The sequence below is a fragment of the Stenotrophomonas sp. STEN056 genome (assembly GCF_056759635.1).
The window spans coordinates 1-115343 of sequence record NZ_JBRRDL010000002.1 but is presented as its reverse complement, the minus strand read 5'-3'; the positions used below and the strand labels follow the sequence as shown (position 1 = coordinate 115343).

At 65.7% G+C, this 115343-nt stretch carries 98 protein-coding genes and 1 pseudogene (1 of these 99 running past the window's edge); 50 read left to right on the top strand and 49 right to left on the bottom strand.

Features of this window, described 5'->3' with window-relative positions; all coding sequences use genetic code 11:
* The 3 genes from ACVOLO_RS01950 to ACVOLO_RS01940 form a co-directional block, all read left to right on the top strand.
* A protein-coding gene (locus ACVOLO_RS01950; protein WP_481568590.1) for an efflux RND transporter periplasmic adaptor subunit crosses the window boundary here: on the top strand, nt 1-406 show its 3' end. The gene continues 581 nt to the left of window position 1, outside the view; only the last 406 of its 987 coding nucleotides appear in the window; its start codon lies off the left edge, out of view; its stop codon occupies nt 404-406.
* Nucleotides 407-438: 32 nt separating this feature from the next.
* Complete coding sequence (locus tag ACVOLO_RS01945; RefSeq protein WP_481568589.1) at nt 439-3606, top strand: efflux RND transporter permease subunit; 3168 nt, start codon at nt 439-441, stop codon at nt 3604-3606.
* Nucleotides 3607-3905: 299 nt separating this feature from the next.
* A complete protein-coding gene (locus ACVOLO_RS01940) occupies nt 3906-4541 on the top strand; it encodes a cation efflux transmembrane domain-containing protein (RefSeq protein WP_481568588.1) in 636 nt (211 codons plus the stop codon).
* A gap of 131 nt (nt 4542-4672) precedes the next feature.
* On the opposite strand, the gene ACVOLO_RS01935 is transcribed toward ACVOLO_RS01940, so the two are convergent.
* Together ACVOLO_RS01935 and ACVOLO_RS01930 are read right to left on the bottom strand one after the other, a co-directional pair.
* Entirely contained in the window at nt 4673-5887 is a 1215-nt protein-coding gene (locus ACVOLO_RS01935) for a glycosyltransferase (RefSeq protein WP_481568587.1), read from the bottom strand.
* Nucleotides 5884-6501: a TetR/AcrR family transcriptional regulator gene (locus ACVOLO_RS01930; protein WP_481568586.1), complete on the bottom strand. Its 618-nt coding sequence runs from the start codon at nt 6499-6501 to the stop codon at nt 5884-5886. The genes ACVOLO_RS01935 and ACVOLO_RS01930 overlap by 4 nt, the downstream gene beginning before the upstream one ends.
* A gap of 284 nt (nt 6502-6785) precedes the next feature.
* Between ACVOLO_RS01930 and rpmB the strand changes: the two genes are divergently transcribed.
* From rpmB to ACVOLO_RS01890, 8 genes are all read left to right on the top strand, one after another.
* Nucleotides 6786-7022 carry a 50S ribosomal protein L28 gene (gene rpmB / locus ACVOLO_RS01925; RefSeq protein ID WP_005411638.1) on the top strand — a complete coding sequence of 79 codons (237 nt, stop codon included), beginning with the start codon at nt 6786-6788 and terminating at the stop codon, nt 7020-7022.
* 10 nt (nt 7023-7032) lie between these two features.
* Nucleotides 7033-7200: a 50S ribosomal protein L33 gene (gene rpmG, locus ACVOLO_RS01920; RefSeq protein ID WP_431595754.1), complete on the top strand. Its 168-nt coding sequence runs from the start codon at nt 7033-7035 to the stop codon at nt 7198-7200.
* A 153-nt stretch (nt 7201-7353) separates the two neighbouring features.
* A complete protein-coding gene (locus ACVOLO_RS01915; RefSeq protein WP_481568585.1) occupies nt 7354-8733 on the top strand; it encodes an FAD/NAD(P)-binding protein in 1380 nt (459 codons plus the stop codon).
* A gap of 62 nt (nt 8734-8795) precedes the next feature.
* Nucleotides 8796-9680: a rhombotarget lipoprotein gene (gene rhlP / locus ACVOLO_RS01910; RefSeq protein ID WP_481568584.1), complete on the top strand. Its 885-nt coding sequence runs from the start codon at nt 8796-8798 to the stop codon at nt 9678-9680.
* Nucleotides 9626-10228: a rhombosortase gene (gene rrtA, locus ACVOLO_RS01905; protein ID WP_481568583.1), complete on the top strand. Its 603-nt coding sequence runs from the start codon at nt 9626-9628 to the stop codon at nt 10226-10228. Before rhlP ends, rrtA begins: the two co-directional genes overlap by 55 nt.
* A 63-nt stretch (nt 10229-10291) precedes the next feature.
* The gene (gene uvrD, locus ACVOLO_RS01900; protein ID WP_481568582.1) at nt 10292-12487 is read left to right on the top strand and encodes a DNA helicase II; all 2196 of its coding nucleotides are present in this window, start codon (nt 10292-10294) and stop codon (nt 12485-12487) included.
* A 223-nt stretch (nt 12488-12710) separates the two neighbouring features.
* A complete protein-coding gene (cml, locus tag ACVOLO_RS01895; RefSeq protein ID WP_481568581.1) occupies nt 12711-13928 on the top strand; it encodes a CmlA/FloR family chloramphenicol efflux MFS transporter in 1218 nt (405 codons plus the stop codon).
* 72 nt (nt 13929-14000) lie between these two features.
* On the top strand, nt 14001-14450 hold the full coding sequence (locus tag ACVOLO_RS01890; RefSeq protein ID WP_481568580.1) for a universal stress protein: 450 nt from the start codon (nt 14001-14003) through the stop codon (nt 14448-14450).
* A gap of 265 nt (nt 14451-14715) precedes the next feature.
* Here the strand turns inward: ACVOLO_RS01890 and ACVOLO_RS01885 are convergent, their stop codons facing one another.
* Nucleotides 14716-14991: a DUF2782 domain-containing protein gene (locus ACVOLO_RS01885; RefSeq protein ID WP_481568579.1), complete on the bottom strand. Its 276-nt coding sequence runs from the start codon at nt 14989-14991 to the stop codon at nt 14716-14718.
* Between the two features lie 78 nt (nt 14992-15069).
* Here ACVOLO_RS01885 and polA point away from each other — a divergent pair, with 78 nt between their 5' ends.
* Nucleotides 15070-17838: a DNA polymerase I gene (polA, locus tag ACVOLO_RS01880; RefSeq protein ID WP_481568578.1), complete on the top strand. Its 2769-nt coding sequence runs from the start codon at nt 15070-15072 to the stop codon at nt 17836-17838.
* A 378-nt stretch (nt 17839-18216) separates the two neighbouring features.
* Entirely contained in the window at nt 18217-18696 is a 480-nt protein-coding gene (locus ACVOLO_RS01875) for a DUF421 domain-containing protein (protein WP_481568577.1), read from the top strand.
* Between the two features lie 244 nt (nt 18697-18940).
* Here ACVOLO_RS01875 and hemF read toward each other — a convergent pair whose 3' ends face one another.
* The 8 genes and pseudogenes from hemF to ACVOLO_RS01835 form a co-directional block, all read right to left on the bottom strand.
* Complete coding sequence (gene hemF, locus ACVOLO_RS01870; protein WP_481568576.1) at nt 18941-19843, bottom strand: oxygen-dependent coproporphyrinogen oxidase; 903 nt, start codon at nt 19841-19843, stop codon at nt 18941-18943.
* A gap of 31 nt (nt 19844-19874) precedes the next feature.
* Nucleotides 19875-21446, bottom strand: coding sequence for a hypothetical protein (locus ACVOLO_RS01865; RefSeq protein ID WP_481568575.1), 1572 nt, complete (start codon nt 21444-21446; stop codon nt 19875-19877).
* Between the two features lie 25 nt (nt 21447-21471).
* Nucleotides 21472-22026 (bottom strand): hypothetical protein, encoded by a 555-nt coding sequence (locus tag ACVOLO_RS01860; RefSeq protein WP_481568574.1) that lies wholly within the window; start codon nt 22024-22026, stop codon nt 21472-21474.
* Nucleotides 22027-22090: 64 nt separating this feature from the next.
* Complete coding sequence (locus ACVOLO_RS01855) at nt 22091-22522, bottom strand: NUDIX hydrolase (protein WP_481568573.1); 432 nt, start codon at nt 22520-22522, stop codon at nt 22091-22093.
* 261 nt (nt 22523-22783) lie between these two features.
* A pseudogene (locus ACVOLO_RS01850) lies at nt 22784-23077 on the bottom strand (alpha/beta hydrolase family protein); the annotation flags it as partial.
* A 17-nt stretch (nt 23078-23094) separates the two neighbouring features.
* On the bottom strand, nt 23095-23634 hold the full coding sequence (locus tag ACVOLO_RS01845; protein WP_481568572.1) for a hypothetical protein: 540 nt from the start codon (nt 23632-23634) through the stop codon (nt 23095-23097).
* A gap of 68 nt (nt 23635-23702) precedes the next feature.
* The gene (locus ACVOLO_RS01840; RefSeq protein ID WP_481568571.1) at nt 23703-24083 is read right to left on the bottom strand and encodes a hypothetical protein; all 381 of its coding nucleotides are present in this window, start codon (nt 24081-24083) and stop codon (nt 23703-23705) included.
* A 68-nt stretch (nt 24084-24151) separates the two neighbouring features.
* Complete coding sequence (locus ACVOLO_RS01835) at nt 24152-24721, bottom strand: hypothetical protein (RefSeq protein ID WP_481568570.1); 570 nt, start codon at nt 24719-24721, stop codon at nt 24152-24154.
* A 173-nt stretch (nt 24722-24894) separates the two neighbouring features.
* Here ACVOLO_RS01835 and ACVOLO_RS01830 point away from each other — a divergent pair, with 173 nt between their 5' ends.
* Nucleotides 24895-27585 carry a tetratricopeptide repeat protein gene (locus tag ACVOLO_RS01830; protein ID WP_481568569.1) on the top strand — a complete coding sequence of 897 codons (2691 nt, stop codon included), beginning with the start codon at nt 24895-24897 and terminating at the stop codon, nt 27583-27585.
* A gap of 99 nt (nt 27586-27684) precedes the next feature.
* On the opposite strand, the gene ACVOLO_RS01825 is transcribed toward ACVOLO_RS01830, so the two are convergent.
* Nucleotides 27685-30060: a S9 family peptidase gene (locus tag ACVOLO_RS01825; RefSeq protein ID WP_481568568.1), complete on the bottom strand. Its 2376-nt coding sequence runs from the start codon at nt 30058-30060 to the stop codon at nt 27685-27687.
* Between the two features lie 794 nt (nt 30061-30854).
* On the opposite strand from ACVOLO_RS01825, the gene ACVOLO_RS01820 reads away from it, so the two are divergent.
* From ACVOLO_RS01820 to ACVOLO_RS01810, 3 genes are all read left to right on the top strand, one after another.
* Nucleotides 30855-32246 carry a cytochrome ubiquinol oxidase subunit I gene (locus ACVOLO_RS01820; protein WP_481568567.1) on the top strand — a complete coding sequence of 464 codons (1392 nt, stop codon included), beginning with the start codon at nt 30855-30857 and terminating at the stop codon, nt 32244-32246.
* Nucleotide 32247: 1 nt separating this feature from the next.
* Nucleotides 32248-33261, top strand: a complete 1014-nt coding sequence (gene cydB / locus ACVOLO_RS01815; protein WP_481568566.1) for a cytochrome d ubiquinol oxidase subunit II — start codon at nt 32248-32250, stop codon at nt 33259-33261.
* A gap of 111 nt (nt 33262-33372) precedes the next feature.
* Complete coding sequence (locus ACVOLO_RS01810) at nt 33373-34719, top strand: AMP-binding protein (protein WP_481568565.1); 1347 nt, start codon at nt 33373-33375, stop codon at nt 34717-34719.
* 54 nt (nt 34720-34773) lie between these two features.
* On the opposite strand, the gene ACVOLO_RS01805 is transcribed toward ACVOLO_RS01810, so the two are convergent.
* Nucleotides 34774-35784, bottom strand: coding sequence for a chorismate transformation FkbO/Hyg5 family protein (locus ACVOLO_RS01805; RefSeq protein WP_481568564.1), 1011 nt, complete (start codon nt 35782-35784; stop codon nt 34774-34776).
* Between the two features lie 199 nt (nt 35785-35983).
* On the opposite strand from ACVOLO_RS01805, the gene ACVOLO_RS01800 reads away from it, so the two are divergent.
* Genes ACVOLO_RS01800 through fabG form a run of 8 tightly spaced genes read left to right on the top strand, consistent with a single transcriptional unit; the run spans nt 35984 to nt 42387 of the window.
* On the top strand, nt 35984-36253 hold the full coding sequence (locus tag ACVOLO_RS01800) for a phosphopantetheine-binding protein (protein WP_481568563.1): 270 nt from the start codon (nt 35984-35986) through the stop codon (nt 36251-36253).
* 47 nt (nt 36254-36300) lie between these two features.
* A complete protein-coding gene (locus ACVOLO_RS01795) occupies nt 36301-36984 on the top strand; it encodes a ketosynthase (protein ID WP_481568673.1) in 684 nt (227 codons plus the stop codon).
* 50 nt (nt 36985-37034) lie between these two features.
* Nucleotides 37035-37337: an ApeI family dehydratase gene (locus tag ACVOLO_RS01790; protein ID WP_481568562.1), complete on the top strand. Its 303-nt coding sequence runs from the start codon at nt 37035-37037 to the stop codon at nt 37335-37337.
* Complete coding sequence (locus ACVOLO_RS01785) at nt 37334-38314, top strand: LpxL/LpxP family acyltransferase (RefSeq protein ID WP_481568561.1); 981 nt, start codon at nt 37334-37336, stop codon at nt 38312-38314. Before ACVOLO_RS01790 ends, ACVOLO_RS01785 begins: the two co-directional genes overlap by 4 nt.
* Entirely contained in the window at nt 38277-38879 is a 603-nt protein-coding gene (locus ACVOLO_RS01780; protein WP_481568560.1) for a LolA-related protein, read from the top strand. Before ACVOLO_RS01785 ends, ACVOLO_RS01780 begins: the two co-directional genes overlap by 38 nt.
* Nucleotides 38876-41215 (top strand): MMPL family transporter, encoded by a 2340-nt coding sequence (locus ACVOLO_RS01775; protein ID WP_481568559.1) that lies wholly within the window; start codon nt 38876-38878, stop codon nt 41213-41215. Before ACVOLO_RS01780 ends, ACVOLO_RS01775 begins: the two co-directional genes overlap by 4 nt.
* Entirely contained in the window at nt 41202-41633 is a 432-nt protein-coding gene (locus ACVOLO_RS01770; protein ID WP_481568558.1) for a hotdog family protein, read from the top strand. Before ACVOLO_RS01775 ends, ACVOLO_RS01770 begins: the two co-directional genes overlap by 14 nt.
* 25 nt (nt 41634-41658) lie before the next feature.
* On the top strand, nt 41659-42387 hold the full coding sequence (gene fabG, locus ACVOLO_RS01765) for a 3-oxoacyl-ACP reductase FabG (protein ID WP_481568557.1): 729 nt from the start codon (nt 41659-41661) through the stop codon (nt 42385-42387).
* 15 nt (nt 42388-42402) lie between these two features.
* Here fabG and ACVOLO_RS01760 read toward each other — a convergent pair whose 3' ends face one another.
* From ACVOLO_RS01760 to ACVOLO_RS01750, 3 genes are read right to left on the bottom strand one after another with little or no spacing between them, the layout of a single operon-like run.
* Nucleotides 42403-43215 carry a glycosyltransferase family 2 protein gene (locus ACVOLO_RS01760; protein ID WP_481568556.1) on the bottom strand — a complete coding sequence of 271 codons (813 nt, stop codon included), beginning with the start codon at nt 43213-43215 and terminating at the stop codon, nt 42403-42405.
* On the bottom strand, nt 43208-43999 hold the full coding sequence (locus ACVOLO_RS01755; protein WP_481568555.1) for a beta-ketoacyl synthase chain length factor: 792 nt from the start codon (nt 43997-43999) through the stop codon (nt 43208-43210). The genes ACVOLO_RS01760 and ACVOLO_RS01755 overlap by 8 nt, the downstream gene beginning before the upstream one ends.
* A gap of 3 nt (nt 44000-44002) precedes the next feature.
* Nucleotides 44003-45229: a beta-ketoacyl-[acyl-carrier-protein] synthase family protein gene (locus ACVOLO_RS01750; RefSeq protein WP_481568554.1), complete on the bottom strand. Its 1227-nt coding sequence runs from the start codon at nt 45227-45229 to the stop codon at nt 44003-44005.
* Nucleotides 45230-45458: 229 nt separating this feature from the next.
* Here ACVOLO_RS01750 and ACVOLO_RS01745 point away from each other — a divergent pair, with 229 nt between their 5' ends.
* Both ACVOLO_RS01745 and ACVOLO_RS01740 read left to right on the top strand, forming a co-directional pair.
* Nucleotides 45459-45734 (top strand): YcgL domain-containing protein, encoded by a 276-nt coding sequence (locus tag ACVOLO_RS01745; protein ID WP_481568553.1) that lies wholly within the window; start codon nt 45459-45461, stop codon nt 45732-45734.
* A complete protein-coding gene (locus ACVOLO_RS01740) occupies nt 45727-49059 on the top strand; it encodes an ankyrin repeat domain-containing protein (protein WP_481568552.1) in 3333 nt (1110 codons plus the stop codon). The genes ACVOLO_RS01745 and ACVOLO_RS01740 overlap by 8 nt, the downstream gene beginning before the upstream one ends.
* A gap of 268 nt (nt 49060-49327) precedes the next feature.
* Here ACVOLO_RS01740 and ACVOLO_RS01735 read toward each other — a convergent pair whose 3' ends face one another.
* A complete protein-coding gene (locus ACVOLO_RS01735; protein WP_481568551.1) occupies nt 49328-51115 on the bottom strand; it encodes a monovalent cation:proton antiporter-2 (CPA2) family protein in 1788 nt (595 codons plus the stop codon).
* A gap of 322 nt (nt 51116-51437) precedes the next feature.
* Between ACVOLO_RS01735 and mgtE the strand changes: the two genes are divergently transcribed.
* The 3 genes from mgtE to ACVOLO_RS01720 all read left to right on the top strand — a co-directional run bounded on the left by mgtE (nt 51438) and on the right by ACVOLO_RS01720 (nt 57000).
* Complete coding sequence (gene mgtE, locus ACVOLO_RS01730; protein ID WP_481568550.1) at nt 51438-52808, top strand: magnesium transporter; 1371 nt, start codon at nt 51438-51440, stop codon at nt 52806-52808.
* Between the two features lie 459 nt (nt 52809-53267).
* Entirely contained in the window at nt 53268-55973 is a 2706-nt protein-coding gene (locus ACVOLO_RS01725; RefSeq protein WP_481568549.1) for a bifunctional acetate--CoA ligase family protein/GNAT family N-acetyltransferase, read from the top strand.
* A gap of 292 nt (nt 55974-56265) precedes the next feature.
* Nucleotides 56266-57000, top strand: coding sequence for an alpha/beta fold hydrolase (locus ACVOLO_RS01720; RefSeq protein ID WP_481568548.1), 735 nt, complete (start codon nt 56266-56268; stop codon nt 56998-57000).
* A gap of 27 nt (nt 57001-57027) precedes the next feature.
* Here ACVOLO_RS01720 and ACVOLO_RS01715 read toward each other — a convergent pair whose 3' ends face one another.
* Complete coding sequence (locus ACVOLO_RS01715) at nt 57028-57915, bottom strand: NmrA family NAD(P)-binding protein (protein ID WP_481568547.1); 888 nt, start codon at nt 57913-57915, stop codon at nt 57028-57030.
* A gap of 122 nt (nt 57916-58037) precedes the next feature.
* Here ACVOLO_RS01715 and ACVOLO_RS01710 point away from each other — a divergent pair, with 122 nt between their 5' ends.
* Entirely contained in the window at nt 58038-58955 is a 918-nt protein-coding gene (locus ACVOLO_RS01710) for a LysR family transcriptional regulator (protein ID WP_481568546.1), read from the top strand.
* A 38-nt stretch (nt 58956-58993) separates the two neighbouring features.
* Here ACVOLO_RS01710 and dkgB read toward each other — a convergent pair whose 3' ends face one another.
* Both dkgB and ACVOLO_RS01700 read right to left on the bottom strand, forming a co-directional pair.
* On the bottom strand, nt 58994-59797 hold the full coding sequence (dkgB, locus tag ACVOLO_RS01705; protein WP_481568545.1) for a 2,5-didehydrogluconate reductase DkgB: 804 nt from the start codon (nt 59795-59797) through the stop codon (nt 58994-58996).
* Between the two features lie 66 nt (nt 59798-59863).
* On the bottom strand, nt 59864-61078 hold the full coding sequence (locus tag ACVOLO_RS01700) for an MFS transporter (RefSeq protein ID WP_481568544.1): 1215 nt from the start codon (nt 61076-61078) through the stop codon (nt 59864-59866).
* Nucleotides 61079-61203: 125 nt separating this feature from the next.
* Between ACVOLO_RS01700 and ACVOLO_RS01695 the strand changes: the two genes are divergently transcribed.
* Nucleotides 61204-62106, top strand: a complete 903-nt coding sequence (locus tag ACVOLO_RS01695; RefSeq protein ID WP_481568543.1) for a LysR substrate-binding domain-containing protein — start codon at nt 61204-61206, stop codon at nt 62104-62106.
* 704 nt (nt 62107-62810) lie between these two features.
* On the opposite strand, the gene ACVOLO_RS01690 is transcribed toward ACVOLO_RS01695, so the two are convergent.
* Nucleotides 62811-63098 carry a hypothetical protein gene (locus ACVOLO_RS01690; RefSeq protein ID WP_481568542.1) on the bottom strand — a complete coding sequence of 96 codons (288 nt, stop codon included), beginning with the start codon at nt 63096-63098 and terminating at the stop codon, nt 62811-62813.
* Nucleotides 63099-63179: 81 nt separating this feature from the next.
* Nucleotides 63180-64139 carry an aldo/keto reductase gene (locus ACVOLO_RS01685; protein ID WP_481568541.1) on the bottom strand — a complete coding sequence of 320 codons (960 nt, stop codon included), beginning with the start codon at nt 64137-64139 and terminating at the stop codon, nt 63180-63182.
* Nucleotides 64140-64325: 186 nt separating this feature from the next.
* Here ACVOLO_RS01685 and ACVOLO_RS01680 point away from each other — a divergent pair, with 186 nt between their 5' ends.
* Nucleotides 64326-65189, top strand: coding sequence for a class I SAM-dependent methyltransferase (locus ACVOLO_RS01680; RefSeq protein WP_481568540.1), 864 nt, complete (start codon nt 64326-64328; stop codon nt 65187-65189).
* 54 nt (nt 65190-65243) lie between these two features.
* Here ACVOLO_RS01680 and glyA read toward each other — a convergent pair whose 3' ends face one another.
* Complete coding sequence (gene glyA, locus ACVOLO_RS01675; RefSeq protein ID WP_481568539.1) at nt 65244-66533, bottom strand: serine hydroxymethyltransferase; 1290 nt, start codon at nt 66531-66533, stop codon at nt 65244-65246.
* Between the two features lie 45 nt (nt 66534-66578).
* Nucleotides 66579-67805 carry a benzoate/H(+) symporter BenE family transporter gene (locus ACVOLO_RS01670; protein WP_481568538.1) on the bottom strand — a complete coding sequence of 409 codons (1227 nt, stop codon included), beginning with the start codon at nt 67803-67805 and terminating at the stop codon, nt 66579-66581.
* Between the two features lie 117 nt (nt 67806-67922).
* Between ACVOLO_RS01670 and pdxR the strand changes: the two genes are divergently transcribed.
* Together pdxR and ACVOLO_RS01660 are read left to right on the top strand one after the other, a co-directional pair.
* Complete coding sequence (pdxR, locus tag ACVOLO_RS01665) at nt 67923-69413, top strand: MocR-like pyridoxine biosynthesis transcription factor PdxR (protein WP_481568537.1); 1491 nt, start codon at nt 67923-67925, stop codon at nt 69411-69413.
* A gap of 67 nt (nt 69414-69480) precedes the next feature.
* Complete coding sequence (locus ACVOLO_RS01660) at nt 69481-70017, top strand: pseudouridine synthase (protein WP_481568672.1); 537 nt, start codon at nt 69481-69483, stop codon at nt 70015-70017.
* A 279-nt stretch (nt 70018-70296) separates the two neighbouring features.
* Here ACVOLO_RS01660 and ACVOLO_RS01655 read toward each other — a convergent pair whose 3' ends face one another.
* Nucleotides 70297-70653, bottom strand: a complete 357-nt coding sequence (locus tag ACVOLO_RS01655; RefSeq protein ID WP_481568536.1) for a hypothetical protein — start codon at nt 70651-70653, stop codon at nt 70297-70299.
* Between the two features lie 126 nt (nt 70654-70779).
* On the bottom strand, nt 70780-73383 hold the full coding sequence (gene hrpB / locus ACVOLO_RS01650; protein WP_481568535.1) for an ATP-dependent helicase HrpB: 2604 nt from the start codon (nt 73381-73383) through the stop codon (nt 70780-70782).
* A gap of 259 nt (nt 73384-73642) precedes the next feature.
* Here hrpB and ACVOLO_RS01645 point away from each other — a divergent pair, with 259 nt between their 5' ends.
* Nucleotides 73643-74452 (top strand): TatD family hydrolase, encoded by an 810-nt coding sequence (locus tag ACVOLO_RS01645; RefSeq protein WP_481568534.1) that lies wholly within the window; start codon nt 73643-73645, stop codon nt 74450-74452.
* A 16-nt stretch (nt 74453-74468) separates the two neighbouring features.
* Here ACVOLO_RS01645 and panE read toward each other — a convergent pair whose 3' ends face one another.
* From panE to ACVOLO_RS01555, 18 genes are all read right to left on the bottom strand, one after another.
* Nucleotides 74469-75407: a 2-dehydropantoate 2-reductase gene (gene panE / locus ACVOLO_RS01640; protein ID WP_481568533.1), complete on the bottom strand. Its 939-nt coding sequence runs from the start codon at nt 75405-75407 to the stop codon at nt 74469-74471.
* Nucleotides 75408-75485: 78 nt separating this feature from the next.
* The gene (locus ACVOLO_RS01635) at nt 75486-76127 is read right to left on the bottom strand and encodes a hypothetical protein (protein WP_481568532.1); all 642 of its coding nucleotides are present in this window, start codon (nt 76125-76127) and stop codon (nt 75486-75488) included.
* Entirely contained in the window at nt 76102-76779 is a 678-nt protein-coding gene (locus tag ACVOLO_RS01630; RefSeq protein WP_481568531.1) for a TadE/TadG family type IV pilus assembly protein, read from the bottom strand. Before ACVOLO_RS01630 ends, ACVOLO_RS01635 begins: the two co-directional genes overlap by 26 nt.
* A complete protein-coding gene (locus ACVOLO_RS01625) occupies nt 76776-77165 on the bottom strand; it encodes a DUF192 domain-containing protein (RefSeq protein ID WP_481568530.1) in 390 nt (129 codons plus the stop codon). Before ACVOLO_RS01625 ends, ACVOLO_RS01630 begins: the two co-directional genes overlap by 4 nt.
* Complete coding sequence (locus ACVOLO_RS01620) at nt 77162-78052, bottom strand: type II secretion system F family protein (protein WP_481568529.1); 891 nt, start codon at nt 78050-78052, stop codon at nt 77162-77164. Before ACVOLO_RS01620 ends, ACVOLO_RS01625 begins: the two co-directional genes overlap by 4 nt.
* Nucleotides 78049-78900 carry a type II secretion system F family protein gene (locus tag ACVOLO_RS01615; RefSeq protein WP_481568528.1) on the bottom strand — a complete coding sequence of 284 codons (852 nt, stop codon included), beginning with the start codon at nt 78898-78900 and terminating at the stop codon, nt 78049-78051. Before ACVOLO_RS01615 ends, ACVOLO_RS01620 begins: the two co-directional genes overlap by 4 nt.
* Nucleotides 78897-80600: a TadA family conjugal transfer-associated ATPase gene (locus tag ACVOLO_RS01610; RefSeq protein ID WP_481568527.1), complete on the bottom strand. Its 1704-nt coding sequence runs from the start codon at nt 80598-80600 to the stop codon at nt 78897-78899. Before ACVOLO_RS01610 ends, ACVOLO_RS01615 begins: the two co-directional genes overlap by 4 nt.
* An 8-nt stretch (nt 80601-80608) precedes the next feature.
* Nucleotides 80609-82132 (bottom strand): type II and III secretion system protein family protein, encoded by a 1524-nt coding sequence (locus ACVOLO_RS01605; RefSeq protein WP_481568526.1) that lies wholly within the window; start codon nt 82130-82132, stop codon nt 80609-80611.
* Nucleotides 82133-82135: 3 nt separating this feature from the next.
* On the bottom strand, nt 82136-82924 hold the full coding sequence (gene cpaB / locus ACVOLO_RS01600; RefSeq protein WP_481568525.1) for a Flp pilus assembly protein CpaB: 789 nt from the start codon (nt 82922-82924) through the stop codon (nt 82136-82138).
* A complete protein-coding gene (locus tag ACVOLO_RS01595) occupies nt 82921-83103 on the bottom strand; it encodes a hypothetical protein (RefSeq protein WP_481568524.1) in 183 nt (60 codons plus the stop codon). Before ACVOLO_RS01595 ends, cpaB begins: the two co-directional genes overlap by 4 nt.
* Nucleotides 83104-83108: 5 nt before the next feature.
* Nucleotides 83109-83774, bottom strand: coding sequence for a hypothetical protein (locus ACVOLO_RS01590; protein WP_481568523.1), 666 nt, complete (start codon nt 83772-83774; stop codon nt 83109-83111).
* Nucleotides 83758-84555 carry a TadE/TadG family type IV pilus assembly protein gene (locus ACVOLO_RS01585; protein WP_481568522.1) on the bottom strand — a complete coding sequence of 266 codons (798 nt, stop codon included), beginning with the start codon at nt 84553-84555 and terminating at the stop codon, nt 83758-83760. Before ACVOLO_RS01585 ends, ACVOLO_RS01590 begins: the two co-directional genes overlap by 17 nt.
* Complete coding sequence (locus ACVOLO_RS01580; protein WP_481568521.1) at nt 84552-85343, bottom strand: hypothetical protein; 792 nt, start codon at nt 85341-85343, stop codon at nt 84552-84554. The genes ACVOLO_RS01585 and ACVOLO_RS01580 overlap by 4 nt, the downstream gene beginning before the upstream one ends.
* Nucleotides 85340-86845 carry a pilus assembly protein TadG-related protein gene (locus ACVOLO_RS01575; protein ID WP_481568520.1) on the bottom strand — a complete coding sequence of 502 codons (1506 nt, stop codon included), beginning with the start codon at nt 86843-86845 and terminating at the stop codon, nt 85340-85342. Before ACVOLO_RS01575 ends, ACVOLO_RS01580 begins: the two co-directional genes overlap by 4 nt.
* Before the next feature lie 169 nt (nt 86846-87014).
* A complete protein-coding gene (locus ACVOLO_RS01570) occupies nt 87015-87284 on the bottom strand; it encodes a pilus assembly protein (RefSeq protein WP_481568519.1) in 270 nt (89 codons plus the stop codon).
* Nucleotides 87285-87474: 190 nt separating this feature from the next.
* Nucleotides 87475-88503 carry an OmpA family protein gene (locus ACVOLO_RS01565; RefSeq protein WP_481568518.1) on the bottom strand — a complete coding sequence of 343 codons (1029 nt, stop codon included), beginning with the start codon at nt 88501-88503 and terminating at the stop codon, nt 87475-87477.
* 392 nt (nt 88504-88895) lie between these two features.
* Entirely contained in the window at nt 88896-89690 is a 795-nt protein-coding gene (locus ACVOLO_RS01560; protein ID WP_481568517.1) for an ABC transporter permease, read from the bottom strand.
* Nucleotides 89687-90640 carry an ABC transporter ATP-binding protein gene (locus ACVOLO_RS01555; RefSeq protein WP_481568516.1) on the bottom strand — a complete coding sequence of 318 codons (954 nt, stop codon included), beginning with the start codon at nt 90638-90640 and terminating at the stop codon, nt 89687-89689. Before ACVOLO_RS01555 ends, ACVOLO_RS01560 begins: the two co-directional genes overlap by 4 nt.
* Before the next feature lie 100 nt (nt 90641-90740).
* Between ACVOLO_RS01555 and ACVOLO_RS01550 the strand changes: the two genes are divergently transcribed.
* A complete protein-coding gene (locus ACVOLO_RS01550) occupies nt 90741-91490 on the top strand; it encodes a ferredoxin--NADP reductase (protein WP_481568515.1) in 750 nt (249 codons plus the stop codon).
* 170 nt (nt 91491-91660) lie between these two features.
* On the opposite strand, the gene ACVOLO_RS01545 is transcribed toward ACVOLO_RS01550, so the two are convergent.
* A complete protein-coding gene (locus ACVOLO_RS01545; RefSeq protein ID WP_481568514.1) occupies nt 91661-92659 on the bottom strand; it encodes a fimbrial protein in 999 nt (332 codons plus the stop codon).
* Between the two features lie 676 nt (nt 92660-93335).
* The gene (locus ACVOLO_RS01540) at nt 93336-96350 is read right to left on the bottom strand and encodes an ATP-binding protein (protein WP_481568513.1); all 3015 of its coding nucleotides are present in this window, start codon (nt 96348-96350) and stop codon (nt 93336-93338) included.
* 204 nt (nt 96351-96554) lie between these two features.
* On the opposite strand from ACVOLO_RS01540, the gene ACVOLO_RS01535 reads away from it, so the two are divergent.
* The 5 genes from ACVOLO_RS01535 (at nt 96555) to ACVOLO_RS01515 (ending at nt 103384) form a co-directional block, all read left to right on the top strand.
* Nucleotides 96555-97781: an EAL domain-containing protein gene (locus tag ACVOLO_RS01535; protein WP_481568512.1), complete on the top strand. Its 1227-nt coding sequence runs from the start codon at nt 96555-96557 to the stop codon at nt 97779-97781.
* A 639-nt stretch (nt 97782-98420) separates the two neighbouring features.
* Nucleotides 98421-98951, top strand: coding sequence for a fimbrial protein (locus ACVOLO_RS01530; RefSeq protein ID WP_481568511.1), 531 nt, complete (start codon nt 98421-98423; stop codon nt 98949-98951).
* Nucleotides 98952-99062: 111 nt separating this feature from the next.
* Nucleotides 99063-99815, top strand: a complete 753-nt coding sequence (locus ACVOLO_RS01525) for a fimbrial biogenesis chaperone (RefSeq protein WP_481568510.1) — start codon at nt 99063-99065, stop codon at nt 99813-99815.
* 139 nt (nt 99816-99954) lie between these two features.
* Nucleotides 99955-102531: a fimbria/pilus outer membrane usher protein gene (locus tag ACVOLO_RS01520; RefSeq protein ID WP_481568509.1), complete on the top strand. Its 2577-nt coding sequence runs from the start codon at nt 99955-99957 to the stop codon at nt 102529-102531.
* Nucleotides 102532-102694: 163 nt separating this feature from the next.
* Nucleotides 102695-103384, top strand: a complete 690-nt coding sequence (locus ACVOLO_RS01515; protein WP_481568508.1) for a LuxR C-terminal-related transcriptional regulator — start codon at nt 102695-102697, stop codon at nt 103382-103384.
* A 21-nt stretch (nt 103385-103405) separates the two neighbouring features.
* On the opposite strand, the gene ACVOLO_RS01510 is transcribed toward ACVOLO_RS01515, so the two are convergent.
* Nucleotides 103406-103624 carry a hypothetical protein gene (locus tag ACVOLO_RS01510; RefSeq protein ID WP_481568507.1) on the bottom strand — a complete coding sequence of 73 codons (219 nt, stop codon included), beginning with the start codon at nt 103622-103624 and terminating at the stop codon, nt 103406-103408.
* A 472-nt stretch (nt 103625-104096) separates the two neighbouring features.
* On the opposite strand from ACVOLO_RS01510, the gene ACVOLO_RS01505 reads away from it, so the two are divergent.
* The 6 genes from ACVOLO_RS01505 (at nt 104097) to ACVOLO_RS01480 (ending at nt 109610) form a co-directional block, all read left to right on the top strand.
* Nucleotides 104097-104774 (top strand): response regulator, encoded by a 678-nt coding sequence (locus tag ACVOLO_RS01505; protein WP_481568506.1) that lies wholly within the window; start codon nt 104097-104099, stop codon nt 104772-104774.
* 461 nt (nt 104775-105235) lie between these two features.
* On the top strand, nt 105236-105820 hold the full coding sequence (locus ACVOLO_RS01500) for a hypothetical protein (RefSeq protein ID WP_481568505.1): 585 nt from the start codon (nt 105236-105238) through the stop codon (nt 105818-105820).
* A 9-nt stretch (nt 105821-105829) separates the two neighbouring features.
* A complete protein-coding gene (locus ACVOLO_RS01495) occupies nt 105830-106027 on the top strand; it encodes a helix-turn-helix transcriptional regulator (RefSeq protein ID WP_481568504.1) in 198 nt (65 codons plus the stop codon).
* A gap of 74 nt (nt 106028-106101) precedes the next feature.
* The gene (locus tag ACVOLO_RS01490; protein WP_481568503.1) at nt 106102-107634 is read left to right on the top strand and encodes an alpha/beta fold hydrolase; all 1533 of its coding nucleotides are present in this window, start codon (nt 106102-106104) and stop codon (nt 107632-107634) included.
* Between the two features lie 30 nt (nt 107635-107664).
* Nucleotides 107665-108420, top strand: a complete 756-nt coding sequence (locus tag ACVOLO_RS01485) for an ABC transporter ATP-binding protein (protein WP_481568502.1) — start codon at nt 107665-107667, stop codon at nt 108418-108420.
* Nucleotides 108417-109610, top strand: coding sequence for an ABC transporter permease (locus ACVOLO_RS01480; protein WP_481568501.1), 1194 nt, complete (start codon nt 108417-108419; stop codon nt 109608-109610). Before ACVOLO_RS01485 ends, ACVOLO_RS01480 begins: the two co-directional genes overlap by 4 nt.
* 483 nt (nt 109611-110093) lie before the next feature.
* On the opposite strand, the gene ACVOLO_RS01475 is transcribed toward ACVOLO_RS01480, so the two are convergent.
* The gene (locus tag ACVOLO_RS01475) at nt 110094-111110 is read right to left on the bottom strand and encodes an energy transducer TonB (protein ID WP_481568500.1); all 1017 of its coding nucleotides are present in this window, start codon (nt 111108-111110) and stop codon (nt 110094-110096) included.
* Nucleotides 111111-111308: 198 nt separating this feature from the next.
* Complete coding sequence (locus ACVOLO_RS01470) at nt 111309-111896, bottom strand: TIGR00645 family protein (RefSeq protein ID WP_481568499.1); 588 nt, start codon at nt 111894-111896, stop codon at nt 111309-111311.
* A 105-nt stretch (nt 111897-112001) separates the two neighbouring features.
* Here ACVOLO_RS01470 and ACVOLO_RS01465 point away from each other — a divergent pair, with 105 nt between their 5' ends.
* Both ACVOLO_RS01465 and ACVOLO_RS01460 read left to right on the top strand, forming a co-directional pair.
* Nucleotides 112002-112694 (top strand): glutathione S-transferase N-terminal domain-containing protein, encoded by a 693-nt coding sequence (locus ACVOLO_RS01465; protein WP_481568498.1) that lies wholly within the window; start codon nt 112002-112004, stop codon nt 112692-112694.
* 68 nt (nt 112695-112762) lie between these two features.
* Nucleotides 112763-114988: a S9 family peptidase gene (locus tag ACVOLO_RS01460; RefSeq protein WP_481568497.1), complete on the top strand. Its 2226-nt coding sequence runs from the start codon at nt 112763-112765 to the stop codon at nt 114986-114988.
* Nucleotides 114989-115343: the final 355 nt, after the last annotated feature.

Here is a 115343-nt window from a genome sequence, read left to right as displayed (position 1 = left end):
GGTCACCATCACCCGCATGACCGATGGCGTCAGCCAGGGCACCACCCTGGAACGTGTGCTGCCGGGCACCGCCACCGCCAGCCAGAGCACCGTGGCGCGTGCCAGCGTGCGCAATGAAGACGGCCTGTGGCGCCCGGGCGCGGCGGTCACCGCGCGCATTGTCGTGGCGATGCAGCCGGCTGAAAAAGTCGTGCCGCTGTCGGCGTTGCAGACGCTGGAAGGCCGCGACGTGGTGTTCGTGCGTGACGGCGAAACCTATACCGCGCGGCCGGTGACGCTGGGCGCACGTGATGCCACCAGGGTCGAAGTCAAAGCCGGGCTTGAACTGGGCGAACAGGTTGTCGTTGAGCAGAGCTATGTGATCAAGGCCGACATCGGCAAGGCGGGAGCGGCCCATGAACATTGACCGCCACTGCCTTGTACACGGAGGGCCACGCCATGCTTGAGCGCATCATTCGCGCGGCCATCGCGCACCGCTGGCTGATGATGGCGCTGACGGTGGCCTTGATCGCCATCGGCAGCTGGAGCTTCACCCGCCTGTCCATCGATGCCACGCCTGACATCACCAACGTACAGGTGCAGATCAACACCGCGGCCGAAGGTTATTCGCCACTGGAATCGGAACAGCGCATCACCTACCCGGTGGAAACGGTGATGGCCGGCCTGCCCAAGCTTGAGCAGGTGCGTTCGCTGTCGCGTTACGGGTTGTCGCAGGTGACGGTGGTGTTCAAGGACGGCACCGATCTGTATTTCGCCCGCCAGCAGGTGGCCGAACGCCTGCAGCAGGTGAAGTCGCAATTGCCCGAAGGGCTCGATCCGCAGCTGGGGCCGATTGCCACCGGCCTGAGCGAGATCTTCATGTACACCATCGACGCCGATCCCAAGGCGCGCAAGGCCGATGGCACGCCGTATACCGCCACCGACCTGCGCACGCTGCAGGACTGGGTGGTGCGGCCGCAGCTGCGCAATGTGCCCGGCGTGACCGAGGTCAACACGATTGGTGGTTACCAGCGGCAGATCCACATCACCCCGGACCCTGCAAAATTGCGGGCGCTGGGCTTCACCCTGGATGATGTTGCCGAAGCGGTGGAAGGCAACAACCAGAACGTTGGCGCCGGTTACATCGAGCGCAACGGCCAGCAGTTCCTGGTGCGCGTGCCCGGGCAGGTGGCCGGGCTGGAAGAGATCGGCAACATCGTGCTTGCGCGTCGTGAGGGGGTGCCGATCCATGTGCATGACGTGGCAAGCGTGGCCGAAGGCCCGGAGCTGCGCAGCGGCGCGGCCACCCAGAACGGCCACGAAGTGGTGATGGGCACGGTGGTGATGCTGGTCGGTGCCAACAGCCGCGATGTGGCGCAGGCGGCAGCGGCCAAACTGGAGCAGGCACAGCGCAGCCTGCCCGAAGGCGTCACCGTTACCGCCAGTTACGACCGCACCGCGCTGGTGGACCGCACCATCCAGACCGTCGCCAAGAACTTGCTGGAAGGCGCGTTGCTGGTGATCGTGGTGTTGTTCCTGCTGCTGGGCAATTTCCGCGCGGCGCTGATTACCGCGGCGGTGATTCCGCTGGCGATGTTGTTCACGCTCACCGGCATGGCACGCGGTGGCGTGTCGGCCAACTTGATGAGCCTGGGCGCACTGGATTTCGGCCTGATTGTCGATGGCGCGGTGATCATCATCGAGAACTGCCTGCGCCGCTTCGGCGAACGCACGCATGCACTGGGCCGGGCGATGACGCTGGAAGAGCGCTTTGCCGAAACCGCCAGCGCCACCGCCGAGGTCATCCGTCCCAGCCTGTTCGGCCTGGGCATCATCACCGCGGTGTATTTGCCGATCTTTGCCCTCACCGGCGTGGAAGGAAAAATGTTCCACCCGATGGCCATCACCGTGGTGCTGGCGCTGACCGGCGCGATGGTGCTGGCGCTGACCTTCGTACCGGCGGCGATTGCGTTGTTTCTCGGTGGACGCGTGCAGGAGAAGGAAAACCGCTTGATGGCGTGGTTGCGGCGTCGCTACGAGCCGCTGCTTGATGCAGTGCTGCGGCGTGGCCGCTGGGCCGTGGCCGGCGCCGCATTGTTGGTGGTGGTGTGCGGCGTGCTGGCCACGCGCCTGGGCAGCGAGTTCGTGCCCAACCTGGACGAAGGCGACGTGGCGATGCACGCCATGCGCATTCCTGGCACCAGCTTGACCCAGTCGGTGACGATGCAGACGCAGGTGGAAGCGCGCCTGCTGCAGTTCGCCGAGGTGGACAAGGTGTTCTCCAAGATCGGCACGCCGGAAGTCGCTTCCGATCCGATGCCGCCCTCGGTCGCCGACACCTTCATCATGATGAAGCCACGCAAGCAGTGGCCCGACCCACGCAAGCCGCGCGCACAGCTGTTGGCCGAGCTCGAAACCGCGGTGGAAGAACTGCCGGGCAACAACTACGAGTTCACCCAGCCGATTCAGATGCGCATGAACGAGCTGATCTCCGGTGTGCGTGCCGACGTGGCAGTGATGCTGTTCGGCGACGACATGGAAACGCTGGCGCAGGTGGGCCAGCGCATCGCCGAGGTCGCAACCAAGGTGCCCGGTGCGGCGGATGTGCGGCTGGAGGAAACCAGCGGCCTGCCGCTGCTGACCATCACCCCGGATCGCAGGGCCTTGGCCGGCTACGGACTCAACCCCGGGCAACTGCAATCCACCGTTTCCACCGCGGTCGGCGGGCGCGTGGCGGGGCAGTTGTTCGAGGGTGATCGACGTTTCGACATCGTCGTGCGCCTGCCGGAAAAACTGCGCCAGGATCCAGCGGCCTTGGCTGATCTGCCGGTGTCACTGGAGCCGGCATTGGCGCAGGACAACGCCGATGAATCCAGCCGCGCCGGTGGCTGGCGCAGCGGTGACGCCCGCACCGTGCCGCTGCGCGAACTGGCCCGCATTGAATCCAGCGAAGGGCCCAACCAGATCAACCGCGACAACGGCAAGCGCCGCATCGTGGTCACCGCCAACGTGCGTGACCGCGACCTGGGCAGTTTTGTCGCCGAGCTGCAGAACGCGGTGGATACCCAGGTGGATGTGCCGGCTGGTTACTGGGTGGAATACGGCGGTAGCTTCGAGCAGCTGATCTCGGCCAGCCAGCGTTTGGCGGTGGTGGTGCCGGTGACCCTGGTGCTGATCTTCGCGATGCTGTTCTGGGCATTCGGCTCGGGCAGGGATGCGGCCATTGTGTTCAGTGGTGTGCCGTTGGCCCTTACCGGGGGCGTGTTGGCGTTGGCATTGCGCGGCATCCCGTTGTCGATCTCGGCCGGCGTGGGTTTCATTGCCTTGTCCGGCGTGGCGGTGCTCAACGGCCTGGTGATGATCAGCTTCGTGCGGCACCTGCGCGAGGCCGGGCGGCCGTTGAACGAAGCCGTCCGCGAAGGTGCGCTGGGCCGCCTGCGTCCGGTGCTGATGACCGCACTGGTCGCCTCGCTGGGCTTCGTACCGATGGCCTTCAACGTCGGCGCCGGCTCGGAAGTACAGCGGCCACTGGCCACGGTGGTGATTGGCGGCATCGTTTCCTCCACGCTGCTCACCCTGCTGGTGCTGCCGGTGTTGTACCGCTGGCTGCACCGGAATGGAAAGTAGCGCCTGCTTGGCCTTGGCCTTGGCCTTGGCTTTGGCTTTGGCTTTGGCTTGAAGCTCTTGCTTCGCTTGGCTTGAAGCCCCTCTCCCGTTCACGGGAGAGGGGTTGGGGTGAGGGCGGCTTTTCGCTGGTAGGGCCCTTGCCGAGCATGGCTCGGCACTACCGTTTTAGCCCCTCTCCTGATTACGGGTGCTGGGGTTGGGGTGAAGGCAAGCTTTTGCCTCCGCTGTTGCTTCACTTATCTCTACAGGTCCGCGCACATCAGCGCGATAATCCAGCAGAACTTTCCTGCGGAACCCCGATGAGCGACTGCTGCGGCTGCGGTAAAACCCTGGAAGTCGAGCGCATGCAGGCGCGGCAGCGGCGCGTGCTGTACCAGGTGTTGACGATCAACCTGCTTACCTTCGTGATGATGATGCTCGCTGCCTGGCACAGCGGCTCGGCCTCGTTGTTGTCCGGCAGCCTGGACAACCTCGGCGACGCATTGACCTATGCATTGAGCATTGCGGTGGTCGGCGCCAGCCTTGCCGCCAAGGCGCGGGTGGCGTTGCTCAAGGCGCTGTTCATCCTGTGCGCGGCCATTGCCGTGGCAGTGGGCATTGGCTGGAAACTGGCGCATCCACATCTGCCGCTGTTCGAGAGCATGGGCGTGGCCGCGCTGTTGAACCTGGCCGCCAACCTGCTGTGCCTGCGCCTGCTGTGGCCGTACCGGCAGGGCGACATCAACCTGGCTTCGGCATGGGCGTGTTCGCTGAATGACGTGTACGAAGGCGGCGCGGTGATTCTTGCAGCATTGGCGGTGTGGGCATTTGGCGCCGGCTGGCCGGACCTGCTGATCGCGGTGGCCTTGCTGCTGCTGTTCCTGCGCTCGGCCTGGAAGGTGGCACGCGCGGCCTGGCGTGAACTACAGACGACCAGGCGCCTGGGCGTCGGTTAGCAGCGCCATTTCAGCGGGCTGCGTGACTTCCAGCGCCTCAATCGCGCAGCTGCCATGCTTCATGTTCTTGATGGGCGCGTGCCGGGCGGAGGCTTGTGAGGCTGGTCTAACGCTATTTGCTGCGCTGCTTTTCAGCGCAGCAGCGCTTCGATTTCCCGCACGGCATTGGCTACGCCGTCTTCGTTTGCCATCTGCCCGCCCAGTGCGGCGGCGCGGTTGCGGGTGTCCTGCTGGTCGGCAAAGGCCAGGGCGCTGGCGAGGTGGCCATGGTCCAGCCGTTTGGCTGACAAGGCCGGCGGCGCGACGCCCAATCTGTGCAGCTGCTCGGCCCAGAAAAACTGATCCGCGGCGAAGGGCATCACCAGCGAGGGAACACCGGCACGGCAGGCCGAATGCGTGGTGCCGCTGCCGCCGTGGTGGATGACCATCGCGGTGCGCGGAAACAGGGCTTCATGCGGTGTGGCGCCGATGATGTGCACCGTGTCCGGCAACGACAGCGAAGGGCGTCCGGCCCAGCCAGGGAACAGCAGCACGCGGCGTCCGTCCAACGCTTTCAGCAGGGCGGCCAATACCGCATCACGGTCAAATCCGACCATGCTGCCGAAGCCCAGATAAACCGGCCGCTCGCCGGCATCGAGAAACGCCTCCAGTGCCGGTGGCGGCGACCAGGCCTGTGCCTGCGGTGCGCGCCATTGGCCGCAGACATGGTGGTTGCCTGGCCAGTCCGAAGGCGCGGGCAGCAGGCTGGGCGAGATGCCATAGAGCATCGGCACATCGCGCCATAGCGCGCGCCGTGGTGGCATGCCCAGCACCGTCATCCGAGCCTGGTTGAGTGGCCGCCGGAACTGCTTCCAGATCAACTGGTTCACCAGCACATGACTCAGCCGGTTGAGCGGGCGCGGCACGCGTCGCGGCGGCAGGAACGGCGAGGCGAATGCACGCGTTGGCGTGATCGGGATCATTCCGGTGCCGATCACAGGCAGACGCCGGTGTTCCGCCACGCTCATGCCGATGAACGCTGCCAGGCCGCCACTGAGAATGGCATCGCAGCCCTCTGCGGCGGCATCGGCCTGGCGCATCCAGCTGGCGGTATGGCGCAGGGCAATACCGGCCAGGCCGGTGGTCGCGGCCTGCACCCCGCTGCCGCCGCCGAGCAGCGCCATCACTTCGGCTTGAATGTCGCCTTCCAGAGCCTGATGTGGCACGCCCAGCATTCGCGCGCTGTCCAGGGTGCCGGCATCGGCCAGCAGGGTGACCTCGTGGCCGGCGTCAATCAGGCCGCGGCACAGCATCGTCAATGGGCGCGTGTCGCCCTCGGTGCCATACGTCAGGGCAAGCAGCTTCATTGTTGGTCTCCGCAGGCGCAGCCATGCAGGAACAGTGCGGTGGCCGCATGGAATTCCGCACGCAGGTCGCCTTCGGCTTCGCCCAGCCAGCGCATCAGCGCCCCCAGGTACAGGTAGTGGAACTGGGTGGCCAGTTGCCGGGCGTCGTGGCCCGGGGCGATCTCGCCAAGCGCCTGGCTGTTGCTGATCAAGTGTGCGTAGTAGGCGATCAAGCCGTCGTCCTGCGTGGCCGCTTCCGGCCCGGTGCGCAGGTCGAGGAAGCGGGCGCGCAGATAGGGCGCAAGCACGCCGCGGTGGTCGCTGCACCACCTTGCCGAGAGATCCAGCAACGCGGTGATGCCATGGCTGAAGCCGGCGCGGGTGTCGGCCGCGCCGGCCAGCGCTTGAAGATCCTGCGCCAGTTGCTGGTGAACCCAGGCCACCAGCAGTGCTTCCTTGGAAGGAAAGTGGTTGTACAGCGTGCCGCGGGCGACATCCGCAGCCGCGGCAATCTGTTCCATGGTCACGGCGTCATAGCCGTCACGCGCGAAAAGCGTCCCCGCCAGAACGGGCAGGGTTGCCAGCCGGGCCTGGCGGTTACGGCTGCGGCGTGTGGGGGAGGCGAGCGAAGGCATGGCGGGGTGTTATTTGAACTGAGTACATATTTGTACGCTGTTCAAATATCTTTGCAAGCGGTGCCTCCGGCGGCGATGGCCGCCCTGGCAACTTGCGGAAACAGTCCAAGGCCAGCATAATTGCCGGCTCGCTGTGTCCGGGAACCCCCGGATTGGTGGTCGGGAACACGTCATTCGCCCGCCCTTGTCAGCGTAACCCTTTGATTCCCATGACGTGTGGCGGGTAACCGCCGGGGCCGCCGTCTTCCTGGCTAAGGAAGTCATCAACATTACCGAGGTGCGCAATGTCCCGCGTATGCCAAGTTTCCGGCAAGCGAGTGCAGACGGGTAACAACGTCTCGCACGCCAACAACAAGACCCGTCGTCGTTTCCTGCCCAACCTGCACGAGCGCCGCTTCTGGGTGGCCAGCGAGAATCGCTGGGTCAAGCTTCGTGTTTCCGCGCATGCACTGCGCACCATCGACAAGAACGGCATCGATTCCGTTCTGGCTGAGCTGCGTGCCCGCGGCGAAAAGGTCTGAGGAGTAAACGATCATGGCAGGTAAGCGCGATAAGGTCCGTATGATTTCTTCGGCCGGCACTGGCCACTTCTACACGACCGACAAGAACAAGAAGAACACCCCGGCGAAGATGGAATTCCTGAAGTACGACCCGGTGGTCCGTAAGCACGTTCTGTACAAGGAAGGCAAGATCAAGTAATCCCCGCGGATTACCTGGTTTACCGTTCCAAGCAAAACCCGCCGAAAGGCGGGTTTTGTGTTTCAGCCGTGTGAAAAAGCAGCGGCGCATCGCCCATGAGCACATGCAGCCGGGGCATCAGCTGATTACGTGGCATCGCCTACAATCGGGCCAATGAGCGTGATTGATACTTCCAGGCCGTGTGATGTGGCCATCATCGGCGGCGGTGCCGCCGGCGTCCTTGCTGCCATCGGCGTGCTGCGTGGCGCGCAGCAGGCGTTGCGTGTGCTGGTCCTGGAGCCGTCGCTGCCATTGGCGCGGGGTGTGGCCTATGCCACCGTCTATCCCGAGCATCTGCTCAATGTGCCGGCCGGCAAGATGGGCGGCTTCCCGGACCAGGTCGAGGATTTTCTCGATTACGTGCTGGAAGTACAGGCCTTCCCCGGCGTTGATCGCGACACGCTGGCAACGCAGTTCGTGCCGCGCAGCCACTTTGCCAACTACCTGCGCCAGCGCCTGCAGCAGGCGGTGCAGGCCAGCCCTGCACAACTGGAGATCCGTGCCGAGCGTGTGCAGGCACTGGAACGTGACGCTGCCGGTTTCCGGCTGACCCTGGCTTCGGGCCAGCAAGTACAGGCGCAGCGCGTGGTGCTGGCGTCGGGCAATGCGCTGCGGCCGTTGCCCGCACGTGGCGCCGGCACGCTGCCGGACGGCCGGCGCGTGGAAGCCTGGGATTTCGATTCGGTGCATGGCATCGCCGCCAATGCCGATGTGGCCATTGTTGGCTCCGGCCTGAGCATGGCCGACACCGTGGTGTCGCTGCGGGCCATCGGTCATCGCGGGCGTATCCATGTGTTGTCGCGCCACGCACTGTTGCCGCTGCCGCATGCCAAGGGCCCCACCGCCGACTACGACCCCGCGCCGCTGTTGCAGATGAACCTGCGCCAGCGCCTGCATGCGCTGCGCCGGCATGCGGCCGACGCGGCCGAGCGTGGCATTCCGTGGCAGAACGTGATGGAGCGCATCCGCCCGATGGGGCAGGCGCTGTGGCAGACGCTGTCCTTTGACGACCAGCGCCGCTTCCTGCGGCATGTGGTGCGTTACTGGGATGTGCATCGCCACCGCATCGCAGCGCCGGTACATGCGCAGTTGATGGAGCTGCAGCAACAAGGGCAGCTGCAGTTGCACCGTGGCCGCCTGGAAACCGCCTTTGCCGATGGCGCCTGCGTACAGCTCACCGCCTTCGACAAACGCCGTCATCCGTTCCAACTGGACGTGCAGTACGTCATCAACGCCACCGGCGTGGAGATGCGTGCGCAGGCCATGCGCAATGCCTTGCTGCAGCAGTTGCTGGGCAGTGGCCTGGCCCGCCCGGGCCCGCATGGCATCGGCATCGACAGCGCCGCCGATGGCAGCCTGATTGACGCAGACGGCAATACCGAGCCGCGCGTGCAGGTGCTGGGCAGCCTGCGCATTGGCTGCCTGTGGGAAAGCCTGGCCATTCCGGAGTTGCGCGGGCAGGCCGCACAGGCGGCACAGGCACTGCTGCGCTGAGCGGCCCAGCCTTCAGTGGGCCGGTATAGTGCCGGCACCAAGCCTCAAGGAGAGCGGGATAGATGGAGCGGAATATCGAGACGCGCGGCACGGTGATCGGCCGGCAACCCCGGCATTGGTTGCTGGCTGCCGGCGTGGTGTTGCTGCTCGGCGGCTGCGCGTCGTTGTTTGATGGTGGCGCCCAGCGGCGCGGTGTTTCCAGCAGCGTGGTGGATTACCTGTATCCGCCCGGCCAGAAGTTCGAGCCGGCCACCGAGGCCGAAGTGCCGCAGGTGCGGCTGCCGGCGCGCGTGGGCCTGGTGTTCGTGCCTTCGCCCAATGATCCGGTGGGGGTGAGTGCCGCCGAGCGCAGTGTGCTGCTGGAAAAAGTGCGCACAACCTTCCGCGCGCAACCGTTCATCGAGCGCATCGAAGTGATCCCGGACGGCTACCTGCGTCCACGCGGTGGCTTCGACAACCTGGAGCAGGTCGCGCGCATGTACAGCGTGGACCTGGTGGCGCTGGTGTCCTACGACCAGATCATCCGCACCGACCAGAACGCAGCTTCGTTCCTGTACTGGACGCTGGTGGGTGCCTATACCATCCGCGGCAACAGCAACCAGGTCAGTACCTTCGTCGATACGTCGGTGTTTGACGTGAAGACACGCACGCTGTTGTTCCGCGCACCGGGCACGGACCAGCGTGATGGCGGCTCGACCGCCGTGCGCGTGGATGAAACCCAGCAGCGCCTGGCGGGCGAGAGCTTCGATGTGGCGATGACCGGCATGACCGGCAACCTGGACAAGGCCATCGCCGATTTCGCCGTGCGTGTGCGCGAGGAAGGCCAGGTCAAGCTGGTGGATCGCCGCTCCGGTGGCGAATGGCGTCGTGGCGGTGGCGGGAGTACGCAGTGGTGGGAACTGGCCTTGCTGCTGGTTGGCGCCGGCCTGCTGCTGCGCCGTCGCTGATCCTGCTGTTGGCGGCACTGGCCAGCGCGGCTGCATTGCGCTGGCCGGCGCTGGCCGACGTGATGGTGCTGGACCGTGCTCTTGTTGCACACGGGCAGTGGTGGCGGCTGTGGAGCGGCCATCTGCTGCACCTGGATTGGACGCACGCGCTGCTGAACCTGGCGGCGCTTGCGGTGATCGTGCTGTTGGCCGCGCGCCAACGCATGCTGGGTGAGCTGGCGGCTGCGGCACTGCTGGGCATGCCGCTGTTGTCACTGGGGCTGCTGTGGCTGGACCCGGCGCTGGAATGGTATGCCGGGCTGTCCGGTCTGCTGCACGGTCTGCTGGTGATCGTACTGGTACGCCGCGGTGGCCGCTTGGCGTGGCTGTTGCTGGGGCTGGTGGCACTCAAGCTGTTTTACGAATGGCGCTTTGGCAGCCGCTGGGAAGGTTGGGCCGTGATTACCCTGGCCCATCGCCTCGGCGCGGTCGGGGGTGTGCTGTGGGCAACGGTCAGCGGGCTGTTGGTACGGCGGGCACGGCCGCCGCTGGCACCGCCCGGTTCCTGAGTGGCGTCATGCCGTGCGGCCCGTGTTCGGGGAACCGTACCCAGCCTGGCGTAAAATGCGCCGATGGATGTCTCCCACCTTCTCGACGGGCTGAACGCAGCCCAGCGCGAGGCCGTTTCCGCGCCTCCTGGTCACCACCTGATTCTTGCCGGCGCCGGTTCCGGTAAGACGCGTGTGCTCATTCACCGCATCGCCTGGCTCAATGAAGTCTTCCAGGTGCCTACACACGGCATCTTCGCGGTGACCTTCACCAACAAGGCGGCCGGCGAAATGCGCCACCGCATCGATGCGCAGTTGCCCAAGGGTAGCCGTGGCATGTGGATCGGCACCTTCCACGGCCTTGCGCACCGTCTGCTGCGCCTGCACTGGCCCGAGGCGAAGCTGCCCGAGGCTTTCCAGGTGATGGATTCGGACGACCAGCTGCGGCTGATCAAGCGCGTGGTGCAGCAGCTGGAGCTGGACGACGGCAAATATCCGCCCAAGCAGGTGATGTGGTGGATCAACACGCAGAAGGATGAGGGCCGGCGCCCGCAGCACATCCAGCCCGAACCGCACGACCAGTGGGGCGAAACCATGCGCCAGGCGTACATCGCCTACCAGGAGCGTTGTGACCGCGCCGGGCTGGTAGATTTCGCCGAGCTGCTGCTGCGCGCACATGAACTGCTGCGCGACAACCCGGGCCTGCTGACGCATTACCGCGCGCGTTTCCGCGAAATCCTGGTGGACGAGTTCCAGGACACCAACGCCATCCAGTACGCCTTCGTGCGCGTGCTGGCCGGCGACAGCGGCCATGTGTTCGTGGTCGGTGACGACGACCAGGCCATCTACGGCTGGCGCGGAGCCAAGGTCGAAAACGTGCAGCGTTTTCTGAAGGATTTCCCCGGTGCCGAAACCGTGCGCCTGGAGCAGAACTACCGTTCCACCGCCAACATCCTGGGCGCGGCCAATGCGGTCATCGCGCACAACCCGGACCGCATCGGCAAGGAACTGTGGACCGACAGCGGCGATGGTGATCCCATCGACCTGTACGCGGCCTACAACGAAATGGACGAGGCGCGTTACCTGGTCGAGCGCGCGCGGCAGTGGGTGCGTGACGGCGGCAGCTATGGCGATGTCGCCGTGCTTTACCGCAGCAACGCCCAGTCGCGCGCGTTTGAAGAAGTGCTGCTCAGCGAACAGGTGCCGTACCGCGTGTATGGCGGCATGCGCTTCTTCGAGCGCGCTGAAATCAAGGACGCGCTGGCTTACCTGCGGCTGATGACCAACCGCAACGATGACGCCGCGTTCGAGCGTGCGGTGAACACGCCGACGCGTGGCATCGGCGACCGCACCCTGGATGAAGTGCGGCGCATCGCACGCCAGCAGGCTTTGTCGCTGTGGGAAGCGTCAATGCTGGCCACGCAGGGCAACGACCTCACCTCGCGGGCGAAAAATGCACTGGCTGGCTTCATCAACCTGGTCCAGCAGACCACCTCCGAAACCGGCGAAATGGACCTGGCCGAGCGCATCGAACATGTGCTCACGCGCTCGGCGCTGCGCGAGCACTGGGGCAAGGAAAGTCGCAATGCGCTGGATTCGGAATCGCGTACCGACAACCTGGACGAACTGATCTCGGTGGCCTCGCGTTTCGTGCGTCGTGATGACGACATCGAAGAAGGTGCCGAGGACATGAGCGAGCTGGTGGCGTTCCTGTCCTACGCCTCGCTGGAAGCCGGCGAAGGCCAGGCGCAGGCGGGCGAGGAAGGTGTGCAGCTGATGACCCTGCATTCGGCCAAGGGCCTGGAGTTTCCGCTGGTGTTCCTGGCCGGCATGGAAGAAGGCCTGTTCCCCAGTGCACGTTCGCTGGAAGAAAGTGGCCGCCTGGAAGAAGAGCGCCGCCTGGCCTACGTGGGCATCACCCGCGCGCGGCAGAAGCTGGTGCTCAGCTATGCCGAATCGCGGCGTATCCACGGCCAGGACAACTACAGCCTGCCGTCGCGGTTCCTGCGCGAGATCCCGCGTGAGTTGCTGCATGAAGTGCGCCCCAAGGTGCAGGTTTCGCGTCCGGCCTCGCTCGGTGCCAACCGGGTGATGGGCGGCCACGCCAACATCGAGGCGCCGCCGATCAAGCTCGGTGCGCTGGTCACCCACCCCAAGTTCGGCGAAGGCATGGTCACCGACTACGAAGGCAACGGTGCGCATGCGCGCGTGCAGGTGGAGTTTGCCGACGCCGGCAGCAAGTGGCTGGTGATGGCCTACGCCAACCTGACGGTGCTGTAAGCCGTCAACGCCCGGGCCATGGCCGCGAAGATGCGGCCGATGGCAGCTTTGGATACAGTGCGCCGGTGCCACGCCGCGCACGGGAGTGAAACGATGGGAGCCAACCCGCTCGCAGTTCGCTAAGCCGCAACAACCTTGCTTGTTGTTGCGGCGACCCGCACTGCCCTTGAGCCAATAACCTGCAGGTCGCCGTCGGATCATGATTCCGTACGGAGGCTTTGCCATGTCTGTTCTTCCTGCCCGCCACTGGGCACATTCCCTGCCGTCAGCCTTACTGCTGATGGTGCCTTTCGACCTGCTTGCATCACTGGCGATGGATGTCTACCTGCCGGTAATTCCGCAGATGCCGGCCGCGCTGCGCACATCACCGGCGCTCATCCAGTTGACCTTGAGTGCCTACATGCTGGTGCTTGGCATGGGCCAGCTGCTGTTTGGTCCATTGTCTGATCGCATTGGGCGGCGCCCGGTGGTGCTGGGTGGCGCGCTGCTGTTTTCGGCAGCATCACTCGCACTTGCCGGCGCGCAAGGTGGCGGCATGTTTCTGGCCTTGCGGGTGCTGCAGGCGCTGGGTGCATCCGCAGCCTTGGTTGCCACCTTTGCGACGGTACGCGACGTGTATGCCGACACGCCGGAAGGAGCCACGATCTACAGCCTGTTCGGGTCGATCCTGGCGTTCGTTCCGGCACTGGGCCCGGTCCTGGGTGCATTGATCGCAACAGCGTTCGGTTGGCGCGGCATCTTCGCCATGCTCGGGGCGATGGCGGCCATTGCCTTCCTGCGGGCGTGGACAGGTTGGCAGGAGACGCTTCCAAGCCGCGGGCCGGCACCACGCCGGGCATTTGGTGTGATCCTGCGCAGCCTGCCGTTCTGGGTATACACGCTGGGTTTCAGCGCGGCGATGGGCAGCTTCTTCGTGTTCTTCTCGATCGCACCGCGGGTGCTGATCATCGGCGCGGGCTTCTCGCCAATGGCATTCAGCCTGGCCTTCGGCTCGGTGGCGCTGGTGATGATCGTCACCACGCGTTTTGCCGCGCGCGCTGTGGCGCGTTGGGGCGTGGCCGGCTGCTGTGGCCGTGGTGCGGGGGTGATGATGGCCGGTGCGGCCGGGTTGGCGATGTGCAGCGGCTGGCTGCCACCTTCGTTCGCAAGCGTGGTCGTGCCCATGTGGGTGATCGCCATCGGCATCGTGTTGATGGTGTCGGTGACGGCCAACGGGGCGCTGGCAACGTTTGGCGACAATGCGGGTGCGGCGGTCGCACTGTATTACGGCATCCAGAGCCTGCTGGTCGCCGGGCTGGGAACCGGCTGGGTGATCTGGCTGGATGGTGACAGCACATGGCCGCTTGTCGCACAGGCGTGGGTGATGCCCGCCCTGTGCCTGCTGGGCTTGTGGCTGATCCGGAGCGGTCAGCCCAACGCGGAAGGGCGTTCAGCGGATTGATTTACCTCAATGCACGGGCACAACATCGGGTGTGCAATGGTTACTGTCCACCCTTCACTCAGGAGAACTGCCATGTACAAGCGCATTCTGATTGCCACCGACGGTTCGGAGCTTTCCGCCAAGGGCCTGGCCAAGGGCTTGGAGCTGGCTGCGCAGCTCAATGCACATGCCGACATCGTCACCGTGTCCGAACCCTGGGCGGTGGGCATGTACGACGCGATGGGCTGGAGCGCCGGCTACGAAGCCAGCCCGGAGTACAAGAAGGACCGCGAGACGGCCGCACAGAAGATCCTGCAGCCGGCGGTGGAAGCGGCGCGTGCGGCCGGCATCAGCAACGTACTCAGCCACCATGTGCTCGACCGCTACGCCGCTGACGGCATCATCGATACCGCCACGGCCTGCGGCAGCGACCTGGTGGTGATGACCTCGCACGGCCGCCGCGGCGTCACCCGGGTGCTGCTGGGCAGCCAGACCGCCGAGGTGCTGGCCCGCAGCACCGTGCCGGTGCTGGTGATCCGCTGAGGCCAGCGGTGCTGACTGAGCCCTGAGCTCCCTTTGGCTTCAAGCGAAGGGGAGCAGAACCGCTCCCTCCCTTTGGCGCAGCCAAGGGGAGGGTTGGGGAGGGGTGCTTTCAGCGTTGTCCGCAAAGAATCCAGTGGGTTCAAAAACAAAGCCCTCGAAGTGAGGGCTTTGTTGCAGATGCAGCCGTGTCGGGGTTCATCTCTGGCTGCCAAAGGCAGCCTTCCCCAGCCCTCCCCCACGCTTCGCGCACGGCAGGGAGACAAGCTCACCAGCTGTACAGCTTCCAATAGACCGGCTTGGTGCCGTCCTTGTCGCTGTCCATGCGGCCGTCGCCGTCACGGTCGTACATGTAGAACGGGGCGCCGCGGGCCGGGGTCACCTTGACCATGCGCAGGGTGCCGCCGACGCGGTATTCCTCGATGGTGTCGCCGTTGTCCATCGCCTTGCGGGTGACATCGGCGCCGGTGACGTCCACCGGCGCGCCGCCGGTGGTGGCGCAGCCGGCCAGGGCCAACAAGGGGATAAGCAGCAACTGCTTCATGGTGGGTTTCCTCGAATAGACGTGGGTCTGATTATGCCTGTGCAGGTAGGCCGGCGGCCCGCCGCGTAGAATCGGCGCATGAGCAGATTAGTCCTGATTGACGGTTCCAGTTACCTGTACCGCGCATTCCATGCGCTCCCGCCGCTGTCCAACGCTGCCGGCGAGCCCACCGGCGCGCTGTTTGGCGTGGTCAACATGCTGCGCGCCACGCTGAAGGAAAAGCCCGACTACGTCGCCTTTGTGGTGGATGCGCCGGGCAAGACCTTCCGCGACGAGATGTACGCCGAGTACAAGGCCAACCGCCCGCCGATGCCCGACGACCTGCGTGCACAGGTGCAGCCGATGTGCGACATCGTCCAGGCATTGGGCATCGACATCCTGCGCGTGGACGGCGTGGAAGCCGACGATGTGATCGGCACCCTGGCCCTGGCCGCCGCCGCTGATGGGCTGGAAGTAACCATCTCCACCGGCGACAAGGATTTTGCCCAGCTGGTGCGCCCGGGCGTGGTGCTGGTCAACACCATGACCGGCAGCCGTACCGATTCCGATGCTGCGGTAATGGACAAGTTCGGCGTACGCGCCGACCAGATCGTCGATTACCTGGCACTGATGGGTGACACCGTGGACAACGTGCCCGGCGTGGAGAAATGCGGCCCCAAGACCGCCGCCAAGTGGCTGGCTGAGTACAACGACCTGGCCGGCGTCATCGCCGCCGCACCGACCATGAAGGGCAAGATCGGCGAGAACCTGCGCGCTGCGTTGCCGCGGCTGCCGCTCAACCGCGACCTGGTCACCATCCGTACCGACCTGGCGCTGGAACAGGGCCCGCGTGACCTGAAACTGCGTGAACAGGACGCGGACACCCTGCGCACGCTGTACGCGCGCTACGGCTTTACCCAGGCCCTGCGTGAACTGGGTGGCGCGGCAGCACCGGCCGCCGTGGATGACAGCAAGGTCAGCCTGCGCGGCACCGCCGCCGGCTATGCCAAGGCCAGCGACAGCGTCGCGGCGGTCGTCGTGGACCCGGCCATGGCGGGCAAGGGCGAGTACGAAACCGTGCTCACCGACGCACAGCTGCAGGCCTGGGTGGAGCGCCTGCAGGCCGCGGATGAATTCGCCTTCGATACCGAAACCGACGCGCTGGATGCCATGCGCGCCAACCTGGTGGGCGTGAGCCTGGCGGTGGAGCCGGGCAAGGGCGCCTATATCCCGGTCGGCCACAACTATCCGGGTGCGCCGGCACAGCTGCCGATGCAGCAGGTGCTGGATGCACTCAAGCCGCTGCTGGAAAGCGCTGACAAGAAAAAGCTCGGCCAGCACGGCAAGTACGACATCCATGTGTTGCGCCGTCACGGCATCGAGGTGCGTGGCTATGCCGACGACACGATGCTGGAGAGCTTCGTGTTCAACTCGACGGCGACCCGCCACGACATGGATTCGCTGGCACAGCGTTACCTGGGCTACACCACCACCAAGTTCGAGGACGTGGCGGGCAAGGGCGCAAAGCAGATTCCGTTCTCGCAGGTGGGCATCGACGAAGCCAGTGCCTATGCCGCTGAAGATGCCGACATCACCCTGCGCCTGCACCGCGTGCTGTCGGCGCAGCTGGCGGCCGAGCCGTCGCTGGAAAAGGTGTACCGCGAGATCGAAATGCCGCTGGTGCCGGTGCTGGCACGCATCGAGGCCAACGGCGTGGCCATCGACAGTGCTGAGCTGAAACGGCAGAGCGCGGACCTGTCCGCGCGCATGCTCGCTGCACAGCAGAAGGCCACGGAAATGGCCGGGCACACTTTCAACCTGGATTCGCCCAAGCAGCTGCAGGCGGTGTTGTTCGACGAACTCGGCCTGCCGGCGCTGGTGAAAACACCCAAGGGCCAGCCCAGCACCAATGAAGAAGCACTGGAAGCGATTGCCGAGCAGCACGAACTGCCGCGTGTGATCCTGGAATATCGCGGCCTGGCCAAGCTGCGCAGCACCTACACCGACAAGCTGCCGGAAATGGTCAACCCGGACACCGGCCGCGTGCACACCAGCTATCACCAGTCCGGTGCGGCGACCGGGCGCCTGTCTTCGTCCGATCCCAACCTGCAGAACATCCCGATCCGCACCGAAGATGGCCGCCGCATCCGCAAGGCCTTCGTCGCGCCCGCCGGGCGCAGGTTGATGGCGTGTGACTACTCGCAGATCGAACTGCGGATCATGGCGCACCTGTCCGAAGATCCGGGCCTGATCAAGGCCTTCGAGCAGGGCGCTGACGTGCACCGCGCAACCGCGGCGGAGGTGTTCGGGCGCACGCTGGAGGAAGTAACGGCCAACGAGCGCCGCGCGGCCAAGGCGATCAACTTCGGCCTGATGTACGGCATGAGCGCGTTTGGCCTGGCCAAGAACCTCGGCATTGATCGGGGCCAGGCGCAGGATTATGTGGCGCTGTATTTCAGCCGCTATCCGGCGGTGCGTGACTTCATGGAGCGCATGCGCGTTCAGGCCCGTGAAAACGGTTATGTGGAGACGCTGTTCGGGCGCCGTCTGTATTTGAACGACATCCACGCCCGCAACCAGGGCCTGCGTGCCGGTGCCGAGCGTGCGGCGATCAATGCACCGATGCAGGGCACTGCGGCGGACATCATCAAGCGCGCCATGGTCAGCGTGGATGCGTGGCTGTCAGGCCACGCGGAACAGGCCCGGATGATCCTGCAGGTGCACGACGAACTGGTGTTCGAGGCCGATGTGGACTTCATCGACACCCTGCGGGTGGAGGTGGAAGCGCGCATGTCTGCCGCGGCGACCCTGCGTGTCCCCCTGGTGGTGGATACAGGTGTCGGTGAAAACTGGGACCAAGCGCATTGAGAATGTGACCAGATTCACCCTGAACGGGGCGGTTTACCCATTCATTGTCAGCGATGCTTTGCAGGAATGAATCCCTCCTTAATTCCCGGGAAAAGCCGACGGATTCTTCACGAACCATCAATGTTGGTGGTGGTGATATAGACCCCGACAGGCGCAATACCTGTCGCGGATCTCTCCCATCCCCTGGAGCAGATCTCGGAGCGGGGATTCCTCCCCAAATGCCCGCTCCCCGGCCCCGTCGACCCCCCCCTGGTCGGCGGGGCTTCTTTTTGGATCGAAGGAAAGTCTGCCGGGCCCGCGTCAGTGGCCATTCGTCGCGCCGTGTTGATCCGTGCTGGCCGAGCATGCAGGCAATGCGCCGAGTGCTGGGAGACACCGATGCCGGACCTGTTTGCGTTGTCGATGCCGTGGTGGGAGTTCGTCCTGCGCGCGGTGGTGGTTTACGTCGTGGTGCTGGCGATGGTGCGGGTGGCGGGCAAGCGCGCGCTGGGCCAGTTCACCGCCTTCGACATGTTGCTGCTGGTGCTGCTGGGCAATGCGGTGCAGAACGCATTGCTGGGGCAGGACACCTCATTGGGTGGCGGGTTGTTGCTGGCGGCCACGCTGATATTGCTGAACTACGTTGTTGGCTGGATCACCACGCGCAGCCCGGCGATTGAGCGGGTGATCGAAGGCGAGCCGGTGGTGCTGGCCCGGCACGGTCACGTGCTGCAGAAGGTGTTGCGCCGCGAGCTGGTGAGCAAGGCCGATTTTGCCAAGGCCATGCGTGATGCCGGCAGTGATGACGTGGACGACGTGGAGCTGGCGTTGCTGGAGACCAATGGGCACATCACCGTCCTGCTCAAAGCGGAGCGGTGAGCGAGTGGTGTTGCTTGAAAGGCCACCCCTCCCCAACCCTCCCCTTGGCTGTGCCAAAGGGAGGGAGCCGGAACCGGCCTCGCGGATACCACATGGCATGGCTGCCAAGGCGCGGGCTGCATGATCTGCTCCCTCCCTTTGGCACAGCCAAGGGGAGGGTTGGGGAGGGGTGCTTTTTGCGGTGTGTTGAGAAATTCCCCGTACGGGTGAAGCGCCATGCCGAGCATGGCCCGGCACTATCGATTTATTCGGCCAACCAGTCGCGCGGGACCAGGTAATCGGCCAGCCTTGCCTCGTCGCTGGCGGCTTCCGGCTGGTAGCCGTATTCCCAGCGCACGCGTGGCGGCAGGCTCATCAGGATGCTCTCGCTGCGGCCGCCGCTCTGCAGGCCAAACAAGGTGCCACGGTCGTAGACCAGGTTGAACTCGACATAGCGGCCACGACGGTACAACTGGAACTCGCGTTCGCGTTCGCCATACGGCGTGTCCTTGCGGCGTTCGACCAGCGGCAGGTAGGCATCGAGGAAACCGTCGCCCACGGCACGCAGGTACGCGAAATCGGTGTCGAAGTCGCCATGCAGGTCGTCGAAGAACAAGCCACCGACGCCGCGCGTTTCGTTGCGGTGCTTGAGGAAGAAATATTCGTCGCACCAACGCTTGTGTTCGGCGTAGCGCTGGTCGCCAAACGGTGCGCACAGCTCGCGTGCCACGGTGTGCCAATGCTGCACGTCTTCGTCGAACGGATAGAACGGGGTGAGATCGAAACCGCCGCCAAACCAGGCGGCCACTTTTTCGCCATCACGCTCGGCCTGGAAGTAGCGCACGTTGGCGTGGGTGGTGGGCAGGTAGGGATTGCTTGGGTGGAACACCAGCGACACGCCGCAGGCGCGCCAGGAGGCGCCGGCCAGCTCCGGGCGGTTGGCCGATGCAGATGGCGGCAGGCGCGTGCCGGCCACGTCGGAAAAACCGATGCCGGCCTGCTCGAACACGCCACCATCGCGCAGGATGCGGGTGCGGCCACCGCCACCTTCGGCACGCTGCCAGCGGTCTTCGATGAAGCGGGCCTGGCCATCGGCATGTTCGATGGCGCTGCAGATGCGGTCCTGCAGCCCGGTGAGGTAGTCGCGTACGCGGTCGAATTCGTTCATGGGGGTACTCTAGCGCAGGCCTTGGCCGGCGTTACTTGCGGAAGGATTTACGTTCTTTGGCACGGGCCGGTGCGGTATCGGTGGCGTCTTCGGCGTCGATTTCATCGGCCGCCCGCTGCAGCTGCGCACCCAGGCCGAGCAGCGTCCAGTTGCTGGTGGCGTAGACATCGCAGGCCACATGCGTGCGCTTGCCGTCGCGGTTGCACAGGGACAGCAGCTTGCCGGGAATATCCTCGTCCCCGGTGTTTTCATAGACCGAGCGCAGGTTTTCGCAACCGGCACGCACGCCGGCCTGGCACAGCTTCAGGTAATACGGCGCGGCCGCCTGCCAGTCGCCGGCCAGGGCCTTGCGGTGGCCCATGGCGTTGCAGCCGGCCAGCTTGCCGCTGTCGCAACAGGCCTGGGCATCACGGCCGATGGGGCAATCCTGCGGCAGCGGCAGTTCCACGTAGGCGGTGGGCGCGCTGCAGGTGGCGGCACCGCCGGTGCGTTGGTAGACGGCGTAGCGGTTCCATTGGTCGATGCCGAGCAGGTTGCCGTTGCGCAGCGGTTTGAACACGAAATCGCCGCCCTTGTCGTGGCGGACGTGGATGGCGTCATTCTCCAGGCGGGCGCGCAGCTCGCTGCCAAAGCCCATGGCGACGATGCCCTGGTCGCCGAAGGACAGCTCGCTCATCAGGCCGGTGGCGGCGGTGTAATCACCGCAGGGCAGCGTGCTGGCTGCCACCGGCGTGAGATCGGCCGCCGACAGCGTGGCGAGGCCGTGCGCGCGCTGGCAGAGATGATCGTCACCACCGGCCTTGCAGGCCAGCTGCAGTGCTTCGCCTGCCTGCATGTAACGGCCGGCGTCCCAGTGCGCCTCGGCCACCGTGCTGCAGAAGCCGGCGTCAGGGTGCGTGCGGCAGAGCTGCAGCAGTTCGCCCAGCGGGCCGTCGGCCAGCGGCACGCTGGCGCCGCCCAGGCTGCCGAGCAGGGATTTGGCCATGGCCATGCCCAACACTTCGCGCGCGGCGGCTCTGCAGGCGGCTTCATCGAACGCCGGCGAGGATTCCTTGCAGGCCTCGGGTTCCTGCAGGTCCGGCTCCGGCGTTGCGGCCTGCTGCTGTTCCTGCGCCTGGCGCTGGTAGGCGGAGACCAGGCGCTCGCAGGCGAACGGCAGGTCTTCGCGGCACCACTGCGTCAGCTGCTGCGGCGAGGCGCTGCCGGCGGCGGTGATGCACTGGTCGATATCGGCGCGGCAGCTGCCGGCAGCCGGTTGTGGAGTGTTTTTGCAGCGGGCCGGGGTGTCGAGCACGTAGTTGGCCAGGGTGCCCTCGATGCGCTTGCCGTCGGCACTGATGGTGTAGTCGTCAGTGAAACCGTTGGACAGGTCGGCGACATGCAGTGCCTGCGCCTGCTGGCGGATCAGGTAGCGGATCGGCGGTTGCCCGTCGTAGGTGCGAACGGCCTGCGTGGGGCTTTCGATCACGAACCGGGCCGAACCATCGACCTCCTTGTAACTGCCGCAGGCCAGCGGCGTTGCGGCCATCGCCGGCAGTGCGATCAGTGACAGCAGGGCGGTGAGGCCGCGCAGCAGGCGGAAGCTGGAAACAGGCGTGGACATGAGGGATCCCCGGGAAGTCATGAGTTCAATGGAACAGGGCGCGTACGTCGGGCCGCTGCAGTTTGATCACCAGCCAGCCATGCAATGCGGCGAAGGCCAGGGCGGTGACCGCGCCGCTGATCAGCGACATCCACAGGCCAGTACGGAGTTGGGTGCGCAGCTCCATGCCCTCAGCCGACTGCAGGAACTCGGCCGGGAACATGGCCTGCATGCTCCCGAACACGGAGTGGATGAGTGGCAGGCTGGCGAAGTTGAGCAAGGCCACCAGCACCAGGAACACGATGAAGCCCAGCCGGCCCCATTCGCGCCGTTTGAACAGGCCCCAGGACACTGCAAGAAACACCACCGACACCGCCAGCAGGAGCACGCTCAACAGCAGCGCGTGTTGCTCCATCCAGCGGAAAACCGCAGGGACCGGCAGGCCATGCGACTGCGTGAAGTCGAGCACGTCCAGACGCCCCAGCACCGCCACCAGCACCAGCTGGAAAAGACTCCAGAGAATGGCCAGGGCCGCCATCACCAGCGACAGCCTGGCGGTGACATCGACAAAGGTTTCCGCAGCGCTGCGCGGGGTTTTCACGGGGGGGAGTTCGGGGGCTTTCACGGTGTGGACGTTGTGGCAAGTGCGCGCACTATCGCCGGATTCAGCTGGCTTTCCCAGCCTTGACCAACGCGGCATATGCTGCCGGCAGCGTGTGCCGTGCGCTCAACGGGGCCAGCTTCACGCCATGCGGTGGCCGCAGCGGAACCCAGGCAAGCTCGGCGATCTCGGCCTGCACGCGCGGGCTGCCGTTGGCCTGCACCAGGAACGATTCGCCCTGCACGCGCCGGCCCGGCTCGTTGGCCGCGGCATCCTCGAAGATGCCCAGCGGCAGCGCGCTGCCGGGGTCCATCGTTATGCCAAGTTCTTCGTGCAGTTCACGCGCCAGGGTCTGCAACGCTTCTTCGCCGGGTTCGCGTTTGCCACCGGGCTGGATGAAGGTATCCGAGCCGTGCTTGCGTACCACCAGCACACGCTGCTGCGCATCGAGGATGACGGCGGTGACGATGCGGATGGGAGTGTGCGCAGTGGGCATGGGGGTATTTTGATGCAATGTGGGTTCTGGGTTGAAAGCGATTGCAACTGCACCCCTCCCCAACCCTCCCCTTGGCCTGCGGCCAAAGGGAGGGGGCTGAAGCTGCGGTTGCACGCATTGCCGCGGCTGATGGCAATGCGGCTCTTGCTCCCTCCCTTTCGCGCAGCGAAGGGGAGGGTTGGGGAGGGGTGCCTTCCACGCATTCGAAGAACAAAAAACAACAAGGGCGCCCTGCGGCGCCCTTGTCGTATTGCTTACTGCTTACTTCAGCTCCTGCTCGAACAGCTTCAGGATGCGCTGGTACTGGTCCAGCCAGGAGTCGGCGCGGGTGTAGCCGTGGCGCTCCAGCGGGTACGGCGCGATCGACCCGTTGTCCTTGTGCAGCTCGATCAGCTTCTGGGTCAGGTTGATCGAATCCTAGAAGAACACATTGTCATCCATCATGCCGTGGGCGATCAGCAGGTTGTCCTGCAGGCCTTCGGCATATTCGATCGGCGAGGAGATGCGGTAGGCCTCCGGGTCGATGTCCGGCGTGTTGAGGATGTTGCGGGTGCAGGCGTGCCTGCACTGGTTCAGAGTGAGGAAAGTCGTGCGATCCATTCACTGGCTTCCTGTTTGTTTCGCCCCTTGTAGATCCAGTTCTCGTTGTGGCGATCGAACTCGATGACCCACACGGGCTTGTCCAGGTTGTTGACCGTCACCTCCAGTCTGTTTCTGTACGCCTGTGCGTTGCTGTTGCTGGCCCAGGTCTGGTTGAGATGCCTGATATCCGAGGAATGGACGACGATTGCCCGGCCGGATTTTTCGCGCAGCCATACGCTGCCGTTCTGCGCATTGATGGCGATGTTGTCGTGCCGGTGGGTGGCATTGAAGTCCCCGGGAATGGCGTGACTGGCGCCGGCTGCACCTGTCGCAGGGCGGACCAGCAGGACGATGATGGAAACCACCCAGCCGACCAGGCCAATGACGGGGATCAGCGCGCAGACGATGCCAATCGCACCCCAGGCCAGCCAGGAGCGGCCTTTCAATTTGGCAATGAGGGCGAGCACTGTCGGATAGAGAAAGATGAAGACGAGAGAGAGGAACAGATAGAAGAACGTTGAGCTGTCCATTTCGGTGATCTCCGGGCTGGCTGGGGGTGATGGGTAGGGCGTGAACGGGCATCGAAACCGGGCGAAGCTCAGAAAGCCGGCTCGGACCAGTGGTAGACGTGGCCCTGCATCAGCAGCACGTTCCCGTGGTGGATATTCAGGGGGTCCAGGTACAGCAGCACCGTGGCACCGTCGGCGCGCCGATCTCCCCGGGTCTGCGGTCCCAGCAGGTCGGTGACTTCCTTTTCGGTCATGCCCTTGCGCAGGCGCTTCCACTTTTCGGGGTCTTGCCATGCCGCGTTTGTGGTGGACGCAATGGCGGGGCGAGCTTCGAGCGCGGCCACTCGCGCTTCAAGGGCGGCAAGGCGCTGTAGTACGCCGCTGTTGTCCTGCTGTGCGGCGACGTTGAAGGCCGGCGCCGTGAGCAACATGGCCGCAACCGCCGTGCGGATGATGGGGATGTGCTTCATGGTGTTTGCTCCTGAGGGATAGCTGTATCGGCAAGGGACAAGGGGCATTGCGGCCGGAAAGAAAAGCCTCAGCGCCGCGCTTGTTGGAATGAATGGAAGAGGCGGTGCATACCCAGCACCGCCTCTGCCGCCGAGCAGCTCAAAGGCATCCAGAACGCGATGCCCAGTGCGGCGAGGGAATGAATGTCGCGATGGGGCCAATGCCAGGACAGCACCGCCGCCAATGGCAGCAGCAGTGCCAGCCATGTCCAGCGCTGTGGCCAAAGCAACAGGGGCAAGAGCGGCGCCATGCAGGCCAGCAGCAATGGGGGGTGATCCGGCAGGTGAGCAATGGTCGATATGGAAAGGGCGCCGGGCACGGCCAGTACCAGTGACACCACAAATGCCGCATGGGTGATCAGCACGGGCCAACCCAAACGGCCGACGCCACTGCGGGCGAAGTCGCATGCCAGGTCCAGAGAGGTGAGCCTTTCAACGCCCATCAGGTGATCGTCCTGCAGCAGCAAACGCACCCGCTGATTGGGGGACGGTGCGACATCGCTACGCCATTGGCCGATATGAAACAGCCATTGACGCAAGGGAGTGGCAATCAATCCTTTGCCCTCGACGTCGTTGTAGTGAATGATCCGGCCTTGCATGGAACCCTCCGTGCCCCGCCACAGGGGGCAAGTTCGAGGGAACTGTCAGGGCAAGCGGTGGTGGCCGTCCTCATGGCCCGCAAACGAAGTTCAAACGGTTTCTAATTATTTGAATTTAATAAGGTTTTATTTCGTTGGTGCTCGGGGGGAGCATGGGATTCAAGGAAGAGGGTGTGACCCAGAACGTTCTGTACTGCTGGACGTTTGCCGAAGTGGAGCTGGACGAGGCCCGCTGGCAGCTGAGCGTCCGGGGCAATCCCGTGGAGTTGGAGCACAAGCCGCTGGGCGTGCTGCAGTACCTGCTGCGGCATAGCGGCGAGGTGGTGACCAAGCAGGAATTGATCGAAGAGGTCTGGAACGGCCGGGTGGTGGTGGAGGCGGTGTTGACCAACGCCGTCGGCAAGTTGCGCAGGGCATTGGGCGATATGGCCGACCTGGTCGCCACGGTGCCGCGGGTGGGGTACCGGCTCGAGGCGCCGGTGCGTCGCCGCCAGGTGGAGTTCCTGCCCAAGGCCAGCCTGCTGGCTGCCGGTGACCGGGTTCCGCGTCGCCCCCATTGGTGCCTGGAGCAGATGCTGGCGCGGCGTGACGACGGCGAGGTGTGGCTGAGCCGGCATGCCAAAACGGACCAGTTGCGGGTGTTCAAATTCAGCCTGGATGGCCGACGCCTGCCGTCGTTGAAGCGGGAGGTCACGGTGAGCCGCCTGCTGGAGCGCGCCCAGGTGGCCAATCCGGGGCGGGTGCGGGTCATCGACTGGGATTTCGAGCAACTGCCGTGCTTCGTGGAACTTGAGTACGGCGGCGTCAGCCTTGACCAGTGTCAGCAGGTACTCAACGAACTGCCCCTGGCTGAGCGCCTGGAACTGTTCATTGGTGCGGTGGATGTCGTGGCCGCTGCGCATGCAGCGGGTGTGCTGCACCGGGACCTCAAACCCGCCAACCTGTTGATGCGCGAAGAGCCGGAAGGGCGTCGCCTGTGCGTTGCCGATTTCGGCAGCAGCGTGTTCGAGCACGGCATGCTGGATGAGCTGGGTATCAGCCGGCTGGGGTTGACCGCGTCGGCAAGCAGCGCCGTCGATGGCGGTACCCCGTTGTATCTGGCGCCGGAGGTGGTGGCCGGGGCCGCACCCACGGTCAAGAGCGACATCTATGCCTTGGGCGTGACGCTCTATCAATTGGTGGTGGGTGACTTCTGCAGGCCGTTGTCTGCCGGCTGGGAAGCCGATATCACCGACCCACTGCTCCGCCAGGACATCGCCTTGGCTGCCAATGGCGACCCGCAGCGGCGCTTCGCGTCGGCCGTTGAGTTTGCAGCCAGTCTGCGGCAACTGGAGCAGCGCCGCGAACAGGATGCGGTGCAGGCCTTGGTGCGCGAACGTATCGCCGTTGCCGAGCGGCGTGCCGTGCTGGCGCGCAATCGTCGGCCCTGGTTGCTTGCGTCTTTGGCCTTGCTGGCATCCGGCGCGCTTGCAAGTGGCGTGATGTGGTGGCGTGCCGAGCAGCAGCGCGAGGTGGCCCAGCAACAGGCCGCCCGCGCCGACGGCGTGGTGCGGTTTTTGAGCAACGACCTGATTGGTGCGATCAACCCCGGCGGCAGCAGCTACGAACACACCCCCACGATCAAGGACATGCTGGATTACGCTTCCGAGCATGCCGACCAACGGTTCCCGGATGATGCGGCTACCCGCGGGGCTTTGCATGCCGCGTTGGGCGGCTCATGGCGAACGCTGGGCGACCGTGACCGCAGTGAAGTACACCTGCGGGCGGCCATCCGCGATTACAGCCGGGCCTTTGGCGAGGACAGCGAGCCTGCGCTGAAGGCGCGCTACGACCTGGCCAGCACACTGTCCTATTCGCAGAAATTCGACGAGGCCGGTGAACTGTTGGAGCAGACCGATGCCAAGGCACGGGGGCACCTGGCCGATGGCGACGGCGTGGCGTTTGCGGCGGCCTTGGCGCGGTCGATGTGGAACGTGCAGCAACAGCGGCTTGAACCCGCGGAAAAGGCATTGAAGCAAGCCGAGCAGCTGCGTCAACAGCTGTATCCGGATGATGTGTTGAGTGCCGCCAAGCTGCGCATCAATCTCTCCGACATCATCCTGCGGCAGGGGCGGCCGCAGGAGGTGATGGAAATGCTGCGCGCCACGCTCGCCGACGAGGCCTACGACAGTCGTCGAATCGGGGACATCTATGTGTCAGCACTGCGTTTGAATCTTGCCCGTGCCCTGCGCAATCTCGGTCGGAACGACGAAGCGCTGCCCTTGGCCAAGGCGGCGGCGGAGACCTCGGAGCGGGTGTTGGGGCCCAATCAATACCAGACGCTGGTGCAGCTGTCGGCGGTGGCCAACATCTACAGTTTGAGTGGCGATTGCCCCAGCGGCCTGCAGGTGATGCGAACGGTGCGGCAACGCATGGCCGATCACTTCGGTGCGGATAAACAGGCCACGCTGGTGGAAACCGGAAATCTGGCGGACATGGAATATGAGTGCGGTGACCGCCAGGCCGGTATCGACTATCTGCTCAGTGCCGAGCGCAGTTTGCGTGAACACCACGGTGGAGACGGCAACGTGCATGCGCAGGTCTTCCGCTTCAGCCGTGCACAGATGTTGTTGGACATGAAGCGTTACCCCGAAGCACTGCAGGCACTGGAGGGGCTGGATCCGGCACTGCTGATGGCCGGTGATTCACGGCGGGGATGGGAGCACCGCTTGGCTGCGGTACGAGGCCAGGCGCTGTTGTTCGAGGGAAAGACCGCCGAGGGGCATGCGTTGCTGGCGAAGGCGGTGCCGGAATTGATAGCGCTGGGTGGCGAGGATGAAGACATGATTCGTGAGCTCACCACCCTGCTGAAGTCCGCGCCCTAGTCATTGGCCGCTGGCAGGTTCTGCCGGGTGCGCATCACGACGGGGCACACCTGAAACGACAAGGGCGCCCTGCGGCGCCCTTGTCGTGTTGCTTACTGCTTACTTCAGCTCCTGCTCGAACAGCTTCAGGATGCGCTTGTACTGGTCCAGCCAGGAGTCGGCGCGGGTGTAGCCGTGGCGCTCCAGCGGGTACGGCGCGATCGACCAGTTGTCCTTGTGCAGTTCGATCAGCTTCTGGGTCAGGTTGATCGAATCCTGGAAGAACACGTTGTCATCCATCATGCCGTGGGCGATCAGCAGGTTGTCCTGCAGGCCCTCGGCGTACTCGATCGGCGAGGAGATGCGGTAGGCCTCCGGGTCGATGTCCGGCGTGTTGAGGATGTTGCTGGTGTAGGCGTGGTTGTACTGGTGCCAGTCCACCACCGGGCGCAGCGCGGCGCCGGCCTTGAAGGTGCCCGGCGAACGGAACAGCGCCATGAAGGTCATGAAGCCGCCGTAGGAGCCGCCGTAGATGCCGGCGTGGTCGCGGTCACCCTGCTTGGTGGCAACCAGCCAGTCAAGGCCGTCGGTGTAGTCCTCCAGCTCCGGGTGGCCCATGTTGCGGTAGATGGCCGTGCGCCAGTCGCGGCCGTAACCCTCGCTGCCGCGGTAGTCCATGTCCAGCACGATGTAGCCCTTCTGCACCAGCAGGTTGTGGAACATCTGCTCGCGGAAGTAGTTGGAATAGCGCGCATGCACGTTCTGCAGGTAGCCGGCGCCGTGCACGAACATGGCGATCGGGTACTGCTTGCCCGGCTCCAGCGTTTCCGGGCCGTAGTACTTGGCCCAGACGTGGCCGGCACCGTGCTTGGACGGCACCTGCACCATCTGCGGCTGCACCCATTCACGGGCCTTGAACTCGGCGCTGCGGGTGTCGGTGAGCGTGCGGGCTTGACCGCCGCTGCTCGGCAGCACGGCGACCTGGGCGGGCAGGTAGGGCGCGGAGTAACGCACCAGCAGCTGCTGGCCATCCGGCGACAGGCTGAAGTCTTCCACGCCGTCGAGCGCGGTCACTTCGCGCACCGTGCCGCCGTTGACATCGACGTTGCAGACTTCGTAATCGCCCGGCCACTTCTGGTTGCACAGGAAGTAGAAGCTGCGGCCATCGGCGCTGAGCGCCGGGGCCGAGGTTTCCCAGTTGCCCGAGGTGATGGCCCTGGGCTTGCCGCTGCCGCTTTGCGTGTACAGGTGCGAATAGCCCGATTCCTCGGACAGCAGCCACAGCGTGCGGTTGTCGGGCAGCCAGCCGAAATCGTTGAAGTTCCAGTTGATCCAGGCGCCGTCGGTGAGGCGATGGCGGGTTTCCAGCTTCGCGTTGGTGGCGCTGGTGGTGGCGATCCAGCGATCCTTGTTGTCGATTGCACGCAGCAGGATGGCGACTTCACTGCCATCGCTGTTCCAGCGGATTGATTCATAACCGCCGCCCCAGCCGTCGATGCCGATGCGCACCGGGCGATTACCTTCCAGGGCGTCCTTGCCGGCCTTGCGGCGCAGCGCGGCCAGTGGATCGGTGGTGATGCCGGGCAGGGCGTCCAGTGAAAGTGGCTGTACCTTGCCGGTGCTGGTGTCGGCCAACCACAGCGACTGCGGAACGGGATTGCTACGGCCTACGCGGGTTCGGGTGTCTTCGGCTTCTTCGTAACCGGATTCGGTCACGTACAGTGGCATCTTGCCGCCGCGACCCTCCTCATAACTCTTGGGCGAGGTGACGACGATCAGGTGGCGGGTGTCAGGGGAAAGCACGCTGCTGGTGATTTCCACATCGGCGCCCAGGAAGATCGGTGCTGGGGCGCGGGTCGGGTCGGCCTGGCGCCAACGCTCGCCCTGCTCGCGCAGTTCTTCACGCTGGGCGCGATCAGTGCGCAGGGTGGCCAGGGTGCGCATCTGCTGGTCGCGCAGCACATCGGCCTTGGGTGCATCGGCCGGGTTCTTCTCAGCCTTGAGCTGGGCCACCTGGCGGGCGGTGCCGCTGCGGGCATCCCAGTGGAACCAGTTGTTGCCCACTGCCCAGATCACACCGCCGTCGGCGGCGAAGTTAACGCCACTGGCGCGCTCGTTGCTGCGGGTCAGCTGGGTGAGTGCGCCGCTGCGCAGGTCACGCACGAACACGTCGCCATTACGCACGAAGGCCATGCGCTGGCGGCTGGCATCGTAGACGCGGCGGGCCGCGTCCAGGGTGCGGCGCTGGTCGTCGGCGACCTGCTGGCCAACGCCGCCGTTGGCGGCCACGCGGAAGGTATCGCGCACCGCACTGCCCTGGCGCTTGAGCGCGTACTCCACCTGCTGGCTGTTCCACGACCACCAGGCGGATTCGACCGGCGGGCCGATCCAATCCGGGTCGGCCATAGCCTGTTCGATGGTGATGGGCGTGGGCGCGGCATGGGCGCTGCCGAAAGCGGTCAACAACAGCAGGGACAGGGGCAGAAGTCTGGGCATTGCGGGCACCGATGAAGAGAACCGGGCAAGCGTAGCAGTCCGGACTTTGCCGGGGCTGGGCCACAGGTCATGGCGGCCCGCTTTCGGCACATGGGCTGCCGGAATCGGCAAGGTTTGAGCGGCGCCTGCCGCAGGTCATGAAGCACTCCCTCCCTTTCATCGCAGATGAAGGGGAGGGTGGAGCTTTGCTTTGGTCTTACGAATCAGGCAGGAGCAGAAGCACCCCTCCCCAACCCTCCCCTGTGCTGCGCACAAGGGAGGGTGCGCATCCTGGGCGCGTCACGGAACGCCTGCCGCAAGCCATGAAGCATTCCCTCCCTTTCATCGCAGATGAAGCGGGGCGGGTGAGGGGTGGAGCTTTTGCTTTGGCGTTATGAATCAGGCAGGAGCAGAAGCACCTCTCCCCAGCCCTCCCCTGTGCTGCGCACAGGGGAGGGTGCGCATCCTGGGTGCGTCACGGAACGCTTGCCGCAAGCAAAGAAAAACTCCCTCCCTTGCGCCAATGGCGCAGGGGAGGGTTGGGGAGGGGGGCTTTGGGGGTTTTCGTTTCAGCCGTTGAACTGTTGCTGCAAGGCTCAAGGCAAAAGCGCACCCCTCCCCGACCCTCCCCTTTGTCTTCGACAAAAGGGAGGGGGGCAAAGCCACCTGCTCCCCAGCCATCCTCTTGGCTTTTCCAAAGAGAGGGAGCAGGTGCTTCTGCGACTTTTTGACGCACTGCGACAACGAGTCACATCTGCTTTTCACAGGTACGCAATGACAATGATCATTGTTCTCGGGCAAGAAATGAGGCAGGCGTGGACGTGCTTCTGTTGTCACGGATCCAGTTCGGGTTCGTCGTGAGTTTTCATGTGCTGTTCCCGGCCTTCACCATCGGTACGGCCAGCTGGTTGGCCTTTGTCGAATGGCGTTGGCTGCGGACGCGCAATATCGTGTGGCGCGAGCTGTTCTTCTTCTGGCAGAAGATCTTCGCCGTGTCCTTCGGCATGGGCGTGGTCAGCGGCATCGTCATGGCCTTCCAGTTCGGCACCAACTGGCCGCGCCTGAGCGAGGTGGCCGGTACGGTGATCGGGCCATTGCTCACTTACGAGGTGCTGACCGCGTTCTTCCTGGAAGCCAGTTTCCTGGGCGTGATGCTGTTCGGCTGGGGCCGGGTGTCGCCCCGCCTGCATTTCTTCTCCACCTGCATGGTGGCGCTGGGCACGCTGATTTCCACGTTCTGGATCCTGTCCTCCAACAGCTGGCTGCATACGCCGGCCGGCTACCAGATGGTGGATGGCATCGTGCATCCGGTGGACTGGTGGCAGGTGGTGTTCAACCCGTCGTTCCCGTACCGCTTGGCGCACATGGCGCTGGGCTCGTTCATCACCACGTGTTTCGTGATTGGTGGCGTCGGTGCGTGGTACCTGCGCCGCGGCGTGCATGTGGAAGCCGGGCGCAAGATGCTGGTGGCGGCGGTGGCATTTGCCGCGCTGACGGTGCCGGTGCAGATTTTTGTCGGCGATATGCATGGCTTGAACACGCTGGAACATCAGCCGATGAAGATCGCCGCGATGGAAGCGCACTGGCATGAAACCAAGCCCGGCGAAGGCGTGCCGCTGGTGGTGTTTGCGGTGCCGAACGAAAAGGAAGAGCGCAACGACTACGAGATTGCCATTCCCAAGCTCGGCAGCGTGATCCTGACCCACAGCATGGACGGTAGCTTCGCGCCGCTGACCTCGGTGCCGGCCAGTGAACGGCCGCCGGTGGTGCCGGTGTTCTACGCGTTCCGCATCATGGTCGGCATCGGCACGTTGATGCTGGTGCTGGCATGGATCTCCGCATTCCAACTGTGGCGCGGGCGATTGCTGCAATCGAAGTGGCTGCTGCGCGGCTGGAACTGGATGCTGCCCAGCGGCTTCATCGCGCTGGTGGCCGGTTGGTTCGTCACCGAGATGGGGCGCCAGCCGTGGGTGGTCTACGGGTTGCTGCGCACCGCCGATGCGGTGGGCACGCACAGTGCCTGGATGACGGCGTTGTCGCTGGGCGTGTATGTGGTCGGTTATGTGTTCGTGTTTGGCTGGGGCATCTGGTACCTGGTCAAGATCATGCGCACCGGGCCGGTGCCCCACGATCATTCACACGACGACATCTCGCACACACCGGCGCGGCCGTTGTCCGGTGCAGATGAACCGCTGGAGGGCCGCTGAGATGGATATGGCAACCGTTTTGACCGTGGCGTGGTTCGCGGTAATCGGCTTCGGCGTGCTGATGTACGTGGTGCTGGATGGTTTCGTGCTCGGCATCGGCGTGTTGGCGCCGTTTGCCGAGGACGAAGAGCAACTGGACGTGATGATGAACACCGCCGCGCCGATCTGGGACGGCAACGAAACCTGGCTGGTGCTGGGCGGTGCCGGGCTGATGACCGCCTTTCCCAAGGCCTATGCGGCCATGCTGTCGGCGCTGTACCTGCCGGTGCTGCTGCTGGTGATGGCGCTGGTGTTCCGTGGCGTGGCCTTCGAGTTCCGCTTCAAGGCGCACCGTTCGCGGCGGCTGTGGAGCGTGTCCTTCGCGCTGGGCTCGTTGCTGGCCGCGTTTGCGCAGGGCGTGATCCTGGGCGCGCTGGTGGAAGGTTTGAAGATGCAGGACGGGCAGTACGTCGGCGGCGCGTTCGGTTGGTTCAGCCCGTTCTCGATGCTGACCGGCGTGGCGGTGGTCACCGGCTATGCGCTGCTGGGCAGCACCTGGCTGATCCTCAAGACCGAGGGCCGTGACCAGACGCTGGCGCGTTCGCTGACGCGGCCGTTGATGGTGGCAGTGATCGTGTTCATGGGCCTGGTCAGCACCTGGCTGCCGTTCCTGCAGTCGCGGGTGATGGAGCGCTGGTTCAGCGACGGCAATTTCTGGTGGCTGTCGCCGGTGCCGTTGCTCACGCTGGTGGTGGCCGTGGCGCTGTGGCGCAGCGCGATGCACCCGCGCCGTGACCTGCCGCCGTTCCTGCTCACCCTGGCCCTGTTCGTGCTGGGCTTCGTCGGCCTGGTGCTGGGCATGTGGCCCTACCTGCTGCCGCCGTCGATGACGTTGTGGCAGGCAGCCGCACCGGCTTCCTCGCTGGGCTTCAGCATGGTCGGGCTGGCGCTGCTGCTGCCGGTGATCCTCGGTTACACGGTGTGGTCCTACCGCGTGTTCCGCGGCAAAGTCACCGCGGACATGGGCTATCACTGACCGCAGGCTGGACGGCCCGGCTTGCATGCCGGGCCGGTGGCCCCCAAGCTGGCCGCCCTCTCCGGGTGCCCCGCGCGCCCGGGCCGTTCCTTCCAGGGTCTTTGCAGTCGCATGTCGGTTGTTTCCATTGCTTCGTCCTCCCGTGACCAATACCCGCTGGTGGTGGGTGACCGCCAGCGGCCGCTGGCGATGGCCGCCGGGATGCAGGTGGACGCGGAAAGTTTCCTTGCCCACGTCCATGGCCTTGCCGCGCTGCTGCCGGCTGGCGCACATGCGGTCAACCTGTGTGAGGACCGCTATCGGTTCCTGGTGGCGTTCTGCGCCGTGGCGTTGCGCGGGCAGGTCAACCTGTTGCCGTCTTCGCGGGCACCGGCTGTGGTGGACGACGTGCGGCAGCGCTACGCGCAGTCGTATTGCGTGGCCGACACGCCGGCCGAGTCACTGCCGGAAGACTGCTTCGTGCTGCCGGCGACCCTGCCAAGCCTGCCCGGTGCGGTGCCGCAGCTGTCGGCCGGGCAACAGGTTGCCATTGGCTTCACTTCCGGCAGTACCGGCGTGCCCGGCGCCAACCCCAAGAGCTGGGGGTCATTCGTGGCCAGCACGCGGCAGAATCTTCATGCCCTGCAGGATCTGTGGGGCCAGGCGCAGCCCTCGCTGGTGGCCACCGTGCCCTCGCAGCACATGTACGGCATGGAGATGGCGGTGCTGCTGCCGCTGTTGGCGCCGGCGACGTTGCAGGCCGGCAAGCCGTTCTTTCCCCAGGATGTGGCCGTGGCGCTGGCCCAGGTACCCGCGCCGCGGCTGTTGATCACCACGCCGGTACACCTGAAGGCGCTGGTGGAATCGGGCGTGGAGCTGCCGCCGCTGGCGGGCATCGTCACTGCCACCGCGCCCTTGCCACAGCCCTTGGCGCAGGCCGCCGAACAGCGTTTTGCCACCGAGGTGCGGGAGATGTTCGGCTCCACCGAGACCTGCATCTTCGCCCGCCGCCGCACCGCCAGCGAGCAGGCGTGGCAGTTGCTGCCGGGTGTACGCCTGGAACCCCAGCCGGACGGCACGCGCGTGCATGCGCCGCATCTGCCGGTGCCGGTGATGCTGGCCGATCTGGTGGAACTGCTGCCCGACAACCGCTTCCTGCTGCGTGGCCGCCGTGCCGACCTGCTGGAAATCGCCGGCAAGCGTGCCTCGCTGGGCGACCTGACCCGCAAGCTGCAGTCGGTGGACGGTGTAGTCGATGCGCTGGTGGTGCAGTTGCCGCCCGAGCCGGGCCATGCGGTCGGCCGTATCGCCGCACTGGTGGTGGCGCCGCAGCGTGAGGAGGCCGAAATCCTGAAGGAGCTGCGCCAGCTGATGGATCCGGTGTTCCTGCCGCGTCCGCTGCGCAGGGTGGACGCCCTGCCGCGCAACGAAACCGGAAAACTGCCGCGCGATGCGGTACTGGCGCTGCTGCGGCAGTGAGCCGTAGCGGCGTGCCTGACCGTTGCGGGTCAGGCACGGGGACAACGCCGGGGCTCAGGGCCCGTGGACGCCGTCAATCTCGATGCGCAGGTCGCGCCGGCACACGGTGGCAAGCAGCACGATGTACGGCACTTCGGCCGATAGATGCGTGGCCAGCGCCTGGCGCACGGCCGGCACTTCCGCCGCATCGTGCACATACACCTTCAGGCGGCTGCCGCGGCCAAAGTGCTGCGGCAACGCCGGCATGCGGCTGCGTGCCACGCCGATCAGCGCTTCCAGGTTGTTGAAGGTTTCCTGCAGCTGCCGCAGCGTGGAGTCGCCGTGCAGCGTGGCATGGCCCACCACGCTGGCCGTGCCGGACAGCAGCAGCGGCAGGTCGCTGCCGGGGGCCGCCACCAGCGCCCGCGCAAAGCTGGGCGACTGCGGCCCGTACTGGCGCGGGTAGTGGTAGGCGCTGACCTGGCGCGGGTTTTCCAGCGGCGTGCCGGGCGTGCGCGCGGCCAGCCAGTACACCTGCAGGACTCTTACGCCATCGCGGCGGCCGATGGCGGTGGCGGCCGGCAGGGTGCCGGTGTCGATGTCACCGATGCCACGCGCACGGCCAATGCTGAAGTGCCGGTAGCGTTCATCGTCGCCGTCCCCTTCGGTGATGGCATCCATGTAGTTCCAGATGCGCAGCAGGTGCGGGTAGCCGTGCCGCGGCAGGGCCGCCATCAATTGCGCATAGCTGTGTTCAGCGGCGCTCATGATGTCGCCGTGCGCGGCTTCCTCCACCTGCAGCGCGCCAAACATCAGCGCGCCATCGCTGGCCCAGGCCACGCCGTTGGCATCACGCCCGCAGCTGACCGGATGGGCGCTGCGCCAGACTTCGAGCTTCTCCTCGCCGTCGGCCTGCAGGCCCACCTGCAGATAGCGCGGGTCGTCGGTTGGCGGCGCGTCCGGGCCCGCCTTGAAGCCGAAGATGGCCAGGACATGTGCGTCGGCCAGCAGGGTGTTCAGCTGCGCCGGGTCGGCGTAATCCACCTGCAGCGTCGCCGCCGGCGCGGGCGTTGCCTGTGCGTTCATCGGCGGCACTCCCTGCCGGCGGCGGCGGGGTGCTCGGGGCATTGCAGCAGGGCAGCGGAGAGGCGGAGCGTGGACGTCATTGCACGGCATTTCGGTATTGCAAGGACGCCAATGATAGCCTGCCGACCGCAGCGGCCATGGTTGCGTTGACGGCGACGATGCCGGATCGTGGCGGTTTTCTGTGCCCCCGGAAGTGGAAATGTCGCAACAAACCGAAGCCGAGCGCGAGCTGGCAGCACTGCTCGTGGAGAGCCTGAACCTGGAAGACGTGTCGGCCGCGCAGATCGACCCGGAAGCGGCCCTGTTCAACGAAGGCCTTGGCCTGGATTCCATCGATGCCCTGGAACTGGCGCTGGCCATCAGCAAGCGCTACGGCTTCCAGTTGCGCTCGGACAACGACGAAAACCGCCGGATCTTCGCCTCGCTGCGGGCGCTGTCGGCACACGTGCAGGCCAACAAGACACTCTGAGCGTGACGACCTCCGTAGCCCCGGATGACGACGGCGAGTCCGGCCTGCTGGCGGCGCTGCGGGTAGTCCTGCTGCTGGCCTATCCGGTGCTCTCGCATGTGGCGAGCCTGCGCAGCGATGGCATGTGGGCCGCCGCCGCCCTGGCCGGGTTGGTGGTGCTGTGCCTGCTTGCCCCGTTGGCCGCGCTGCGGGCCTGGGCATGGGCGACGCTGATGGTGCTGCTGGCCCTGCTTTACCGGCTGGGCGGTTCCTCGGTGGCCTGGATGCTGCTGCTGGCGCCGCCGGTGGTGTTCCCGCTGCTGGTTGGCTGGGGTTTTGCCCGTTCACTGTTGCCGGGCCGGATACCGCTGATATCGCGCATCGTGCAGGCGCTGTATGCGCGTGCCGGGATGCCGATGACCGAGGCGCTGGACCGCTACACGCGGCGGCTGACCGCGGCCTGGGCTGCCGTGCTCGGCCTGCTGGCGGCGATCAACCTGCTGCTGGCCATGCTGGCCGTGCCCAGTGGCCTGCTGGCCGCCTTTGGCATCCAGCCGTGGTGGCCGCTGAGTCACGAACAATGGTCGTGGGCCGCCAACATCGCCGACTGGGGCCTGATTGGCGGCTTCTTCGCACTGGAATATGCGGTGCGCGGGCAGCTGTTTCCGCAGCGGCCCTACCGCAATGCGCTGGATTTCATGCGGCAGATGGCGCAGCTGGGGCCGGGTTTCTGGCGCACGTTGCTGCGCTGAACAAGGGGGCTGCCGGTATCCTGTCCTGCCCAGCCCATTCAGCGGACGCCATGCAATTCAGCATTCCTCCCGACCATCCCTGTCTGCCCGGCCATTTCCCGGGCCGGCCGCTGGTCCCCGGCGTGGTGCTGCTGGAGCAGGTGCTGCGGGCGGTGAAAGCCGAGTTGGGCACCGAGGCGACAGGCTATCTGCGCCTGCCGCAGGTCAAGTTCATGGCCCCGTTGCTGCCGGGCCAGACCGCGCGGATCGAACTGGAAGGGCAGGCGCCGCACTGGAAATTCCGGGTGCTGCGCGATGCCGAGCTGCTGGTGCGGGGGAAACTGGTGCTGGAGGTGATCGGAGTGCGGCCGTGAACGCGGGCAGCTGGAAGCAGCGCCCCGAAGGCGGCGGACGTGCGGCCATCCGCTTGATCGGCGGCATCGCCCGCCATGGCGGGCGGCGCATCGCACGGGCCTGCCTGTATCCGATCACCGCCTATTTCTTCTGCGTGCGTGGCAGCGAGCGACGGGCCTCGCGTGACTACCTGCGGCGCGTACTCGGGCGTCCGGCGCGGGCCATCGACGTCGCCCGCCACATCCATACCTTTGCCGCCACCATCCTGGACCGGGTGTTCCTGCTTGCCGGCCGCCTGGATCTGTTCGACATCCGCACCGGCGGCACCAGCCACCTGCTGGAGCAGCTGGACAAGGGCCAGGGCGTGCTGGTGTTCGGTTCCCACCTGGGCAGTTTCGACGCCCTGCGCGCGCTGTCGCGGCAACGCCCGGACCTGAAGCTGAGGGTGCTGCTGGACCGCTCGCACAATGCCGCCATCACCGAGCTGCTGGCCGAGCTCGACCCGGCCCTGGCGGCCGGCATCATCGACGCCGGGCAGGACGGGCCGACGGTAGCGCTGGCCATCCAGCAGGCGCTGCAGGAGGGCGCAATGGTGTCGCTGCTGGCCGATCGCATCCGCCCCGGCGAAACCGCCGTCGCTGTGCCCCTGCTCGGCACGGCGGCCGTGTTCCCGGCCACACCGTGGCTGCTTGCCGGCGTGCTGAAGGTGCCGGTGGTGCTGGCGTTTGGCCTGTACCGCGGCGGCAACCGTTACGACCTGCTGTTCGAGCCGTTCGAGTCGGTCGTGCATCTCCCCCGCGCCACCCGCAATGCGGCACTGTCGGCGCTTATCCACCGTTACGTCGGCAGGCTGGAGCATCACCTGCGTGAGGCGCCCTACAACTGGTTCAATTTCTATGATTTCTGGCAATCCGAAGCTCCTTCGCACACTGCTGCCCGGGGCGGTGCTGGCCCTGCTGATGAGCCTGGCGATGCCGGGGCTGGCCAGCGGCATTGATGCGGCCACGATCCTGCGCCAGCTGGCGCAACCGGCGCCCAGCCAGACCGGCTTTGTCGAGTTGCGCGGCTCGGCGCTGCTGAAGGAGCCGCTGCGGGTCGAAGGCCAGTACCGGCGACCGGATGCCGGCACGCTGGTGCGTGAGGTGCGCACGCCGTATGCGGAAACGACGACCATCGCCGACAACCAGGTCACCATTGCACGCACCGGCAAGCCGCCGCGTGTGTTCTCGTTGCAGCGCGTGCCGGAACTGGCCGACCTGCAGGCCAGCTTCGGGGCGATGCTGGCCGGTGATCTCACCGCGCTGGAGCAGCGTTACCAGTTGCAACCCTCGGGCAGCGCGCAGCACTGGCAACTGGTGCTTACCCCCAGGGCAGAAGCCTTGCAGCGCCGCGTGCGCGCGGTGACCCTGCACGGTCAGGGCCGCGAGCTGCGCTGCATTGAAACCCAGCCGGCCAGGGGCGAACTGCAGCGCACGCTGCTGGGCGGTGCCGCCCGCGCCGCAGCCGACGTGCGTCAGGCCGATGCGCTGGCCGCGCTGTGTCATGACGGTGGCGCGCGTTGAAGCTGACCGCCCCCCGGCGCATCGCGCTGGCCATCGGCTGGTTGCTGTTGCTGGGCCTGCTGACCGCCTGGCTCAGCAGCCGCATCCAGGTCAGTGGTGACCTGCGCAAGTTCATGCCCGACGCGCGCACGCCGGCGCAGAAACTGCTGCTCGACGAACTGGGCGAAGGCCCCGGTGCGCGGCTGCTGCTGGTGGCGCTGTCGGCGGCAACGCCGGAGCAGTTGGCGGCGCAGTCGCGTGAACTGCGCGCCCAGCTCGCCGCCGATGACCAGTTTGAGCTGGTGGCCAATGGCGAGCAGGCAGGCCTTGAGGCGTTTCCCGCGCAGCTGCTGCCCTACCGCTACCTGATCGACGCATTGCCCGATGCGGCCTTCAGCAGCGAAACCTTGCGCGAGGAACTGCAGGCGCGCGTGCAGGACCTGGGTTCCCCGGCCGGTGGCCTGATCGAACCGCTGCTGTCCTCGGACCCGACATTGCAGACCCTGCGCGTGGCCGAGGCCTTGCAGCCGGCCACCGCGCCGCAGCGCATCGACGATGTCTGGTTTGACCATTCCGGCACGCAGGCGCTGCTGCTGTTGCAGACGCGCGCGGCAGGCTTCGACCCGGGGGCGCAGCAACAGGCGGTGGATACGATCACTGCGGCCTTTGCCGCCGTGTCCGGCGACAGCGGCAGCCGTATCGAGTTGAGCGGGCCGGGCGCGTTCTCGGTGAAGATCGGCAACCGCACCGCGCGGGAAGCCAGCACCATCGGCACGCTGGATACGCTGGGCATGATCCTGCTGCTGTGGGTGGCCTACCGCAGCTGGAAAATGCCGATCCTCGGCTTTCTGCCGCTGGCCAGTGCCGGCCTGGCAGGCTTGGCAGCAGTGGCCATCGGTTTTGATGGCGTGCACGGCATCACCATCGCCTTTGGCTTCACCCTGATCGGCGTGGTGCAGGACTACCCGATCCACTTCTTCAGCCACGAACGCCCCGGGCGTTCGTCGTGGGACAACGTGCGCGCGCTGTGGCCGACGCTGGGCACCGGCGTCATCGCCACCTGCATCGCCTACCTGACGTTCCTGTTCTCCGGCGTGGAAGGCCTGCGCCAGCTGTCGGTGTTCACCATCACCGCACTGGCCACGGCGGCCCTGGCCACGCGCTATCTGCTGCCGGCGCTGGTTGACCCGCCAACGCGGGACTTCGCCGATTCGGCCTTGCTCGCCCATGTGTGGGCGCATACCCGGCGGCTGCCGCGGCCGCGGTGGTCGCTGCTGGTGCTGGCCGTGCTGGCGCTGGGGGTGGTGATCTGGGCGCCGGGCGCGTTCTGGCAGAACGACCTGGGCCGGCTGACGCCGGTGGACCCGCAGGATCTGCAGCGCGATGCGGAACTGCGCAGCGAACTGGGGGCGCCGGATGTGCGCTATGTCATCGCCATCCATGGCGCGGATGCGCAGGCGGTACTGGCCGCCAGCGAACGCATGCGGCCGGCGCTGGATGCGCTGGTGGCGGGCAAGGCGCTGGCGCGTTACGACATGGCGGCGCGGTATCTGCCCAGTGCGGCGGTACAGCGCCAGCGTCAGCAGCAATTGCCGGACACCGCGACGTTGCGTGCCGCGTTGGCCGCAGCCGTTGCCGATACCCCGTTCCGCAGTGATGCCTTCGAGCCGTTCCTCGCCGATGTCAGCGCCGCGCGCACCGCCGCCGCGCTGCAGCCGCAGGATCTGCAGGGCACGCCGCTGGCCACCGCCGTGGACGGCCTGTTGTTGCAGGGCAAGGATCACGCCATTGCGCTGGTGTCGCTGAGTGGCCTTGAGGACGTGGATGCGGTGGCGGCCAGTGCACGCCTGCAGGGGGCGCAGCTGCTGGACCTGAAGGAAGCGTCCGAATCGCTGGTGGCCGACTACCGTGGCCGCGTGCTGATCGCGCTGGCGGTTGCGGTGCTGTTGTTGTCGGCCACGGTCTGGGCGGTGCTGCGTTCACCGCGCCGGGTACTGCGCGTATTGCTGCCGATGGTGTTGAGCACGCTGCTGGTGCTGGCGGTATTGCGCGGCCTGGGCGTTGAACTGAATCTGTTCCACCTGATCGGCCTGATCCTTGCCGCAGGCCTCGGGCTGGACTACGGCCTGTTCTTCGAGCATGCCGGCGACAGCCATGCCAGCCAGCTGCGGACGCTGCATGGGTTGCTGGTCTGCAGTGCCATGACCCTGCTGGTGTTCAGCCTGCTGGGCCTGTCATCCATTCCGGTCCTGCGAGCCATCGGCAGTACGGTGGCGCTGGGCGTGGTGTGTAATTTCGTGCTGGCGCTGCTGATCTCGCGCCATCCCTTGCAGGAGGTGCAACATGCTGGACCGTGATCGAATCCTGCAGCTGGTGCCACACCAGGGCAGCATGTGCCTGTGGGACCGCGTGTTGGCGTGGACCGATTCCACCATCACGCTGCAGGCGTTCAACCATCTGCACCCGGACCATCCGTTGCGTTGCGACGGCCAACTGGGGGCGATCCATCTGTGCGAATACGGCGCACAGGCCATGGCCGTGCATGGCGGCCTGCGTGCGAGCATGCACGGCGGTGCGGCGCGGCCCGGGGTGCTGGTCGCGCTGCGTGATGTACGCCTGCATGTGACCCGCATCGACACGCTGGCCGGCCCGTTGCAGGCCCACGCACAGGTGCTGGCGCAGACGCCGGAGAACCAGCAGTACGCTTTCACCCTGCATCATCACGACGAACTGCTGGCCGAAGGCCGCGCGGCAGTGATGCTGCAGTTGCCGTGAGTTTTTCTTCCAGGAACCCAATCCCATGAGCAAGCAACGACGTGCACTGGTCACCGGCGGCAGCGGTGACATCGGCGGCGCCATCTGCCGCCGGCTGGCCGCGGACGGGGCGCATGTCATCGTCCACGCCAATGCCCACCTGGCGCGGGCGCAGGCCGTGGTTGATGCCATCGTGGCCAGCGGCGGCAGCGCGCAGGCGGTGGCCTTCGATGTCGCCGATGACGTTGCCACCGCCGCCGCGCTGGAAGGGCTGCTGGCCGAGGGCAGCATCCAGATCGTGGTCAACAACGCCGGCATCCACGATGACGCGCCGATGGCGGGCATGGACGTGACGCGCTGGAAACGCGTGATCGACGTCAGCCTGCACGGTTTCTTCCATGTCACCCAGCCGTTGCTGCTGCCGATGGCGCGCACGCGCTGGGGCCGCATCGTCAGCGTCTCGTCGGTGGCGGCGGTACTGGGCAATCGCGGCCAGACCAACTACGCCGCGGCCAAGGCCGCGCTGCACGGCGCCAGCAAATCCCTGGCGCGGGAAATGGCCAGCCGCGGCATCAGCGTCAACGTGGTCGCGCCGGGGGTGATCGAAGGGCAGATGGCAGCTGCAGCGTTCCCGCCGGAAATGATCAAGCAGGCCGTTCCAGCTGCACGCGCCGGCACACCGGACGAAGTGGCCGCGCTGGTGGCATTCCTGTGCAGCGATGCCGCCGGCTACATCAACGGCCAGGTGATCGGCATCAACGGCGGCATGGGCTGAGGCTGGCCAGCGTGGTCAACGGGGCGGTGGTGCCATGTCCTCACCGTTGTCGATATCGTTGTCGATCAATGGTGGGTTGGCGCGGATGCGCCGGTACACCTCGCGAACGTGGCCGTGGCGCAACGCCAGCAGCACGATGTGGCTGGTGATGTTGTACAGGTCGCGCAGCGGCCGGAAATGGCTGGGCCGGAACCGCTCGTCAGTGGTGGCGCAGCGGTAACGTGATTCGATGGGCACCGACACGCAGCGCGTGCCCAGCTGGCGTGCCGCGGAAATGATGACCTGCGCTTCAAACACGAAGCCCTCGGCGGGGATGTCGCGCAGGGCGATGACATCGGCAGGATAGAAGCGCTGCCCGCTTTGGCTGTCGGCTACCTGGTAATGCGTACCCCAGGCGATGCCCCAGTCGCCGAATTCATTGGCCAGGCGACGGTGCCTGGGCTGCGACGCACGCTTGCGCAGACGCGCGCCGATGATGATGCAACCCGGGTGGCGGTTGGCGCTGGCGAGCAGGCGCGGCAGGTCCGAGGCGGCATGCTGGCCATCGCCGTCCAGGGTCAGCACGCCGCGCAGCCCGCGGCCGATTGCCTCGGCAAAACCGCTGCGCAGCGCTTCGCCCTTGCCTTTGCGTTGCCGATGGCGGAGCACGGTGATGGGCAGGCCGGCCAGGCACTGCGCGGTGTCGTCCTCGGAGCCATCGTCGACCACGATCACATGCGCAAAGCCCGCGGCCAGGACGCCGCTTGCCACCTCGCGGATGCGCAGCGCCTCGTTGAGCGCGGGAATCACCACCGCCACGTTGTCCAGTGACAGCAGCGGCTCAGCCATGGTGGATGCCCAGCTTCAACCATTGCTGCGGACCGGCCTGCAACCACAGGTCTTCGCGGTCCAGCGCAAGGGCTTCCAGCAGCGGCAGTGCCGGCTGCATGGCATTGCCGGCCAGGCGCTGCAGCAGTGCGCCGTGCGCTGTGGTGTCCGCCGTGGCGGGCGCTTCCGGCAACACGTCCAACTGCAGCGTCGGCAGGCCGATGCACGGCGTGCGTGACAACACCATGGCCACGCCCAGCAAGCCTTCACTCGGTGCCACCTGCGCCAGTGCGCCGCTGCCGGGGCCATCGTAGGCCACCAGCAGTACCGCTTCTTCGCCTGCCTGCAGTTGCACCATTGCCTCCAGCAACCCCTGCGCAAAGCTGTGCGGGCCGGCGCTGATGGCCGTGGCTGCGGCATGCGTGCCGGTGCCGATGGTCCAGTAACCGGCCGCGGCGTTGTGCACGGAGTTGTGGAACCGGGTGGGCGAGATGGCGGCCGGGTCATCGGCCAGCGTGGTGCACATGTAGTCGGTGATCGACTGCTCGCCATGGGTGGAGGTGAACACCGAGGACAGCGTTGCCGGCGCGCGATCGGCTGCGTCGCAGGCCGCCATTGCGGCTTCCAGCGCCACCGCCACGGTGAGCGGTGCACGGCGGCGTTCATTGGCGGCCAGCACCTGCGGTGAAGGCCGTGTGGCAGCGGTTTCGGGGAGGGTGCCGCTGCGCAGCAGCGCGCAGGCGCTGTCCCAGTCGGGCAGTCCGCCGCCCCAGAAGCCGATGCCCTCGATGGTTGCTTCGAGCATGTTCTATGCCGCCTTGCCGAAGACCAGCGAGCAGTTGTTGCCGCCGAAGCCGAAGGAGTTGTTCATGGCGTAACGGATATCCGCCTGTGCGTTGTCAAAACGTATCTGTGGCCCGCAGGCCGGGTCCGGGATTTCGCTGTTGAGCGTGCCCGGCAGCAATCCGTCGTCCAGCGCCAGCAGCGCGATCACCGATTCAACGATGCCGGCGGCGCCCAGCGTGTGGCCGGTCCAGCCCTTGGTGGAACTTGCATGCAGCGCGGGTGGAAACAGCGCCGCCACCGCCGCCGCTTCAATGCTGTCATTGGCCGGGGTGGAGGTGCCGTGCAGGTTCAGGTAACCGATATCGCCGGCGCGGATGCCGGCGCGGTCCAGCGCTGCCTGCATCGCCAGCCGGGCGCCAAGGCCTTCGGGGTGGGGCGCGGACATGTGGTGGGCATCGCTGGATTCACCGTAGCCGCACAACTGCAGCCCCGTGGCGGGCCCATCGGCGCGCTCAAGCACTGTAAAGCCACCGGCTTCGCCCAGCGACAGGCCGACGCGGCGCGCGTCGAACGGTTGGCAAGGGGTTGGCGCGACCAACTGCAGCGCGTTGAAGCCATACAGGACGCTGCCGCAGAGCGTGTCCACCCCGCCGACCAGTGCGGCATCGGCAATCCCGGCCTGGATCAGCCGCGCCGCCTGGGCAAATACCTTGGCGCTGGACGAACAGGCGGTGGCCACGGTGATGCAGGGGCCGTGCAGGCCGGTGGCCGCCTGGACGAAATCCCCCAGCGAATGCGGGGTGTGAATACGCGGGCGGTCCAGGTCGGCGGGAAAGCGCGGGGCGGGCGGGGCGGGCGGGGTGTCGCTCGCCATGCGTGCATAGGCTTCCTCGGTCGCGCCAATGCTCGAGGTGGAAGTGCCCACGACGATGGCCACGCGATGGGCACCGTGGCGCTTGACCACCTGCGCGATGGCCGTGCCGATCCCGTCATGCTGCAGCGCCATCCAGGCCAGCGCGTTGTTGCGACAGGCGTAGTCGGCAAGCTGGGGCGGAAGTTGTACTTCCTCCACGCCGGCCACGCGCCCGATCCAGCACGCCAGCGGCGCGTTGCCGAAATCATTGCGGCGCAGGCCGCTGCGTTTTTCCCGCAGGGCCTCCCGCAGTGCATCCAGCCCGGCGCCCACCGCCGTTGTGGCGGTGTGGGCCAGGATGTTCAAGCGCGCAGATGATGCAGAAGCAGGAGACACGTGCAGCTTCCAGTGTTCGGATGGGGCGTGAGTATATTGACGCTTCACCATGAATGGCCGGACAGCTTCGCAGGTGACGACACTGCCCAGCGTGCCATTGACGGTGTTTACGGCGTGAAGATGAACGTGAAAGCGCGCGTTACCGTGCTTCTGTTTGATGCGCGCCTTTCACCAGCGCCAACTTTCCGACACAATCCCTGAATTCTCAGGCAGGGCCAAGCCCGCTGACATGCAAGCCTACGTCTATAAAAGCCAACGCAAGCACGACACCTACGTCTACCTTGCAAAACGTGATGATTTCGATGCCATCCCGGCGGTGCTGGGCGACACGCTGGCGCCGTTCGCCTTCGTTCTGGAAGTGGCCCTGACGCCGGACCGGCGCCTGGCCCAGGCCGATGCCGCGCAGGTACGCGCCAATCTCACTGCCCACGGTTTTCATCTGCAGCTGCCACCCCAGCCGTTGGCGCCGGTGAAGGTTCCGCGCATCGACGGTCGCGATGACTGAAACCCTGCGTACCCGTAGCGTCGCCGTCGCGCTGGCGACTGGCTTGTTGCTGACACTGGCCACGGGTTTGGGTGGCTGGGTTGCCGCTGCCTGCGGTGTGTTGGCGCAACCGGCGTTCGCGCTGGGCCTGTCGTGGCTGCGCCGCAGCCGCGTGGTGCAGCCGCCGGCGGCAACACTCAAAAACGATGTACCGGGCTTGCTCGGCCTGTGGGCCGGCGGTGCGGCGATGGTCGCGCTGCTGGTGTCCTGGCCACTGGCCGCGCTGCATGACAGTGGCAGCCTGGCCGCGGTGCTGGCGCTGAGCGTGGCGGTCAGCGTGGCCGTGCTGGCGCTGTGGCGCACCTGGCCGCTGTGGCACGCCATGGAGCGTGAAGGCGGCGCATTGCGCGTGCACTCGCAGGCGCTGTCCGGCCGCGGGCTGGATTCCTGGCACGGCCTGGGCGCTGCGGCGATCCTGTTGCTGCTGTGTGCCGCCGTGGTGATCCCGGCCTGGCCGGGGCTGCTGGGCAATGGCCTGCGCTGGCCGCTGGCCATTGCGACGGCGGTGCTGGCACCGCTGCTGCATCACCTGTTGCAGGGCATGCGCGCGGCGCCCGCCGCTGCTGCCGCACCGGCCGAGACCGCTGCATTCGACCCCTTTGCCGAGGCGCTTGCCGGGCCGGTGCCACTGGAGCCGTTGGCGCAGCACGAGTTGGTGCCGCAGCTGTATGACGCCGCGCGCAGTGGTCGTGTGGACCGTGCGTTGCAGTTGCTCGACGCCGGCGCCGACCCGCAGGCGCAGCCGCCTGCCGAATCGCGCGACCAGCGCAGCCTGGCGGTGCTGGCCGCGGTGCTGCCGGACCTGCGCCTGTTGCGGTTGCTGATCAGCCGTGGCGTGGACGTCAACCAGTCCCATCGCGGCATGACCCCGCTGTTGGCCGCCACCCGCGACAGCTGGCACGGCCGCCCGGAAGCGGTGATGACCCTGCTGGCCAACGGCGCCGACCCGCGCGCCACCGACGCCGATGGCAACACCCCGCTTCATCACGCCGCACGCAGTTCTGATCCGGGCGTGGCCGCCTTGTTGCGTGATGCCGCCGCCGAGGTCGATGCGCTGAACAATGATGGCCACAGCCCGTTGGCGGTGGCCTGCCAGGCCGGCAACTGGCGCCTGGCCCGATTCCTGCTGGAGCGCGGCGCCAAGGTGGAGCCGGCCGACGGCGTACCTGTACTGGTGCCGGCCGCCGCCACCGAAGACGATGACCCGGCCGGCGTGCAGCTGCTGCTCAAGCACAAGGCGCGGCTGGATGCGCGTGACCGCCAGCGCCGCAGCGCGCTGCACGAGGCCGCCCTTGCCGGCCATGTCGATATCGTCGAAGCCCTGCTCAATGCCGGTGCCAACATCGAACCGCGCGACGCGGCCGGTCGCACGCCGTGGCTGGATGCGGCCGCGCAGGGCCATGCCGGCGTGCTGGAGCGCCTGCTTGCCCACCAGCCCGATGTCCACGCCGTCGATGGCGAAGGCAGTAATGCGGTGCTGCTGGCCTGCCGTGCCGAACAGGTCTCGGCGGCACTGATCCGGCGTCTGCTTGACCTGGGTATTGCTGCCGATGCAGTGGGCGCCGATGGCCGCCGTGCCATTGACCATGCTGCTGCGGCCGGGCGCTGGAGCATCGTATCGCTGCTGGATCCGGCCTATCCGCTGCCGGCGGCGGTGAGCGATGCCGCCAGTGCAGCGGCCGAAGGCGACGCCGGCGAGGCGATGCCGGTGCTCAACGACCGCGCGCCACTGGCGCTGCTGCGCGAAGCCCTGGTGTTCGGCAATGTCGATGGCATGGCGCCGCTGGCCAGGCTGTGCGCGGCCGACGAACTGGGTGGCCTGCTGCACGATCCGCAACTTGCGCTGCAGCCGCGTGTGGTGGATTGGCTGCTGGCCCACGGCGCCGCGCCGGAAGTGCGTGACGCCTGTTCCGACACCCCGATGTTCGCGCTGCTCTCGCGCGGGGTGGATGCGATTCCCACCTTGCAGGTGCTGCTCAAGCGCGGTGTTTCGCCGGCCGGTCGCGGCGGCCTGACCCGTCTGCTGGCCGCCTGCGTGCAGCACGACCACGGCTCGCGCGGTACCGAGCAGTTCGCGCTCGAACTGCTTGAGCGCGGCGCCGACCCGTATGCGCCGTCGCCGGCCGGCGACCCGGCGCTGTCACTGGCGGTGCGTCTTGGCTGGTTGAAGCTGCAGCACTGGCTGCTGCTCAATGGCGTTGATCGCGAAGCGCGTGACAGCCACGGCATGACCGCCTTGCACCTGGCCACCGCACTGGCACGCGAAGCCTCGTTGAAACTGTTGCTGCTGCAGGGTGCATCGCCCGATGCGCGTGCCGCCGACGGGCAGACGCCGCTGGGCGTTGCGTTGTCCAGCGGCCGTCGTGACCTGGCCGATTGGCTGGACTGGCGGGGCTGGGTGTTGCCGCTGCGCGCGCTGCGCGAGGCCGACGTGCCCGCCGCGGCGATGGCCGGTGATGCCGATGCGGTGCGCCGCCTGATCAACCTGGGCTTTGCCGTGGATGCGGTGGATGCACAGGGCTGCACCGGCCTGTTGCGTGCGGCCGGCGGCGGCCATGCCGCCGTCGTCGACCTGCTGCTGTCACGCGGCGCCGATCCGCAGCATGCGGCCGCCAGTGGCGCCACGCCGTTGTCGGCGGCGGTGAGCATGCGCCAGACCGATATCGTCGCGGCATTGCTCAATGCCGGTGCACAGCTTGAACATCGTTTGCCGGGCGGCGTCACCGTGTTGATGCTGGCCGCCGCGCTGGGCATGGCCGACATCGTCGCACGCCTGCTCACCGCCGGTGCCGACGTACATGCCGGTGACGATCAGCAACTGGCGCCGCTGCATTGCGCCGCGCTGTACGGCTTCACCTCGCGTGACCGCACCCGCCTGCTGGCCCTGCTGGATACCCTGCTGCTGGCCGGTGCCGAGCCGGACCAGGCCTCGGCCGGCACGGTGACGCCGTTGCTGCTGCTGCTGGGTGCGCGCGCTGAACCGGGCACGGATTGCGACGAACATGTGGTGCTGGCCGCGGTCGAGCGCCTGCTGGACGAAGAAGTGTCACTGGACGTGCGCGACCCGCGCGGTTTCGGCCCATTGCACCTGGCGGCACTGCACGGCCTGCCGTTGCTGGTGCAGCGCCTGCTGCGCGCGGGTGCCGACCCGGACATGCGCGACGCAATCAACCGCAGCCCCCGCGACATCGCCATCATGCGCGGCTTCATCGACGTGGCCGGCGAGTTCGAGCCGGCGGTACCGGGCGTATCGTCGATGGCACGGTTTCTGCGCGATCGGAATTAGAGCCGGGAATAGGGAATCGGGATTCGTAAGAGCGAAAGCAGAAGCCCAAGCCAAAGCCAAAGCCAAAGCCAAAGCCAAAGCCAAAGCCAAAGCCAAAGCCAAAGCACCCCTCCCCGGCCCCCCCCTGCTACGCAAGGGAGGGGGCGATTCGTGCGGCGATCAGATCGCAGTGCATCGGCGTTTCCCCCTCCCTTTCACCGAAGGTGAAGGGGAGGGCCGGGGAGGGGTGCAGTTGCTCCTGCTCTTGCGACTCCCCAACCCCGAATCCCTATTCCCGGCCTTCCCCAACATCCGCCTCAAACAGATGCATCAGGTCCGCACGGGCATCGCGTGAGGTCTGCATCACTGCGGCTTCGTCGTCGTAGACCAGGTGCTGGGCCTTGAGCAGTTGCTCGTCATGCTCGCGGAAGCGCTGCACATGGTCGCGGGCGATGTCGGCGGGGATGCCCAGCGCGGTCAACACGCGCTCGCTGGTTTCCAGGCTGGAGCCGAATACTTCGCGGAACGGTTCGGCCGACATGTCCAGCAGCTTCCAGGCGTGCTGGCGGTTGCGGGCGCGGGCCAGCACCGTTGCGCCGGGATACATGCGCCGCACCAGGCGCACCGCGCGCAGGTTGGTTTCGGCATCGTCCATGGCCATCACGAACACGCGGATGTGTTCGGAGCCGGCCGAGCGCAGCAGGTCCGGGCGGGTGGGATCGCCGTAGTACAGCTGGTTGCCGAAACGGCGCAGGTCTTCCACGGTGTCCGGGTCCGCCTCCAGCGCCACGAATGGAATGCGCTGAGCGGTCAGCAGGCGTGCCACGATCTGGCCAAAGCGGCCCATGCCGGCAATCAACACCTGCGGCCGCTGTGCACCGGCATCCTTCAAGGCGGCATCGGGCGCATGCTCCGGGCGTGGTGCCGGCTTGTGCAGCTGCAGGGCGCGCTGCAGGGCAATCATCAGCAACGGTGTGATCGCCATCGACAGGCTGACCACGGCCACCAGCCGGTCGTGGTTGATGCGGCCCAGCAGGTTCGCGCGCTGGGCTTCGTTGAACACCACAAAGGCAAACTCGCCGCCCAGCCACAACACGCTGCCCAGCATCAAGGCGCTGCGCAGGCTCATGCGTGCGGCCAGGCCCAGGGCGACCAGGATGGAGAACTTCACCACCAGCAGCACCGCCACGCCGCCAGCGATCAACAGGGGTTCGGCGGCCACGCGGGCAAGGTCGATGCCCATGCCCACCGCGATGAAGAACAAGCCCAGCAGCAGGCCCTTGAACGGCTCGATCTGCGATTCGATCTCGTGGCGGAATTCCGAATCGGCCAGCAGCACGCCGGCCACGAAGGCACCCAGGCTGGCGCTGAGCCCGGCTTCGGTCATGATCCACGCCGTGCCCAGCACCACCAGCAGGGCAGTGGCGGTGAACACTTCGGGCATGCGCGTGCGCGCCACGATGGCAAACAAGCGGCGCAGCACCGGGCGGCCCAGCACGATCACCAGCGCAAGCACGCCCAGCGCGATGCCGGCGTCCTGCCAGGTGAGGGTTTCGTTGCGCACGCCGCCCAGCAATGGAATGGCCGCCAGCAACGGAATGGCAATCAAGTCCTGGAACAACAGGATGGCGAAACCAAAGCGGCCGTAGTCGCTGTTCAGCGCCTTGTGTTCGGACAGCAGCTGCAGGCCCACCGCCGTGGACGACAAGGCCAGCGCGGTGCCGACCACCAGCGCGCTCTTCCAGTGGAAGTGATACATCAGCAGCAGCCCGCCGAGCACGCTGGCGGTGAGCAGCACCTGCACGCTGCCGCCACCGAACACCGGCCTGCGCATCACCATCAGGCGTGAAGGCGACAGCTCCAGCCCGATCAGGAACAGCAGCATCACCACGCCGATTTCGGCGGCATTGAGGATGCGGTCGGCATCCTGCACGAAGCCCAGCACATGCGGGCCCAGCACCACGCCGGCGGCCAGGTAGCCGAGCACCGCGCCCAGCCCGAAACGCTTGAATACCGGCACGGCGATCACCGCCGCCAGCAGCAGGACCAAGGCCAGTTCGAGACCGCCGCTATGCATGAAAACGTGCTCCGTGGGGCTGTGCAGGTGCACCGGAGTCACAGCGAAACCGGCGCGGACCATTATGCGGGTTGCCCCGTCAACGAAGACGAATGGCGGCCCAATCCATGTACGCCATGGCACCTGCGTGGGTTGACCCTGCCCGCCAACAGGGCCAGACTCGCCCGGCTGCCGGTCCTGCCGCAGCACCTTCCCGGAGTCCAACCCATGTCAAGCGACAGTCGAAGTCGACCTCGATCGACGCCAGCGGTGATGAACGCCTGAAGGGGATGGTTCGTCAGTGCAGGTGTTGCGTGGTCGCAACGCAAACAGGCGAATCAACATGAACCAGAAGCAGCTCCTGCGCCCGGTGGTCGATGCGGCCACCCTGAGCGCACCTCTTGCCGATTTCAACACCGCCGACGCGGTGGAATACCTCAATACCCTGACGCTGCCCAAGGCGGCCGACACGCTGGCGGCGTTGAGTTTGCCGCGTGCGGTCAAGTTGCTGGAAGCCCCGGAGCTGCAGCGCGCAGGGGCGCTGGTGGCGGCGCTGGCACCGGCCCGTGCGGCCGCGTTGCTCGGCTTGATGGCCGATGACCGTGCCACCGACATCGTCCACGAACTCGATGCCGATGAACGCGCACGGCTGATTCCGCTGCTCACGCCTGAAGCCCGGCAATCGATCCAGCTGCTGCTGAGCTACCCGCCCAACACCGCCGGTGCCTTGATGACCACCGAGTTCGTCGGTGTGCCGGCGGATTGGACGGTCGCGCAGACGTTGCAGCACATCCGCGAAGTGGAGCGCACCCGCGAGACGGTCTATGCCATCTACGTGCTCGAGCCGCAGACCAACCGGCTGCAGCAGGTGGTGACCATGCGCCGGCTGATCACGGGTGCCCCGGAGGATTCCATTCTCGACGTGGCCCAGGTGAATCCACCTGTGACCGTTGATGCGTTGCTGGACCAGGAAGAAGTGGCGCAGTTGATCCGGCGCCACGACCTGTTGGCGATCCCGGTGGTGGACGCGCAGCAGCAGATGCTGGGCATCGTCACCGTGGACGACATCCTTGATGCGCTCATCGAGGAATCCACCGAGGACGTACACAAGTTCGGCGGCATGGAGGCACTGGACAAGCCGTACATGCAGATCGGCTTCTTCGAGATGCTGCGCAAGCGTGCCGGCTGGCTGAGCGTGCTGTTTCTCGGCGAGATGCTCACCGCCAGTGCCATGCAGCACTACGAGGACGAACTGGCGCGCGCGGTGGTGCTGACCCTGTTCATCCCGCTGATCATGAGCTCCGGCGGCAACTCCGGCTCGCAGGCGACCTCACTGCTGATCCGCTCGCTGGCGCTGCGCGAACTGCGCCTGCGCGACTGGTGGAAGGTGGCGCTGCGCGAACTGCCGACCGGCGTGGTGCTGGGCAGCATCCTCGGCACCCTGGCCATCATCCGCATCACCGTGTGGCAGTTGGGCGGCCTGCACGATTACGGCGAGCATTGGGTGCTGCTGGCCCTGACCATTGGCGCGGCGTTGATCGGCATCGTCACGTTTGGATCGCTGTCCGGCTCGATGCTGCCCTTCATCCTCAAGCGCCTGGGCTTTGACCCGGCCAGTGCCTCGGCCCCGTTCGTGGCCACGCTGGTGGATGTGACCGGACTGGTCATCTATTTCAGCATCGCCGCGATGATTTTGAGCGGGACGTTGTTGTAGAGCGGGGATTGGGGAATGGGGATTCGCTGAAGCCGGGAGTGGGGAATGGGGATTGGGGAGTCGTAGGAGCAAAAGCAGAAGCAAAAGCAGAAGCCAAAGCAGAAGCCAAAGCAGAAGCACCCCTCCCCGGCCCTCCCCTTGGCCTTCGTCCAAAGGGAGGGAGGTGGTTCGTGCGTTTGGCCAGACCATCAGATCGCAACGCGCCTGCCGTTCCCCCTCCCTTGCGAAGCAGGGGAGGGCCGGGGAGGGGTGCGGTTGTTTTTGCCGTTGCTCTTGCTCTTGCTGTTGCCCTTGCCCTTGCTCTTGCTCTTGCTCTTGCGAATCCCTAATCCCCATTCCCTAATCCCGGCTTTAGCGAATCCCTAATCCCCATTCCCTAATCCCAGCCATTGATCCAAAGCAAGCCGAACGTCCATCCACCCGTGTACCTTTGACCACGTTCCCGCAACTGGCGTCGTCATGAGCACTTATCACCTGCAGACCGTATTCCGCCCCCGTTCGGTTGCCGTCATCGGCGGCAGTCCACGCGAGCGTTCCGCAGGGCGGGCGGTGGTGCGCAATCTGCGGGCCGGGGGCTTTGCCGGGCAGATCGGCTGGGTCAACCCGCGGCATGCCGAAATCGACGGCATGCGCACGGTCAAGAAGCTCAAGGACCTGCCGTGGATACCGGACCTGGTCGTCATCACCGCACCGGCATCGATGGTGCCGCAGGTCGTTGCGCAGGCCGCCGAACTGGGCGTGGCCGCGGCCATCCTGCTCACCGCCGGGCTGGGCAAGGGCCCGGGCTCACTCGCGGCACAAGTTGAGGCCGCAGCGCGGCCCAAGGGCATGCGTGTGCTGGGCCCGCATTGCCTGGGGGTGATCGCGCCGCATGCACGGCTCAATGCCAGCATCGCCGCACACACGCCGCAGGCCGGTGACCTTGCGCTGATTTCCGAATCCAGCGCCATTGCCGCGGCGCTGGTGGAGTGGGGCGTGGCGCGCTCGATCGGCTTTTCCGGCGTGGTGTCGCTGGGCGATGCGTTGGACGTGGACTTCGGCGACCTGCTCGACTATTTCGCTTCGGACTACCGCACCCGCGCCATCCTGCTGTACGTCGATCAGATCAGCGATGCGCGCAAGTTCATGTCCGCCGCGCGTGCAGCGGCGCGTGCCAAGCCGGTGGTGGTGGTCAAATCCGGCCGCCAGCCCACCTGCAACGGCCAGGGCATCACCACGCATTCGCAGGCGCTGGCCGCGTCCGATGCGGTGTACGGCGCGGCGTTCAACCGCGCTGGCCTGCTGCGGGTGAATGCACTGGACGAGTTGTTCACCGCCGCCGAAACCCTGGGCCGGTTGGGCACGTTCCCGGGCCGGCGCCTGGCCATCCTCAGCAACGGTGGTGGCGTTGGCCGCCTGGCGGTGGACCAGTTGCAGGCCCTGGGTGGCTCGCTGGCCGAACTGTCGCCGGCCACCGTCGCGCAGCTGGACAAGGTGCTGCCGGAAGGCTGGTCGCGTGACAACCCGGTGGACATCGTGGTCGATGCCGATGGCGGGCGTTATGCCTCGGCCATTGAAGCCCTGCTGTCCGACGATGCCAACGATGCGGTGCTGGTGATCAATGTGCCGACCGCCTTCACCTCGTCGGCCGATGCTGCCCAGGCACTCACCCACACGCTGGGCCTGCGCTCGCGGCAGCTGCGGGAGAAGCCGGTATTCGCGGTATGGCTGGGCAACGATGACCGCGCCACGGTCACGCTCAACACCGCACGCGTGCCGACCTATCCCAGCGAAGCCGAGGCCGTGCGCGGCTTTCAGCACCTGGTGAAGTACCGCGAGGCGCAGGCGGCGCTGATGGAAACCCCGCCCAGCCTGCCGGCGGATTTCGTGGTGGATGTCGCCGCCGCGCGCGCCGTGGTGGAGGCCGCGCTGGCCAACAACCAGCAATGGCTCGACCCGGTTGCCACGCATGCGTTGCTGCAGGCCTACGGCATCCCTTCGCTGGAAGTGATGGTGGCGCGCGATGCGCATGAGGCCATGGACCTTGCGCAGCCGCTGCTGGAAAAGGGCAAGAGCGTGGCGGTGAAGATCTTCTCGCCCGACATCCCGCACAAATCCGAAGTGGACGGCGTGCGCCTGAACCTGAGCACCTTGCCGGCGGTACAGGCGGCGGCCACGTCCATCCTCAAGCGTGCGCGCGAACTGCGGCCGCAGGCACGCATCGAAGGGGTGATGGTGCAGCCCAGCCTGCAGCGGCCCAAGGCGCGCGAACTGATCGCCGGCATTGCCGACGATCCCGTGTTCGGCCCGGTGCTGGTGTTCGGCCGTGGCGGCACGGCGGTGGAAGTCATCGACGACAAGACCCTGGCGTTGCCGCCGCTGGACCTGCGGCTTGCGCACGAAGTGATTGGCCGCACCCGGGTGTCGCGCATTCTCAAGGCCTATGGCGATGTGCCGGCCGCCGACGAGCGCGCGGTGGCGTTGGTGCTGGTCAAACTGGCACAGCTGGCGGCGGATATTCCGGAAATCCGCACCCTCGACCTCAACCCGTTGCTGGCCGACCGCAACGGCGTGATTGCGCTGGATGCCCGCATTGCCATCACTCCGGTCAAGCGCCTGCACAAGGGCCGCGGCCACCCGCGTTTTGCGATCTTCCCGTATCCCACCGAATGGGAGCACACCATCGCGCTCTCCGATGGTGGCAAGGCCTTCATCCGCCCGGTGCGGCCGGAGGACGATGCCTTGTTCCGCGCGTTCTTCGCGCGCGTCACCGACGACGACCTGCGGCTGCGTTTTTTCCAGTCGGTGAAGCATTTCAGCCACGAGTTCATTGCCCGCCTCACCCAGCTCGACTACGCGCGTTCCATTGCGCTGGTCGCCATCGACCCGAAGAGTGGCGACATGCTCGGCGCGGTGCGGCTGCATGCCGATGCGGACTACAACCGCGGCGAGTACGGCATCCTGATCCGCTCCGACCTCAAGGGCCATGGCATCGGCTGGAAGCTGATGCAGATCATGATCGAGTACGCACGCTGGCAGGGCTTGAACATGGTGGAAGGCCAGGTGCTGCGCGAGAACACCACCATGCTGGCCATGTGCCAGAGCCTGGGGTTCAAGGTGAAATCCGACCCGGACGATTCGACGCTGATGAATGTCACGCTGCCGGTGACCGAGAGCGCGCCGTAGCGGGGGATGCTCCGCTGAAGTTTTTCAGGCGAGCGTGTTGAGCAGGTCGTGGTATTGCCGGAATGACTGAAAGGCACCCCTCCCCGACCCTCCCCTGCGCTTCGCGCAAGGGAGGGGGTGGTTCTGCGTCATCGGTCGGATTGCAGTGCAGGCCGCTTGTCTCCCTCCCTTTGCCGCAGGCAAGGGGAGGGCCGGGGAGGGGTGCTGTTCGCCGTAGCAACAAACCGCTCATTCCCCACAACGTTCCAGCCATGACGCTGCCAGCCGGGCCTGGCCGGTTCAAACTAGCGCCATGGACATCACCCCGACCGGCAACAACCCCGGAAAAATCCCCCTGCTGCTGCTTCCCGGCCTGTTGAACGACGCCACCCTGTGGCGCGCGCAGTTGGACGCACTGGCCGACATCGCCGATTGCCAGGTGGGCGATCTCACCCGTTACGACTCCTTGCGTGCTACCGCCGAAGCCGTGCTGTCGCATGCACCGGACCAGTTCGCCCTGGCCGGGTTCTCGCTTGGCGGCTACATCGCGCAGGAGATCCTGCGTATCGCACCGGAGCGGGTCACGCGACTGGCCTTGCTGGACACCTCGTTCAAACCCGACTCGCCCGAGCGTGCGGCGCAACGGTTGGCGCAGCAGAACAGCGTGCGCCTGCCCGGTACCTTCCACGGCTTCGGCGACAAGCTGATGCGCAGCTACATCGATGCCTCACGCCTGGACGATCACGCACTGATCGATACCGTGCGTGGCATGACCGCACGACTGGGCGCGGAAGTGTTCCTGCGCCAGAGCCGCATCGAACGCATCGATGGCAGCGAGGTACTGCGCGCGTGGCGCAAGCCAACCGTGGTGATCTGTGGCCGCAACGACGCGATCACACCGTTGGCGGTGAGCGAGCAGATGGCGGCGTTGCTGCCGCAGTCCACCTTGGTGGTGATTGACGACTGCGGGCATCTGGCGCCGCTGGAAAAACCCGAGCAGGTGAGTGCGGCCATGCGCGCGTGGCTGCTGCAGGAGGCGGGCGCCTGAGCGCCGCAACCACGCATCGGGGCTGCATCAGTAGGTGAACGCGTCGCGGTGTTTGCGGATGAAATCCGGCCACCGCACGGGTTCGCGGCCGGTGATCTGCTGGAAGTTGTCATGCGTCTGTTCGATGCCGGGGACGCGGCGTTCGGCAACACGGCGGAAGTTGTCGGCCACGCACTCCATGTAGGCCATCTCGGCGCCGGCCCTGCGCATGTCTTCCAGGAAAACCTCCGGGCTCAGGGCGTCATAGCGGAACGGCTGGCCGAGCAGTTCGCTCATCAACGAGGCAACCTCGCCGTAGGATTTCACATCGTAGCCAAGCCGGTAGGTCTGCCCGGCATGCCGCTGCGGCCACAACAGCGCCTGCGCGGCCACGGCGGCGACGTCCTCACCGTCTACCCAGCTGAAACGCGCATCGCCGGTGTATTGCCGGATCACACCGGAAACCACCGCACGCGTGCCGTCGTAACTCAGCAGGTTCTGCATGAAGGCCTCGGGCCGCAGATGGGTGAAGGAGAAACCGTGCCACTCGATGTAGCGCTCCACCAACTGGTGCCATGCCCAGTGGCCGATGCTCGCGTCGTCGCCACCGCATGCGCCCAGGTGCACCACATGCTGCACACCCGCCTGTTTGGCCGCGTCCAGGAACACCTTGCTCTGGCGCAGCATGTCCACGCTGTAGCCAGTGACCAGGAACACGCGGTCGATGCCCTGCAGCGCCGGCAGCAAGCTGTCTTCCCGGTCGAAGTCGAGCATCACGGTGCGGACCCCTTGCGCCTGCAGCGCTGCGGCCCTGGCCGCCGAGCGCACGGCTGCAACCGGCGTGACGATGTTTTCAAGGACGAGATTTCTCAACACTTCCGCGCCGATCTGGCCGGTTGCGCCGGTGACGAGGACGGTGGGGCGTTCGTGGGTCATGGGCTGCCTGGGTGCGCTTGCTCGGGGAATGCGGGCAGCCTATCGTGGCCGCAGATTCCGTTCCGCGATGTTTTCTATCGTTTTTACGGAATCAGATTCCCGAATAAAGGCGCCGCTGACTGATGCATCCTTCCGAACGCTTGAAAGGCCTTGATGTGTTTGTCTGTGTCGCCGAAGCGGGAAGCTTCACCGCGGCAGCGGAGCGGCTGCACCTGACCGCCTCGGCGGTTGGCAAATCCATCGCGCGGCTGGAGGAACGGCTGGGCCGCCGCCTGCTCCATCGCACGACGCGGCGCATGTCGCTGACCGAGGCGGGCATCGCTTTCCACAAAACCTGCATTGCGGTGCTGGCCGAGCTGGAAGAAGCAGAAGTGGCATTGCGCGCGGAAGACACCGAGCCCAGTGGTCGCGTGCGCATCGACCTGCCGGCCGCATTCGGAAGGCTGCAGGCGCTTCCGATCATCCTGGGTTTCTCCCAGGCGTATCCGTTGGCACGGCCACAGGTGTCGTTCTCCGACCGCTTCATCGACCCGGTCGAGGACGGCGTGGACATCCTCGTGCGCATCGGTGGCCCCGCTGCCTGGTCACCGCAGCTGGAACACCGCCTGCTGGGGCATGAGCGGCATGTGTTCTGCGCGGCGCCGGCCTATCTGGCAACGCACGGTAGGCCGGCAACGGCGCAGGATCTGCTCGCCCACCGCTGCATTGCCTACGGCCGCGCGGATGGTTCCATCAGTCCGTGGCGCTTTGCCGGGGAAATGCCCGGCGAGGCCGAGCACCGCGTGATGCCGTCGCCATTGGTGGTAGGCGATGGCGAAGGCCAGGTCACCGCGGCGCTGGTGGGCTGCGGCATCGTGCAGCTGCCCACCTGGCTGGTGCGCAGCCACCTTGAGGACGGCACGCTGGTGGAGGTGCTGCCGCAGCTGGCCGCTGAAGGCTTGCCGCTCACCCTGGCATGGATGAAAAGCCGCCAGGCGCTGCCCACAGTCAGCGCACTGCTGGAAACCCTGGCCGATGGACTGGCGCGGCGTATCCGCTGATGGAAGCAAGCCGCGCCGGGTGAGGGCGATGCGGGGGCTCAATCCCAGTCTGGTGCGATACCTTCCGGGTTGGCCACGCGCTCGCCGCGATCCAGCGTTGCGATCTGCGCCATATCCTGCGCATCCAAACGCAGCTCGGCTGCTTTCAAATTGCCTGCCAGGTTCTCGCGGCGCGTCGATGACGGAATCACCGAATAGCCCTGCTGCAGCGCCCAGGCCAATGCCACCTGCGCGGTGGTTGCCTGATGCCTGCGTGCGATCGCTTCGATCACAGGGTCGTTCAACACCGCGCCGTAGGCCAGGCTCATGAACGCGGTGACGTGGATGCCCTGTTCGCGCAGGTAGGCGATCAACGCGCGGTTCTGCAGGTATGGATGCACTTCGATTTGATTGGTGGCAATCGCGTCGGCGCCAAGAATGTCGATGGCCTGGCGCGTCAGCGCGATGGTGAAGTTGGAAACGCCAATCGCCCTGGTCAGGCCCTGCGACCTGGCTTCGGTCAGTGCACCGAGGAACTCGCGCATCGGCACGGCATTGTTCGGCGACGGCCAATGAATCAAAGCCAGATCAACATGGTCGGTGCGCAGCTTGCGCAGGCTTTCGCGCAGGCTGGTGAGCAGATCATCGTGATGGAAGTTCTCGATCCAGATCTTGGTGGTCAGGAACAATGCGTCGCGCGGCACGTCGCTGCTCGCCAGCGCATCGCCGAGGTCGGCTTCGTTGTCGTAGATCTGCGCGGTGTCGAAGGCGCGGTAGCCCAGCGTCAGCGCATTGTGTACGGAGTCGGTAAGCACCTGGCCTTTCAGGCGGTAGGTGCCAAGGCCGATGGACGGAACAGTCATTGCATTTCTCCAGAGAGCACGCGATGCAGACAACGCCATGCATCGCAAACAGAAAGTAGTAAGCGATCAGTGCGCGGCAACGGCAATGCCATCGGCACGCGCATCCACACCGTCGCGGCGATCCAGGCGGCCGCTGAGTACGGTCAGTGCATACGCGCCGACCACGACCAGCGCGCCCAGCCACGGCGTATGCATCAGGCCGATGTGGTCAACCACCAGCCCGCCCAGCGAGGCACCCAGCGCGATGCCGATGTTGAACGCGGCAATGTTCAGGCCCGAGGCGACATCGGCGGCCTGCGGCACAAAGCGCTGCGCCTGCTTGACCACATACACCTGCAGGCCCGGCACGTTGCCGAAAGCCACCGCGCCCAGCGCCAGCACCGTCAGCAGCACCAACCAGGTGTTGTAGGCGGTGAAGGTAAGCACAAACAACACCAGCGCCAGCAACGCGAAGATGCGCTTGAGTGCGGCAATCGGGCCAAGACGGTCGGCCAGGCGTCCGCCCCACAGATTGCCGATGGCCACCGATACGCCGTACACCAGCAGCACCAGGCTCACCGCATTGGCGGAGAAGCCGGTCACGTCCTGCAGGATCGAGGCCAGATAGGTGAAGGACAGGAAGGTGCCGCCGTAGCCCAACGCGGTAATCGCATAGACCAGCAACAAGCGCGGCTGCGCCAGCACCGCGAACTGCTGGCCGAATGTGGCCGGCGCGCTGCGCGGCAGGTTGCGCGGTACAAACAGCAGGCTGCCGATCAATGCGATCACGCCCAAGGCGGCAACGGCCAGGAAGGTCGCGCGCCAGCCCAGGTGCTGGCCAATGAAGGTGCCCAGCGGCACGCCGGTGACCAGTGCCACGGTCAGGCCGGTGAACATGATGGCGATCGCACTGGCGGCTTTTTCCTTTGGCACCACCGAGGTGGCGATGATCGAGCCGATGGAAAAGAACACGCCGTGCGCGAGGCCGGTGAGCACGCGCGCCACGATCAGCGAACCGTAGCCGGGTGACATCCAGGCAATCAGGTTGCCAACGGTGAACAACACCATCAGCGCAACCAGCAGCGCCTTGCGCGGCACCCGCCCGGTGAGCGCGGTGAGCGCCGGGGCACCCACCGCCACGCCCAGCGCATACAGGGAGACCAACAGACCCGCCGAGGGCAGGCTGACGTGGAGGTCGGCGGCAATGGTCGGGATCAGCCCGACGATGACGAACTCGGTGGTGCCGATGGCGAACGCACCCAGCGTCAGCGCCAACAGAGCAAGGGGGATGCCACGGGACATGGGCGTTTCCGGGAAGGGACGAGGCTGCGCAGTCTGGGTGCCCAACTCTTGCCGAAAAAGCCGTCTTCACGCCAATGACTGTTGATTCGTAGTCAATAATGTCCCGTCTTCCGGCAGGCGCGCCCATGAAAACCACGCTCGACGAAATGCAGGCCTTCATCGCGGTGATCGACGCCGGTTCCATCACCGCCGCGGCCGAGCAGCTGCAGCAGACCACGTCCGGCGTCAGCCGGGCGTTGGCGCGGCTGGAAGAGAAGCTGGGCACCACCTTGCTGACCCGCACTACCCGTCGCCTGCACCTGACCGAAGAAGGCGAGGCCTTCCTGGCGCAATCGCGCGCCATCGTCGCCTCGGTGGAGGCGGCCGAAGCGCAGATTGCCGCACGCCGTGAGCGGCCATCCGGTCGCCTGCGCGTGGATGCGGCCATGCCGTTCGTGCTGCATGTCATCGCACCGCTGGTGGCCGGTTACCGCGCCCGCTACCCGGAGGTCGCGCTGGAGCTCAACAGCAGCGAGCGCTACATCGACCTGCTCGAACGCCGCACCGACGTGGCGATCCGCATCGGGCCGCTGGCGGATTCCACCCTGCACGCGCGGCCGTTGGCGCACAGCCGCCTGCGCGTACTCGCCAGCCCGGCGTATCTGCAACAGCACGGCACGCCAAGGAACCTGGCACGGCTGCGCGAGCATGCCCTGCTGGGCTTCAACGAACCGGATTCATTGAACCACTGGCCATTGCGCGAAGAGGACGGCACGTTGCTGCATGTACGCCCGGTGCTGGCAGTGTCCAGCGGCGAAACCCTGCGCCGGCTGGCGCTGGAAGGCGTGGGCATCGTCTGCCTGTCCGACTTCATGACCGAACGCGACCGCGAAGCCGGCACGCTGCTGGAAGTGCTGCCCAAACAGACCGTGGAAGTACGCCAACCGATCCACGCCGTGTACTACCGCAACACCGCGGTATCCGCGCGGATAACCTCGTTCCTGGATTATCTGGCGCAGGCACTGGCGAACGCATCGTTTGCGCGGTGAGACGCAGCGAAGCCGCTTCGCTTGAGCCCCTCTCCCCGTTGCGGGAGAGGGGTTGGGGAGAGGGGAGATCGAAGTAGGTTTGATGATTGAGCATTCGGCTTTCCGAAGTCATTGGCTAAGCCAACAGCCAAAGCCAAAAAATCATAAGCCAAAGCCAAAAAAGCCAAAGGCCAAAGCTCCCCTCATCCACCCCTGCGGGACACCTTCCCCCAAAAAGGGGGCTGCAGTCCCGCGCGCGGGAGAAGTGAAACAAGAGCCGCGTCCGCGTGAGCGTCACATTGTCCGCGCTGCTCCCTCAGCAGGTGCTTTGGCTGCTTCGCTTATTCGCTTAAGCCCCTCTCCCCTAGCGGGAGAGGGGTTGGGGAGAGGGGAGATCGAAGTAGGTTTGATGATTGATCACCGTACTTTCCGAAGCCATTCGCAAAGCCAAAAATCAAAAGCCAAAGCCAAAGCCAAAGCCAAAGCCAAAGCCAAAGCCAAAGCCAAAGCCAAAGCCAAAGCTCCCCTCATCCGCCCCTGCGGCGCACCTTCTCCCGCACGCGGGAGAAGGGAAGCAAGCACAGCCGGCGCAGCAATCGCAGCAAGCACAGTCACCACCACTGGTCACTCTGTCGCGCTGAAAACCTGTGATCAAAGTACCAACGCATCCGCGTGCATCCGCGCTACATGCACTGCGCGCCACAAACACTCAGCACACCACCCACTCAATGCATCTGCGCGTGGTGCCAGGCATGCCGCACCAGCCAGCGGGCTTCATCCCATGGCACTGCAAGCGTGGGCTGGTGGCGGTGGTAACTGTCCTGCAGTGCGCGGTAGAGCTGCTCTTCGCTGGCGCGTGGGTAGGCCTGGTAAACGTCGTAGCCCATTTCCAGCAGGCGCCGGTAATGGTCGAAGTCGTGATGGCCAAGACGGCCGATGGCATGCACGCTGCGCCAATAGGCGAGCTCGGCGTCACGGTTGAAATCGCGCTGGGCTGCGGATGTGGTCTTCATGGGTAGGACTCCATTCGCGGTCTACCCCCTGTCTGGCCGATGCTACGGCGCGCCTTCCCTGGCGTCCAATCGTTGCCGCATTCAGCTTTGTTCAGCGCTGGCCTGGTCCAGCTGGGTGATTTCCTGTGCCGACAGCACCAGTTGTGCTGCCGCCAGCACGTCGTGCAACTGCTTGACGCTGGTGGCACTGACGATGGGCGCGGTGATGCCGGGGCGGGCGATCAACCAGGCCAGCGCCACCTGTGCCGGTGTGGCGCGGTGCTTGGCGGCCAGATCGTCCAGTGCGGTGAGAATGCGCAGGCCGCGCGGGTTGATGTAGCGCTCCACCACCTTGGCACCGCGTGCGCTGCTCTTGGCCGCGTCGTCGGCGTGGCGGTACTTGCCGGTGAGAAAGCCACTGGCCAGCGAGTAGTAGCTGATCACGCCCAGGCCGTGTTCGCGTGCCACGGGTTCCAGCTCGGCCTCGTAGCCGGCGCGGTCATGGAGGTTGTATTCCGGTTGCAGCGTTTCGTAACGCGGCAGGTGGTAGTCGGCCGATACCTTCAGTGCATCGCGCAGGCGCGCGGCGCTGTAATTGGATGCGCCGATGGCGCGCACCTTGCCGGCATCGATCAGGCGCGCAAACGCGCCGAGGGTTTCTTCCAGCGGCACCGACTCATCGTCTTCATGCGCCTGGTACAGGTCGATCACATCGGTCTGCAGGCGGCGCAGCGAATCCTCGACGGCTTCGTTGATGTTGTCCGCCGACAGGCCCGGGTGCTCGGCCCATTTGGCCACCTTGGTGGCGATGAGCACCCGCTCGCGCTTGCCGCTGCGCTGCAGCCAGCGGCCGATGATGGTTTCCGATTCACCGCCGCGGTTGCCCGGCACCCAGGCCGGATAGACGTCGGCGGTGTCGATCAGGTTGAAGCCGGCATCGACAAAGGCATCGAGCAGGGCGAAGGATGTCTTTTCATCGGCACTCCAGCCGAAAACATTGCCGCCGAAGGCGATGGGGCTGGACTGCAGGCCGGAGCGACCCAGTTCGCGGAGCTGTGTCATGTGCTTCTCCCTGTTTTTTCTCCAAGCCTTGCAGCATAGACGCAGATGGTTCCGCTGCGATGGCAGTGCGAGCGAAAACAGCGTTCCGCATTGCTTTTGTCTGCTAACGCAATGTGAACATTCGCGACGCATTGCCAGCGATTCAACGCGTGCTAGGCTCGCGCCACACCAAAGCCGGAGTCCGTGATGAACAAGCCAGTCCCGTTGCTGTGCGCCTGTCTGCTGGGTATGGGCACGTTGATGTCAAGCCTGCCTGCGATGTCCCAGGACAGTGCAGTTGCTGCAGCCGCAACCGACATCCAGGTGCCGCCGGTGCTGCAGGCCGCGGTGGCCAACAGTGCACGCACGCCGGCCAACGTCGCGCGTGATGAATACCGCCATCCTGCGCAGACGCTGGCGTTCTTCGGCGTGCAGCCGCAACAGACGGTGATCGAGATCACCCCGGGCGGCGGTTGGTATTCGGAAATCCTGGCGCCCTACCTGCGCGAGAACGGCCAGTACGTGGCGGCGGTGGTTGACCCGACGGCGTTGCCGGCCGGTGGTGGGCGCGATTACCAGCAACGTTCGCGCGATGGGCTGGCCAAGAAGTTCGCCGAAGCGCCGGCGCAGTTCGACCGCGCCACCGAAGTAGCCTACGACCCGGCCGCGCCGGTGCTGGGCAAGCCGGCCTCGGCCGATGTGGTGCTGACCTTCCGCAACGTGCACAACTGGCGCGCCAATGGCCAGGCCGAAGGCCTGTTCCGCGCGTTCTTTGACGTGCTCAAGCCCGGTGGCGTGCTGGGCGTGGTCGAGCACCGCGCCAAGGCCGACGTGCCGGCCGATGACACGAGCGGCTACGTCGGCCAGGCGCAGGTCATCGCGATGGCTGAAGCGGCCGGCTTCAAGCTCGATGCCAGCAGTGAGGTCAACGCCAACCCGCGCGACACCAAGGATCACCCCAAGGGCGTGTGGATGCTGCCACCGTCCAACAGCCATGACGCCGCCGACGCCGCCAAGTACAAGGCCATCGGCGAGAGCGACCGGATGACGCTGCGTTTCATCAAGCCCTGAAACGTCAACGGATGATCATGCGGGAGGCGCGAGCATGCGCCTCCCGCGTTTGTTTCAGGCAGCGGTGGACATGCGGCGGTAGACGGGATGCTGCCGGCACAGTGCGGTGACCTGCCCGGCCACGCGTTCGCGCACGCGCTGCTGCACCGCTTCGCCCTGCTCCAGCGACTCCAGCACATCGCATACCCAGTGCGCGAGCAGCTCGCACTCCAGCACGCCGAAGCCACGGGTGGTGACCGCCGGCGTGCCCAGGCGGATGCCGGAGGTAATAAACGGTGAGCGCGGGTCGTTCGGCACCGAGTTCTTGTTGGTGGTGATGTGCGCCAGGGACAGGGCATGATCGGCCTGCTTGCCGGTATATGGACGCGATGACAGATCAATCAGCATCAGGTGATTGTCGGTGCCGCCGGAGACAATGCGGAAACCACAGGCCTGGATGACCCCGGCCATTGCCCGGGCGTTGCGCAGCACCTGTTGTTGATACTCCTTGAAGCCCGGCAACAGGGCCTCCTTCAAGGCCACCGCCTTGGCCGCCACCACGTGCATCAAGGGCCCGCCCTGGATGCCGGGGAACACGCCCGAGTCCAGCTTGCGGTAGAACGCCTCGTCCTGGCCGCGTGACAGGATCAGCCCACCGCGCGGGCCGCGCAGTGTCTTGTGCGTGGTGGTGGTGACCACATGCGCATGCGGCAGCGGGTCCGGATACAGGCCGGTGGCGACCAGGCCGGCCACATGCGCCATGTCCACCCAGAACAAGGCGCCCGCCTTGTCGGCAATGGCACGCATGCGCGCCCAGTCCTTGTGGCGCGAGTACGCGGAGAAACCACCGATCAGGATCTTCGGCCGCGTTTCCAGCGCAATGCGCTCCATCTCGTCGTAGTCGATCAGGCCGGTGGCCGGGTCCAGCCCATACGGCACGATGCGGTAATGCAGGCCCGAGAAATTGGCCGGGTTGCCGTGGGTGAGGTGGCCGCCCTGGGCCAGGTTCATGCCCATCACCGTGTCGCCGGGCGAGGTCAGTGCCAGGAACACCGCCGCATTGGCCTGCGCACCGGAGTGCGGCTGCACGTTGGCGTAGTCGCAGTTGAACAACTCCCGCGCACGCTCGATGGCCAGGCGCTCGGCCACGTCCACGTTCTCGCAACCGCTGTAGAAGCGCCGCCCGGGGTAGCCCTCGGCGTACTTGTTGGTGAACACCGAATCCTGGATGGCCATCACCAGCGGGCTGGCGTAGTTTTCCGAGGCGATCAGTTCAACGTGGTCTTCCTGGCGCTGCTGTTCGTCATCAATGGCGCGGGCCAGCTGCGGGTCGAACTGTTCCAGGCTGAGATTGGGGTCGTACATGGGGGTTCCTCTGGCGCCATGCGCCGGCAGGTGATGGGAAGCGTGTCATCGGTTCACGGCGGCGTCGGCGGGCAGGGCGGTGCGCTGTGGCAGGCGGCCATGCAGCACGGCATGGGCAAGCAGCCCGATCAGCAAGCCCCAGAACGCGCCACCGATGCCAAGAAACTGGATGTTGGCTGCCGCCGCCAGGAAGGTGATCAGCGACGCCTCGCGGGTACGCGCATCGCCCATGGCGGTGGCCAGGCTGCCGCCGATGGCACCCAGCAGTGCCAGCCCCGCCAGGGTGGTGATGAACGCGGCGGGGATGGCCATGAACACCGCCGCCAGGGTCAGCCCGAAGATGCCCACGATGATGTAGAACACACCGGCGGCGAGGCCGGCGATCCAGCGCTTTGACGGATTTTCATGCGCCTCGCGGCCGGTGCAGATGGCCGCGGTGATCGCGGCCACGTTGAAGCCGTGGGAACCGAATGGCGCCATCAACAGCGAGCCCAAGCCGGTGACCGCGACGAGGGGATTGGCACTGGTGCGGTAGCCGTCGTTGCGCAGCACCAGCATGCCCGGCATGTACTGCCCGGTGAGGGTGATCAGGAACAGCGGCAGCGCCAGGCCCAGCAATGCGCTCAACGAGAACTCCGGCAGGGTGAACACCGGCCGTGCGAATTTCAGCTGCAACGCGGCCAGGTCAATGCGCCCCTGTGCCACCAGCAACACCATGCCCAGCAGCAGGATGCCAACCACCGCATAGCGTGCGGTAAACCGTTTGAAGACGAGGTAGGCAAGCACCAGCACACCCACCAGCAGCGGGTCCACGCTCAGCCCACCGAATGCGCCGATGCCGAACTGCAGCAGGATGCCGGCCAGCAACGCGGCGGCGATGCCCGGCGGCACCCAGCGCACCACCTTCTCGAAACCACCGGACAGGCCCAGCAGCACAAACGCAGCGGCGGATATCAGGTAGGCACCAATGGCCTGCGCATACGGCACGCTGGCCAGCGCGGTCACCAGGAATGCTGCCGCGGGCGTGGACCAGGCGGTGATGATCGGCGCGCGGGTATACCAGCTCAACGCGATGCCGGTGATCCCCACACCGATGGATACCGACCACACCCATGAGGCGGTCAGCTCGGGGCTGAGGCCGGCCACCCGTGCCGCCTGGAACACCAGCACGAAGGTGCCGCCGTAATTGACGATGACCGATACCAGCGCGGCGACGACCGGGTGCAGCAGATCGCCCGCGCGGAGCGGAGAGGGGGGATGTGCGGGAGACATCGGGCTTCCGGCAGGGGAGAAGGATTGTCTTTGTACGCCGTCAATGGCATGTTTCGCCCCTCCATTAAAGCGACGTCTGGCAGACCATTTGCCGGCCGTTGCAGGGCGGCGGACAGGGTGTTCAAACACGCGCAACTCGAATCGGTGAAAGCCTTTGTCGGCAACCCGGCCCACGCCGGCCTGCCGTTGCATGGGCGCATCCAGCGGGCGATCCGCCAGCTGATCCTGGCCGGCGCACTGGAGGTGGGCCGGCCGCTGCCGGCATCGCGCCCGCTGGCGCAGTCGCTGGGTGTGTCGCGTGACACGGTTGAAGCGGCGTACCGCCAGTTGCACGCCGAAGGCTTCATCGAACGCCAGGTTGGCAGTGGCAGCTGCGTCTCCCGTCGCGCACGGCTGTTTGCCGGTGCCAAGGCGGCGCGTCGGCAACAGCCCCCGGCGCAGGCACCCGGCCTGAGCACACGCGGCCAGGCGCTGCACGGCACCGGCGGGGTCAAGACCGTGCTTGCGCCGCGGCCGTTCGCGCCCGGCGTGCCGGAAACACGGAACTTCCCGTTGCATGTGTGGGAACGGCTGCAGCGCGAGGTGATCCGTGAGCACGGCAGCGCGGTGTTGGCACACAGCCCGGCACAGGGCGTGGAGCCATTGCGCCGGGCCATTGCCGACTACATCAACCTGGAGCGCGGCGGCCATGCCACGCCCGACCGGGTGCTGGTGCTGACCAGCTCGCAGCAGGCCCTGACTCTGTGCGCCAACCTGTTGCTCGATGCCGGCGACCGCATCCTGGTTGAAGACCCGATGTACCACGGTGCCAGCAGGGCCTTCGACGCGGCCGGCCTGAAGCGCGTGCCCATCGCGGTGGATGCCGAAGGCATGCAGGTGGCGCGGTTGCAGCGGCAGGGGCATGACGCCCGCGCGGTGTTCCTGACGCCATCGCACCAGTTCCCCACCGGCGCCACGCTGTCGCTGGACCGGCGCCTGGCGCTGGTGCACTGGGCCAGCCAGAACAATGCCTGGATCATCGAGGACGACTACGACAGCGAGTTCCACTATGCCGGCAAGCCGACGGCCTGCGTGCAGGGCCTGGACGCGCATGAGCGCACGCTCTACATCGGCACCTTCACCAAGTCATTGTTCCCCGGCCTGCGCATCGGCTACATGGTGCTGCCGCCATCGCTGGTGGCGCCGATGACAGTGGCGCGCACGCTGATGGATGGGCACAGCCCGACCCTTGCCCAGCTGACGCTGGCGCGCTTCATGGACGCCGGCCACTTTGGCGCGCACGTGCGTGCCATGCGCGGTATCTACGTGGAGCGGCGTGACGCGCTGCTGCAGCTGGTGCGCACCCACCTGGCGGATTTCGTCGTGCCACAGGTGCCGGCGGGGGGCATGCAGTTGCCGTGCTTCCTCAAGCCGGGCATCGACGAACAAACCGTACTGCAAGGGGCGCTGCGCGCGGGCGTGGCCTTGCAGGGGCTGACCGCGCTGCATGCCTCGCGGACGCCGCACCCCGGCCTGCTGCTCGGGTTTGCCGCCTATACCCCGGCGGAAATGGAGAGGGCGATCATCCCGCTTGCCGATGTGCTGCGGCGGGCTGCCGCGCGGAAATGACCGGCCGGCGCGTTCCCGGAGCGGCGGGATGGGACAATGGCCGCGCCTTTTCCGTAACAACTGCCTGATGCTCATCGCCTTCAACAAACCCTTCAACGTGCTGTGTCAGTTCACCGACCGCAGCCAGCCACCGCGCGCGACGCTGGCCGGTTTCGGCCTGCCGCCCGCGGTGTATGCGGCCGGCCGCCTGGATTACGACAGCGAAGGACTGTTGCTGCTCACCGACAACGGCAGCCTCGCCCATCGGTTGACCGACCCACGGCACAAGCAACCCAAGACCTACTGGGTGCAGGTGGAAGGCGTGCCGAGCGCAGAAAAACTGCAGGCATTGCGGGATGGCGTGCAGCTCAATGACGGGCCGACCCTGCCGGCGGGCGTGCAGTTGCTGGAAACCGCGCCGGCGTTATGGGAGCGCAACCCGCCGGTACGTTTCCGCAAGACCGTGCCGGATGCATGGTTGGCGCTGACGATCACCGAAGGCCGCAACCGGCAGGTGCGGCGCATGACCGCAGCAGTGGGATTGCCGACGCTGCGGCTGGTGCGCGCATCGATGGGGCCGCATGCGCTGGGCGAACTTCAGCCGGGGCAATGGCGGGAGGTTTGATTGGAGCGGAGATCAGGTTGGGGATTGGGGAATTTGGGATTGGGGATTCGTTGAGGCAACAGCAACGGCACCCCTCCCCAGCCCTCCCCTTGGCTTTGCCAAAGGGAGGGGGTGGTTCTGTGCCGTCTGTTGGATTGCGGCAGCCGCCTGTCAGATCACAGCGAAAGCTGCTTTTGCCCCCTCCCTTTCGCACTGCGAAGGGGAGGGTTGGGGAGGGGTGCCGTTGCTCCGGCTTCTACCAATCCCCAATCACGAATCCCGAATCACCCATCCCTGCGCTCAGGCATCACTACCGATATCGCTGGTTTCATCAGTGACGCTGGCTGCATGACGGCGGCGCTGCGCGATGGCGCGTGACTTGGCTTCCACCGCTTCGTTGTCGCGCTTGTTCTTGCGGTACAGCACATAGCCGAGCAGGCCCACGCCGACGGCGGCTACGGCGATGGTGGCGGCGGGGTTGCGCCGGGCCACGCGGGTGACGGCCTTGCCGCCGGTTTTCATCGCACCGATCGCCGCACCGGCCTTGAGCCATTCGGCTGCGTTGGCGCCGCCGCCCTTGATGCTGCCGCCGGCATGGTTGACCAGTTCCAGGGCGCGTTCCAGGGCCGGGCCGGTGATATCGCTTAACTTGCTCATGTGGGGAGTCCTTGTTGTCGCGGGTCAGGTACCCAGTTTGGCTGCCTGGGCGTGTAGGGGATGTTAGCCGGTACTGCGGATTCAGGAGCGCGCCGGGGAAACGCCAAGTGAATGAAAACGCAGCGGCTAGGTTCCGCGCGGCTTGGCGCGATGCGTTGCCGTTGCACTCCACGGATCATCCGGCCACGGGTGGCGCGGATAGCGCCCCTTCATTTCCTTTTTCACTTCGGCATAGGTGTTCTGCCAGAAGTTCTTCAGGTCGCCGGTTACCTGCAAGGGCTTGCCGCCGGGCGAGAGCAGATGCAGCAGCAAGGGCACGCGGCCATCGGCGATGCGCGGCGTGTCGGCCAGGCCGAACAGTTCCTGCAGTTTCACCGCCAATACCGGCGGGCGCGGGGTGATGCCGTCGTCATCCAGGGTGTAGTCGATGCGGCGGTCCATGCCCGAGGGCACGCTGATGCGCAGCGGTGCATGCCGATCAATCAACTGCCGCGTGTTCCAGTCGATGGCCGATTTCAGCGTTTCGCCCAGTTCTTCTTCGGACAAGGCATCCAGCCGGGTTTTGCCGGTGAAGGCCGGCAGCAGCCATTCGTCCAGCGTTGCCAGCAGGGCGGCGTCGGCCAGATTGGGCAGTTCCAGCTCGGGCATCCAGTGGCGCAGGCCCATCACCCGCGCACGCCATTGCTGCAGGTTTTCGGTCCACGGCAAGGCATCAAGACCCAGCTCGCGCACCGCATCGGTGAGCGCGCGCGCGGCGTGGGCCGGGTTCACCTGGCCGGCGGGGCGGCTGTCCAGCACGATGCGCTCGAAGCTGCTTTCGCGACGCGCTTCCAGGGCACGCTTGGCGGCGTTCCAGCGCACTACGTCCTGCTGCTTGAAACGCCCGGGGAAGTCGGCGCGCAGGCGCGTTTCATCCACGGGTGCTGCGCGCAGAATCAATGCATCGCGCGGGTCGTGACGCAGCTCGCTGATGACCAGCCATGGCTCGCCGCGCAGGTCGCTGTTGTCGAACTGCCGCGCGCTGCGGCCATTGGCCAATTGGTAGCGCAGCGGGTCGTTGGGGTGTTGCACGGCGATGCGGTCGGGGAAGGCGTGCGCGAGCAGATCGCCCAGTTCGTGCGCCTCGATGTCGGCCGGTGGCGTCGCCTCGCAGCGCAGGCGACGCCGCCACTGCTTGGCGGCCGCATCAATGGCGGCCCGCGCGCTGCGGTTGGCGTCATGCGGTGCGCGGCCATTGCGGAAAGTGGCCAAGGCGCGCCACCGCGCGGCCAGTGCATCGCCGCCCTGGCGCAGCGGGTCGCGTGCGTCCAGCAAGGCGGCCACATCGGCAGCGAGGGCTTGTTCACGGCCCGTTTTCGCAGACAGCAGCATCGCCGCCATGCGGGGATGCGTGCCCAGCCCGAGCATGCGTCTGCCCAGTGCGGTGATGGTGTTGTCGCTGCTGAGCGCGCCGAGGCGCTGCAGCAGTTCGCGTGCGGCGGCCAATGCCCCCACCGGCGGTGGATCGACAAAACGCAGCGCGTCGCTGCCCCAGGCGGCCAGTTCCAATGCCAGCGAGGCCAGTTCCACCTGCATCATTTCCGGGCGCCGTTGCGGTTCCAGGCGCTGCGACTGTGGCCACAGGCGCCATGCCCAACCGGCGGCGACACGGCCGGCACGGCCGGCGCGCTGGTCGGCCGAAGCCTGCGAAATGGCCACTGCATCCAGCCGCGAGAAACCGCTGTTGGGGTCATAGCGCGGCTCGCGTGCCAGGCCGGCGTCGATCACCACACGCACGCCGGGCAGGGTCACCGAGGATTCGGCCACGTTGGTGGCCAGCACCACGCGGCGGCGGCCATCCGGATCGGCCTGCAACACGCGCGATTGCTGCTCGATGGGCAGTTCGCCGTGGAGCGGGAGGACGTCGACGTTCTGCTCCTCTCCTTTCGCGGAGCGAAGGGGGAGGTTGGGAGGGGGTTGCGGTTGGTCGTGACATGACGTGTGGAGCGACCCCTCCCCAACCCTCCCCTTGCCTGCGGCAAAGGGAGGGAGCAGCGCGGCCTGCACCTTGCTGATCTCGCGCTGCCCCGGCAGGAACACCAGCACATCGCCGGGATGCTCGGCCAGCGCCTGCTCCACCGCGCGGCGGGTTTGCACTTCGAGTGCTTCGTCGCGGCGGGCGGGGAAGTGGCTCACGTCCACCGGGTAACTGCGGCCTGCGCTGGACAGCCGCGGCGCATCCAGGAACTGCGCCAGACGTTCGCCATCGAGCGTGGCCGACATCACCACGATGCGCAGGTCATCGCGCAACTGGCCCTGCACATCCAGCGCCAATGCCAGGCCGAGGTCGGCGGACAGATGGCGTTCGTGGAATTCATCGAACAACAGCGCGCCCACGCCTTCCAGCAGCGGATCGTCCTGCAGCATGCGGGTCAGGATGCCCTCGGTGACGACTTCGATGCGGGTGCGCGCGGAAATCTTGTTCTCGAAGCGGATGCGGTAGCCGACGGTCTCGCCGACCGGCTCGCTCAGTTGTTTGGCCATGTACAACGCGGCGCTGCGGGCGGCCACGCGGCGCGGTTCCAGCATGATGATCCTGCGGCCGGCCAGCCACGGCGCATCCAGCAGCGCCAACGGCACCTGGGTGGTCTTGCCGGCGCCGGGCGGGGCTTCCAGCACCAGGCGCGTATGCGCCACCAGGTGCTGGAGGATGTCGGGGAGCAGTGGAGTGATGGGGAATTCGGATGCCATGCGCGCATTGTAGAAGCCCGGTGATGCGGAGCCATGGTGATTGCTGCGCGCAGAGCCAACCCCTCCCCAGCCCTCCCCTGCTGCGCAAGGGAGGGGGCGGTTTCTCGCACTCGGTTCGGTCGCAGCAGGCAGCGCTTGGCCCCCTCCCTTTCGCATGGCGAAGGGGAGGGCTGGGGAGGGGTTGGCTCTGCGCGCGGGGCTGCTACGCAGGACAACGACTACAATTGCCGCTTTACGGCTTTCTTTTGGTTCCCGCTCCATGCAACTGATCGACATCGGCGCCAACCTCACCCACGAATCCTTTGATCGCGACCTGGACGCGGTGCTTGAGCGCGCCCGCGCTGCCGGCGTGGTGCAGATGGTGGTCACTGGCGCCAGCCGCGAGCATTCGCCGATGGCGCTGGAACTTGCGCAGCGTCACCCCGGTTTTCTGTACGCCACGGCCGGTGTGCATCCGCATCACGCCGCCGAATACACCGACGAATGCGATGCGGAAATGCGCGCGCTGCATGCGCACCCGGAAGTGGTGGCGGTGGGCGAATGCGGCCTGGACTACAACCGCGATTTCTCGCCGCGCCCGGCGCAGCGCAAGGCCTTCGAGCGGCAGTTGCAGATCTCCGCCGACCTTGCCGTTGATGGCGTGGGCAAGCCGCTGTTCCTGCATCAGCGCGACGCGCATGAGGACTTCATCGCGATGATGAAGAACTTCGACGGGCGGATCGGCCCGGCGGTGGTGCATTGCTTCACCGCCGAGCGCCGCGAACTGTTCGATTACCTGGACCGCGACTGGTACATCGGCATCACCGGCTGGCTGTGCGACGAGCGCCGTGGCGAGCACCTGCGCGAACTGGTCAAGCACATCCCGGCCGAGCGCCTGTTGATTGAAACCGACGCGCCATACCTGCTGCCGCGCACGATGCGGCCCCTGCCCAAGGATCGCCGCAACGAGCCGGCGTTCCTGTCGCATATCGTCGAAGAACTGGCGCGTGATCGCGGCGAAGACGTGGCGCTCACCGCAGCCAACGCCACCGCTGCAACCCGCGCCCTGTTCGGCCTGCCGCCGGTCTGACGGCAGGCGGTTTCTTTCACGCCGCGCGCTGCGCCTGGTATGCCTGCAGGTGGCAATAGGCGGCCTGCAGCAACGGTGCGGCATGGCCGGCGGCCATTGCGCGCTCAAGCATGTCGCCGACGATATGCGCCGCTTCCACGCGTTGACCGGCTTCCAGGTCACGCAGCATCGAAGCCTTGATCGGCGAGCCGGGTTTGGTCACTGCAGCAAGTGCGATGTCCTGCGCCTTGGCAGGGATCGGCTGCCCGGCCTGTGCGGCCACGGCCAGGCATTCGGCATACAGCGCCTGCATGAACGCGGTGCCGTGATCGGTGGCGACGATGTTGCCGACATTGGCGCGCATCAGGCAGGTGCCGGCGGCCAACGTGGTCAGGAAGGTGTATTTGATCCACTGCTCCTGCGCGATGTTGGCCGAAGCAACGTGGTCGATGCCGGCTGCTTCGCAGGCAGCGGCCAATGCAGCCACGCGGGCGCTGGTGGCTTCGCCATCGCGTTCGCCGAAGGTGAGCTTTGCGGGCTTGTCCAGGTGCAGCACCGCACCGTCATCGGCCTTGGTGGCACTGATGAAACACAGCCCGCCCAGTACGTGCGCACGCCCAAAGCGCGCATCCAGTGCGGTGTAGTGACGCAGGCCGTTGAGGGTGGGCAACACCGTGGTTCCAGCCCCCATCGCCGGGGCAATAGCGTCGATGGAGCTGTCCAGGTCGTAGGCCTTGCAGCTGAGGATCACCAGATCAAACGGCCGCGCATGTGCGAGCTGCGGCAAGGCATCGGCGGTGACGTGTGCCACTGGAAACACCGCATCGCCGAGTGGACTGCGGATCACCAGGCCATCGCGATCCAACTGCGCGGCGCGGTTGGGCCGCACCAGGAACGTCACATCAACACCGGCCTGCGCCAGGCGGCCGCCGAAGTAACCGCCGGTGCCACCGGCGCCAAGAATCAGGATACGCATCTGCGGGGAATACCCTTCAAGACGGGGGAGTGGGCCCCATCATAGTGAGTGCGGCAGGCACGTGGGCCGGCGCTCGCCTCAGTCGGTCATGCCCTTGGGGATGTGCAACGTGGTGGGCTTGGCAAATGCCGCTGCGTCGAGCGGTTCGTAATCCACCCGCGAGGCGCGGAAGCTGCGCCGGTCCTGGCGGTTGCCGTGGCTGCCGCGGTAGGCCAGCAGCAGCCCGGTCTCGCTGTCGATCCACAAGGTGCCGCGGGTGGTGCCATCGGGCCCGTGGCGGGCGTGGTCATAGTTCACGCCCTTGGCCAGGCGCCCGGCGATGAACTCACCCTGCGCCGGCGTGCAACGGCCCTGCACGCTGTCGCAGGGGCGGCGCACGTCATACCAGTACGGGCCGCTGGCATCGTTGGCCGGGATCATGTAACGCCCCTGCATGCTGATCCACCACGCGCGTGGCTCATCGCTGCGCTTGAGCAGGTAGACGTCCGAGCCGCCGGTATCGAAATGGAAGTCGGCGCGCATGCCGTCGGTGGCGGTGCGCAGGGTCAGGCGGATCGGCTTGTCGGTGCCGCGTGGCGCCAGGTTGCCGTAGCCCTCCACGGTGGCCTCGATGCGGGCCTGCATGCCGTGCGGCTGCGCCTGCGCGACAGCGGCCGCGAACACGGCCAGCAGTGCCATCGGCAGGGCGCGGCGATCAACGCGCAAGGCGATTGCTGTCATAGATGGGCGTCTGCATGCGGACCACGGCGTAGGATTCGATCGGCAGGCGACGATGGCCGCTGACCGGCTCCTCGATCAGCATCGAGGCCGGACGGTAGCTCTCGCCTTCGGTCAGCAGCGAGGACAGGCCGGCGATGACGCGGTCGGCGAACGGCACGATCAGCGGCAGCTTGTAGGTGACCTTGATCTTGAGCAGGTTGGCATCCTGCACGTTGACCTGGCTGCCGCCCACGCGGTTGTCGCGGAACGCCAGGCTGTCGTTGGGCAGTGCGTAGCGGCCGTCGTACTGCCGTTCGCGGAATTCGTTGAAGGCCGCACGCGTCGGCGCAATGACTTCGATGTTGGCGAACAGGCGGGTTTCCACTTCGGCGCTGGCACGTGCGCGGGCGACACCGGCGGTGTCCGGTGACGTGGCCAGCAGCGGGGTCAGGCCGAAGGCCAGGGCGCTGCGCATCTTGGCGTGGTCCACGCCGTTGATGGCGCCGGCACGCGCCGCCTGGAAGGCGGCGTAATCCAGGGTGGTCTTGGCGCGGTAGATCAGCACCAGCTGGAAAGTCACCAGGATCAGGAACAGGAATGCCGGTACCACGATGCAGAACTCGACCAGCGATTGCCCGGACTGGCAGCGGGGTGGGGTGTGCAGGGCTTTCATTGCAGGCCTCCATCGGCCACGGGGGCCGGGGCAGCGTCGGAAACAGGGTGCCAATGCAACTGCTCGCCCACGCGCAGCGAGAACGCGGCAAGCGTACCGGCGGGCAGTTCCAGCGTGCTGCGTGCGCCGCGCTGTGCCGCCGCGCGCCAGGGCGCCACGGACTGCCGCCAACCCAGCACCTGGCCGTCACGCGACAGGAACAGCAGATCCAGCGGGTAGCGCATGCCCAGCGTGTGCACGCTGGCACAGGGTTCGATCAGCAGCCCCTGGCCAGTGCGCAGGCGCGGCAGCACCAGCAGCCCGAACAGGCGCCGGTACCACGCACGCGCATGCAGCACCTGCGGTACCAGGCAATCCGTGCCACGGTACAGGGCCAGGGTCTTCACAGGATCCCCTGCTGTTTCATCTGCAGGTAGATGAAGTACGCCAACACCACGAAGATCAGCGGGAAGAAGAACATCACCAGGGGCAGCATCATCTTCACGGGTGCTTCCAGCGCCAGCTTCTCCGCGCGCAGGAAGCGCTCCTCACGGCGCTGGTTGGCCTGCGCGCGCAGGGTATCGCTGAGGTTGGCGCCGACCTTGTCGGCCTGGATCAGCGAGCTGGTGAAGCTGGTGACCTGCGAGATGTCCATGCGGTCGGCCATGCGCCGCAGCGACTCGGCGCGCGGCAGGCCGGCGCGCATGTCGCGCAGCATGCGTGAGAATTCCTGCGACAGCGGGCCCGGCGGACCACGCTGCACCGACTGCTCGATGGAGCCGGAGATGTTCAGGCCGGCTTCCACGCCCATGGTGATGAAGTCCAGGAATACCGGCAGGTCGCGCACCACATACTTGGTGCGGACCTTGCGGCGCTCGCCCAGCCACAGCGTGGGGTACATCCAGCCCAACGGCAGGCCGAGCAGCACGCAGAAAAACAGCGTGGCGAAGCTGGCCTTGCCCAGCAGCACCACCACCAGCCCCAGGAACAGCACCACCGCACCGGCCGAGACAATGCGCGTGCCGTACAGTTCTTCCGGCGTGAGCACGAAGTCCTGGCCGGCCGAGGTCAGTGCGCGGTGCGCGCGTTCGAGTTGCGCGGCCTTCAGCCGCGGGCCGACCGCATGGGTGGCGGCGACCACCACCGGCCACAGCAACCGCAGCATGCGCGGCAACGGATCCTGGTAGTCACGATCGTTCTGCGGCACCTGCTGCAGGATGCCGCGCAGGGCGACCATCACCAGCACCACGGCACCGACGGCCATCACCGCAACAAGGATGATCATCCAACTCATATGTCGATCGTCATGATTTTCCGGCACATGCGATACCCTAGGTATTCCAGCACGCAGATCAGGGCAATCACGCACCAGCCCTGCCAGGTGTGGAACATCGGGTTCATCGTCTCCGGATAGAACAGCACCAGAAAGCCCACCAGCCCGGCCGGCAGCATCGCCATCACGATGCCCTGCAGCCGGCCCTGCGCGGTGAGCGCCTTGACCTTGCCTTCCATCATCAACTTGCGGCGCAGCGTTTCGGCCAGCGTGGCCAGCGTCTCGGCCAGGTTGCCGCCGACTTCGCGCGAGATCGTCACCGCGGCGACGAACAGCTTGGCGTCATCGATCGGCACGCGCTCGGCGAAGTGTTCCAGCGCTTCCTCGGTACGCACGCCCATGTGCTGTTCGCGCAGGATCAGCGACAGCTCCTGTGCCAACGGCGGTTGCCCGTCCTGGGCGAGGGTTTCCAGCGCGGGGTTGAAGCCCACGCCGGCGCGCAGGCTGCTGGCCAGCATCAGCAGGCCATCGGGCAACTGCGCCTGGATGCGGTCCAGCCGGCGCTGCTTGAGCCACAGGTAGATCTTGCGCGGCAGGATGGCCAGCAACAGCAGCACCACGATCGGCAGCAGCAGGTTGCCGGTGACCAGCCACAGCACCAGCGGCAGGATCGCCAGCAGCAACGCGTTGCCGGCGAACAGCGTCTTCGGGTCAACGAACAGGAACATGTCGGCCAGGTTGAGCCTGGCCTGGTTCATGAAGTTTTCGCGATAGCGCTCCATGAACCCGGCGCTGCTGCTGGCCAGGTACATGCCGGCCAGTGCAAAGCTGCCGAAGGCGAGCAGCGCGATCAGCCAGATTTCGCTCATCCCGGTCCTCCCGCGCGGAAGATGCCCAGGTCGATGTTGACGCCGCGTTCGGCCAGGGTCTCGTAGAACTCCGGCACCGCGCCGGTCGCGCGGAACTCGCCGACCACCTTGCCATCGCGGCCGTGGTAGGAGCGCGGGCTGAACAGGAAGATGTCCTGCAACTGGATGGTGCCGCTCTCGATGCCGGTGACCTCGGAAATATGGCTGACCTTGCGCGAGCCGCAGGGGTAGCGCTTCTGGTGGACGATCAGGTCCACCGCCGAGGCGATCTGCTCGCGCACCACCGTCATCGGCAGTTCCATGCCGGACATCATCACCATCACTTCCAGACGCGAGAGCGTCTCGCGCGGGTTGTTGGCGTGGGCGGTGGTCAGCGAACCTTCGTGGCCGGTGTTCATCGCCTGCAGCATGTCCAATGCTTCGCCACCACGGCACTCGCCGACCACGATGCGGTCCGGGCGCATGCGCAGTGCGTTCTTGACCAGGTCGCGGATGGTGATCTGGCCCTTGCCCTCCATGTTCGGCGGGCGCGCTTCCAACGCCACCAGGTTGGGCTGGGAGAGCTTCAGCTCGGCGGCGTCCTCGATGGTGACCACGCGGTCGTCGTCGGGGATGAAGTTGGACAGGATGTTGAGCAGCGTGGTCTTGCCCGAGCCGGTACCACCGCTGACCACGATGTTGCGGCGCTCCTTCACCGACATGATCAGGAACTCAAGCATCTGCGGGTTCAACGAGCCGAACTTGAGCAGGTCCTCGCCGTGCAGCTTGCGCTTGGAGAACTTTCGGATGCTGATGCTGGGGCCGCGCAGCGCGACCGGCGGAATCACCGCGTTGACGCGCGAGCCGTCCTTCAGGCGTGCGTCCACCAGCGGCGAGCTTTCGTCGATGCGGCGGCCCAGCGGGGTGACAATGCGCTCGATGGCCGACAGCACCGCGCGGTCGTTGGTGAAGTTGACCGTGGACTGCTCGATCCGGCCACCGCGCTCGATGAAGATCTGGTCGTGCGCGTTGACCATGATTTCAGTGACGCTGTTGTCGTCCAGCAGGTCTTCCAGCGGGCCCAGGCCAATCGCTTCGTCCAGCACTTCCTTGGCCAGCCGGCGCCGGTTGACGGTCTTGGGAAGGTCGTTGAATTCCTTCTCCATGACACTGTCGATCAGCTTGATGGTGGTCGAGCGCAGTACATCGTCGGTCATGCTGCGCACGTCGACGCGGCGCAGGTCCATCTGCTTGACCAGCGCGGCATGCACGCGCGCGCGCCACACGGTGTTCTCCACCGCCAGTTCCGAGGGCCTGGCCAGGGACTGCGAGGGCTCCCTGGGCGCTTCGCCGGGGTCATTGGCCGGCACCGGCGCCGAGGTGGCCTGCACCACGGCCACCGGCTCGACCGGCTTGGCTTCCGGTGGGTCCTCGTCGATCACCTGCAGGCGGTAGTCGCCGATCTCCACGCTGTCATTGCTGCTCAGCGGGCCATGCGAGTCCTTCACGTCCTGGCCGTTGACGCGGATTGCCGCACGCGCGCCCAGCGACTGGATGAAGATGCCAGCCTCCTCGCGCTTGAGGGCGGCATGCTGCTGGGCAATGCTCCAGCCCTGCAGGATGATCAGGTTGCCGTCGCCACGGCCGATGCTGCACTCGCGGTGCATGCAGCGGACGCGGCGTTCTTCACGATTGGAGGTGGTGATCAGTACGTTGAACATGGTGATTCCTACTGCACGAACTCTTTGTTGCGGCGGGACATGGCTTCCTTGCCGCGCTCCTGGATGCTGTTGCCACGCTCCAGCGCGTCGAGGTTCTCCTGCGAATCCGGGCTGATCACGCGCGGGGTGACAAACATCACCAGCTCGGTGCGGTTGCCGCGGAAGCCGTCGGAGCGGAACAGCTTGCCCAGGATCGGGATGTCACCCAGGATCGGGAACTTCTCCGCGCTCTTGGCGGCGCTGCTGTCCACCAGCCCGGACACGACGATGGTTTCGCCGGCACGCACGTTGATCTCCGAGGACGTGCGGCGGGTGGTGAAACCCGGGACGCCCTGCACTGTCACGCTGGGGTCGATGCGGCTGACCTCGGCCATGAAGGTGGTGGAGATCTCGTCGTTGGAGTTGACCACCGGGTCGATGTCCAGCTTGATGCCGTATTCCTTGAAGTCCACCGTCACTTGGCCGAAGCCCTGCGGAATCGGGATCGGTACTTCGCCGCCGACCAGGAACTTGGCCGAGCCACCGCTGCGTGCGCTGAGCTGCGGCGAGGCCAGCATGAACGCCTTGCCCTTGTTCATCAGCAGGTTGATGCTGGAGCCGATGGTGGTGGCGATGCCAAAGAACGCCTGGGTGCCGCGCAGCGCATTGGGCAGCGGCGGCTGCAGGCTCTGGAACGGGGAGTCCTCGGGCAGCACGCGGTAATAGTCATTGGTGGTGAAGTCCTTCACCAGGCCACCGGACGGACCACGGATGACGTTGTCCCACTTGATGCCCAACTCCTCCAGCGCATTGGAGTCGAACTCCATGATCTTCACGTCCATCAGCACCATCGGGCGCATGCCGACCGGGTCGGAGGAGGTGAAGTCCAGCAGCTGCGGGTAGATTTCCTTCAGGCTGGCGATGCGCGCGGCAATGCCCGGGTGTACGTCCTGGCCGGTGACCACGACGCGGTCGGCAATGGTGTGCACGGTGATGTTGCTGGAGTCGGCGAGCAGGGTGCGCACGGTGTCGGCCAGGCCTTCGGCGTCGCTCTCACCGACGGTGACCGGCACTTCGATCTGGCTGCCGTCCTGCATCCACAGGTGGATGGTGCTGTCACCGGCCTTGTTGCCGATCACCACCAGCTCGTTGCGGCCGATGTTGGTGACCTGCAGCAGTTCACCATTGCCCACCGCCACGCGCTTGAGCGCACGCGGCAGGCGATACACCGCAGCCTGGCCGACATACAGGCGGGCACGCTCGGGCAGCGGCACGCTCTGGCGGCTGTCGGCCGGGCGGCTGTAGGCGGCGTTGGCCACCGGCGCCGGGAACTGATGGCCGGGAACCAGTGAACCGGCGGCGGCATTGGTTGCCGGTGCCGCCGATGTGGTGGCGGCAGGTTGTACCAGGATCGGCACCTGCTGTGGTGCCTGCGGCACGGTGGGGGTGGTGGATCCGGACATCATGTCCACCTGCTGTGCGCCAACGGCGCCGGGCAGGGATATGGCGATGAATGCGCCCAGCATTGAATAACGTGAGATGCGAGTACGCATGCTTCAGCCCTTGCCTCCGATGATGAAATGAACGCCGCTGCCTTGCGGACCACTGGACTCTTTGCCCTTCTGCAACAGCTGTTTCTGGGTCAGGCCGCCGAGGCCGAATGATTCGCCGTCCTCGCTATGGCGCAGCATCACCCGCAGCCCGCCGGCCTTGGCGGCCACGGTCAGGCGCTCGGCGTCGCGCGGCGCCAGCTCCAGGGTGATGTTGGAGTAGCCCGGGCTTTCCTCGTCGATGGGTTGTTCGCCGATGCGGGTGCCGGTGGCCAGGATGTTGATGTTCTCCAGCAGCGGCAGCACGCGGGCGCCGCCCTGGTCTTCGTCCACGGTCAGCAGGATGTCGACGCGGTCGCCCGGGGTGACCATGCCGGAAATGGAATTGGTTTCATCCACCGACATCGTGTACGCCACGTTGCCGCGCTTGATCACCGAGGAGAACTGGTCGTACAGCGGCACCAGTGCCGCGCCCGGTACCGGGGCGCCCTGTGGCAGTGGTGCACGCAGCACCCGGCCCACGTACTGGTCGTAGTTGTCCGGGGTGATCGCGTCGGCCGGCACCAGGTCAACGGGAACCGGGCGTGCGGCCAGGTCGTCGGAAGTGATCTGCACGCCCTGCGGGAGATCCTGCTTGGGCACGGCGACCACGACGGTCTCGCCGTCGTCGCGGGTGCGTTCGGCCACGGTCTTCTGCACGTAGTTCACCGCCAGCAATGCGGCCAGGCCACCCAGCGCCAGGGCGACGAGGATGAAAACGAGGTTGCGGTTCGGCTTGATGTTGATCTTCTTCATACCCATCCGAGCGATAGTGCGTAGACGAAGCTCGAGTAGGCCTTGCGCAGGGCCTGGACGAGTTCGAGGATGATGTTGGGCTCGGCAACCAGGACGATGATCCCGAGCACGGTGACGACGGTGTACTCAATCAGGGCGGCCCCGCGTTGGGCGCGCCGGTTTGGTGGTGGTTGTCTCATGGCCGCTATCTCGATATCTGGTTGACCACCATGTCGGTGGTATCGCCATTGCGGTTGAAGGTGAGGGTCATCTGTTCCTTGCCGTTGCCGTAGTTGGCGATGCAGCTCAGCGCCATCATTGGGCAGGGATGGCTGTCCTGGCTGCGCCAGCCGCGTTCGGGAAGGCGCGAGCGGTAGAACGAATCGGCCTGGAACGGCGACATGCGCACGTTCATCGACAAGGTGCGCCCGGGGTTGTCGAGATAAACGGTGTCGGTCACCACCTGGGTGCCGGCCGGCTTGAGGAAACCCGCGCCGGGTTCGGCGCGTGGCGTTTCCTTCAGCACTTCGATGATGCCGATCTGGCCTTCGCTGCCGGCCGCGCCACCGCTGATCTCGATGGTGAAGAAGTGCTTGTTGGTGCCATGGGCAACGATCTGCTTGCTGCCCAGATCGGTGACGGTCACCTGGCCGGGCCACAATTGTTCGTAGTGCTGCACCAGCTGCGCGGGTGTGAGCTTGCTCTGGAAGCGCGCCGCGCGCATCGGCACACCGTTGTGGATCATGTGCCGCGATACCCACTCGCCCTGGCTGCCATCGGGCAGGGGCAACTCCGGCCAGCTGGCCGCCATCGCGGGCATGCTGGCCAGGCCAAGGGCAAGCACGCATAGCGCATCACGGACGTGGCGCATAACGCTCCAGCTTGTCCATCGGCACCACGTCCGGCTCGATGTGGCCCGGCTTCAGGTCGCCGAGCACGCCGAACAGCGGCAGCGACGACACGCCCTTCAGCATCTTGGCGCCTTCCTCCAGGTTGCTGGTGGGCACCATGTTGCGGATCTGTGCCTTCACCGATCGCGGGTTGTTGCCGGTGATGCCGGCACCGGCCGCGTTCCACGGGTCGGTCAGCAAGGTGCTGCTGGTCTGCATGCGCAGGCCGATCGTATCGAACGGTTCCAGATAGGTGGCCGCGCTGCCGTCGCTGGTACGCAGGTCGCGGATGCGCATGTCCATGCTGGCGGTGATCAGGCCGCGCTCATTGGGCGGGAACGGCCCAGGCAGCTTGCCGACCAGCGCCGTCAGTTGGCCCATGATTCCGGGCTCACGTTCATTGCGATACGCACCCAGGGTGATATCGCTACGTTGCAGCAGCGGTTGGTTGGAGAACGTGTTGAGCAGCGGGTCGTCCAGGCGCTGCGCGGTGCTGTTCGGCATATTGCTGGCGATCTTGCTGTCGGCGGCACCGAAGTGGCGGGCGATCAGCTTGGGTTGTACCTGTGCGTTGCTTGGCACTACATAGGAGCGCGATGCCGTGGCCTCCCAGGCGGCGGCGCGCGTGGCCTGCTGCGCCTGCTGGCGGATGTGGATGTACTTGCCCAGGGTTGGGATCAGCAGGAACAGCGGCACCAGCACCAGGCACAGCACCGCCATCTCCACCATGCTCTGGCCGCGCTGCAGGCGGGGCGCGTTCATGGCTGTTTCCCGGTGGCGGCGGTGGGTGCGGCGAATGCCTGGCCGACGCTCAACACCTGCGTGGTCACCCGGTAGCCGTTGCCATCGCCGGGCTCGGCTTCCAGCACGATGCTGCCGGCTGAAGGCCGGTAGTCATCGCCACGCGTGGCGCCGAAACCCCAGGCGCGTCCACCGGACCACACGCACAGGCGTGCCTGCTCCGGCGTGGTCCATTCCTCGCACGGTTGGCCCGCCACCTGCCTGGCTACCGGGCCGGTGAACTCGGCCGGTGCGCGCTCGTCCTCGGTAGTGACGGCAAACCGCTGCATGGCTTCAGCGCCGGGGGCGGGGTGTTCCTCGCGTGCGCCGGTGGCCAGGTCCTGCTCGACGAATGCCGTGGCAGTGTTGCTGGAGAACGTGCCTTCCAGTGACAGCTTGAACTGGCAGATGGCATCGGCCGATTCCTGGCCAGCATCCCAGCTGCGTGTCTGCAGGATTTCACTGTTTCCATCCAGCCACATCTCGTAGCGGGTCACACCGACCAGGGCGACTTCGGCATCGGTCAATGCACGGGTGGGCAATCCGCCGCTCTGGCAGGCCTGCACGGCCTGCAGGTAGGAGGCACGCAGTGCGTTCTGGCCGTCAATCAACAGTTCCGCGGTCTGGTCCAGGTGGATGGGCGGCATGTTCTTCACCGCGCCCGCTTCACCGCTGCCACTGGCATCGCCGTTGCAGGCAACCAGCAGCAGTGCAACGGTTGCCGTCAGCGTGGGGCAGCGCAGGCGCCGCAGGGAGGAGGCGTGGATCATAGGCGGGTGACTCCGAGCAGCATTTCCACCGAATTCGGTGTGTCGATCAGGCGCGCCTGCCAGTACGGACTGAACAGGTTGCCCACTTCCAATCGGTTGTCGCCGCGCTTGAACAGCGCGTAGTTCGGCGGGCGATTGAAATAGACCTGGCCGGAGGCATAGGCCGAGATCTTGCCGCCGGCGGCCTTGTCTTCCATCGCCATCGGCGAACCGGCCGGGCCACCGATGCCATCGATCGCGGCGCTGGTGCGTGCCTTGGCAACGTCGGTTTCCACGTGAACGGTGAAGATCGGGCCGGTGTTCTTGGCCGGGTCGGCGCGGCTGCCCGGCTCGGTGTACGGGCGCAGCCCCTGGCCGGACTTCACGTCGTCATAGTCACGCAGGCCCTGGTAGCCGGTGAAGTACGCGTCACGCTTCTTGCCATTGTCCAGGCCAACGTTCGGGTCACCGTCAACGATGCCGCTGGCCACACGGTTCTCGCCGCGGATGTTGCCGTAAGGGCGATAGCGGCGGTTGTTGTTGAACTCCGACACCCAGCCACTGCCATTGGCGAAACCGGGCATGAAGCGTTGTTGCTGGTAGCGTTCCACCGCCTGGGCGCCGCCCCAGCCCAGCGGAATGTCGATGTCCTTCGCCGGCCACGGCAAGTTCACGGTCAGGCCCATCGCATCGGCAGCAACCCAGCGGTCGTAGTCGACCATGTCCGTACCACCGGACTGGTTGAACTTGATCAGGAACAGATTCATGTCGTGATCGCTGCGGCTCCAGGAGAACGGATCGCGCGATTGCATCACCACGTTGCGGAAGCGGTCGGCACCGCGACGGTCCGTGACCGAGCCACCGGCACCGCCGCCACGTGAGGAGGGGATGCGGTAGCTCTGCAGGAAGCCCATCTTGGCGCTTCTCAGCTGCGAGCCCAGCACGCCTGTGCCAACGGCACTGAGTTTTGCATCGGCGGAATTTTTCGTGACGATCTTTCCAGCCAGCATCACGGTGTCAATGCCGGACAGGACGGCCATGACCTTGCCTGATGCCAAGGCCAATGCACCGTTGAGCATGTCCAGTGCGCTGACCGCGGCCTGGGCCAGGCCGTGATAGGTGCGCCGGATGCCCTTGAGGGTTTGGCCGATGGCCTTGAATACCGTTGAAAGCGCCTGGAATATCGGCCCGACATAGGGAAGTTTGCCCAGCACGCTCATCACCTTTTCCAGCACGATGGACGTGGTGTGGAATTGGTTCATCCACGAGTACAGGCCAATCACCTGCGCGATGGCCACTTCATTGGCCACGCGCGCGCGGTTGGAATAGGCGGCGAAGTTCAGTGCCCGTGCCTGCTGCACGGCAACGCTGTAGGCAGCCGCATCGGCGGCATTGACCAGCTCGACCTTCTTGTTGACCGTCTGCCCGGTATCGAACAACACGATCACGCCGACGCATAGCACCAGCAGCATCACCAGCCCGAGCACCATTGCCTGCCCGGCCATGGTGCGTCGCTGGCTCAACGAGGAAATCCTGCGGGTGCAGAAAGAGTGTGCTCTGGCACGAGGGCTCATGACATTTCACCGGGCATGGGGCAACCGTCGGCACCCGACGAGGGGCACCTGGGAATGAGATGAAAAGGAAAGCGCCACGCGCAGCAGGGCTGCGCGTGACGTCAGGAGCAGGCGTGACTTACTTGTTGGAGTAAGCGTCCATGCCCTTGTCCTTGTCAGCTTCCTGCTGAGCCTTGTTCGAGACGTTCTTGGCGCGATTGATCGAGTCGGTTGCGCTCTGGCCGGAGAGTTCCTTGGCCATACCGGCAACCTGGCTGCGCGCGGTTCCACCGAAGTAGGTGAAAGCGGCGATGGCGGCGATGGCCACCAGTGCGGTGATGATGATGTACTCGGTCATGCCCTGACCGCGCTGCTTTTTGAAACCAAATTTACGGGGCGTGTGATGCATGGCTTTCTCCTAGTTTTTTGGCAATGCAGTGCATTGAATGCACTGCGACGCCGTCCTTGGTACTTCGGATTTCAAGTCAATGACACCAGTCGCTGATGACGCCCCCTGAACTGATGCGGGCACGATATAAACACGCCTTTGTTTCATGTTCAATACAAATGGCATTTATCTGCGTGATGATGAAGTTAAGTTAGAGCTTCACCAGTTCCACGCGACGGTTCTTTGCTTTGCCATCTTCACTGTCGTTCTGTGCAACCGGCTGCGTATCACCAAAACCGCTGGATTCAAGCCTTTTTTGATCAATTCCGGCAGTGACGAGGAAGTCGCGAACAGCGGCCGCACGACGTTGCGAGAGCGACAGGTTGTGTGACGCATTGCCGGTGTTGTCGGTGTGTCCATTGACCGAAAGTCGCAGCTCGGGATTGTTGTTGAGCAGTGCAATCACCTGTTCGAGTTGCGGCTTGGATGCAGGAAGGATGGCGGCCTGGTCGGTTTCAAACTGCACCTGGATGGCCACCTTGCCGGCGTCATCGATGGATTTCTTCAGTGCATCGGCCGGCAATGCCTTGGCGGTGATCTGCACGGGCTTGGTCTCGGCGATCAGCAGGCCGGCCTGGTTGCCGCTCTTGGCGGTGTGCAGCCAGATGTTGCGGTCGGGCAGGCGGATCACGTAGGTATCCGCAGGCTCGTTGTAGATGTCGCCCAGTGCATCGACGCGATCCACCGCAACGTTGGAAGCCTGGATGCCGTCCTTGCCTGCCGCCGGGATCTTGCCGCTGAACACCTGGCGTCCGCCCAGGCTCTCGACCAGCGCCTGCAGGTTGCGGGACAACTCAAGCTGCGAGAACGGATGCCCATCCTTGGCCTGGATGCGTGCGCCGTAGACCTGGCCTTCGACCCATTCCAGGCGGTCGCCGGTCCAGAACGGTACGCGCTCGAACGTGTTGGTCTCCGGGCGCAGTGCCTGATAGCCCTCCGGCAGGCCGATGTACGGGAACTCGCCCAGCGTGGCCGTGGAGACGGGCAGCGTCTCGATGTCGAAGATGTTGCTGGTGGTCGCAGCGTCGGCGGCCGGTGCCGGCGTGTTGCCTGCTGCGGCATCGGTGGCCGGTGCGCTCGGCTCGGCCGGTGCGGGCGCGCGGTTGCACGCGCTGCCCAGCAGCAGGGCGAGGGTGGACAGGGCCAGGGCCGTGCGCTTGGTGACGGGTTGTACGTTCATGGAATGCTCCAACAAGGGAATCGCCCCGGATGGCGATGCAGGCCCGCCGGGGATGGGAAGAGGGATGCAAGAGTGCGCGAGGGATGCATCAACGCTGTGTCAGCAGCGGCGCATGCGGCAGGGGACCGGCGGGCAAGGGAGCGCGGCATCGTCGGCAGCGGGCGCGCGACGAAGCGGGGAAGGCAGGATGGTGGCCGGTGAACAGGCCGATGTGGAACGGCGTGGTGCTGCGGTCATTCAGTGCCCTGTCGACGTTTGGTCCAAGAGCCCCCTGTGCGCGCAGCATAGCAATTGCAACGCGGCATCAAAAGGCGATGTGGTGCACGGATATGAAAAAGGGCGGGACCTCGCGGCCCCGCCCTTGTCATGCCTGTCAATGTCGGTTCAGCAGATCAGCTGCGCAACCCGATGCCACGCCGCAGCAGCCACAGCGACAGCGCGGTGAGTGCGGCGACAAAGCCCAGCATCAGTGCATAGGCCACCCACAGCGGCACATCACTGCTGCCCAGCAAGCCGTAGCGGAAGGCATTGACCATGTAGAAGATCGGGTTGGCGTGCGTCATCGCCTGTGCCCAACCCGGCAGCAATGTCACCGAATAGAACACGCCGCCCAGGTAGGTCAGCGGGGTCAGGATGAAGGTCGGCACGATGGCCACGTCATCGAACTTCTTGGCATAGACCGCGTTGATGAAGCCGGCCAGCGAGAAGATCGTCGCGCCCAGCAGCACCGTGGTCAGCGTCACCAGCGGGTGTGGGATGCGCACGGGGGTGAAGAACATGGCAATCAGCAGCACGATCACGCCGACCATCAGCCCGCGCAGTACCGCACCGGCGACATAGCCGCCCAGGATCACCCAGTTCGGCATCGGGCTGACCAGCAGCTCTTCGATATGACGGCCGAACTTGGCGCCGAAGAACGAGGAGCTGATGTTGCCGTAACTGTTCTGGATGACGCTCATCATCACCAGGCCCGGCACGATGAACTGCATGTAGCTGTAGCCGCCCATATCGCCGATCTTCGAGCCGATCAGGCCACCGAAGATCAGGAAATACAGGGTCATGGTGATGGCCGGCGGCACCAGCGTCTGGCCCCAGATGCGCAGGATGCGGTTGATCTCGCGGCGCACGATGGTGCCCAGCGCCACCCAGTTGCGGTGGCTGTTGCTCACGGGAACGGGGGTACTCATGCGGCGGTGTTCTCCAGGTTGCCGGTCAGGCGCACGAACAGCTCTTCCAGGCGGTTGCTCTTGGTGCGCATCGAACGCACGCGGATGCCGGCCTCGCCCAGGGTTGCAAACACGCGGTTGAGGTCCATTGCGCGCGGCATGTCCAGGTCCAGCGTGTGGCTGTCGGTGGCGATCAAGGTGGCGCCTTCGATCTGCGGCAGCTGCGCGGGCAGTTCACCGTCGATGTCGAAGATGAAACCTTCCACATCGAGTTTGGCCAGCAGCCCGCGCATCGGGCCCTGCTCGACGATGCGGCCGTGGTTGATGATGGCCAGGTTGCGGCACAGCTGCTCGGCTTCTTCCAGGTAATGCGTGGTCAGGATGATGGTGGTGCCGGCGGCGTTGATTTCCTGCAGCGTCTTCCACATGTCGCGGCGGATTTCGATGTCCACACCGGCAGTGGGCTCGTCCAGGATCAGCAGGCGCGGGCGGGTCATCATCGCGCGGGCGATCATCAACCGCCGCTTCATGCCGCCGGACAAGGTGCGGCTCATCATCTGCGCCTTGTTCCACAAGTGCGCACGCTTGAGTTCTTCCTCGGCGCGCACTTCGGCCTCGGCACGCGCGATGCCGTAGAAGCCGGCGTAGTTGACCAGGATGTCGAAGGGCTTTTCAAACAGGTTGAAGTTGATTTCCTGCGGCACCAGGCCGATCAGGCGCATGGTTGCGCTGCGGTTGCCGACCAGGTCGGTACCGAACACTTCCACCTGGCCTTCACTGAGGTTGACCAGCGAGGAGATGATGCCGATCAGGGTCGACTTGCCGGCGCCGTTCGGCCCCAGCAGGGCGAAGAAATCGCCGGGGGTCACTTCCAGCGAGACGCCTTTGAGCGCCTGTACGCCGTTGTCATAGGTTTTGCGCAGATCGTGGACGCGCAACGCGGGCGCGACCGGGGGGATTCGGGAGTCCAAGCTCGGGCCTTCGCGCCGGGGTTACGGCGCCGGTTGGGTGCAAGGCCGCTATTATAGTTGGCCCCGTGGCCCATGCCCGGCTACACACTGTTCCTCCCCCGTGCCAATCCAATTCCCCCTCAAGCTGGTCGGCCGCCACATGCTGGCGCCCAGTGTCGGCCACTACCAGTTCGTCCGTGACGACGGCCAGCCGCTGGATTTCCAGCCCGGCCAGTTCATTCAGGTGCATTTCGACTACGCCGACGGCATCCCGACCAAGCGCAGTTATTCGCTGGCCACCATCCATGACCACGCCCTCGGGCCGGGGGATGCGGTGGATATCGCGGTGAGCTTCGTGCCCGGCGGCGCGGCCACCGCCCTGTTTGAAGGCCTGGCGCTGGGTGACCACATCACCGGCAGCGGCCCGTTCGGGCGGTTCTGCCTGAACCCTGGCGACCACAACAGCCGCTACCTGCTGGTCGCCACCGGCACCGGCGTCACCCCGTACCGCTCGATGCTGCCGCTGCTGCGCAAGGCCATCGAAGAGCGTGGCGTGGACGTGGTGCTGCTGCAGGGCGCACGCACGCCCGGCGAGCTGCTGTACAGCGAGGATTTCCAGGCATTTGCTGCTGCGAACCCGCGCTTCCGCTACATGCCGTGCCTGTCGCGCGAGCTGCCGGCCGACCCGCACCCGGACGTGCGCCAGGGTTATGTGCAGCAGCAACTGGCTGAAATCGCCCCCGACCCGGCCCGCGACATCGCCTACCTGTGCGGCAACCCGGACATGGTCGATGCCTTTGCCGAGGCACTGAAGGCCGCCGGCCTGCCGCCACCGCAGATCCGCCGCGAAAAATACGTCAGCAGCAAATAGGCAGCACGCGACTGCTGCACATGATGGGTTGCGGCGGCAGAAGGTGAATCACTTCTGCCGCCAGGCCCGCGCCGGCCTGCGCTGCCTTGTGGCGGCGGAACGACAGGTGCGGTCCCGTTGCCCTGCGGGCGCAAGCGCCGGAAAGCCTGGTCTTCTTTGCCACGCAATGTTCACTGATAGCTCATCGTGAACGTAGCGCGGCCGTTGGCAGTTCCGGTTGTCACGGTCTCTTCGGTCTGCACGTAGCTGCCCGTCAGCGGAATCACATGGGTGCCATTGCCGATGGAGGACAGCGCTTTCCACTGGTTTTCCGCGTTGGCGGCACTGGAATCCGGGCCATAGGAAATGATGTCGGATGCATGCTTGATGCGAATGCCGATGCCCTTCGCCGTGGAACCGGGGGCCAATGACAGCGTGTTGGAACGATTGGCTGGGTTGGTCTGGTCGGTGAGGGTCATGAATGCATTGGTCACCGCGCTCTGCGTGGCACCTGTGCACGTGAGCATGATGGAAAATGATTTTTCATCTGAGGTGCTGCCAACTCCCGAAAATCGGTTTTTGGGAATATTGCCCAGGGCAACTGGTGCGGGTTGATCTGCCACGCATGTGGGTAACTGGGGACGCACCGCTATGGCGCCTTCGAACCTGATGGTAGCTATCTGAGATGCCCCATTTTGCGCAAAGATAGCGGCTACTTCGCCGACGATTGTGCCGCCGCCGGTGATAGGCCCGATCTTCACCATCTCAACGGTTATCTGAGCACGTGTATTGATGGTTACCAAGGTTTCGGTGCCCATTGAAGACGACTGTGGCCAGTAGCCGGTAAGCGTTGTGCCGCTAGAAAAGCGGAAGCGCAGGCCTATGCCTGGGATGTCCGTCAAATAGGTCGAGTGCGGCCCAATACTCCCCACCGTTCCTAGAAACGTAATGAGTCGGGCTCCGCCCGCGCAACTGGCGCTGCCGCCTGTGCCGGAAAGGAAGAGTCCGGCCGAATGCAGTACGGTTCCGTCGTTCACTGTCGGATCGAAGCTGGGTGGGTTGAAGCCGGGGAGCGTGAACGGGAACGGGAACTGCTGACTGCCCCCCACGCTAGGTGTGCATGCAGCCCATGCCAACGTCGGAATCGAAAAAAGCACGACGGCCAGGCAGCGATAGATAGTGCGTTTCACGTTCATTTCCTGAAGGTTGTTGCTGTGGTGGCGAATTGAAACGTTGCGTCGCCGGGCAAGGGGCAGCCGTTGTCGATTGCGGGAAGATGCGCTTGCACCGCAAAGCGGAGCGGTTCAGCAGATTCGGCATGAAGCCAGGTTCTGCAGAATCCTCGTCCTGACTGCGCAGACTGCAATGCGCACCGAGAAGACATGGGATTTGGCATTGCCAGGATGAGGAGGCAACAATAAGTTGCCCGCCGTTGTGGGGTAATCGGCCAAGTCCCAAACGACTAGCCGAGTATTTAGGCCTAATCCGGCCGATAGATGGGCTGCCGTTCATGTCACCGGGAAACGTGAGGCTGCGCCGGGCGTGCTGCACAGGCGTGTATGGCCTCGCATCGGGGTGCTCAATCCCTGAATGGGAATGCATGTCCGCAGCATCCACCTGTCCACGATTCACGCGTTCGAGCGATAGCGGGCAGGAATTCCGAGATCAGGCTCGCCTCGGGAATATGCCAATCAGAAGCGCAGACGCGCGTTGGAAAGGGGCCGTCGATAGCCTGCGTTGCAGAACAATACGCGCGCTGCTGCCTGCCGAATCCATCAGCGCGCTTTCAACATCTACTCATGTCTGATCGAACCCGCCTCGATCAAGAGGCGGGCGGTGAATGATGCGGCTGCGACGTGCAGGGCGTCAGCTTGTGCGCCGTGCCAGTGCGGTATGGGCGAGTGCGTCGAGCACATCCACCTCGGGTGCCAACGCGCTGGCCTCGCTGTCGGCCAGCAGTTGCTCCAGGCGGGCACAGGCCTTGGCCACTTCATTTTCATGGACCAGCGCGAACGCACCGCGAATGGAGTGCAGGTGCGTGGCGACTGGCGTCTTCCAGCCCGCCCCGGCCAGGCCATCGTCAGCTGCGGACGCAGCCGTCAGCGCGGCACGGATGGCGGCCAGTGAGTCATCCAGCGATCCAAGCAGGGCGCCGTGAACGGCGGTCGGCAACGGGCCCTGCGTGATATCGACATGACGACGCGGGTTTGTATCGACGGGTGCGATCTGCCGCAGTTGTTGGCGCAGGGTGCGCTCCAGTGCGTCCAGCAGAATCGGCTTGATCAGCACCAGGTCGATGCCGGCTTCGCGGCATTGCCTGCGTTCCTGCTCGGAGGCATGCGCGGTGATCGCGATGATCGGCACGCGCACGCCTTGGTCACGCAGGCAACGCGCCAGCATGTAGCCATCCTTGCCGGGCATGTTGAGATCGGTCATCACGATGTCGTACGTCGTCTGATTGAACGCCATCAGCGCCGCATTGCCGTCTTCCACTTCGTCAGAGCTGTAACCCAGTGTCTGCAACTGCATGCGGATGAGCTGCCGATTGGCGGGATGATCGTCGGCCACCAGAATGCGCAACGCAGCATGCGGTGAGGCAAGCTCATGTGCTGCCAGAGCAGGCAACGCATCGTTGGCGTTGGGGCGCTCGCTGCTGACTTGCAGCGGCAGTTCCACGAGGAAGGTGCTTCCCTTCGCCGGCTCGCTATGCACGCTGATGCTGCCGTCCATCAGCCCGACCAGGCGCTTGCACAGCGCCAGCCCCAGCCCGGTGCCGCCATAGCGGCGTGCAATGGACGAGTCGGCCTGCGAGAAGGTCTGGAACAAACCGGCCTGCTGCTCGGCGGTCATGCCGATGCCGGTGTCGCTGACGCCGATGATGATCGGCGAATCGGCGCGGGAATCATCCTGCAGGTACAGCTCAAGCAACACCTCGCCGTGGGCGGTGAACTTGATGGCGTTGCCGACCAGGTTGTAGATGATCTGGCGCAGGCGCGTGGGGTCGCCGACGTAGGCCGGCGCCAGCGCATCGTCGATGCTCAGTTCCAGGTTCAGGCCCTTGCCGAGGGCCGTCGGCATGAACAGCGCCACGACCTGCCGGCCAAGCTCGGCCAGATCAAAGCTGATTGCCTCGATGGTCATCTGCCCCGATTCGACCTTCGAGAAATCGAGGATGTCATTGATGATGCCGAGCAGGCTGGACGATGACGATGTCACCGTATGCAGTTGCTCCAGTTGCTGGTCGGACAGCTGCGTGCGTTCGAGCAGCTCAAGGTTCCCCAGGATGGTGTTGAGCGGTGTGCGGATTTCGTGGCTCATGGTCGCCAGGAACGCCGATTTGGCGTGATTGGCGGCATCGGCAGCCTGCCGGGCCTGCTCCAGCTCATGCTGGGTTTTCTTGCGCAGGGTGATGTCCTTGAAGTTGCACAGCAGTACATCGGCGCCCTGGTACTTGGTGCGCACGCTGCTGACCAGCAGGTGGCAGCTGCTGCCATCCTGCATGGCCAGCTCGAACTCACGCTCACTGTGGCTGCCACGGCGGGTGTTGCCGGTGGCGAACAGCGCCAGCAACCGCGTGTGCAGCGGCGGGTCACTGCGCCGGGCGTCGTCGGCATAGGCACACATGGCTGCGTTCTGCAGCAGCACCTGTCCGCTGGAAACCGACAGCAGGGCCAGGCCGAACGGCGCGGTGGTCACCATGGTGCGGTTGAGGTCCTCGCTCTCGACGATGCGCTGCGAGCGTGCGTAGTCGGGCCTGAATATCCGGCGGTCAATGAAGATCAACACGCCCCACACGAAGCCGATCACCAGCAGCATTGCACCGATGTAGCTGAGCAGGCTTGGCCACAACGCCGCCAGGATGGTACGCCACGAGAACGCATGCACCAGTTTCCAGCCGCCGCGGGAAACGCCATCGGTGGCGATGAAATAGCCGTCGCGGTAATGCAGCTTTGCGGTGGTGCTGCCATCTAGAGTGCTGCCGATACGCAGGACATCGGCGCGGGTGCTTTCCGGTGCGTCTCCGAGCAGCAGCGTGTTGCGTGCATCCACGATCAGCGAGGCTTCGTGGGGATGGGTGCTGGCCAGCAGATCGGTGACCGGCTGGGTTGGATACGACGCTACGAAAATCGCGAACAGGCCATCGCCCGAGGCCGCGCCCTGCAGCAGGCGCATGGACAATCCACCCGTAAGCGCATCCGGCGCGGGCGGCAACCACCAGGGCACATCGGCATTGCGCAGGCGGCGCATGTTCCCGGGGCTGTCGAGTGGCGGCAGGTCCGGCGCGATGCGCTTGATCAGGCCCGCTGCGCCGTCGACGCTCAGTTCGCGCACGGCTTGTTCGTCAGGGACCGGCCCCAGGCCAATGAAACGATGGTCCGGACTGAAGAAGTAGCCGGTGGCCAGCAGCGCCTGTGAGTAAGCGCCACTTTGATAGCTGACATCGTCGGCCATGCGCAGGTACGGCGCGAAGTGCTCGGCTGGATGTTGTGGTGAGAGGTCGCCCAGCACCAGCACGGGCGGAAAGCTGCTGTTGCGTTGAAGCACCAGCTGCCCGTTGCCGCGGCTGAACTGCGCCATCAGCTCGGGGTCAGGCGTATGTCGCGACGCCCATGCGTACTCTTCCTGTTTGACGCTGATGCGCATGGCGCCTTCGCGCAGGGCAAACACCGATTGCAGTGCGGTGCGCCGCATCACGTAGTCGGCGTAGCGTTTGCCGACATAGTCCTTCACCTGCGAATGCACGATGACGGAAGTCACCGCGGCCAGCACCAGCGAGGTGACCACGCCGCCGACATACATCAACAGGCGCTGCCGCCGGCTGAGCAGGGTGAGTGCGCCATTGCCACCGGCGGCCGGCTCCTGGGCATGAGGCGATGGCATGGCCGGCTGCGTTGTCATCTGGTGCCTTCCCCGGGCGTAGTGGCACCTCATCATAGGGCTTGGGCCTGATTGCGGCACTGTCCTACCTTGGGTTCGGGAGATTCGGACTTGACCGATATGGGGTGCACAGGGGCGCTGGAACAATGACTCGCATCGAAAAGCACCGAGTCCTCTGCCCCCCCCCCGCACCGGGAGAAGCCAGTCATGAACGCTCTTGCACGCGCCGTATCGCCCATCGTCCACACCCGCCTTGTCCGCACCGCCCTGGTGGTGGACGGCAACGAATTGCATCAGCTGCCGCTGCTCAAGGCGCTGGCCGCTGCAGGGGTCAGTGAAGCCAAGGGCGTGCCCGATGGCAGCAGCGCGATGGACAGGCTGCGCGACCAGCAGTGGGACGTCGTCTTCCTTGACCTGGATGTGCAGGACATCACCGGCATGCAGTTGGTGGATATCCTGGCCGACCGCGGCAGCAAGGCCGGCGTGGTCATCATGAGCAACCAGTCCAGCCGCCTGCTGCATGCCGCCAGCAGCTATGTGCGTGGCCGCGGCTTGAATGTGATCGGCGCGCTGCGCAAGCCGTTGGACCCGCAGCTGATCCGTGACGTGATCGACGACTTCGCCCTGACGCAGGGCCGTGCGGTCAGCGGACAGGCCACCGTGCCGCAGGCGTTCACCGCCGAGGAGCTGCGCCACGCGCTGATGGCGCAGGAAATCAAGCCGTACTTCCAGCCGCAGCACAACGCTGCCGATGGTGCCCTGCGCGGCGCCGAGGTTCTGGCGCGCTGGCACCGCGCCGATGGCACCGTGCTTGGCCCGGCGGCGTTCCTGCCGGCGTTCGAGCAGGCAGGCCTGCTGGAGTGCCTGACCAACTACATGCTCACCTGCGCATTTGAAACCATGGTGACCGACGCGCATGGCTGCACGCGCCTGCTTGCGATCAACGTGCCAGCAACGGTTGCCCGTTCCACCCACTGGGCGCAGAGCATCGCCGACCTGGCCGGCGTGGCGGGCGTGGACCCGGGCCGCGTGGTCATCGAGATCACCGAAGACGGCGGCGCGCTGTGCAATGCGGCCTTGTCCGGTGCGGTGACGCAACTGCGGCTGCGCGGCTTCCAGTGCGCCATCGATGACTTCGGCAGTGGTGATTCATCGCTGGATCGACTGTTGTGCGTGCCGTTCAACGAGATAAAGATCAACCGCAGCATGTTGCTGCAGGCGCGTGAACACCCGCATGCACGCAGCGTGCTGGCCAGCATCATCGCCATGGGCAAGCAGCTGGTGGCAACGGTGGTGGCCGAAGGCATCGAGGACGAAGAAGACCTGGCGATGGTCCGCAACCTCGGCTGCCAGGTGACGCAGGGTTATCTGCATGGCCGGCCGATGTCGCGCGCGGCCTACATGCGCTACCTGCTGCGCAGCGAGAACGACTGATCCCGGTAGTCGCGTTGCGCATCACGGGCCCGCTCCTGCCCGGAACGGGAACGGACAATTGAAAACAAAAAAGGCCGGAAGCGCGGAGGACTGCGCTTCCGGTTTTTGCAGCCAAAAAGGCGAAACAAGCGTTGACCGGAGTGGCGCCTGCCACGCGACATTGCGCCGTCCTTCCCCGCGCCGTTGGAACAGGAAGACACCCGGGTAATGCGCCGCCGGAATGGCGTGGTGGGTTGGCTCTGCGTTTCTCCTGAAGCAGGGGTGGGGCGCGCCGGCCATTCATTGGCCGCGCCCCCTGTAGAAACCTCCCGTGCCTGCATCCAATACCGCTGCGCTGCATTCCCTCCGTATGCGATGCCGATGCCGGCGGGGTGTCTCCGAAGCCGTTCCAACAAGGTTCCTGTGAGCCGGAATGCTGCTCACAGCGGCAGAAAGAATGGCAGGAAGCGGAAGGCGAATCTCTGGTTTCGGATTGGTCTTAATTGCAGCGACAGGGCTTTCGGCCCCGGCCGATTATCCAAAAACAAGACGAATCCTAGACTTCTCCTGCCCTGACGAGAACCGCTGGCTGCGCTGGCATCCACACCGAAATCCAGGTTCTTGCGGCACTTTCCTTTCTTCCTTCCAGGACTACTGCAAATGAACAAGTTTTCTCTCGCCGCTGCCATTTCCCTCGCCGTCGCCATGGCTGCCCCGGCTGCACAGGCAGCGGATGGCAACATCGAATTCACCGGCGCCGTCATCGGCGTCACCTGCGTCATCAACGGCGGCGACAAGGATCTGAGCGTGGTGTTGCCACGGGTCTCGACCGCAGCCCTGGCCGACGTCGGTGCTGAAGCCGGCCGTACTCCGTTCATCATCCAGCTGACGGGTTGTGATGCGGGCGTGGGCAAGGTCTCCACGTACTTTGAAGGCGACAGCCATGTCGACGCGAGCACCGGCTATCTGAACATCGATGCCGGCGGTGCCGAGAACGTGCAGGTTTCGCTGCTCAACGATACCTACGGCGAGATCAAGGTCGGTGCGTTGCAGAACGAACAGAACTCGCAGCAGGTGATGGTCAACGCGGGTTCGGCCACTTTGAACTACTTCGCCCAGTACAAGTCGCAGGGTGCGGCCGGTGCCGGTGATGTGCGCACCCGCGTGCGTTACACCATTTCCTACGAATAAGCCGCTGCAGGCGATGACCCGGTCATCGCGCGACACGCTGTCCGGTTGTCCCGCCGCAAGGCGGGGCAACCCGGCGGCCAATGCAGGCCCCGTCTTTCCTGGAGAAATCGCATGACTCACGGTATCGGCAAATTGATGATGTCCACGCTGGTTGCGCTGTCCATTGCCGCGGTGCCGGCACAGGCGAGCGTGGTGATCGAAGGCACGCGGGTGATCTTTCCCGGCCAGGAGCGCGAGGTCACCATCAAGCTCAACAACGCCGGTGATCGGCCGGCACTGGTGCAGGCCTGGCTGGATGAAGGGGATGCTTCTGCCGCGCCGGAAACCCTGGCGGTTCCGTTCATGCTGACCCCGGCGATGTTCCGCCTGGATCCGGAAAAATCGCAAAGCCTGCGCCTGATCCATGACGGCACGACAATCGCGCGTGACAAGGAAACGCTGTACTGGCTCAACGTGCTGGAAGTGCCGCCGAAAGCCGGCGAAGACGTGAACCGGCTGCAGCTGGCGCTGCGGACGCGCATCAAGCTGATCTACCGGCCGCAGGGCCTGGCCGGAAACGCGGCCGACGCACCGGCGGCGGTGCGCTGGGAGCTGGTGCAGAACAGCGCCGGCAAGGGGTATGCACTGAAGGGCAGCAACCCCACGGCGTACTACGTGAACCTGGGCAGTGTGCAGCTCAGCGCTGGCGGCGCCGCGCTTGATGCGGGTGCCGGCCATATCGCGCCGGGCCAAAGCACGGTGTTCCCGGTGGCTGGCCTCAAGAGCGCCCCACATGGCGCGACGGAAGTCCGCTTCAGCGCCATCAACGATTGGGGCAGTGGCGTGCAGGGCGTCAAGCCCATCACCGCCGCGCCGGGGAACTGATCCCCGCGTCTGCGACCACTGTCCGGCATAGCCGTCTTCTGCAGTGTCTTGAGCTGCCCCTCGAATCAGGGGTGGCACAGGCCACCCATGGCCTGCGGCCGGGTGCATTCCAGCCGGCCACGGCAACGAGGGTCAACACGTGAATATCGCCAACGTCCACATCGCATCTGTTCTGCGCGTTCCGCGTCGGCAGCCACTGTCGCTGCTGATCGTGGCGGTGCTGGCGGCCCAGTGCGCGAACGTTGCGGCAAGCCAGACCGCTGCCGCTGCGGCGGCGATGGCGCCGGTCCAGTTTGACAGCGAATTCCTGGTGGCCGGCAGCGGGGGTGTGGACATCTCCCGTTTCGAGAAAACCAATGCGGTCCTGCCGGGCCTGTATCGCGTGGATATCCATCTCAACCAGAAGCCGGGCGTACGTGCCGATGTGCCGTTTCAGGCAGCACTGGGAACCACCGATGTGCAGGCCTGCTTTGATGCTGCGCTGTTGCAGCGGATTGGTATTGACCTGGAACGTTTGCCCGAGGACGTGCACGCGCGCCTGCAGGAACACTGTCTGCCCATCGCGCAGGCGGTGGCCGGTGCGTATGCCGATTTTGATTTCGGCGCCCAGCGGCTGGACCTGAGCGTGCCGCAGGTGGCCTTGCTGCATCGGCCACGCGGCCATGTGGATGCCTCGGCCTGGGATGCGGGCATCAATGCCACCGTGCTGGGCTACAACCTCAATGTGTACCGCCACGACAGCGATGCGATGGAGGGTGCCCGCACGCAGGGCCACCTTGGCCTGAACCTGGGCACCAACCTGGCAGGGTGGCGTGTGCGTCACGAAGGTTCCTACCGTTTCGGTGATGGTGGAAGCCGCAGTTACCAGGCCATCGCCAGTTACGCCAAACGCGAAGTTGCCTCACTGGCGGCGGAGTTGACGGTGGGCGAGGCCTATACCCGGGGCGACCTGTTCGATTCGGTCGCCTTCCGTGGTCTGCGCCTGGAAACCGACGAGCGCATGCTGCCGGCGTCGCTGCGCGGCTATGCGCCTACCGTGCGTGGCGTGGCAAACAGCAATGCCAAGGTGACGATCCACCAGAACGGCGTGTTGATCCATGAGTCGACGGTGGCGCCGGGTGCGTTCGAGATCAACGATCTGTATGCGACCGGCTACGGCGGTGACCTGCAGGTCACTGTGCTGGAAGCCGACGGCAGCCAGCGCGTGTTCTCCGTGCCGTTTGCCGCGGTGCCGCTGTCGCTGCGGCCGGGCAACCACCGCTTCAGCGCGGTGGTTGGGCAGCTGCGCGATGGGCACGGCGGGCAGGAGCCGATGTTCGCGCAGGCTACCTGGCAACAGGGCATTTCCAACCGCACGACCGGCTATGCGGGCCTTGCCGTGTCTTCGGGCTATTCCTCCGGAATTGTCGGTGCCGCGCTCAATACCCGGCTGGGCGCGGTGGGTGCGGACATCACGTTCTCCTCCACGCAGCTGCCGGGAAACCAGGACAGCCGTGGCGCGGCCTATCGCCTGAGCTACGCGCGTGACATCGCCAGCACGGGCACCCATGTCGCGCTGGCTGCCTATCGTTATTCGACCAGCGGCTTCCATGGGCTCGACGAAGCCGTGGCGATGCGCGCCGGCAGCGGCCGGGGGGCAGGCCCGCTGTCGCAGCAACAGCGCAACCGCGCTGCGCTCACCCTGGGCCAGCGTGCGGGCGAGCGTGGCCGCCTGAGCGTGACGGCGTCGCTTTCCGACTACTGGAACCGCACGGGTTCGGATGTGAACTACTCGGCCGGTTACAGCGGCAGCATCAACCGCATGAGCTACAGCGTGTCCGCCAACCGCGCCTACCTGGCCAATGGCAAAGCCGACACGCAGTACTACGCCGGCATCAGCATTCCGCTGGGCCGGTCGCGGCCGCAGACGCTCACCAGCAATGTTGCCCACGCCGGCAACGGGCGCAGCCAGATCCAGGCCGCGCTGGCCGGTGCGGCCGGCGAGGGCAGCGCCCTTTCGTATGGGCTGACCGCAAGCCATGCGCAGGAGACGGGCGGCCCGTCCGATTCGGCGATCAGTGCGAACCTGGCCTATCGCGCATCGCGGGCGGAACTGTCGGCCAGTGCATCGGCGGGCAGTGGCTATTCGCAGGCATCGCTGGGTGCGCGCGGCGCGGTGGTAGTTCACGCCGGCGGCTGGACGCTGTCGCAGCCGGTGTCTGAAACCTTTGGCATCGTCCAGGCCGACGACGCACACGGTGCACGCGTGCTGAGTGCCTCGGGCGTGAGCGTGGATCGCCGGGGGTACGCGGTCATCCCTTACCTGGCGCCTTACCAGATGAACGCCATCGAGCTCGATCCCAAGGGCTTGTCCACCGATGTGGAACTGAAAGTCAGTGGCCAGCAGGTGGTGCCGCGCGCCGGCGCCGTGGCCCTGGTCAAGTTCGCCACGGCGTATGGCCGCTCGGCGGTACTGGAGGTGCGGCGTGCCGATGGCTCGGTGCTGCCGTTCGGCGCCGACGTGCTTGACGAAGCCGGCCAGGAAGTCGGGGTGGTTGGCCAGGCGGGCCGCATCTTCGCCCGTGGCCTGCAGGAGCGGGGCCGTTTGACTGTCCGTTGGAGCGACGCGGCTGACAGCATCTGCAGCATTGACTACGACCTGCCGCAGCGCACGCACGCGGACGCGGGCATCCAGACCATCGCGGGCCGCTGCCGCCCAGAAGGGGGCCTACAGTAAGAGCCGGCATCCTCACCTCAGTGGACCGGCCGGCAAGGGGTGGGAATTGCCCGCTGGGCCGGGCCTTGTCATAGAATCCGCGAACACATGAATGGCATGTGTGCGGATGCGCGGCGGCCAGGCCACTGCCTTCCAGCCGGCGGCGGGTCCAAGAGGGGATGCGATGGAAGGCTTCAAGATCCGCGTGGTGCTGGCCGATGACCACCCCGGCATGATCGCAGGGGTAAGCCACGAGCTTTCCTCCGTCCCGACCATCGAGCTGGTGGGCACGGCCAACGATTCCACCTCATTGATGGCGCTGCTGGCGCAGATACCGTGCGAGGTGGTGGTGTCGGACTACGCCATGCCTGCCGGTGACGTTGGTGATGGCATCACCTTGTTCGGGCTGATCCATCGTCGTTATCCCGGTGTCCGCCTGGTGGTGCTGACCATGCTCGACAACCCGGCGATGCTGCACACGCTGGTCAGCCAGGGCGTGCAGTGCATCGTCAGCAAGGCCGACGCAGTTGGCCACCTTGTGCCGGCCATCCACGCGGCACGCACCGAAGGCCGCTACTACTCGCCCTCGGTGGAGAAGATCATCCGCAATACCGAGATGGGCCGCCGTGGTCGCAACCCGGAAGGCGTGCTCAGCCAGCGCGAGACCGAAGTGGTGCGCTTGTACGCCTCGGGGTTGACCGTCAACGAGATCGCCGAGCGCCTGCATCGCAGCAAGAAAACCATCAGCACCCAGAAAGCCATGGCGATGGAGAAGCTCGCCATCGAGCGCGATATCGACCTGCTGCGTTATGCCATGGAGAACGGCCTGGCGCCGCCGGCAAGCGTTGGCCCGGGCCAGGCCGAAACCAGCTGACGCTTTCGTGGCAAGGCCCACTCACGCGGGCGTCTGTTCGGCCGTCGCTTCATCCTGTGTGCCAACACCGGAAGCGCTGGCAGGCACTTTCTGCCATTCGCGCATGATCTGCTGCCGGCGCTGCGGCGATGCATACATGAAGTGATTGAGGGTGTTGAGAAAATGACCTTTCTGCTGGGCGGAAAGGTGTGAGAACTCGATGAGAAGCTGCCGCACTTCGGCGATCTTCGTATTGGTCAAGGTCTGCTCTCTTTGTCGCTGCCTGCTGCGTGTTGATACCCGGTTGGAAGCATCATCGGGAGTGCTCTGTCGCCCCAGCAGCCGAGTGACAAGACCGGAAGTAAGCTAGTTGTTGGCCAGGCCCCCGTCCATCGGACCAGCGCCGAAATTCTCCTGTTGATTTCAGCCTGAAGGTAGCCGGGTGCGCAGCGGGCCAATCGCCCTGTGCGCAAAGGAACCGGCGCGGTGTGGGGGTTGCCACGGCCGACCGGGGAACGCAGTTCGAGCGCAAAGTTCGGATTTTTCCTAGCGTTATGCGGCACGCAATAGGACACAGTGCGCTTACCTTGTCCTGCGACGCGCCATACAGTCTTCCCCTGGATTTGACCACCCTCGCGCGGGTCACCGCTCCGGCATTTCCAGTGCCTGCAAGTGATCAGGCGGCCGATGCGGCCCTCATGCGCTTTCCCTTTTTCCTACCAGTTCATCAGCCATGAAACCATTCAGTCTCCGTGTCGTTGTTGCCGACGATCACGCCGCCGTACGTGCAGGCATCCACCATGCAATCGTCTCCGGTGGTGCTGCTTCCATCATGGGCACGGCGCGCAATTCCACCGAGCTGCTGGAGGTGCTGGGCAAGGGCGCATGCGACGTGCTTGTCTGCGACTACTCCATGCCCGGTGGCCGCTACGGCGACGGCGTCACGCTGTTCCGGTTGATCAAGCAACGCTATCCGCTGGTCAAGATCGTGGTGCTGACCATGCTGGAAAACCCCGGCATCGTGCATGCGCTGTTGAAGCTGGGCATCACCTGCGTGATCAGCAAGACCGATTCCATGAGCCACCTGATGCCGGCCGTGCATGTTGCCTATGCCGATGGCCGTTACCTGTCGCCGACGATCACCGCGATCATGGAAACCGTGGCCCCCGGCGGGCCGGAACTGCACTCGCTCACCGGGCGCGAACTGGAAGTGGTGCGGCTGTATGTGTCCGGCTTGACCGTCAACGAGATTGCCGAGCGGTTGAACCGAAGCAAGAAGACCATCAGCACCCAGAAGGGCGCCGCCATGCTCAAGCTTGGCCTGCGTCGTGACGTGGACCTGCTGCGCTATGGCATTGAAACCGGCCTGGTCGCCGCCGACCCTGGCGCAATGCCGTCGCGTTTCCAGTAAGCGCGCAGGTTCTGCAGCATCGCCCCGCCGTGCTGTCGGGCATGGTTGAGGGAGCAACGGGCAACATCGCAACGCTTTGGCCCGGCAAGGCATTCGGATGCCAGTGCCGCTTCCGATTCGATACACACCCCGCTGCGTGGAAAGAACGAGCCCCCTTGCTGGTTAAGCGCATTGGTGCCATAGGGCCAGCGGTGGGGAATGTGCCTGCTGCGCGGGTGATGCGCTTGGACGGCCCTGTGCATGACTCGCGTGCGGGATTCGCAGGCGCAGCTCTGGCGCAACCCCATGTAAAGCGAGCTTGACAGGCATCAATGTGCCGGTGCAGGATGTGTAAAGCGTCCTTTACATTATTCCATGGGGCGAGTTCATCCGGATGGTGTGATCGCTTCGGCTGCCGTCATCGGCAACGCGGCAACGGGACGTCCGGAAGTCGTTCACTGCAGGGTTGATCGGGAGCGGAAATGCGCCGTAACACGCAGTCCCTTTGGTTGTTCTCCAGTGCCTTGTTGCTGGTCGGTACAGCTGTAGCCGTGATGCAGCTGGCCCAGTTCTCCGGCAACGCAAAGTTGTCCGGTGTGTTGTTCGGCATCGCCACGGGCCTGGGTATTGCCGCCGTGCTGCGGCGACTGATGCCCGAAGATTGCGATGCCGCACCACCTGCGCTGCGCCGGCGTTATACCCGCGAAATCATCATTGCCATGCTGGCGTATACGCTGTTGCTGGTGGTGTCCCTTGTGCTGCTGAAACAGGTTGATGGCGCGCTGCTGCGTGCGCTGATCGCACTGCTGCCGGTGCCGCCCATCGTGCTGGTGCTGCGGGCAATGATCCGTTACATCCGCGATGTCGATGAACTGCAGCAGCGCATTGAGCTGGAGGCAGTGAGCTTTGCCACGGCATTCGTGTCGCTGGTGTACCTGACGGGGGGCTTCCTGCAGTCGGCCAAGGTCATTGACGTACCATCCAACGTGGCAATGATCTGGGTGTTTCCGCTGGTCTGCCTGGCCTATGGGCTGGCCAAGGCCGTGGTTGCGCGGCGTTATCACTGAGGTGGGCTGATGGACAACCGCCTGCGTGAACTGCGCGAGGCCCGGGGCTGGTCGCAGGGGCAGCTTGCCGAACACCTGGAGGTGTCCCGGCAGACCATCAATGCGCTGGAAACCGGGAAGTACGACCCCAGCCTGCCGCTGGCGTTCCGTATTGCACGTCTGTTCGGGGAAAGGATCGAGGCGATCTTCTTCCCGGATGTCACATAGCCGGCCCGGCTGCGTCCGGGTATTGGCAGAACCGTTGTCTGTTTTTTCAATCAATCGAGGGGGCTGTTCCGATGATGTCCCGCAAGACCCAAACCCTTCTGGCGATCGCGGTGATCGCCGGCCTTGTTGGCTACCGCATGACGCGGCCCGCAGCGGATGCCGATACCGGCGCATCCCAACCGGCCGCCGGGCAGGTGGTTGCCAGCGCCAAGCCGCTGGCATTGGGCAGCCTGCGCTTCCAGCCGTGCAGCCTCAGTTCGTCCTTCAGCAAGGACAGCGTGGAAGCGCAGTGCACCACCTTCGAGGTGCCTGAGGACCGGGCAAACCCGTCCGGCCGCAAGGTGCCGCTCAACATCGCCCTGCTGGCACCGGAGAAGGAAGGCGACCTGCAGGCGGATCCGCTGTTCTTCCTGGCCGGCGGCCCGGGCCAGTCGGCGGTGGACAGCTTCCAGCAGATGACGCCGGCATTCAAAGAGCTGCGCAAGCATCGCAATGTGATCCTGGTGGACCAGCGCGGCACGGGCCAATCCAATCTGCTGGCCTGTGAGGCATCGCCGGATGCCGCAACCACGCCGGAATCCTACGGCGCAGAAGCGGCCAAGTGCGCAGCGGAGTTGTCGAAGAAGGCCGACCTGCGCTTCTACACGACGACCGAGGCGGTTGCCGACCTGGATGCCGTGCGCGCGGCCATCGGTGCGGCGCAGATCAATCTGTACGGCGTGAGCTACGGCACACGGGTTGCCCAGCAGTACGCCATGCGTCATCCGCAGCAGACACGCAGCATCGTGCTCGATTCGCCGGTGCCCAACAGCCTGCAGCTGGGCAACATCTTCGCCCGCAACCTGGACGATGCATTGGCGCTGCAGTTCGCCCAGTGCAGCAATGTTGCTTCCTGCAAGGACAAACTCGGTGATCCGCGTGCCGAACTGGACACCCTGCTGGCCAGGCTGCGTGCGCAGCCGGTGGCGGTGACCTACCGCGATGCCGCCAGCGGTGAACAGCGCCAAGGCCAGCTCACCGCCGAAACCGTGGCCGGGCTGGTGCGCATGTACGCCTACATGCCCGCTGCCGGCGCACTGCTGCCGAAGCTGATCCATGAAGCCGGTGCCGGCCGCTACGAAAACCTGATGGCCTTGTCGCAGATGCTGCAGAGTGACATGAAGGACAGCATGGCCATGGGCATGCAGCTGTCGGTGGTCTGCAGCGAGGACAGCGAAGGCATGGCCGCTGCCGGTGGCGACGAGGACACCGTGCTCGGCAACCAGATGGCACAGGGCATGGCCGCGATGTGCAAGGTGTGGCCGAAGGGCAGCGCACCGGCGGATTTCCATCAGCCGCTGGCCACGCAGGTGCCGGCGCTGGTGCTGGCCGGCGAGTTCGACCCGGTGACGCCGCCGCGTTATGGCGAGCAGATCGTCGAGCACCTGCCCAACAGCCGCCTGTTCGTACTGCGTGGGCAGGGCCATGCCGTGCTTGGCGCTGGCTGCATGCCCAAGTTGTTCGCCCAGTTTGTTGAAAAGGCCGATGCCAAAGCACTCGATGGTGCCTGCCTGGACAAGCTCAACTACGTGCCGCCGTTCACCAGCTTCAATGGCTGGGAACCGTGATGTCATCGCATTGCCAAGGAATCCGCTGAAATGATCGTTGCAGAACGACTCCGCAAGACCTTCCCCGGCAAGGGCAAGGACAAGACCCCGGTGATCGCCGTGGACGAGGTGGGCTTCACCGCGCATGACGGCCAGATCACCGGCCTGCTCGGCCCCAACGGCGCCGGCAAGACCACCACGCTGCGCATGCTCTACACGCTGATGACGCCGGAGAGCGGCCGCGTGCTGGTCGATGGCATCGACCCGGTGGTCGACCCGAACGCGGTACGCCGCAGCCTGGGCGTGCTGCCCGATGCGCGTGGCGTGTACAAGCGTCTGACCGCCCGCGAGAACATCGACTATTTCGGCGAACTGCATGGCATGTCGGCGGCCGATATCGCCAGCCGCACCGCTCGGTTGGCGGCGGCGTTGCAGATGGAGGATTTCCTAGACCGCAGCACCGAGGGTTTCAGCCAGGGCCAGCGCACCAAGACCGCCATCGCTCGTGCGCTGATCCACGATCCGCGCAACGTCATTCTCGACGAACCCACCAACGGACTGGACGTGATGACCACCCGTGGCCTGCGCGGCTTTTTGAAGGAGCTGCGCGAAGAAGGGCGCTGCGTGATTTTCTCCAGCCACATCATGCAGGAGGTGGCGGCGCTGTGTGATCGCATCGTCATCATCGCGCATGGCCGCGTGGTGGCGCAGGGCACGCCGGATGAACTGCGCGAGCAGGCGCATGAGTCCAACCTGGAAGATGCGTTCGTCAAACTGATCGGCAGCGAGGAGGGCCTGCACGCATGAGCCGGATTGGATTCTTCAGCAACATGTGGACGGTGATGCACAAGGAAATGCGCGATTTCTCCCGCGACCGCCGCACCTTCCTGCTGACCTTGTTGACCGCGCCGCTGCTGTACCCGCTGTTGTTCCTGGGCATGAACAAGCTCACCAACCTGCGTGCCGAAACGCAGCTGGACAAGGACATGACGGTGCCGGTGGTCGGCATGCAGCAGGCGCCGAACCTGATTGCCTTCCTCGCCAGCCGGGGCATCAACGCCACCGAGGCAACGGCCGATTACGAAGCGCGCATCCGCGACCAGAAGGACGACGTGGCCCTGGTGATTGCACCGGGCTTTGCCGATGATTGGCATGAAGGCAAGCCGGCCAAGGTGGAGATCGTGGCCGACACCACGCGCCGTACCGGCGATGTGCAGGTTGCCCGCGTGCGCAACACGCTCAATGAGTATGGCCAGTCGGTGGGTGCGCTGCGCCTGCTGGCACGTGGCGTCAGCCCGATGGTCGCGGCACCTGTGAATGTCGGCATGCGTGACATGGCCACCGCCGAAGCCAAGCGCGGCATTTTCCTGTCCTTCGTGTTGCCGCTGATGCTGATGCTGACCGCCTTTGTCGGGGGATCACACCTGGCCATGGACACCACCGCCGGCGAACGCGAGCGGCAATCGCTGGAGCCCCTGCTGGCAACACCGGCATCGCGCAGTGCACTAGTCAGCGGCAAGATGCTGGCCGCGGTGCTGGTGGGCTTGGCTTCGATGTTGCTGATCCTGTTGTCCTTCAAGGTGAGCGCCAGCCTGGGCAGTGGCATGGCGCGCTCGCTGGACGTGAGCTTCACGGCAATGGGCAAGCTGCTGGTGATCCTGCTGCCGCTGGTGGTGATTGGTACCGCGTTGCTCACCTGCCTGGCGGCCAGTTCCAAGAGCATGAAGGAAGCACAAAGCCATATCGTGTGGCTGATGCTGCTGCCGATGCTGCCCGGCTATGCGCTGATGGCCTACCCGCTGAAGGACACGCAGTTGTGGCAGTACGCGGTGCCGTTTCTGTCACAGAACCAGATGCTGGTGAAGGTGACGCGCGGTGAGATGCCCTCGGCCGAGCAATGGATGGTGTACCTGGGCGCATCGGCATTGTTGGGGCTGCTGCTGTGGTTGGTGGCGGTATGGCGTTATCGCCAGGAGCGGTTGGCGATTTCGGCTTGATGCTCACCCTGCCGGCACCGCGCAAGAAACGCTGAAGCAAAGGCCCGGATCACTCCGGGCCTTTCTTTTGGCCGGGTGGTGAGTGGCGTGGCAGTGGTTTCGTGTTGCAGGAGCAGAAGCCGAAGCGCTGCCCTCATCCGTCCTGCGGACACCTTCTCCCGCACGCGGGAGAAGGGAAAAGGCCAAGGCCAAGGCCAAGGCCAAGGCCAAAGCCAAAGCCAAGGCCAAGGCCAAGGCCAAAGCCAAAGCCAAGCGCAGGTGCAGGTGCAGGAGTGATGCCGGAGAGAGTCGCTGCAATCGCAGACAAGTCCCCTCTCCCGCGTGCGGGAGAGGGGTAGGGGTGAGGGGAAGCTTTTGACCTTCCGATGCCATCGCATCACCAAAACCCAAAACCCAAAACCCAAACACCGGCAGCGAACGTCCAGCCAAAGAAAAAGCCCGGATCGCTCCGGGCTTTTCCATGAAACGCTTGAATCCGCGCGCTTACTTGTTCGGTGCAAACGCCAATGTGCGGCGGCTGGTCACCGGAGCGGAGATCGGCTCGAACTTCCAGCGGCGCACCGCGCTCAGTGCTTCCCGGTCGAACACGCGGGCCGGGGTGGCGCGCAGCACGCGGGCATCGGTGACCGAGCCGTCAGTGCCGACGGTGATTTCCACCAATACCTCGCCCGAGGTCCCCGAACGCAGGGCATCAGGTGGGTAGCGCGGCGCCGGGGTACTGACCGCACGCAAGGTCGGTGCAGCTGCCGGGGCCGCCGGCTTGGGGGTCGTGGCCTGCTGGGCGGCGGCCTGGGCGGCACTGCGCTGTTCGGCTTCGCGGCGCGCAGCGGCCTGGCGCTCGCCTTCCAGGCGCTCGCTTTCCTTGCGCGCGGCTTCCTGGCGGGTGGCCAGCTGCTGGGCAGCGGTGGCTTCGGCGGCCTGCTGCTGGGCCAGGCGCTGCTGCTCGACCTGCTGCTTGGCGCGGGTTTCGGCGTCCTTCCTGGCCTTGTCGGCCTCTTCCACGGTGCGACGCTCGGCAACCTGCATGCCGCCGGTGACGCCCTGCTTCAGGCGCGGCAGTGCCGGTGCGCTCGGGTCCACTTTCTCCACCAGTGCGATCAGGCGCTGGGCTTCGGTGAAGTCTTCGCGGCCAAGGGCCTGCTCGGCGGCGATCAGCGTATAGGGCTGCAGGTCGGTCAACGCGCTCTTGATCGAGGCATCGTCGGGCAGCTTGTCACGCAGGGCCAGGTAGTACTCCATGGCGTTGTCGCCGGCCGGGGCGTACATGCGGTTCTCGCGCAGCGCGGTGCTGGCCGAGTCGCGCAGCTGGCTGGTATCCATGCCCTGCACCTTGTCGGCGGCGGCCGGTGCGGCAGGGGCCGGTGCGGCCGCCGGTGCGGCGGCATCGGTGCCGGCAGCCGGGGCCGCGGTTTCATCCTTGCCGGAACAGGCGGCAAGCGAGGCCAACAGAAGCGCGGGCACCAGCAGACGCAGCTTGCCCTGGATCATGACGTGCGACATCAAACATCCCCTTGAACGACGAACGTGAAGCGCCTTCCGCCCTGGTCCAGGGCAGGTGGCGCGGCACTCCCGATGCCTGCGCCAACCGGCTGCGAACGGCGAATCTAGCATCGCCGGCACGGCCTGCGTGAGCAGGCCGTGTTTGCTGGATGAAAGGGTGATGGGTATCACATATATGTGCTACCCACCACGGCCGCTTCAGTGGGCTGCGTTGTTCTTGGCGTGGCTGTTGGACATCAGCTTGTCGGTCCAGGCGATGCCGATGGCCGAGAGGATGAACACGCAGTGGATGATGGTCTGCCACATCACGCCGGCCGAAGTGAACTTGGTGCAGGCGGACTTGGCGGCCAGCAGTTCCGGGGTGCACAGCGGCATGCCCAGCTGGCCGGCTTCGATGAAGGTCTTGAGCAGGTGGATCGAGGAGATGCCGATGATCGCCATCGCCAGCTTCACTTTCAGCACCGATGCGTTGACGTGGCTCAGCCATTCCGGCTGGTCCGGGTGGCCCTGCAGGCCCAGGCGCGAGACAAAGGTTTCATAGCCGCCGACGATCACCATCACCAGCAGGTTGGAGATCATCACCACGTCGATCAGGCCCAGCACGATCAGCATGATCTGCTGCTCGCCCAGGTCGTTGGCGCCGTGGATCAGGTGCCACAGTTCCTTGCCGAACAGATAGACGTAGACGCCCTGCGCCGCGATCAGGCCCAGGTACAGCGGCAACTGCAACCAGCGTGAGGCGAAGATCAGGGTGGAAAGCGGGCTCAACGGTTTGTGTTGGGACATTGGAGGGATGGTGCGTTGCGGAAATGCGGCAGATTACCGGGCGTCCCAAACGCTGCCAAGCGGCTATCGTGGAGGCCCCCTCAAGTGGCTTGCAGGAGCGTATTCATGATTGACCTCTACTACTGGCCCACCCCCAACGGCCACAAGATCACCCTGTTCCTGGAGGAGGCCGGGCTGGAGTACCGCATCCGCCCGGTCAACATCGGCAAGGGCGACCAGTTCCTGCCCGAGTTCCTGGCCATCTCCCCCAACAACAAGATGCCGGCCATCGTTGACCATGCCCCGGCGGATGGCGGTGCACCGCTGAGCGTGTTCGAGTCCGGCGCCATCCTGCTGTACCTGGCCGAGAAGACCGGCCGCTTCCTGCCGGCCGATCCGCGTGGCCGCGCCGCCACGCTGGAATGGCTGTTCTGGCAAATGGGCGGGCTGGGCCCGATGAGCGGGCAGATGGGCCACTTCAATGTCTACGCGCCCGAACGCATCCCCTATGCCATCGAACGCTATGGCAGCGAGGTGCGGCGCCTGCACCGGGTGATGGACAAGCGTCTGTCCGAATCGGAATACCTGGCCGGCGCCGAATACGGCATCGCCGACATGGCCAGCTACCCGTGGATTGGCGCCTATTCCAAGCTGCCGGCCGATTTCGATGCATTCCCGTACCTGGCGCGTTGGCACAAAGCCATTGCCGAACGCCCGGCCACGCAACGCGCCTATGCCATCGGGCCGGGCGTCAATCCCGACGCCGGCAAGCCGTTGAGCGAGGAAGAGCGCGCGCAGTTGTTCGGCAAGCGGGACTAACGTCAGGGGCAGGGGTGCTGGCGCTCGGCTAGGATGGCGCGATCCGTGCTGTCTTCGACAGGAATTCCATGCGCCCCTTGTTCCTTGCCCTTGCCATGATCCTCGCCACCCCCGCCGTCCACGCCGAAAAACTGACCCTTGAGGCCATCACCGGCAGCGCGCCGCTGTCCGGCCCCACGCTGATGAAGCCCAAGGTTGCACCGGATGGCTCACGCGTGACCTTCCTGCGCGGCAAGGACAGCGACCGCAACCAGCTGGACCTGTGGGAGTACAACATCGCCAGCGGCCAGACCCGGCTGCTGGTCGATTCCAAGGTGGTGCTGCCCGGCACCGAAACCCTGAGCGACGAAGAAAAGGCGCGCCGCGAGCGCCAGCGCATTGCCGCGCTGAGCGGCATCGTCGATTACCAGTGGTCGCCGGATGGCAGGACGCTGCTGTTCCCGCTGGGCGGCGAGTTGTACCTGTACGACCTGGGCAAGCAGGGCCGCGATGCGGTGCGCCAGCTCACCCACGGCGAAGGTTTCACCACCGACGCCAAGCTCTCGCCCAAGGGCGGCTTCGTCAGCTTCGTGCGCGCGCGCAACCTGTGGGTGATCGATCTGGCCAGCGGCAAACAGCTGCAGCTGACCACCGACGGCAGCGCGGTCATTGGCAACGGCGTGGCCGAGTTTGTCGCCGACGAGGAAATGGACCGCCACACCGGCTATTGGTGGGCACCGGATGACTCGGCCATTGCCTTTGCCCGCATCGACGAATCGCCGGTGCCGGTGCAGAAGCGCTACGAAATGTATGCCGACCGCGTGGAGATGATCGAACAGCGTTACCCCGCTGCCGGTGATCGCAACGTGCTGGTCAAGCTGGGCGTGGTTGCCCCGCGCGACGGCGCCGCCCCGCAATGGGTGGACCTGGGCAAGGAGCAGGACATCTACCTGGCCCGCGTCACCTGGCGCGACCCGCAGCACCTGACCTTCCAGCGCCAGAGCCGCGACCAGAAGCAGCTTGAGCTGATCGAGGCCAACCTGGCCGATGGCAGGCAGCGCACGCTGGTCAGCGAAATCAGCAAGACCTGGGTGCCGCTGCACAACAGCCTGCGTTTCCTCAAGGACGGGCGCTTTGTGTGGTCGTCCGAACGCAGCGGTTTCGAGCACCTGTACCTGGCCAGCGCCGACGGCACGCAACTCACCGCGTTGACCTCCGGCAACTGGCCGGTGGACGAACTGCTGGCCGTGGACGAAGACGCGGGAACGGCGTATTTCCGCGCCGGTGTGGAATCACCGTTGCGCAGCGAAATCTATGCGGTGCCGCTGGCCGGTGGCACATTGAAGAAGCTCTCGCACAGCGCCGGCATGCACAGTGCCGCGTTCGCCAGCAACGCCAGCGTCTACGTGGACAGCTGGTCCAACAGCACCACGCCGCCACAGATCGAGCTGTACCGCGCCAATGGTGAAAAGATCGCCACGCTGCTGGACAACAACCTGGCCGATCCCAAACATCCGTACGCGCAGTACCTGGAGGCACAGCGCCCGGTGGAGTACGGCACGCTGACCGCCGCCGATGGCAAGACCGAGCTGAACTACAGCCTGATCAAGCCGGCCGGTTTTGATGCATCCAAGCGGTACCCGGTGGCCGTCTATGTGTACGGCGGCCCGGCCTCGCAGACCGTGACCGACAGCTGGCCCGGCCGCGGCGATCACCTGTTCAACCAGTACCTGGCGCAGCAGGGTTATGTGGTGTTCTCGCTGGACAACCGCGGTACACCGCGTCGCGGCCGCGATTTCGGCGGCGCGTTGTACGGCGTGCAGGGCACGGTGGAAGTGGCCGACCAGCTCAAGGGCGTTCAATGGTTGAAGTCGCAGCCGTGGGTGGATGGCAAGCGTATCGGCGTGCAGGGCTGGTCCAACGGCGGCTACATGACACTGATGCTGCTGGCTAAGGCATCGGACCAGTACGCCTGCGGTGTGGCCGGCGCGCCGGTCACCGACTGGGGCCTGTATGACACGCACTACACCGAGCGTTACATGAACCTGCCGGCGGCCAATGTGGCCGGTTACACCGAAGGCCGCGTGCTCACCCACATCGACGGCCTGACCTCGCCGCTGCTGCTGGTTCACGGCATGGCCGATGACAACGTGCTGTTCACCAACTCGACCAGCCTGATGAGCGCCCTGCAGAAGCGCGGCCAGCCGTTCGAGTTGATGACCTACCCGGGCGCCAAGCACGGCTTGTCCGGTGCCAACGCGCTGCACCGCTACCGCATTGCCGAGAACTTCCTGGGCCGTTGTTTGAAGCCTTGATTGGCGGCTGGTGCGCTCTGCATGGCGGCACTAGCTCACAAGCCGAGCTGCGCCCGGTGAGCAGAGATGCATCCCTTCTCCCGTTGACGGGAGAAGGTGGTGCGAAGCACCGGATGAGGGCGCTGTTCGCATTGCCGCAGGAGCCACGCACTGGGATAAAACTCCGGCGGGTTGCTGATTCAAGACAAGCCTGGAAGCACCCCTCCCCAACCCTCCCCTTGCTGGCGCAAAGGGAGGGAGCTCAAACAGCACCCCCTCCCCGGGGCGCGGGGGGGGGGGGGGGGGGGGGGGGGGGGGGGGGGGGGGGGGGGGGGGGGGCGGGCCGCCCGGCCGGGCCCCCGCGCGGGGGGCGGGG

Coding starts and splice junctions, on each gene's coding strand:
- ACVOLO_RS01875 (WP_481568577.1), top strand. CDS start 18,217: ATGCCGGACCTGTTTGCGTTGTCGATGCCGTGGTGGGAGTTCGTCCTG.
- ACVOLO_RS01940 (WP_481568588.1), top strand. CDS start 3,906: ATGAGCGACTGCTGCGGCTGCGGTAAAACCCTGGAAGTCGAGCGCATG.
- cpaB (WP_481568525.1), bottom strand. CDS start 82,924: ATGAAGAAGATCAACATCAAGCCGAACCGCAACCTCGTTTTCATCCTC.
- ACVOLO_RS01700 (WP_481568544.1), bottom strand. CDS start 61,078: ATGTCCCGTGGCATCCCCCTTGCTCTGTTGGCGCTGACGCTGGGTGCG.
- ACVOLO_RS01780 (WP_481568560.1), top strand. CDS start 38,277: ATGAGCCTGGCGATGCCGGGGCTGGCCAGCGGCATTGATGCGGCCACG.
- ACVOLO_RS01565 (WP_481568518.1), bottom strand. CDS start 88,503: ATGAACGTACAACCCGTCACCAAGCGCACGGCCCTGGCCCTGTCCACC.
- ACVOLO_RS01590 (WP_481568523.1), bottom strand. CDS start 83,774: ATGCGCCACGTCCGTGATGCGCTATGCGTGCTTGCCCTTGGCCTGGCC.
- ACVOLO_RS01660 (WP_481568672.1), top strand. CDS start 69,481: ATGCTCATCGCCTTCAACAAACCCTTCAACGTGCTGTGTCAGTTCACC.
- ACVOLO_RS01890 (WP_481568580.1), top strand. CDS start 14,001: ATGTACAAGCGCATTCTGATTGCCACCGACGGTTCGGAGCTTTCCGCC.
- cml (WP_481568581.1), top strand. CDS start 12,711: ATGTCTGTTCTTCCTGCCCGCCACTGGGCACATTCCCTGCCGTCAGCC.
- ACVOLO_RS01810 (WP_481568565.1), top strand. CDS start 33,373: ATGTCGGTTGTTTCCATTGCTTCGTCCTCCCGTGACCAATACCCGCTG.
- ACVOLO_RS01540 (WP_481568513.1), bottom strand. CDS start 96,350: ATGCCATCGCCTCATGCCCAGGAGCCGGCCGCCGGTGGCAATGGCGCA.
- ACVOLO_RS01735 (WP_481568551.1), bottom strand. CDS start 51,115: ATGCATAGCGGCGGTCTCGAACTGGCCTTGGTCCTGCTGCTGGCGGCG.
- ACVOLO_RS01725 (WP_481568549.1), top strand. CDS start 53,268: ATGAGCACTTATCACCTGCAGACCGTATTCCGCCCCCGTTCGGTTGCC.
- ACVOLO_RS01945 (WP_481568589.1), top strand. CDS start 439: ATGCTTGAGCGCATCATTCGCGCGGCCATCGCGCACCGCTGGCTGATG.
- ACVOLO_RS01485 (WP_481568502.1), top strand. CDS start 107,665: ATGATCGTTGCAGAACGACTCCGCAAGACCTTCCCCGGCAAGGGCAAG.
- polA (WP_481568578.1), top strand. CDS start 15,070: ATGAGCAGATTAGTCCTGATTGACGGTTCCAGTTACCTGTACCGCGCA.
- ACVOLO_RS01515 (WP_481568508.1), top strand. CDS start 102,695: ATGGAAGGCTTCAAGATCCGCGTGGTGCTGGCCGATGACCACCCCGGC.
- ACVOLO_RS01930 (WP_481568586.1), bottom strand. CDS start 6,501: ATGCCTTCGCTCGCCTCCCCCACACGCCGCAGCCGTAACCGCCAGGCC.
- glyA (WP_481568539.1), bottom strand. CDS start 66,533: ATGTACGACCCCAATCTCAGCCTGGAACAGTTCGACCCGCAGCTGGCC.
- ACVOLO_RS01500 (WP_481568505.1), top strand. CDS start 105,236: ATGCGCCGTAACACGCAGTCCCTTTGGTTGTTCTCCAGTGCCTTGTTG.
- ACVOLO_RS01635 (WP_481568532.1), bottom strand. CDS start 76,127: ATGACAGCAATCGCCTTGCGCGTTGATCGCCGCGCCCTGCCGATGGCA.
- ACVOLO_RS01885 (WP_481568579.1), bottom strand. CDS start 14,991: ATGAAGCAGTTGCTGCTTATCCCCTTGTTGGCCCTGGCCGGCTGCGCC.
- ACVOLO_RS01580 (WP_481568521.1), bottom strand. CDS start 85,343: ATGATCCACGCCTCCTCCCTGCGGCGCCTGCGCTGCCCCACGCTGACG.
- ACVOLO_RS01805 (WP_481568564.1), bottom strand. CDS start 35,784: ATGAACGCACAGGCAACGCCCGCGCCGGCGGCGACGCTGCAGGTGGAT.
- ACVOLO_RS01840 (WP_481568571.1), bottom strand. CDS start 24,083: ATGAAGCACATCCCCATCATCCGCACGGCGGTTGCGGCCATGTTGCTC.
- ACVOLO_RS01670 (WP_481568538.1), bottom strand. CDS start 67,805: ATGTCTCCCGCACATCCCCCCTCTCCGCTCCGCGCGGGCGATCTGCTG.
- mgtE (WP_481568550.1), top strand. CDS start 51,438: ATGAACCAGAAGCAGCTCCTGCGCCCGGTGGTCGATGCGGCCACCCTG.
- ACVOLO_RS01585 (WP_481568522.1), bottom strand. CDS start 84,555: ATGAACGCGCCCCGCCTGCAGCGCGGCCAGAGCATGGTGGAGATGGCG.
- ACVOLO_RS01615 (WP_481568528.1), bottom strand. CDS start 78,900: ATGAGCGAAATCTGGCTGATCGCGCTGCTCGCCTTCGGCAGCTTTGCA.
- ACVOLO_RS01825 (WP_481568568.1), bottom strand. CDS start 30,060: ATGCCCAGACTTCTGCCCCTGTCCCTGCTGTTGTTGACCGCTTTCGGC.
- ACVOLO_RS01695 (WP_481568543.1), top strand. CDS start 61,204: ATGAAAACCACGCTCGACGAAATGCAGGCCTTCATCGCGGTGATCGAC.
- ACVOLO_RS01715 (WP_481568547.1), bottom strand. CDS start 57,915: ATGACCCACGAACGCCCCACCGTCCTCGTCACCGGCGCAACCGGCCAG.
- ACVOLO_RS01690 (WP_481568542.1), bottom strand. CDS start 63,098: ATGAAGACCACATCCGCAGCCCAGCGCGATTTCAACCGTGACGCCGAG.
- fabG (WP_481568557.1), top strand. CDS start 41,659: ATGAGCAAGCAACGACGTGCACTGGTCACCGGCGGCAGCGGTGACATC.
- ACVOLO_RS01530 (WP_481568511.1), top strand. CDS start 98,421: ATGAACAAGTTTTCTCTCGCCGCTGCCATTTCCCTCGCCGTCGCCATG.
- hrpB (WP_481568535.1), bottom strand. CDS start 73,383: ATGGCATCCGAATTCCCCATCACTCCACTGCTCCCCGACATCCTCCAG.
- ACVOLO_RS01460 (WP_481568497.1), top strand. CDS start 112,763: ATGCGCCCCTTGTTCCTTGCCCTTGCCATGATCCTCGCCACCCCCGCC.
- ACVOLO_RS01745 (WP_481568553.1), top strand. CDS start 45,459: ATGCAAGCCTACGTCTATAAAAGCCAACGCAAGCACGACACCTACGTC.
- ACVOLO_RS01800 (WP_481568563.1), top strand. CDS start 35,984: ATGTCGCAACAAACCGAAGCCGAGCGCGAGCTGGCAGCACTGCTCGTG.
- ACVOLO_RS01490 (WP_481568503.1), top strand. CDS start 106,102: ATGTCCCGCAAGACCCAAACCCTTCTGGCGATCGCGGTGATCGCCGGC.
- hemF (WP_481568576.1), bottom strand. CDS start 19,843: ATGAACGAATTCGACCGCGTACGCGACTACCTCACCGGGCTGCAGGAC.
- ACVOLO_RS01790 (WP_481568562.1), top strand. CDS start 37,035: ATGCAATTCAGCATTCCTCCCGACCATCCCTGTCTGCCCGGCCATTTC.
- ACVOLO_RS01740 (WP_481568552.1), top strand. CDS start 45,727: ATGACTGAAACCCTGCGTACCCGTAGCGTCGCCGTCGCGCTGGCGACT.
- ACVOLO_RS01475 (WP_481568500.1), bottom strand. CDS start 111,110: ATGTCGCACGTCATGATCCAGGGCAAGCTGCGTCTGCTGGTGCCCGCG.
- ACVOLO_RS01935 (WP_481568587.1), bottom strand. CDS start 5,887: ATGAAGCTGCTTGCCCTGACGTATGGCACCGAGGGCGACACGCGCCCA.
- ACVOLO_RS01645 (WP_481568534.1), top strand. CDS start 73,643: ATGCAACTGATCGACATCGGCGCCAACCTCACCCACGAATCCTTTGAT.
- ACVOLO_RS01710 (WP_481568546.1), top strand. CDS start 58,038: ATGCATCCTTCCGAACGCTTGAAAGGCCTTGATGTGTTTGTCTGTGTC.
- ACVOLO_RS01535 (WP_481568512.1), top strand. CDS start 96,555: ATGAACGCTCTTGCACGCGCCGTATCGCCCATCGTCCACACCCGCCTT.
- rpmB (WP_005411638.1), top strand. CDS start 6,786: ATGTCCCGCGTATGCCAAGTTTCCGGCAAGCGAGTGCAGACGGGTAAC.
- ACVOLO_RS01610 (WP_481568527.1), bottom strand. CDS start 80,600: ATGTTCAACGTACTGATCACCACCTCCAATCGTGAAGAACGCCGCGTC.
- ACVOLO_RS01915 (WP_481568585.1), top strand. CDS start 7,354: ATGAGCGTGATTGATACTTCCAGGCCGTGTGATGTGGCCATCATCGGC.
- ACVOLO_RS01770 (WP_481568558.1), top strand. CDS start 41,202: ATGCTGGACCGTGATCGAATCCTGCAGCTGGTGCCACACCAGGGCAGC.
- ACVOLO_RS01835 (WP_481568570.1), bottom strand. CDS start 24,721: ATGCAAGGCCGGATCATTCACTACAACGACGTCGAGGGCAAAGGATTG.
- ACVOLO_RS01620 (WP_481568529.1), bottom strand. CDS start 78,052: ATGAGTTGGATGATCATCCTTGTTGCGGTGATGGCCGTCGGTGCCGTG.
- uvrD (WP_481568582.1), top strand. CDS start 10,292: ATGGATGTCTCCCACCTTCTCGACGGGCTGAACGCAGCCCAGCGCGAG.
- ACVOLO_RS01760 (WP_481568556.1), bottom strand. CDS start 43,215: ATGGCTGAGCCGCTGCTGTCACTGGACAACGTGGCGGTGGTGATTCCC.
- ACVOLO_RS01560 (WP_481568517.1), bottom strand. CDS start 89,690: ATGAGTACCCCCGTTCCCGTGAGCAACAGCCACCGCAACTGGGTGGCG.
- panE (WP_481568533.1), bottom strand. CDS start 75,407: ATGCGTATCCTGATTCTTGGCGCCGGTGGCACCGGCGGTTACTTCGGC.
- ACVOLO_RS01525 (WP_481568510.1), top strand. CDS start 99,063: ATGACTCACGGTATCGGCAAATTGATGATGTCCACGCTGGTTGCGCTG.
- ACVOLO_RS01630 (WP_481568531.1), bottom strand. CDS start 76,779: ATGAAAGCCCTGCACACCCCACCCCGCTGCCAGTCCGGGCAATCGCTG.
- rhlP (WP_481568584.1), top strand. CDS start 8,796: ATGGAGCGGAATATCGAGACGCGCGGCACGGTGATCGGCCGGCAACCC.
- ACVOLO_RS01595 (WP_481568524.1), bottom strand. CDS start 83,103: ATGAGACAACCACCACCAAACCGGCGCGCCCAACGCGGGGCCGCCCTG.
- ACVOLO_RS01605 (WP_481568526.1), bottom strand. CDS start 82,132: ATGCGTACTCGCATCTCACGTTATTCAATGCTGGGCGCATTCATCGCC.
- cydB (WP_481568566.1), top strand. CDS start 32,248: ATGGATATGGCAACCGTTTTGACCGTGGCGTGGTTCGCGGTAATCGGC.
- ACVOLO_RS01685 (WP_481568541.1), bottom strand. CDS start 64,139: ATGACACAGCTCCGCGAACTGGGTCGCTCCGGCCTGCAGTCCAGCCCC.
- ACVOLO_RS01480 (WP_481568501.1), top strand. CDS start 108,417: ATGAGCCGGATTGGATTCTTCAGCAACATGTGGACGGTGATGCACAAG.
- ACVOLO_RS01465 (WP_481568498.1), top strand. CDS start 112,002: ATGATTGACCTCTACTACTGGCCCACCCCCAACGGCCACAAGATCACC.
- ACVOLO_RS01865 (WP_481568575.1), bottom strand. CDS start 21,446: ATGTCCACGCCTGTTTCCAGCTTCCGCCTGCTGCGCGGCCTCACCGCC.
- ACVOLO_RS01570 (WP_481568519.1), bottom strand. CDS start 87,284: ATGCATCACACGCCCCGTAAATTTGGTTTCAAAAAGCAGCGCGGTCAG.
- ACVOLO_RS01655 (WP_481568536.1), bottom strand. CDS start 70,653: ATGAGCAAGTTAAGCGATATCACCGGCCCGGCCCTGGAACGCGCCCTG.
- ACVOLO_RS01720 (WP_481568548.1), top strand. CDS start 56,266: ATGGACATCACCCCGACCGGCAACAACCCCGGAAAAATCCCCCTGCTG.
- dkgB (WP_481568545.1), bottom strand. CDS start 59,797: ATGACTGTTCCGTCCATCGGCCTTGGCACCTACCGCCTGAAAGGCCAG.
- ACVOLO_RS01755 (WP_481568555.1), bottom strand. CDS start 43,999: ATGCTCGAAGCAACCATCGAGGGCATCGGCTTCTGGGGCGGCGGACTG.
- ACVOLO_RS01855 (WP_481568573.1), bottom strand. CDS start 22,522: ATGCCCACTGCGCACACTCCCATCCGCATCGTCACCGCCGTCATCCTC.
- ACVOLO_RS01680 (WP_481568540.1), top strand. CDS start 64,326: ATGAACAAGCCAGTCCCGTTGCTGTGCGCCTGTCTGCTGGGTATGGGC.
- ACVOLO_RS01845 (WP_481568572.1), bottom strand. CDS start 23,634: ATGGACAGCTCAACGTTCTTCTATCTGTTCCTCTCTCTCGTCTTCATC.
- ACVOLO_RS01470 (WP_481568499.1), bottom strand. CDS start 111,896: ATGTCCCAACACAAACCGTTGAGCCCGCTTTCCACCCTGATCTTCGCC.
- ACVOLO_RS01505 (WP_481568506.1), top strand. CDS start 104,097: ATGAAACCATTCAGTCTCCGTGTCGTTGTTGCCGACGATCACGCCGCC.
- ACVOLO_RS01495 (WP_481568504.1), top strand. CDS start 105,830: ATGGACAACCGCCTGCGTGAACTGCGCGAGGCCCGGGGCTGGTCGCAG.